Origin of the sequence: Aidingimonas lacisalsi (genome assembly GCF_008079445.1) — a bacterium.
Lineage (GTDB): Bacteria > Pseudomonadota > Gammaproteobacteria > Pseudomonadales > Halomonadaceae > Aidingimonas > Aidingimonas lacisalsi.
In genome coordinates this window covers 1-115,343 of the sequence record NZ_VRYH01000006.1, presented here as the reverse complement: position 1 = coordinate 115,343, position 115,343 = coordinate 1, and the positions used below count along the sequence as shown (strand labels likewise).

General features: G+C 58.4%; 107 protein-coding genes and 1 tRNA gene (1 of these 108 running past the window's edge). 41 read left to right on the top strand and 67 right to left on the bottom strand.

The genetic code is table 11. From position 1 onward, the window contains the following. The 7 genes from murA to FVV99_RS13660 all read right to left on the bottom strand — a co-directional run. Nucleotides 1-1,227 carry the 5' portion of a UDP-N-acetylglucosamine 1-carboxyvinyltransferase gene (gene murA, locus FVV99_RS13690; RefSeq protein ID WP_148254649.1) on the bottom strand. 36 nt of this gene lie to the left of the window's left edge, so the window shows 1,227 of its 1,263 coding nt (coding positions 1-1,227); its start codon is at nucleotides 1,225-1,227; the stop codon falls past the left edge of the window. Between the two features lie 14 nt (nucleotides 1,228-1,241). After that, nucleotides 1,242-1,496, bottom strand: a complete 255-nt coding sequence (locus tag FVV99_RS13685; protein WP_148254648.1) for a BolA family protein — start codon at nucleotides 1,494-1,496, stop codon at nucleotides 1,242-1,244. A gap of 133 nt (nucleotides 1,497-1,629) precedes the next feature. Further along, nucleotides 1,630-1,953, bottom strand: coding sequence for an STAS domain-containing protein (locus tag FVV99_RS13680; protein ID WP_148254647.1), 324 nt, complete (start codon nucleotides 1,951-1,953; stop codon nucleotides 1,630-1,632). Continuing rightward, nucleotides 1,950-2,612 (bottom strand): MlaC/ttg2D family ABC transporter substrate-binding protein, encoded by a 663-nt coding sequence (locus tag FVV99_RS13675; RefSeq protein WP_148254646.1) that lies wholly within the window; start codon nucleotides 2,610-2,612, stop codon nucleotides 1,950-1,952. Before FVV99_RS13675 ends, FVV99_RS13680 begins: the two co-directional genes overlap by 4 nt. Before the next feature lie 23 nt (nucleotides 2,613-2,635). Beyond that, a complete protein-coding gene (gene mlaD / locus FVV99_RS13670; RefSeq protein ID WP_148254645.1) occupies nucleotides 2,636-3,100 on the bottom strand; it encodes an outer membrane lipid asymmetry maintenance protein MlaD in 465 nt (154 codons plus the stop codon). A gap of 16 nt (nucleotides 3,101-3,116) precedes the next feature. Beyond that, nucleotides 3,117-3,899, bottom strand: coding sequence for a lipid asymmetry maintenance ABC transporter permease subunit MlaE (mlaE, locus tag FVV99_RS13665; protein ID WP_148254644.1), 783 nt, complete (start codon nucleotides 3,897-3,899; stop codon nucleotides 3,117-3,119). After that, nucleotides 3,899-4,708, bottom strand: a complete 810-nt coding sequence (locus tag FVV99_RS13660; protein WP_148254643.1) for an ABC transporter ATP-binding protein — start codon at nucleotides 4,706-4,708, stop codon at nucleotides 3,899-3,901. Before FVV99_RS13660 ends, mlaE begins: the two co-directional genes overlap by 1 nt. 171 nt (nucleotides 4,709-4,879) lie before the next feature. Here FVV99_RS13660 and FVV99_RS13655 point away from each other — a divergent pair, with 171 nt between their 5' ends. From FVV99_RS13655 to FVV99_RS13605, 11 genes are all read left to right on the top strand, one after another. Next, the gene (locus tag FVV99_RS13655; protein WP_148254642.1) at nucleotides 4,880-5,833 is read left to right on the top strand and encodes a calcium/sodium antiporter; all 954 of its coding nucleotides are present in this window, start codon (nucleotides 4,880-4,882) and stop codon (nucleotides 5,831-5,833) included. 38 nt (nucleotides 5,834-5,871) lie between these two features. Beyond that, nucleotides 5,872-6,852 carry a KpsF/GutQ family sugar-phosphate isomerase gene (locus FVV99_RS13650; protein ID WP_148254641.1) on the top strand — a complete coding sequence of 327 codons (981 nt, stop codon included), beginning with the start codon at nucleotides 5,872-5,874 and terminating at the stop codon, nucleotides 6,850-6,852. 9 nt (nucleotides 6,853-6,861) lie between these two features. After that, on the top strand, nucleotides 6,862-7,419 hold the full coding sequence (locus tag FVV99_RS13645; protein WP_148254640.1) for a KdsC family phosphatase: 558 nt from the start codon (nucleotides 6,862-6,864) through the stop codon (nucleotides 7,417-7,419). Between the two features lie 14 nt (nucleotides 7,420-7,433). Beyond that, complete coding sequence (gene lptC, locus FVV99_RS13640) at nucleotides 7,434-8,039, top strand: LPS export ABC transporter periplasmic protein LptC (protein WP_148254639.1); 606 nt, start codon at nucleotides 7,434-7,436, stop codon at nucleotides 8,037-8,039. Then, a complete protein-coding gene (gene lptA, locus FVV99_RS13635) occupies nucleotides 8,036-8,566 on the top strand; it encodes a lipopolysaccharide transport periplasmic protein LptA (RefSeq protein WP_148254638.1) in 531 nt (176 codons plus the stop codon). Before lptC ends, lptA begins: the two co-directional genes overlap by 4 nt. A 7-nt stretch (nucleotides 8,567-8,573) precedes the next feature. After that, the gene (lptB, locus tag FVV99_RS13630) at nucleotides 8,574-9,299 is read left to right on the top strand and encodes an LPS export ABC transporter ATP-binding protein (RefSeq protein ID WP_148254637.1); all 726 of its coding nucleotides are present in this window, start codon (nucleotides 8,574-8,576) and stop codon (nucleotides 9,297-9,299) included. Nucleotides 9,300-9,473: 174 nt separating this feature from the next. After that, on the top strand, nucleotides 9,474-10,886 hold the full coding sequence (locus FVV99_RS13625; RefSeq protein WP_148254636.1) for an RNA polymerase factor sigma-54: 1,413 nt from the start codon (nucleotides 9,474-9,476) through the stop codon (nucleotides 10,884-10,886). 117 nt (nucleotides 10,887-11,003) lie between these two features. After that, nucleotides 11,004-11,312, top strand: a complete 309-nt coding sequence (gene hpf / locus FVV99_RS13620) for a ribosome hibernation-promoting factor, HPF/YfiA family (protein ID WP_148254635.1) — start codon at nucleotides 11,004-11,006, stop codon at nucleotides 11,310-11,312. 3 nt (nucleotides 11,313-11,315) lie between these two features. Further along, nucleotides 11,316-11,801, top strand: coding sequence for a PTS IIA-like nitrogen regulatory protein PtsN (gene ptsN, locus FVV99_RS13615; protein WP_148254634.1), 486 nt, complete (start codon nucleotides 11,316-11,318; stop codon nucleotides 11,799-11,801). A gap of 53 nt (nucleotides 11,802-11,854) precedes the next feature. Continuing rightward, the gene (gene rapZ / locus FVV99_RS13610; protein ID WP_148254633.1) at nucleotides 11,855-12,775 is read left to right on the top strand and encodes an RNase adapter RapZ; all 921 of its coding nucleotides are present in this window, start codon (nucleotides 11,855-11,857) and stop codon (nucleotides 12,773-12,775) included. Nucleotides 12,776-12,777: 2 nt separating this feature from the next. Further along, nucleotides 12,778-13,047 carry an HPr family phosphocarrier protein gene (locus FVV99_RS13605; RefSeq protein WP_148254632.1) on the top strand — a complete coding sequence of 90 codons (270 nt, stop codon included), beginning with the start codon at nucleotides 12,778-12,780 and terminating at the stop codon, nucleotides 13,045-13,047. A 14-nt stretch (nucleotides 13,048-13,061) separates the two neighbouring features. Here the strand turns inward: FVV99_RS13605 and pmbA are convergent, their stop codons facing one another. Further along, nucleotides 13,062-14,402, bottom strand: a complete 1,341-nt coding sequence (gene pmbA / locus FVV99_RS13600) for a metalloprotease PmbA (protein WP_148254631.1) — start codon at nucleotides 14,400-14,402, stop codon at nucleotides 13,062-13,064. Between the two features lie 89 nt (nucleotides 14,403-14,491). Here pmbA and yjgA point away from each other — a divergent pair, with 89 nt between their 5' ends. Next, complete coding sequence (yjgA, locus tag FVV99_RS13595) at nucleotides 14,492-14,998, top strand: ribosome biogenesis factor YjgA (RefSeq protein WP_148254630.1); 507 nt, start codon at nucleotides 14,492-14,494, stop codon at nucleotides 14,996-14,998. An 89-nt stretch (nucleotides 14,999-15,087) separates the two neighbouring features. Here yjgA and tldD read toward each other — a convergent pair whose 3' ends face one another. The 7 genes from tldD to FVV99_RS13560 are packed head-to-tail and all read right to left on the bottom strand — an operon-like array spanning nucleotide 15,088 to nucleotide 24,969. Further along, nucleotides 15,088-16,557: a metalloprotease TldD gene (gene tldD, locus FVV99_RS13590; RefSeq protein ID WP_148254629.1), complete on the bottom strand. Its 1,470-nt coding sequence runs from the start codon at nucleotides 16,555-16,557 to the stop codon at nucleotides 15,088-15,090. Beyond that, on the bottom strand, nucleotides 16,554-20,387 hold the full coding sequence (locus FVV99_RS13585; protein WP_148254628.1) for a YhdP family protein: 3,834 nt from the start codon (nucleotides 20,385-20,387) through the stop codon (nucleotides 16,554-16,556). Before FVV99_RS13585 ends, tldD begins: the two co-directional genes overlap by 4 nt. 4 nt (nucleotides 20,388-20,391) lie before the next feature. Next, the gene (gene rng, locus FVV99_RS13580; RefSeq protein ID WP_148254627.1) at nucleotides 20,392-21,855 is read right to left on the bottom strand and encodes a ribonuclease G; all 1,464 of its coding nucleotides are present in this window, start codon (nucleotides 21,853-21,855) and stop codon (nucleotides 20,392-20,394) included. A 51-nt stretch (nucleotides 21,856-21,906) separates the two neighbouring features. Continuing rightward, nucleotides 21,907-22,479 carry a Maf family protein gene (locus FVV99_RS13575; RefSeq protein WP_148254626.1) on the bottom strand — a complete coding sequence of 191 codons (573 nt, stop codon included), beginning with the start codon at nucleotides 22,477-22,479 and terminating at the stop codon, nucleotides 21,907-21,909. Between the two features lie 31 nt (nucleotides 22,480-22,510). Next, the gene (gene mreD / locus FVV99_RS13570; protein ID WP_148254625.1) at nucleotides 22,511-22,999 is read right to left on the bottom strand and encodes a rod shape-determining protein MreD; all 489 of its coding nucleotides are present in this window, start codon (nucleotides 22,997-22,999) and stop codon (nucleotides 22,511-22,513) included. Then, nucleotides 22,999-23,898, bottom strand: coding sequence for a rod shape-determining protein MreC (mreC, locus tag FVV99_RS13565; RefSeq protein WP_269090065.1), 900 nt, complete (start codon nucleotides 23,896-23,898; stop codon nucleotides 22,999-23,001). Before mreC ends, mreD begins: the two co-directional genes overlap by 1 nt. A gap of 33 nt (nucleotides 23,899-23,931) precedes the next feature. Next, on the bottom strand, nucleotides 23,932-24,969 hold the full coding sequence (locus FVV99_RS13560; RefSeq protein WP_092567629.1) for a rod shape-determining protein: 1,038 nt from the start codon (nucleotides 24,967-24,969) through the stop codon (nucleotides 23,932-23,934). Nucleotides 24,970-25,189: 220 nt separating this feature from the next. Between FVV99_RS13560 and gatC the strand changes: the two genes are divergently transcribed. The 4 genes from gatC to FVV99_RS13540 are packed head-to-tail and all read left to right on the top strand — an operon-like array spanning nucleotide 25,190 to nucleotide 28,988. Continuing rightward, on the top strand, nucleotides 25,190-25,477 hold the full coding sequence (gatC, locus tag FVV99_RS13555) for an Asp-tRNA(Asn)/Glu-tRNA(Gln) amidotransferase subunit GatC (protein WP_148254623.1): 288 nt from the start codon (nucleotides 25,190-25,192) through the stop codon (nucleotides 25,475-25,477). 24 nt (nucleotides 25,478-25,501) lie between these two features. Continuing rightward, nucleotides 25,502-26,974 carry an Asp-tRNA(Asn)/Glu-tRNA(Gln) amidotransferase subunit GatA gene (gene gatA, locus FVV99_RS13550; protein WP_148254622.1) on the top strand — a complete coding sequence of 491 codons (1,473 nt, stop codon included), beginning with the start codon at nucleotides 25,502-25,504 and terminating at the stop codon, nucleotides 26,972-26,974. Then, on the top strand, nucleotides 26,974-28,425 hold the full coding sequence (gene gatB / locus FVV99_RS13545; protein WP_148254621.1) for an Asp-tRNA(Asn)/Glu-tRNA(Gln) amidotransferase subunit GatB: 1,452 nt from the start codon (nucleotides 26,974-26,976) through the stop codon (nucleotides 28,423-28,425). The genes gatA and gatB overlap by 1 nt, the downstream gene beginning before the upstream one ends. A gap of 11 nt (nucleotides 28,426-28,436) precedes the next feature. Then, nucleotides 28,437-28,988 carry a cupin domain-containing protein gene (locus FVV99_RS13540; RefSeq protein WP_148254620.1) on the top strand — a complete coding sequence of 184 codons (552 nt, stop codon included), beginning with the start codon at nucleotides 28,437-28,439 and terminating at the stop codon, nucleotides 28,986-28,988. An 85-nt stretch (nucleotides 28,989-29,073) separates the two neighbouring features. Here the strand turns inward: FVV99_RS13540 and FVV99_RS13535 are convergent, their stop codons facing one another. Together FVV99_RS13535 and FVV99_RS13530 are read right to left on the bottom strand one after the other, a co-directional pair. After that, the gene (locus FVV99_RS13535; RefSeq protein ID WP_148254619.1) at nucleotides 29,074-30,585 is read right to left on the bottom strand and encodes an aldehyde dehydrogenase; all 1,512 of its coding nucleotides are present in this window, start codon (nucleotides 30,583-30,585) and stop codon (nucleotides 29,074-29,076) included. Next, nucleotides 30,582-31,964, bottom strand: a complete 1,383-nt coding sequence (locus tag FVV99_RS13530; protein WP_201745104.1) for an aspartate aminotransferase family protein — start codon at nucleotides 31,962-31,964, stop codon at nucleotides 30,582-30,584. The genes FVV99_RS13535 and FVV99_RS13530 overlap by 4 nt, the downstream gene beginning before the upstream one ends. 417 nt (nucleotides 31,965-32,381) lie before the next feature. Here FVV99_RS13530 and FVV99_RS13525 point away from each other — a divergent pair, with 417 nt between their 5' ends. Further along, a complete protein-coding gene (locus FVV99_RS13525; RefSeq protein WP_148254618.1) occupies nucleotides 32,382-33,761 on the top strand; it encodes a glutamine synthetase family protein in 1,380 nt (459 codons plus the stop codon). Between the two features lie 47 nt (nucleotides 33,762-33,808). On the opposite strand, the gene FVV99_RS13520 is transcribed toward FVV99_RS13525, so the two are convergent. The 13 genes from FVV99_RS13520 to hemA all read right to left on the bottom strand — a co-directional run bounded on the left by FVV99_RS13520 (nucleotide 33,809) and on the right by hemA (nucleotide 47,805). Further along, complete coding sequence (locus tag FVV99_RS13520; protein WP_148254617.1) at nucleotides 33,809-35,101, bottom strand: NAD(P)/FAD-dependent oxidoreductase; 1,293 nt, start codon at nucleotides 35,099-35,101, stop codon at nucleotides 33,809-33,811. Between the two features lie 108 nt (nucleotides 35,102-35,209). Beyond that, a complete protein-coding gene (locus tag FVV99_RS13515) occupies nucleotides 35,210-36,577 on the bottom strand; it encodes a glutamine synthetase family protein (RefSeq protein ID WP_148254616.1) in 1,368 nt (455 codons plus the stop codon). An 81-nt stretch (nucleotides 36,578-36,658) separates the two neighbouring features. Next, the gene (locus tag FVV99_RS13510; RefSeq protein WP_148254810.1) at nucleotides 36,659-37,723 is read right to left on the bottom strand and encodes an ABC transporter substrate-binding protein; all 1,065 of its coding nucleotides are present in this window, start codon (nucleotides 37,721-37,723) and stop codon (nucleotides 36,659-36,661) included. Between the two features lie 45 nt (nucleotides 37,724-37,768). Then, a complete protein-coding gene (locus FVV99_RS13505) occupies nucleotides 37,769-38,566 on the bottom strand; it encodes an ABC transporter permease (RefSeq protein ID WP_148254615.1) in 798 nt (265 codons plus the stop codon). Beyond that, nucleotides 38,563-39,486 carry an ABC transporter permease gene (locus tag FVV99_RS13500; protein WP_148254614.1) on the bottom strand — a complete coding sequence of 308 codons (924 nt, stop codon included), beginning with the start codon at nucleotides 39,484-39,486 and terminating at the stop codon, nucleotides 38,563-38,565. The genes FVV99_RS13505 and FVV99_RS13500 overlap by 4 nt, the downstream gene beginning before the upstream one ends. A 10-nt stretch (nucleotides 39,487-39,496) precedes the next feature. Further along, nucleotides 39,497-40,624, bottom strand: coding sequence for an ABC transporter ATP-binding protein (locus tag FVV99_RS13495; protein WP_148254613.1), 1,128 nt, complete (start codon nucleotides 40,622-40,624; stop codon nucleotides 39,497-39,499). A gap of 43 nt (nucleotides 40,625-40,667) precedes the next feature. Further along, a complete protein-coding gene (locus tag FVV99_RS13490) occupies nucleotides 40,668-41,960 on the bottom strand; it encodes an NAD(P)/FAD-dependent oxidoreductase (RefSeq protein ID WP_148254612.1) in 1,293 nt (430 codons plus the stop codon). A gap of 193 nt (nucleotides 41,961-42,153) precedes the next feature. Beyond that, nucleotides 42,154-43,077: a LysR family transcriptional regulator gene (locus FVV99_RS13485; protein WP_148254611.1), complete on the bottom strand. Its 924-nt coding sequence runs from the start codon at nucleotides 43,075-43,077 to the stop codon at nucleotides 42,154-42,156. A gap of 17 nt (nucleotides 43,078-43,094) precedes the next feature. After that, entirely contained in the window at nucleotides 43,095-43,850 is a 756-nt protein-coding gene (locus FVV99_RS13480) for a HesA/MoeB/ThiF family protein (RefSeq protein ID WP_148254610.1), read from the bottom strand. Nucleotides 43,851-43,871: 21 nt separating this feature from the next. Continuing rightward, entirely contained in the window at nucleotides 43,872-44,372 is a 501-nt protein-coding gene (locus FVV99_RS13475; RefSeq protein ID WP_148254609.1) for an Lrp/AsnC ligand binding domain-containing protein, read from the bottom strand. Between the two features lie 190 nt (nucleotides 44,373-44,562). Beyond that, entirely contained in the window at nucleotides 44,563-45,396 is an 834-nt protein-coding gene (gene prmC / locus FVV99_RS13470) for a peptide chain release factor N(5)-glutamine methyltransferase (protein WP_148254608.1), read from the bottom strand. Between the two features lie 14 nt (nucleotides 45,397-45,410). After that, nucleotides 45,411-46,496 (bottom strand): peptide chain release factor 1, encoded by a 1,086-nt coding sequence (prfA, locus tag FVV99_RS13465; protein WP_148254607.1) that lies wholly within the window; start codon nucleotides 46,494-46,496, stop codon nucleotides 45,411-45,413. 28 nt (nucleotides 46,497-46,524) lie between these two features. Continuing rightward, complete coding sequence (hemA, locus tag FVV99_RS13460) at nucleotides 46,525-47,805, bottom strand: glutamyl-tRNA reductase (protein ID WP_148254606.1); 1,281 nt, start codon at nucleotides 47,803-47,805, stop codon at nucleotides 46,525-46,527. Nucleotides 47,806-47,976: 171 nt separating this feature from the next. Between hemA and FVV99_RS13455 the strand changes: the two genes are divergently transcribed. The 10 genes from FVV99_RS13455 (at nucleotide 47,977) to putP (ending at nucleotide 60,061) form a co-directional block, all read left to right on the top strand. Further along, on the top strand, nucleotides 47,977-49,716 hold the full coding sequence (locus tag FVV99_RS13455) for a tetratricopeptide repeat protein (RefSeq protein WP_148254605.1): 1,740 nt from the start codon (nucleotides 47,977-47,979) through the stop codon (nucleotides 49,714-49,716). Nucleotides 49,717-49,745: 29 nt separating this feature from the next. Continuing rightward, nucleotides 49,746-50,351 carry a lipoprotein insertase outer membrane protein LolB gene (gene lolB / locus FVV99_RS13450; RefSeq protein ID WP_236645413.1) on the top strand — a complete coding sequence of 202 codons (606 nt, stop codon included), beginning with the start codon at nucleotides 49,746-49,748 and terminating at the stop codon, nucleotides 50,349-50,351. Further along, a complete protein-coding gene (gene ispE / locus FVV99_RS13445) occupies nucleotides 50,344-51,213 on the top strand; it encodes a 4-(cytidine 5'-diphospho)-2-C-methyl-D-erythritol kinase (RefSeq protein WP_148254604.1) in 870 nt (289 codons plus the stop codon). Before lolB ends, ispE begins: the two co-directional genes overlap by 8 nt. Nucleotides 51,214-51,294: 81 nt before the next feature. Further along, nucleotides 51,295-51,369, top strand: a tRNA-Gln gene (locus FVV99_RS13440). A gap of 69 nt (nucleotides 51,370-51,438) precedes the next feature. Beyond that, nucleotides 51,439-52,380 carry a ribose-phosphate pyrophosphokinase gene (locus tag FVV99_RS13435; RefSeq protein WP_201745103.1) on the top strand — a complete coding sequence of 314 codons (942 nt, stop codon included), beginning with the start codon at nucleotides 51,439-51,441 and terminating at the stop codon, nucleotides 52,378-52,380. A 108-nt stretch (nucleotides 52,381-52,488) separates the two neighbouring features. Next, on the top strand, nucleotides 52,489-53,163 hold the full coding sequence (locus FVV99_RS13430; protein WP_148254603.1) for a 50S ribosomal protein L25/general stress protein Ctc: 675 nt from the start codon (nucleotides 52,489-52,491) through the stop codon (nucleotides 53,161-53,163). 41 nt (nucleotides 53,164-53,204) lie between these two features. After that, complete coding sequence (gene pth, locus FVV99_RS13425; protein WP_148254602.1) at nucleotides 53,205-53,795, top strand: aminoacyl-tRNA hydrolase; 591 nt, start codon at nucleotides 53,205-53,207, stop codon at nucleotides 53,793-53,795. Nucleotides 53,796-53,843: 48 nt separating this feature from the next. Next, nucleotides 53,844-54,935 carry a redox-regulated ATPase YchF gene (gene ychF, locus FVV99_RS13420; RefSeq protein WP_148254601.1) on the top strand — a complete coding sequence of 364 codons (1,092 nt, stop codon included), beginning with the start codon at nucleotides 53,844-53,846 and terminating at the stop codon, nucleotides 54,933-54,935. 369 nt (nucleotides 54,936-55,304) lie between these two features. Next, complete coding sequence (gene putA, locus FVV99_RS13415; protein WP_148254600.1) at nucleotides 55,305-58,496, top strand: bifunctional proline dehydrogenase/L-glutamate gamma-semialdehyde dehydrogenase PutA; 3,192 nt, start codon at nucleotides 55,305-55,307, stop codon at nucleotides 58,494-58,496. Between the two features lie 86 nt (nucleotides 58,497-58,582). Next, complete coding sequence (gene putP / locus FVV99_RS13410; RefSeq protein WP_148254599.1) at nucleotides 58,583-60,061, top strand: sodium/proline symporter PutP; 1,479 nt, start codon at nucleotides 58,583-58,585, stop codon at nucleotides 60,059-60,061. A 63-nt stretch (nucleotides 60,062-60,124) separates the two neighbouring features. Here the strand turns inward: putP and FVV99_RS13405 are convergent, their stop codons facing one another. Beyond that, a complete protein-coding gene (locus tag FVV99_RS13405; protein ID WP_148254598.1) occupies nucleotides 60,125-60,409 on the bottom strand; it encodes a cyd operon YbgE family protein in 285 nt (94 codons plus the stop codon). Nucleotides 60,410-60,683: 274 nt separating this feature from the next. Here FVV99_RS13405 and FVV99_RS13400 point away from each other — a divergent pair, with 274 nt between their 5' ends. After that, nucleotides 60,684-61,292 carry an OmpW/AlkL family protein gene (locus FVV99_RS13400; protein WP_148254597.1) on the top strand — a complete coding sequence of 203 codons (609 nt, stop codon included), beginning with the start codon at nucleotides 60,684-60,686 and terminating at the stop codon, nucleotides 61,290-61,292. A 90-nt stretch (nucleotides 61,293-61,382) separates the two neighbouring features. On the opposite strand, the gene FVV99_RS13395 is transcribed toward FVV99_RS13400, so the two are convergent. Together FVV99_RS13395 and FVV99_RS13390 are read right to left on the bottom strand one after the other, a co-directional pair. Next, complete coding sequence (locus FVV99_RS13395; protein WP_148254596.1) at nucleotides 61,383-61,883, bottom strand: gamma-glutamylcyclotransferase family protein; 501 nt, start codon at nucleotides 61,881-61,883, stop codon at nucleotides 61,383-61,385. Between the two features lie 3 nt (nucleotides 61,884-61,886). Continuing rightward, nucleotides 61,887-62,222: a YqcC family protein gene (locus tag FVV99_RS13390; protein ID WP_148254595.1), complete on the bottom strand. Its 336-nt coding sequence runs from the start codon at nucleotides 62,220-62,222 to the stop codon at nucleotides 61,887-61,889. Between the two features lie 325 nt (nucleotides 62,223-62,547). On the opposite strand from FVV99_RS13390, the gene FVV99_RS13385 reads away from it, so the two are divergent. From FVV99_RS13385 to FVV99_RS13370, 4 genes are all read left to right on the top strand, one after another. Then, nucleotides 62,548-63,570 (top strand): DUF3549 family protein, encoded by a 1,023-nt coding sequence (locus tag FVV99_RS13385; protein ID WP_148254594.1) that lies wholly within the window; start codon nucleotides 62,548-62,550, stop codon nucleotides 63,568-63,570. Nucleotides 63,571-63,583: 13 nt separating this feature from the next. Then, nucleotides 63,584-64,021 (top strand): ATP-dependent zinc protease family protein, encoded by a 438-nt coding sequence (locus FVV99_RS13380; protein WP_148254593.1) that lies wholly within the window; start codon nucleotides 63,584-63,586, stop codon nucleotides 64,019-64,021. Between the two features lie 39 nt (nucleotides 64,022-64,060). Continuing rightward, on the top strand, nucleotides 64,061-64,969 hold the full coding sequence (gene rimK / locus FVV99_RS13375; RefSeq protein WP_148254592.1) for a 30S ribosomal protein S6--L-glutamate ligase: 909 nt from the start codon (nucleotides 64,061-64,063) through the stop codon (nucleotides 64,967-64,969). Nucleotides 64,970-65,067: 98 nt separating this feature from the next. Beyond that, nucleotides 65,068-65,508 carry a hypothetical protein gene (locus tag FVV99_RS13370; RefSeq protein ID WP_148254591.1) on the top strand — a complete coding sequence of 147 codons (441 nt, stop codon included), beginning with the start codon at nucleotides 65,068-65,070 and terminating at the stop codon, nucleotides 65,506-65,508. 20 nt (nucleotides 65,509-65,528) lie between these two features. Here FVV99_RS13370 and FVV99_RS13365 read toward each other — a convergent pair whose 3' ends face one another. From FVV99_RS13365 to FVV99_RS13330, 8 genes are all read right to left on the bottom strand, one after another. Then, a complete protein-coding gene (locus FVV99_RS13365; protein ID WP_236645412.1) occupies nucleotides 65,529-66,236 on the bottom strand; it encodes a SanA/YdcF family protein in 708 nt (235 codons plus the stop codon). Nucleotides 66,237-66,282: 46 nt separating this feature from the next. Then, entirely contained in the window at nucleotides 66,283-66,846 is a 564-nt protein-coding gene (gene sufT, locus FVV99_RS13360) for a putative Fe-S cluster assembly protein SufT (protein WP_148254590.1), read from the bottom strand. A 29-nt stretch (nucleotides 66,847-66,875) separates the two neighbouring features. Next, entirely contained in the window at nucleotides 66,876-68,117 is a 1,242-nt protein-coding gene (locus FVV99_RS13355; RefSeq protein ID WP_148254589.1) for a cysteine desulfurase, read from the bottom strand. 2 nt (nucleotides 68,118-68,119) lie between these two features. Further along, complete coding sequence (gene sufD / locus FVV99_RS13350) at nucleotides 68,120-69,466, bottom strand: Fe-S cluster assembly protein SufD (RefSeq protein ID WP_148254588.1); 1,347 nt, start codon at nucleotides 69,464-69,466, stop codon at nucleotides 68,120-68,122. Continuing rightward, nucleotides 69,463-70,215, bottom strand: a complete 753-nt coding sequence (gene sufC / locus FVV99_RS13345; RefSeq protein WP_148254587.1) for a Fe-S cluster assembly ATPase SufC — start codon at nucleotides 70,213-70,215, stop codon at nucleotides 69,463-69,465. The genes sufD and sufC overlap by 4 nt, the downstream gene beginning before the upstream one ends. A 99-nt stretch (nucleotides 70,216-70,314) precedes the next feature. After that, nucleotides 70,315-71,757 (bottom strand): Fe-S cluster assembly protein SufB, encoded by a 1,443-nt coding sequence (sufB, locus tag FVV99_RS13340; RefSeq protein WP_148254586.1) that lies wholly within the window; start codon nucleotides 71,755-71,757, stop codon nucleotides 70,315-70,317. A gap of 52 nt (nucleotides 71,758-71,809) precedes the next feature. Further along, on the bottom strand, nucleotides 71,810-72,277 hold the full coding sequence (locus FVV99_RS13335) for an SUF system Fe-S cluster assembly regulator (protein WP_148254585.1): 468 nt from the start codon (nucleotides 72,275-72,277) through the stop codon (nucleotides 71,810-71,812). 278 nt (nucleotides 72,278-72,555) lie between these two features. Beyond that, nucleotides 72,556-73,974: an FAD-binding oxidoreductase gene (locus FVV99_RS13330; RefSeq protein WP_148254584.1), complete on the bottom strand. Its 1,419-nt coding sequence runs from the start codon at nucleotides 73,972-73,974 to the stop codon at nucleotides 72,556-72,558. Between the two features lie 252 nt (nucleotides 73,975-74,226). Between FVV99_RS13330 and FVV99_RS13325 the strand changes: the two genes are divergently transcribed. Continuing rightward, nucleotides 74,227-74,934, top strand: coding sequence for a winged helix-turn-helix transcriptional regulator (locus FVV99_RS13325; RefSeq protein ID WP_148254583.1), 708 nt, complete (start codon nucleotides 74,227-74,229; stop codon nucleotides 74,932-74,934). Nucleotides 74,935-75,056: 122 nt separating this feature from the next. On the opposite strand, the gene FVV99_RS13320 is transcribed toward FVV99_RS13325, so the two are convergent. The 11 genes from FVV99_RS13320 to FVV99_RS13270 all read right to left on the bottom strand — a co-directional run bounded on the left by FVV99_RS13320 (nucleotide 75,057) and on the right by FVV99_RS13270 (nucleotide 88,211). Further along, nucleotides 75,057-76,352, bottom strand: a complete 1,296-nt coding sequence (locus FVV99_RS13320; protein ID WP_148254582.1) for an adenylosuccinate synthase — start codon at nucleotides 76,350-76,352, stop codon at nucleotides 75,057-75,059. Between the two features lie 60 nt (nucleotides 76,353-76,412). Beyond that, a complete protein-coding gene (locus FVV99_RS13315; RefSeq protein ID WP_148254581.1) occupies nucleotides 76,413-77,594 on the bottom strand; it encodes an ATP phosphoribosyltransferase regulatory subunit in 1,182 nt (393 codons plus the stop codon). Nucleotides 77,595-77,746: 152 nt separating this feature from the next. After that, on the bottom strand, nucleotides 77,747-78,646 hold the full coding sequence (gene hflC / locus FVV99_RS13310) for a protease modulator HflC (RefSeq protein ID WP_148254580.1): 900 nt from the start codon (nucleotides 78,644-78,646) through the stop codon (nucleotides 77,747-77,749). Further along, a complete protein-coding gene (gene hflK / locus FVV99_RS13305; RefSeq protein ID WP_148254579.1) occupies nucleotides 78,646-79,863 on the bottom strand; it encodes an FtsH protease activity modulator HflK in 1,218 nt (405 codons plus the stop codon). Before hflK ends, hflC begins: the two co-directional genes overlap by 1 nt. Nucleotides 79,864-80,000: 137 nt before the next feature. Continuing rightward, nucleotides 80,001-81,317: a ribosome rescue GTPase HflX gene (gene hflX, locus FVV99_RS13300; protein ID WP_148254578.1), complete on the bottom strand. Its 1,317-nt coding sequence runs from the start codon at nucleotides 81,315-81,317 to the stop codon at nucleotides 80,001-80,003. Nucleotides 81,318-81,331: 14 nt separating this feature from the next. After that, nucleotides 81,332-81,577, bottom strand: coding sequence for an RNA chaperone Hfq (hfq, locus tag FVV99_RS13295; protein WP_148254577.1), 246 nt, complete (start codon nucleotides 81,575-81,577; stop codon nucleotides 81,332-81,334). 124 nt (nucleotides 81,578-81,701) lie between these two features. Next, nucleotides 81,702-82,646, bottom strand: a complete 945-nt coding sequence (miaA, locus tag FVV99_RS13290; protein WP_148254576.1) for a tRNA (adenosine(37)-N6)-dimethylallyltransferase MiaA — start codon at nucleotides 82,644-82,646, stop codon at nucleotides 81,702-81,704. After that, on the bottom strand, nucleotides 82,643-84,568 hold the full coding sequence (gene mutL, locus FVV99_RS13285) for a DNA mismatch repair endonuclease MutL (RefSeq protein WP_148254575.1): 1,926 nt from the start codon (nucleotides 84,566-84,568) through the stop codon (nucleotides 82,643-82,645). Before mutL ends, miaA begins: the two co-directional genes overlap by 4 nt. An 84-nt stretch (nucleotides 84,569-84,652) precedes the next feature. Further along, nucleotides 84,653-86,053, bottom strand: a complete 1,401-nt coding sequence (locus FVV99_RS13280) for an N-acetylmuramoyl-L-alanine amidase (protein WP_148254806.1) — start codon at nucleotides 86,051-86,053, stop codon at nucleotides 84,653-84,655. A 121-nt stretch (nucleotides 86,054-86,174) separates the two neighbouring features. Then, nucleotides 86,175-86,678, bottom strand: a complete 504-nt coding sequence (gene tsaE / locus FVV99_RS13275) for a tRNA (adenosine(37)-N6)-threonylcarbamoyltransferase complex ATPase subunit type 1 TsaE (RefSeq protein WP_148254574.1) — start codon at nucleotides 86,676-86,678, stop codon at nucleotides 86,175-86,177. Between the two features lie 18 nt (nucleotides 86,679-86,696). Continuing rightward, nucleotides 86,697-88,211, bottom strand: coding sequence for an NAD(P)H-hydrate dehydratase (locus FVV99_RS13270; protein WP_148254573.1), 1,515 nt, complete (start codon nucleotides 88,209-88,211; stop codon nucleotides 86,697-86,699). A 100-nt stretch (nucleotides 88,212-88,311) separates the two neighbouring features. Between FVV99_RS13270 and queG the strand changes: the two genes are divergently transcribed. Then, on the top strand, nucleotides 88,312-89,418 hold the full coding sequence (gene queG / locus FVV99_RS13265; protein WP_148254572.1) for a tRNA epoxyqueuosine(34) reductase QueG: 1,107 nt from the start codon (nucleotides 88,312-88,314) through the stop codon (nucleotides 89,416-89,418). A 22-nt stretch (nucleotides 89,419-89,440) separates the two neighbouring features. Here the strand turns inward: queG and orn are convergent, their stop codons facing one another. Further along, nucleotides 89,441-90,022 (bottom strand): oligoribonuclease, encoded by a 582-nt coding sequence (gene orn, locus FVV99_RS13260; RefSeq protein ID WP_148254571.1) that lies wholly within the window; start codon nucleotides 90,020-90,022, stop codon nucleotides 89,441-89,443. Nucleotides 90,023-90,106: 84 nt separating this feature from the next. On the opposite strand from orn, the gene rsgA reads away from it, so the two are divergent. From rsgA to asd, 3 genes are all read left to right on the top strand, one after another. Further along, nucleotides 90,107-91,123, top strand: coding sequence for a small ribosomal subunit biogenesis GTPase RsgA (gene rsgA / locus FVV99_RS13255; RefSeq protein ID WP_148254570.1), 1,017 nt, complete (start codon nucleotides 90,107-90,109; stop codon nucleotides 91,121-91,123). A gap of 248 nt (nucleotides 91,124-91,371) precedes the next feature. Continuing rightward, nucleotides 91,372-92,202: a sulfurtransferase gene (locus FVV99_RS13250; RefSeq protein WP_148254569.1), complete on the top strand. Its 831-nt coding sequence runs from the start codon at nucleotides 91,372-91,374 to the stop codon at nucleotides 92,200-92,202. A gap of 89 nt (nucleotides 92,203-92,291) precedes the next feature. Beyond that, complete coding sequence (gene asd, locus FVV99_RS13245) at nucleotides 92,292-93,155, top strand: archaetidylserine decarboxylase (protein ID WP_148254805.1); 864 nt, start codon at nucleotides 92,292-92,294, stop codon at nucleotides 93,153-93,155. 39 nt (nucleotides 93,156-93,194) lie between these two features. On the opposite strand, the gene epmA is transcribed toward asd, so the two are convergent. Both epmA and efp read right to left on the bottom strand, forming a co-directional pair. Further along, the gene (epmA, locus tag FVV99_RS13240) at nucleotides 93,195-94,172 is read right to left on the bottom strand and encodes an EF-P lysine aminoacylase EpmA (protein ID WP_148254568.1); all 978 of its coding nucleotides are present in this window, start codon (nucleotides 94,170-94,172) and stop codon (nucleotides 93,195-93,197) included. Nucleotides 94,173-94,207: 35 nt separating this feature from the next. Next, complete coding sequence (gene efp, locus FVV99_RS13235; protein WP_148254567.1) at nucleotides 94,208-94,774, bottom strand: elongation factor P; 567 nt, start codon at nucleotides 94,772-94,774, stop codon at nucleotides 94,208-94,210. An 88-nt stretch (nucleotides 94,775-94,862) separates the two neighbouring features. Between efp and epmB the strand changes: the two genes are divergently transcribed. Further along, a complete protein-coding gene (gene epmB, locus FVV99_RS13230; protein WP_148254566.1) occupies nucleotides 94,863-95,897 on the top strand; it encodes an EF-P beta-lysylation protein EpmB in 1,035 nt (344 codons plus the stop codon). A gap of 50 nt (nucleotides 95,898-95,947) precedes the next feature. Here the strand turns inward: epmB and leuA are convergent, their stop codons facing one another. From leuA to pgi, 11 genes are all read right to left on the bottom strand, one after another. Then, nucleotides 95,948-97,657, bottom strand: a complete 1,710-nt coding sequence (gene leuA / locus FVV99_RS13225; protein WP_148254565.1) for a 2-isopropylmalate synthase — start codon at nucleotides 97,655-97,657, stop codon at nucleotides 95,948-95,950. 371 nt (nucleotides 97,658-98,028) lie between these two features. Continuing rightward, nucleotides 98,029-98,364, bottom strand: coding sequence for a protealysin inhibitor emfourin (locus tag FVV99_RS13220; RefSeq protein ID WP_148254564.1), 336 nt, complete (start codon nucleotides 98,362-98,364; stop codon nucleotides 98,029-98,031). Further along, on the bottom strand, nucleotides 98,361-99,404 hold the full coding sequence (locus FVV99_RS13215) for a M4 family metallopeptidase (protein ID WP_201745102.1): 1,044 nt from the start codon (nucleotides 99,402-99,404) through the stop codon (nucleotides 98,361-98,363). The genes FVV99_RS13220 and FVV99_RS13215 overlap by 4 nt, the downstream gene beginning before the upstream one ends. A 9-nt stretch (nucleotides 99,405-99,413) precedes the next feature. Next, complete coding sequence (locus FVV99_RS13210) at nucleotides 99,414-100,250, bottom strand: ion transporter (protein WP_148254563.1); 837 nt, start codon at nucleotides 100,248-100,250, stop codon at nucleotides 99,414-99,416. Between the two features lie 24 nt (nucleotides 100,251-100,274). Beyond that, entirely contained in the window at nucleotides 100,275-101,987 is a 1,713-nt protein-coding gene (locus FVV99_RS13205; protein WP_148254562.1) for an HD domain-containing phosphohydrolase, read from the bottom strand. A gap of 100 nt (nucleotides 101,988-102,087) precedes the next feature. Further along, nucleotides 102,088-103,026: a phosphoserine phosphatase SerB gene (serB, locus tag FVV99_RS13200; RefSeq protein WP_236645411.1), complete on the bottom strand. Its 939-nt coding sequence runs from the start codon at nucleotides 103,024-103,026 to the stop codon at nucleotides 102,088-102,090. Then, nucleotides 103,023-105,269 (bottom strand): DNA topoisomerase IV subunit A, encoded by a 2,247-nt coding sequence (gene parC / locus FVV99_RS13195; RefSeq protein WP_148254561.1) that lies wholly within the window; start codon nucleotides 105,267-105,269, stop codon nucleotides 103,023-103,025. The genes serB and parC overlap by 4 nt, the downstream gene beginning before the upstream one ends. 169 nt (nucleotides 105,270-105,438) lie before the next feature. Further along, the gene (locus FVV99_RS13190; protein WP_236645410.1) at nucleotides 105,439-107,415 is read right to left on the bottom strand and encodes a methyl-accepting chemotaxis protein; all 1,977 of its coding nucleotides are present in this window, start codon (nucleotides 107,413-107,415) and stop codon (nucleotides 105,439-105,441) included. Between the two features lie 120 nt (nucleotides 107,416-107,535). Beyond that, complete coding sequence (parE, locus tag FVV99_RS13185; RefSeq protein WP_148254560.1) at nucleotides 107,536-109,416, bottom strand: DNA topoisomerase IV subunit B; 1,881 nt, start codon at nucleotides 109,414-109,416, stop codon at nucleotides 107,536-107,538. 19 nt (nucleotides 109,417-109,435) lie between these two features. Beyond that, nucleotides 109,436-110,092, bottom strand: a complete 657-nt coding sequence (locus FVV99_RS13180; protein WP_148254559.1) for a YqiA/YcfP family alpha/beta fold hydrolase — start codon at nucleotides 110,090-110,092, stop codon at nucleotides 109,436-109,438. A gap of 28 nt (nucleotides 110,093-110,120) precedes the next feature. Continuing rightward, nucleotides 110,121-111,833: a glucose-6-phosphate isomerase gene (pgi, locus tag FVV99_RS13175; RefSeq protein WP_148254558.1), complete on the bottom strand. Its 1,713-nt coding sequence runs from the start codon at nucleotides 111,831-111,833 to the stop codon at nucleotides 110,121-110,123. A gap of 108 nt (nucleotides 111,834-111,941) precedes the next feature. Between pgi and cmoA the strand changes: the two genes are divergently transcribed. The 3 genes from cmoA to FVV99_RS13160 all read left to right on the top strand — a co-directional run bounded on the left by cmoA (nucleotide 111,942) and on the right by FVV99_RS13160 (nucleotide 114,393). Further along, the gene (gene cmoA, locus FVV99_RS13170) at nucleotides 111,942-112,685 is read left to right on the top strand and encodes a carboxy-S-adenosyl-L-methionine synthase CmoA (RefSeq protein WP_148254557.1); all 744 of its coding nucleotides are present in this window, start codon (nucleotides 111,942-111,944) and stop codon (nucleotides 112,683-112,685) included. Further along, nucleotides 112,686-113,678, top strand: coding sequence for a tRNA 5-methoxyuridine(34)/uridine 5-oxyacetic acid(34) synthase CmoB (cmoB, locus tag FVV99_RS13165; RefSeq protein ID WP_148254556.1), 993 nt, complete (start codon nucleotides 112,686-112,688; stop codon nucleotides 113,676-113,678). Between the two features lie 142 nt (nucleotides 113,679-113,820). Continuing rightward, a complete protein-coding gene (locus FVV99_RS13160) occupies nucleotides 113,821-114,393 on the top strand; it encodes a cytochrome b (protein ID WP_148254555.1) in 573 nt (190 codons plus the stop codon). Nucleotides 114,394-114,459: 66 nt separating this feature from the next. Here FVV99_RS13160 and FVV99_RS13155 read toward each other — a convergent pair. Then, nucleotides 114,460-115,343, bottom strand: an 884-nt coding sequence (locus FVV99_RS13155; protein ID WP_407921350.1) for an elongation factor 1-alpha C-terminal domain-related protein, incomplete at its 5' end; no start/stop codon positions are given.

The following is a 115,343-nucleotide window of genomic DNA, read 5'->3' as shown; positions in this document are numbered from 1 at the left end:
TTGCAGTTTTTCTTCAATGCACTCATATCCTCGGTCGATATGATAGATCCGATCCACCAGGGTTTCTCCAGCGGCACAAAGCGCCGCCACTACCAAGGATGCCGACGCGCGTAGATCGGTCGCCATCACCGGTGCCCCGGATAACTGCTCCACCCCGGTAATGACAGCCGTATTCCCTTCGAGCGCGATGTTCGCTCCCATGCGATTCAGCTCCTGCACATGCATGAAACGATTCTCGAATATCGTCTCCACCACTCGCCCATTCCCATCGGCCACAGCGTTCAATGCAACGAACTGCGCCTGCATGTCGGTCGGAAACGCTGGGTAAGGCGCGGTGCGCACATTGACCGCCTTGGGACGACGCCCATGCATATCGAGTTCGACCCAGCCTTCGCCGCTGGTCACCGAAGCCCCCGTCTCTTCCAGCTTGGCCAGCACCGCTTCGAGGATGTCTGCACGCGTATTGCGCACGCGGACCCGGCCCCCCGTCAAGGCAGCCCCCACCAGGAACGTGCCGGTCTCGATACGATCTGGCATGACATCATGGTGGCAACCCGACAGTCGCTCGACACCCTCAATAACGATGGTATCGCTGCCGTGCCCGCGAATGTTGGCCCCCATCCTGATGAGGCATTCAGCCAGATCCACCACCTCAGGCTCACGCGCGGCATTCTCCAGTACCGTGACACCATCGGCCAATGTCGCCGCCATCATCAGGTTCTCGGTGCCTGTGACGGTGACGGTATCGAAAAAGATGGTAGCGCCGTGCAAGCGACCCGAGGTCCGGGCCCGAATATAGCCGCCCTCGACTCGAACATCGGCTCCCATCGCTTCCAATCCATTGATATGCAAATCGACGGGGCGCGATCCGATGGCGCAGCCGCCGGGGAGAGATACGTCAGCCGTTCCGAAATGCGCGAGGAGTGGCCCCAACACGAGAATGGAAGCTCGCATTTTCTTGACCAGTTCGTACGGCGCATGGCATTCGCGAACCTGGGAGCCATCCAACTGAATGGTCATTCTTTCGCCCATCACCGGTTCGACGCCCATCCGCCCCAGCAACTCAAGCGTGGTTGTGATGTCCTGTAGATGAGGAAGGTTACCGATAGTCACTGGGCCATCGGCAAGCAACGAAGCACAGAGTACCGGCAGCGCCGAATTCTTGGCACCACTGGCCCAAACTTCACCTTCGAGTGGGCCATTGCCGGTAATGATCAATTTATCCATGGCATTCCGGAGCGTCAGGCATTGGTATTTTCCGGTGCATTCTGCCACTGCGCCGGCGTATAGGTCTTGAGGCTCAACGCATGCAACTCACCACTGGCGATCTCCTCTGAAAGCGCCCCATAAATGAGTTGCTGACGTTTGACGGGACTCAGCCCTTCGAAGACATCCCCGATGGCGACCACTTGGAAATTGCAGCCTTCACCCTGAATGTGGAACTCACACCCTTCGATGCGAGACTCGAGCAGCGCTTTGACATCGCTGGGTAACATGGAAAGCACTCCTTGAATGAACCATTGTGACCGCTGCCCAGTGGCAGCAATCGAAAACGACCATTCATGGTAATGAAAAGCGCCGCCGTTGGCGATGGCGGTGCACTGAAGACAGGCTCATCCGGAACGGCACTCACGCTACCGGCAAGAGAGCATCGAGACTCGCCACTTCCGTCAAACGCCGCAGCGGCGGCGACAAGTGTACTGCCTGGACATGCAGATCCGCAGCGATAGCATGACGCATCCATTCGAGCATGACGCTCAAGGCAGCACTGCTGACGCGCTGTACGCCTGCGAAATCGAGTTCGACCATTGCCCCTGATGCACAGGCAGCCAACCACTCGCTGCCTGCTGATGCCAAGGCCGCAGCGACGTCGAAATCGACATCACCACTAACCGTGAGACATCGATCGGTCGCCATCAAACTGGCTCCCTGTGCCTCGAACAACTGTCTCATGACTGACCATCTTCCAACTCATCGACACCGACATCCGGTGACCAGCTATCGATGACGGCGTCATAATCACGACCATGCTCGCGCATCGCCTGATCGAACTGATTACGGAACGTCAAGCCCAGATTGATCCCATTGACGATCACATTGACGACTTTCCAGCCATCATCGGTCAGGCGCAACGAGTAGCTGACCGGGTATACATCACCATTGTTGGCGACCACTTCCATGTCGACACTGGTTTGCTCCTCAGACCGTGAGTCACGCTGACGATCGAGGACACGCAGTTCATCGTAATCGAAGGTGACCAGGCCCTTGGCGTAAGTATCAATCATGGTTTGGCGAAACGTATCGACAAAACGGGAGCGTTGTTCAGGCGTGGCATTACTGAAGTAACGCCCCATGACACTGGCGCCGATGTAACGAAAATCGGCAACATCATCCAGGTTGGCGTCCACCAGAGCTTCCAGTTCATCGACATTCTCAGCGAAGTAGTCTTTCCTGCCTTCGATTTTTCCCATCAAATCATCGATGCTATCCCGAATCATCTGTTCCGGGGGCTTATTCGCTTGCTGAGCCACAGCCTCCGCAGCCAACAGGGCCATGCCAGCCATCAACAGAACGGTCAGCGCACTCTTTCTCAGCAACCTCGACAACTGCATAGCGAGTCCTCCGGGTACAAACGTCAATTTGTTGCCATATTCGACACAACCTGCTGGATCAACTCTTCCAGCACGATGGCAGACTGGGTGTCATTGATTCTATCGCCATCGGCCAACGTCTCGGGATCTCCGCCGACGGACAGACCGATATACTGCTCACCAAGCAAGCCGGCCGTCAGAATCGAGGCCGTGGTATCACGTGACAACTTCCCTTCGAGGTCGTCATCGATTTCCATGACGACACGTGCGTCATACCACTCCGTATCCAGTTCGATAGTGGTGACGCGTCCCACGGTCACCCCTGCCATGGTGACCCGAGAGCGAGGTTTCAGACTGCCGATATTCGCGAAGTTGGCTTCGAGAGTGAACGTATCTTCGGGAGTCTCGAAGGTCAGGCCACTCACGCGCAACCCGAGAAACAGCAGTCCCAGAATACCGGCCAGCATAAACAGCCCAACGCTTAGCTCCACCACCTTGCTGCGCTTCATTCCTTGTCTCCGACCATCAGGAAAGTCCTCCAAACATGAGCGCGGTCAGCACGAAATCCAGCCCTAGAACAGCGAGCGACGAATACACCACGGTGCGTGTCGTCGCCCGGGAAATTCCCTCCGCGGTAGGCACCAGGTCATACCCCTGGAAAACGGCGATCCAAGTGACGACACAGGCGAAGACCAAACTCTTGACCATGCCATTGCCGACATCATCGAGAAACACCACACTCGCCTGCATGTTACTCCAGTAGGAACCCTCGAAGATCCCCAGCCACTGCACGCCGACCAGATACCCACCCCAGATACCGACAACACTGAACCCTACCGTCAACAGCGGCAGAGAGACGAAGCCGGCCCATAAGCGTGGCGCAACGATACGACGCAATGGATCGACACCGATCATTTCCATGCTGCTGAGTTGCTCGGTGGCCTTCATCAATCCGATCTCGGCAGTCAATGCCGACCCCGCACGCCCGGCAAACAGCAGTGCTGTCACGACTGGCGCCAACTCACGCAATAGGGATAAGGCCACCATCTGCCCCAATGCCTGCTCGGCCCCGAAGTCGATCAGAATGGTGTAGCCCTGTAGTGCCAGCACCATGCCGATGAACACACCCGACACCAGCACGATCGCCAATGACAGCACGCCTACGAAATACACCTGTTGCAGCCAGAGTGACCACCCTTCACGCGAAGGAACGCCAAACGCCGAGCGAGCCAGGAACAGCCCTGCTCGTCCAAGCGATGCCATACTAGTGCATCCGACACGCCCCAGCCGCTCAATGCGATGTACCATCAAGCGCTCCTCGTATCGAGAATGTCGTGATAGTACGTCTCCGCCGGATAATGGAACGGCACTGGACCATCCGGCTCGCCATGCATGAACTGATGAACGCGCGGGTCGTCCTCGACATCCAGCGTATCCGGCGTGCCATGGGCCATGACGAGGCCATCGGCTATCACATAGACATAGTCGGCGATGGACAAGGTCTCCTTGATATCATGCGACACGACGACCGCCGTCAGCCCCAATGCTGCATGGATGCGCTTGATCAACTGCACCAGTACCCCCATGGATATCGGATCCTGTCCCACAAAGGGCTCGTCATAAAGAACCAGTTCCGGATCCAGAGCCATGGCACGGGCCAGGGCAACGCGACGAGCCATACCACCCGACAGCTCGGAAGGCATCAACGAACGAGCCCCTCGCAACCCCACGGCCTCCAGCTTCATCAGCACGATATCCCGAACCATCGAGTCGGGAAGATCAGTATGCACACGCAAGGGAAAAGCGACGTTCTCGTAGACGCTCAAATCCGAAAACAGAGCCCCACTCTGGAAGAGCATTCCCATACGCCGGCGCAAACGGAACAGCGCACGCCGGGACAGCGCATGCACATCATGGCCATCCACCAGAACGCGGCCGGCATCGGGAACCAGTTGCCCCCCGATGAGCTTGAGCAGTGTCGTCTTGCCGGTTCCGCTGGGTCCCATGATTGCCGTAATCTTGCCACGCGGAATCGTGAGGTCGACACCTCGGAACACGTCCACACCGCCACGGGCAAAATGCAGTCCTTCAACGACCACCAAGGGCGAATCTTCCATGGATCCACCTCCCGCCATCAAATTATCGAACATCGTATCTTAACCACCCCCTCGCCCGCCAGCTTTCGTCATGCGCTGCATGCATGCCAAGTGAGGGAATCCACCTTGCACTCAGAGAGTCGAAAACGTTTAATGTGGCCTCTTTTCCTAGCAAACAGGTGACATCCTTCGATGCTACTTGCCCTATTCAGCATGTTGGCAGGGCTGGTCGCCTTGCTCTGGAGCGCCGACCGCTTCGTGGGTGCCGCGGCCGCCACGGCTCACCGAGCCGGCATGAGCCCCATGCTGATTGGCATGACGCTAGTAGCACTAGGCACTTCCGCGCCGGAAATCGTCGTGTCGGTCATGGCCTCATTGGATAACTCTCCCGGGCTAGCCGTCGGTAATGCTCTAGGGTCCAACATAGCCAACATCGGTCTGGTTCTGGGCATCACGGCGTTGGTCGCCCCCATTCCCATTCGTTTCTCCATCGTACGCCGGGAACTACCGCTCTTATTGGGGGCTACCGGACTGGCTGGGTATACGCTTGCCAACGAACACCTTGGCCTTAGCGATGCCCTACTGCTGCTCGCCTTGCTGACATTCAGCCTCTGGTGGTTGATTCAAGCCGATAGTCTCGACGAGGCCGGGGGCGGCGACATTCCCGATATGACGCTGAACGCTGCGCTACTCTGGACAGTAGCCTCGCTCGGGATTCTGGTACTGGGATCCCGCGCCCTGGTCTGGGGGGCCATCGAGATCGCAACGAGGTTCGGCGTCAGCGAGCTGGTGATCGGACTGACGATCGTCGCCATTGGCACCAGCCTGCCCGAGCTGGCCGCCTGCATCGCCAGCGCAATGAAGAACCATCACGACATTGCCATTGGCAACGTCATCGGCTCCAACCTGTTCAACATGCTGGTCGTCATGCCCATTCCCGGACTGCTGGCCCCTGGCACAACGGACGCAGCCGCAGCAAACCGCGACTTTCCCGTCATGCTTGCGCTGACCCTGGCCCTAGGCGCCATACTGCTCTGGCAACGCCACAACAGTCTGGGACGACTCCCGGGAGCCGCGCTCGCAGTCACGTATTTCGTCTATCTTGGTGTATTGATTCACACCGGCACTCCGCTCATGCCCTCGTAACCTTGAGCAATCCTTCTGGACAGGCAAGAATTGACGTCATGACAACCGAAACAGACTCCTCTTTTCGCCATAGTGCTCAACGGACCCTGCAGCTCGAGCAGGATGCCATCGGCGCCTTGATCCCCCGCCTGAACGACGATTTCGATCAGGCGTGCCGATTGATCCTCGGCTGCACCGGGCGCGTCATCGTGACAGGCATGGGTAAATCCGGCCATATCGGAGGCAAGATCGCCGCCACGCTGGCCAGCACCGGTACCCCCGCTTTTTTCGTTCACCCCGGCGAAGCAAGCCACGGGGATCTGGGAATGATCACTCCCGGCGACATCGTCCTCGCCCTGTCGAACTCCGGCGAAACCAGTGAGGTCACCGCTTTATTGCCATTACTGAAGCGCATGGGCACCCCTCTGATCAGCATGACCGGCCGTCGTGGCTCGACACTCGCCGCTCATGCCGACGCCCACCTGGATGCAGGGGTCGCCCGCGAGGCCTGCCCTCTCGACCTTGCGCCGACGTCGTCGACGACCGCTTCGCTCGCACTGGGTGACGCACTGGCCGTGGCCCTGCTCGAAGCCAGGGGATTCACTGCCGAAGAATTTGCTCTCTCGCACCCTGGCGGCTCTCTGGGGCGGCGCCTGCTACTCCGCGTTTCCGACCTCATGCATCAAGGAGAACGCTTGCCGCAAGTCACCCTGGGTAGCCCGCTTCGCGATGCACTACTGGAAATCACCAACAAAGGACTCGGTTTCACCTGTGTGACCGATACCGAGGGGCGGCTGGAAGGTGTCTATACCGACGGAGATCTGCGCCGAACCCTGGATCAACATCACGACCTGAGAACCCTGGTCGTTGACGAGGTCATGACGCGTCCCGGCAAACGCATCGCACCCGATACCCTGGCGGCGGAAGCCGTCCGTATCATGGAAGACAATCGCATCACCGCACTCGCCGTCGTCGATGACGATGAACGCCCTATCGGTGCCCTACACATGCATGACCTGCTCAGCAGCGGAGTCATTTAAGGAGTCCAGATGCCCTCTGCATCCTTGCTTGATGATGCCACGCTGATCGACCGCGCACGCCGTATTCGCGTGCTGGCACTGGATGTCGACGGCGTGCTGACCGACGGCCAGCTCTATTTCCAGGCGGATGGTGTCGAAATCAAAGCATTTCATACACAGGATGGCCTGGGGATCAAACTGGTGCAGCAAGCGGGCATCGAGGTCGCGCTGATCACTGGCAGGACCTCTCCCATGGTCAGCCAACGTGCTACGGCACTTGGCATCGCGCACGTACATCAAGGACGCGACGATAAACTGGCCGCTCTGGAAGCGCTTTGTCGACAACTTGGCCTCTCGCTGGATCAAGCGTCATATGCGGGCGATGACCTGCCAGACCTGAGCGCTATCCAGCAGGCAGGACTGGGTATCAGTGTTCCCAATGCGCCTGTTTATGTCCGTGAGCACGCCGACTGGGTGACCGAACGTCACGGAGGACATGGTGCCGTTCGTGACATCTGTGACAATTTGCTGGCCGCCATGGGAAACTGGCCTGGCTTGCTCACGACGTATTCCAGTACCGAATGCTGAAACGGACTCCCACTATGACGCTTCGCCTACCCAAACCGCCCGCCAAGCTATGGGTGGGTCTGTTGATCGTTGCCCTGGGCATCATCCTGGCATTGATAGAACAGCGCGATGACCGGTCTCCGGGGCCCGTGCCAACAGGCGATACCGGCGAGCCCGATTACTACCTGGAAGGCGTGACCATGACGCGTTTCGATGCCGAAGGCACACCCCATCAACGGCTGAAAACGCCACGCCTGGTCCATACGCCGAATGACGACACGACGCGCAGCGAGACTCCCAAGGCCCGCTTCTTCGATAGCGAAGGCAGGACTTGGCTTGGCAGCGGTGACACCGGTAAGCTGGGACCTGGTAGCGAGCTGTTGACCTTACAGGGAAACGCCACTCTCATTGCCCCCAATGAAGGGTGGCAGCTCGAGACCGATACCCTGCACGTCGATATCGATGACGGGTACGCATGGAGTGATTCGCCAGCCCTGCTGCAAAAACCGCCACAACGTGTTCGCGGTGAACGCTTCGAGGCCTGGTTCGACGATAACCGCATGCGCCTGACCGATGAGGTCCGCGGCCATCACCCACCCGAGGCGAGTGCATCGTCCGCCCCCGAGGAACAAGGATCATGACGCGACTCTTCGCTTCAACTTTCGCCAAACTGATTGTCGGTGCGCTCCTAGCCACGACGCCTTTGACCCTATATGCCCTGGAAGGAGATGCCAGCGCCCCGATCGAAGTCTCGGCCGACCGACTGGATCTCGACGACAGCGCAGGAACGGCTGTCTATACCGGCGCGGTCGAAATGCAGCAGGGCAGCATGAAGCTGACCGGTGACCGTGTCGAGATTCTCCGCAATGATTCAGGGGAAGTTTCCCGCGTCACCGCGACCGGTGACGACCAGCGCGCCTACATCGAACAGCAACCAGCCGAGAACGAACCGGTAGTCAAAGGTTGGGGGCACACCGTGATCTACCACGCAGCCGAGCGGCGAGTGGAATTGTATGACGATGCCGAACTGCATCAGGCCCGGGACCGGTTCAGCGGTGCTTTCGTCGAATACTTCCTCGACCGTCGCCAGGTGCAAGCCCGTTCGCAACGTGAAGGCAGCGATGAGAGCCAGCGCGTTCACATGACGCTCAACCCCGAACAACAGTAGGTCGTCAATGAAGACTCTCCGCGCCAGTCACCTGGCCAAGAGCTATAAGCGCCGTCGTGTGGTTCAAGATATCAGCTTGACCATCGAACAAGGCCAGATCGTCGGTCTGCTGGGTCCCAATGGAGCAGGCAAGACCACGTCTTTCTACATGATCGTCGGCCTCGTGAGGGCCGATGCCGGCCATGTCTTCATTGACGAGCGTGACTTGTCGACAGCCGCCATGCATGAACGGGCACGGGCAGGTATCGGCTACCTCCCCCAGGAGGCCTCGATCTTTCGCAAACTGTCGGTCGCCGACAACATCATGGCCATTCTGGAAACCCGCAAGGACCTCGATCGCACACACCGCCATGAGCGCCTCGAACAACTTCTCGAGGAGTTCCATGTCACCCATATACGGCACAACGTCGGCATGAGCCTGTCAGGTGGCGAGCGCCGTCGTGTCGAAATCGCGCGCGCTCTGGCCACGGAACCCGATTTCATCCTGCTCGACGAACCTTTCGCCGGTGTCGATCCCATTTCGGTGGGCGAGATCAAGGGAATCATCCGCGAACTCCGCCGGCGTCATATCGGTGTCTTGATCACTGATCATAACGTGCGCGAGACGTTGGACATCTGTGATCGAGCCTATATCGTCGGCGATGGCCAAATCATTGCTGATGGTGATGCAGAAGCCATCCTATCCAACCAGCAAGTGCGTGACGTCTACCTCGGTGACGACTTCCGCCTGTAAGCGACTCCAAGGCTTACTTGGCAACATCATGATTTACTGTCAATAAGCATGCTAATGGCATGAGAATTGCGCACGGCACGTTTATTGCTTTCAAATTCGCCTATCCAGGCTTGCAAGGTAGCCAACAGCCGGATAACGTGTCGTTTTCCACGTCAGCGATGTATGCCTTTTGCTATGGCCATGAAACCCTCGTTGCAGCTCCGTGTCGGTACCCAACTGACCATGACTCCACAGTTGCAGCAGGCCATTGCCCTGCTGCAACTATCGACACTGGACCTCCGACAGGAAATCCAGCAAGCCCTGGAATCCAACCCCATGCTCGAACTCGACGATGACTTCAGCGAGCAGGAGGTGGCCGAGTCGCAAGAAGATGATTGGGTGACCGAGATTCCGGATGAGCTCACCGTCGATAGTGATTGGTCAGACACCTATCAGGACCTGGCATCCTCGACAGGTACCAGCGAAGGGCCTGATTTCGATCGTAATGCGACCAGTCAAAGCCTGCATGACCACTTGCGCTGGCAACTGGCCATGACCGATCTCGATCGACGTGATCGCCAGATCGCCGAAAGCTTGATCGACGCCGTGGACGGCAACGGGTATCTGGACAATGGACTCGATGACATCGGTGAAGGACTTCGAGCACAAGGACTCAACGGGCTCAAGCAAACCGATATCGAGCACGTCCTGCTGCGTCTACAACAGTTCGAACCTACGGGCGTGTTCGCCCGCGACCTTCGCGAATGCCTCATGCTGCAGCTTGGTACACTGCCCGACGACACCCCCTTGCTCCCCCAGGCCAAACGGTTGGTCCGACAGTTTCTCGAAGCACTGGGATCGGATGACCGCAAACTCCTCAAGCGGCGGCTTAGGCTGGACGATACACAACTCGACACCGTGATCGAGCTGGTGCGCGGGCTGGATCCGCGCCCTGGACAAGCCTTCGATGACAGCCAGAATGACTATGTCATACCCGACTTGATCGCCTATCATCGCGAAGACGGTTGGCATATCGAACTCAACCCGGATGCCCTGCCGAAAATGCGCATCCAGCCCGACTATGCGGCCATGATCAAGCGCGCCGACAAGAGTGATGACAACACCTTCATGAAGCAGCACTTGCAGGAAGCCCGTTGGCTACTGAAAAGTCTCTCTAGCCGTAACGACACCCTGCTACGTGTCGGACGTGAAATCATGTCCCGACAAATGGATTTTCTCGAACGGGGCGAGGAAGCCATGAAACCCCTGGTGCTTGCCGATATTGCGCAGACGGTCGACATGCACGAATCGACGATTTCGCGTGTCACCACCCAGAAATTCATCCACACCCCGCGTGGCGTTTTCGAACTGAAGTATTTCTTTTCCAGCCATGTCGGCAATGACGGCGGAGATGCTCACTCCAGTACCGCGATTCGCGCACGCATCAAGAAACTCATCAGTGACGAGCCACCACGCAAGCCGCTATCTGACAACAAGCTGGTGCAGGCACTGGCCGATGACGGTATCCAGGTCGCTCGGCGCACGGTCGCCAAGTATAGAGAAGCGATGGGGATTCCCCCCTCGAGCGAGCGCAAGCGACTGTCATGAAAGCGAAACAACGAGCTCATGCCCCCATGTCTGGAATCGTGTATGACAGGGGGTTTGCAGGACGGCAAAAAGGGTTACAATCGAAGTGAAATCCGTCGGCAGGAACAGGAGCGTGCCATGCAAGTCAATCTTACCGGCCATCACATCGAACTGACCGATGCTCTGCGTGACTATGTCAATGAGAAGCTCGCCCGTCTGGAACGCCACTATGACAATATCACCACGGTTCAAGTGACATTATCCGTCGAAAAGGAACGTCAACAAGCGGCTTGCACGCTACACGCTGCCGGCGCAGACCTGCATGCCGATGCCCAGGACAGTGACATGTACGCAGCCATCGATGCGCTGGCCGACAAGCTTGATCGCCAGCTAGTCAAACACAAGGAAAAGGCCCAGGCCCGCGCTCAGGGCGCCGGCGCTCGCTGAACCATGACATTGTCGTCCATTCTCCCCCCGGAACGTACCCTTTTCGACGTTACCGGGGGCAGCAAAAAACGCGTACTGGAGTTCTTCAGTACTTTCATCGCTCAGAACACCCCTAGCCTGGATAGCCAGGAAGTCTTCAGCCGCCTGATCGCACGTGAAAAGCTCGGCAGTACGGGAATCGGCAATGGCGTCGCCATTCCCCATGCACGCAGCCCTCACTGCAAGGCTCCGGTTGCCGGCTTTCTCAAGCTGGACGATCCCATTGACTTCGATGCCGTCGATGGAGATCCGGTGGATCTGGTCTTTGTCCTGCTGGTACCTGAGGAAGCCGACGATACGCACCTCGCCTTGCTAGCCCAGGTCGCCTCGGTCATGAACGATGCGGATACCCGTCACCAACTGCGTCATTGTGCCAGTCAGCAGCAACTGCATGAGACACTGATCGAGGCCATTCAACGGCATGGCGACGGATCCTCCCGGCCGGATTGACTCGACATGCCCGCAGGCATCACCTTGCCCGTGACGATAAGAAAGGAGCTGTCATGCAGATCGTGATCATCAGTGGCCGTTCTGGGTCGGGTAAATCGATCGCTCTCCAAGCGCTGGAAGACATCGGGTTCTATGCCATCGACAATCTGCCTGCCATGCTACTGGGCTCGCTGGTGGATGAACTTCAGGCCGGAGACAGCAAGCAAGCATCTGTCGCCGTAAGTATCGATGCACGCAATCTGCCGGACTCGCTCAAGCGATTTCCCGACATGCTCGACACCTTGCATGAACGTGGCATCGCTTGCCAGATCGTCTACCTGACAGCCGAGGCCAAGACCCTCCTGGAGCGTTTCTCAACGACACGCCGTCGCCATCCCTTGACGCGAGAAAGCGATATGACGTTGGCGGAGGCCGTCGATTCAGAAGAGAAGGCGCTGGCTGAAATTCGGGATCTCGCTGACTTGGTCATCGACACGTCAGGACTGTCGGTACACGACTTGAGAGGCCGAATCACAGAACAAGTGGCCCGGCACTCGGCAAGCAAGCTGACCCTGACTTTCGAATCGTTCGGCTTCAAACGAGGGGTACCGCTGGATGCCGACAATGTCTTCGATACTCGCTGCCTGCCCAACCCCTACTGGGATCCATTGCTGCGACAATCGACCGGACGAGACGCTGACACTATCGTATTCCTCGAGAGCTATCCGGACGTCCTGACAATGGTCGAAGACATCCGACAGTGGCTCGAACGCTGGTTACCTGCCTATCAGGCCAGTCATCGCAGTTACATGACCGTCGCCATCGGTTGTACCGGAGGACAGCATCGCTCCGTATATATCGCCGAACGACTCGCGCAGACATTCGCCCAACAGTACCCGGACGTTCGCTTGAGACACCGGGAACTCGGCATTCACACTGCTATCAGCCGAACCTCATCACTTGCTACGGAAAGTTCGTCACATCAAGGGATCTAGGCATGCCGACTCGTCAGTTGACCCTGGCCAACAAGCGCGGTCTACATGCGCGAGCCGCAACCAAACTGGTACAGTGCTGCCAACCCTACCAAGCTCATGTCATCGTATCTCATCGAGGACGCGATGCAGATGCCGCGAATGTCATGTCGCTCATGATGCTCGCGGCACCATGCGGCTCGGTGCTCGACATCCTGGCAGAAGGCGAGGATGCCGAGCAGGTTCTCGATGCACTGGAAACGTTGTTCAACGCTCGATTCGATGAGGACGCATAGTGCAGATCCCGCCCTCAGGATCCAGCCACTGTCATTTCCTCTATCAACCAACTGCCGGAATGGATGCTGCCCCGTGTATCGGTATCGTCGCCAACACCCATCAATCCAGCGAACATGTCACGCAGATTGCCTGCAATGGTGAACTCTTCAACCGGATGCTGGAGCTTGCCGTCTTCGACCCAAAACCCCGCTGCACCACGTGAATAATCCCCTGTCACGCCATTGACACCCTGCCCCATCAGCTCAGTCACGAACACCCCGGATCCCATCTTCGTCAGCAGGGATTCACGCGATTCGAGAGGAGCCTGGAGACGCAGGTTACGTGCACCGCCAGCGTTGCCGGTCGTTTCCATACCCAAGCGGCGAGCGCTGTAAGCCGATAACATATAGCTGGCAAGACGGCCATTCTCAATGAAGACATTATCGCGCGTATAGACACCATCGTTGTCAAACGCGCTGCTCGCAATGGCCCCCGGCTCCCGAGGTACCTCCTTGAGAGTGAACCACTCGGGAAACAGCGATTGACCCAACCCATCACACAGGAATGAGGCTTGGCGGTACAGGGCGCCTCCGGCAATCGCACTCATCAAATGCCCTATCAGCCCACTCGCCAGCCTGGGGTCGAACATTACCGGCATACGCCCTGTGACAGGGCGAGTGGCACCGAGTCGGCTCAAGGCTCGCTCGGCCGCCGACACACCCACTTCGGCCGGTTCACGCAGCTTGCGTGGATCCCGTTCGCTGGTGTAATCGTAATCGCGTTGCATGCCTTGATGATCTTCCGCAATCAGTACACACGACAGCGAGTGTTGGCTGCCCCGCTGACTGCCCAGAAAACCATGACTATTGGCATAGACACGCACACCCTCTCCACTGGAAAAGCTGGCTCCATCGGAGTTGCTGATCCCCGCCACCTCGCGACCTGCCGTCTCGCAGGCCAAGGCATGGTTGATGGCTTCGTCGGTAGTCAGAGGCCAAGGGTGATGGACATCCAGATCGGGTATCTCCTTTGCCATCAATGCGGCGTCGGCCAACCCTGAGGCGGGATCGTCACCGGTATAATGCGCTATGGCCATTGCCTGCTCGACAGCGGCGCGAATCGATGCTTCACCGGCATCCGAGGAAGAGGCGCTCCCCTTGCGCTTACCGACGTAGACTGTCACCGCAATACCCTGATCCCGCGACAGCTCGATGCTTTCCACTTCGCCCAGACGCACACTGACATCCACGCCCTGGTCAACACTCGCCCCCACCTCACAGGCGTCGGCTCCCAACCGCCTGGCTTGATCCAGAGCAGCCTCAGCACGCGATTCGAGCAGTGCCTGTTGTGCAGCGGCATCAAATGCCTGAGTCATTGATAATCTCCTCGCCTCTGTCCCAGATATCTCTTAACGACGGTCTAACTGATACAATCGCCATTCACTTCGTTGCGGACAATGACGGCATGCCATTCAATACCTCCGATGACCAGGATCGCCCCAGGAGTAAAACGCAGCGCAAGCGAGAAATGCAGGCGCGACAAGAACTCGGTGAGAAGATCATGGCACTTCCTGGCTCCCAACGTGACCGATTGCCATTATCCGATGACATGCGACAAGCCCTCGAGGAAGCCGAACGCATACGCTCACATGAAGCGCGTCGACGACACATGCAGTATGTCGGCAAATTGATGCGCCACGAAGACGTTGACGCCATCCAGACAACCTTTGACCTCTTCGAACAGGATAAACGGCAACGCGACCAACGCCTCCACCATCTGGAGCGATGGCGAGACCGATTGATCGACGAGGGCGACTCGGCAGTCGAAGCGTTCATCAGCGAATTCCCCAGTGTCGATCGCCAAGCCTTGCGCCAACTGATCCGCAACGCACAACGTGAACGCGATCGGCAAAAGCCTCCGACCAGTGCTCGCAAACTGTTCAAGCTCCTGCGGGATACCGCCGGCCTTTGAAGCGCCGGTGCTGAGCACCGGCAAGAAAGACGGAGGAATGACGGTCCGTTGTTGCCCGTTGGAGGGATGACATGGTCACCCTCCCAGCGTCACGATTGCGTACCGCCGACCGTCAGTTCATCCAGTTTCACCGTCGGCTGTCCGACGCCCACCGGCACCCCTTGGCCTTCCTTGCCACAGACACCAATGCCGGTATCCAGCTCCATGTCATGGCCAATCATCGATACCCGCGACATGGCCTCGGGCCCATTCCCGATCAGCGTCGCTCCCTTGACCGGCGCCGTGATCCGACCATCCTCGATCAGATACGCTTCGCTGGCGGAGAATACGAATTTTCCGGAGGTAATATCGACCTGCCCACCACCGAAACTGACCGCATACAGTCCATGCCGGACACTTCTGATGATATCTTCAGGTACATCATCGCCCGGTAGCATGTACGTATTCGTCATGCGGGGCATCGGCATATGGGCATAGGACTCACGCCGGGCATTGCCCGTCGGCGCCATGCCCATCAGACGCGCATTCAGTTTGTCCTGCATATACCCCGTGAGAATGCCATCCTCGATCAATGCCGTATACGCCCCCGGCGTTCCTTCATCGTCAACACTCATCGAGCCACGCCGATCTGCGAGGGTGGCATCATCCACCACAGTGACACCGGGTGATGCCACCCGCTGTCCCATGCGGCCAGCAAATGCCGAACTGCCCTTGCGATTGAAGTCGCCTTCGAGACCATGCCCTACGGCTTCATGCAGCAGGATCCCCGGCCAGCCGGGCCCCAATACAACGGGTACCTGGCCAGCGGGCGCATCGACGGCCTCCAGATTGACCAGTGCCTGGCGGACGGCCTCACGGGCATAACGTTCGGCCACGCCCTCCTCACGCAAACGCGACATGGCAAAGCGTCCGCCACCACCGGCGCTGCCGCGTTCGCGACGTCCATCACGAGCAGCTATCACACTGACATTGAAACGTACCAGCGGCCGAATATCCGCCGCCAGGGTACCATCGCTAGCCCGCACGAGGACGACCTCATGCACCCCCGTCAAGGACGCACTGACCTGGGTGACAGCTGGATCCGCGGCGCGCGCAACACGATCTGCCGTTTTCAGCATCTCGATCTTGTCTGCGGCCGACAGGCCACTCAGTGGATCGATACCGGCATAACGCTCGATGACCGGCTTGACGAGGCGCGGTTCCACTCCGAGTCGTGCGCCACTGCGCACGATCCCCGCTGCCGTATGGCCGCTGTCAGCCAGGGCATCCGGACTGATCTGATTGGAATAGGCGAAGCCGGTCTTCTCACCCGCCATGGCACGCACACCGACACCACCATCGATGTTGTAACTTCCTTCCTTGACTTCGCCGTCTTCCAGGACCCAGCTTTCATGCCAGCTGCGCTGCATATACAAATCGGCAAAGTCCACACCGGCCCCCATGGCGTGAGCTAGCCCCGTATCCAGTGAATCCAGATCCAATCCACCCGGAGCAAGCAACGTTGCCACGGCCTCGTCGAGCAATGTCTGTTCACTTGGTTCTGGAAAGGGTTGATTCATTCGGCTTGTTCCAATGAAATCTGCGGCGCCGTCAATGGACCACGCACGCGATAATGAATTTGAGTCGCCCGATCGATGGCACCGCCAAACAATTGGTGCGCGACGAACAACGCGCCTCCGATCAAGGGAGAACCAGCGGCCACTGCTGCCAACGGCAAATTCTGGCTTACTGGTACCGAGACCCCAAGACGTTGATCGAGTTCACGACGCACCAGATCCACAGTGCCCTCGAGGCGAAATACGGTTGCAGGCCCATCGATAACGACCGGCCCCTGAGTCTCCAGGATTCCACCATACAATGTTGCCGCACCTTTGACACTGTCAAACGACGTTCCCTGCTCAGCGACATCGGAAAAATCCAGCCGCAGACGCCGTAGCAGGTTATCGACATTGAGCAGACCGATGAGCTTTGCCGACGGTGCATCTATATTGAGAAAGCTCCCATTGGCCAATTCGATGTCGAGATTCCCGCGCGAGCGTTCCAGACCGAATTGCCAGGGCGCCCCGGGCCAGGCCAGTTGTGATTTGATGCTGGTCTGTTCATTGCGAATGGTGACCGGCTGCCCCAGGCGTTCGAGTGCCGTCCCGACATCGCCACCATCGAGAGACAGCCGTGAGCGCGTCAAACTCGACTCATCGCCCGAGGCTTCCCAGACCAGCTCTCCCTCGGCGGCGACATCCCCCAGCGTCATGCTGACGGGAGCGAGACGCAGGTTTCCAGGTGACGAACGCCATCGCGTCGTAAAGGGCCCCAGACGATGGCCTTGATACGTCAGTTCGGATACGCGTAAACGCCCATCGGGCAGGTCATCGATCCCATCCGGCATTGGCACTGGCGTAGGTGCCGTCGCGATTTCATCCAGAAATTCGTCATCACCAGTTTGCGCCTCGGGCAACAAGGCATCGAGGTCGAGCCGCGAGAGGGTCATATCCAGCGTGTCGCTCGCCCCTGGCCGGTAGTAGAATTCCCCATCGGCCAGAGTGCCGCTCACGTCGGCCCGCCAGGCTTGTGGTGCTTGTAATGGGTCACCCTCAATACCCAGTGAGCCCAGGCATCGAGAGTTATAGGCGAGACAATCCGTTTGCAGCACGACGCGCCGGATCGTATCCGTACCACGACCGACATTACCGTCACGCTGCGTGCCCAGTGACGACAGGGTATCGAACCAGTTGCCGACGTCTAGCCGGGGGGTCCGCCAGGCGACATCCCATCCCTCGACAGCGGGCCACTCGGGTGATTCCGGCCAGCGCTCCAGCCAGGCCTGCCCCTGACTGGTGTTCCCCCATTCACGCCAACGCAACTTGACGCGCTGATCGAGCTCCGCATTCAGCTCACCAGCGCCAAGGTCGGCGGCCAGGCGCAAGGGTGCCGACTCCTGAGGACGCTTGCCAAACGGAGCCGGCAGATCGATGGCCATGCCGACGAGATCGCTCGCCACCGTCAGCTCAGGCCCGTCTTTCAGCGCCAGGTTCGCTTCATAGGGCAGCTCCCCGGTGACCAGACTCGCAACATCACCACCCCCCATCCAATCCGATAATCCGTCTGCCTGGGCTTGTCCTTCGATCGACACCCGATCGTCCCGAGTGTCTATGAGCACCTGAATCGGACCGCCGAAAAGTTGTCCATTCACCTCGCCTGCCAGATGGCCATTGGTGTCATGATGCCGATAGGTCAACTGCCCCGTAATGGCGTTCATTGCCAACGACGCTGGACGATAGCGCAATTCGGGAACATCGAGATCCGTCACCAATTCAAGCTCGAGTGCCTCGGGGTCATCTAACGGCATGGCCATCTCGAGTTCGCCATTCATCACGCCTCGACCTTCCCAGGCATCGAGCTCGATATCGGCGTCGAACGCCGGAATAGCCGCAAGATAGGAGAGCCACTGTTCAGTCGTCCCTTCCAACGTGCCTGTCACGGACAATGACTCATCATCATCCAACCCGACACGGGCATCACGTGTAACGATGCCATGACTTTCGGCTTGCGCAATGCTAGCGGCAAGGCGGTCATTGGCGTAGGACACCTCCCCTTCCACGTCCTCCAGTATCGGCCAATCTTCGCCAATGGGCAGGCGGCCTTGTGTCACATCCAGAGCCATCTGCAAATCGATCGCCTCATCATCCGGCTCCTCCGTCAGCGGCAGCTTCAACGATACACTTCCCTGCTCGACGATACCGGCAGCACCAAGAGACAACCAGTCCACCAGGTCGTCATCAAGAACAGGGAGCGGTAACCACTGCGAGACGGGGGTATCGATGGCATTGACATCGGCAAATTCCAGATCGAGCGACAATTCACCGGGACGCTGCCCGCCCAGATCGAGCTGGAAGCGGCCGTTAACCGGCGCATCTCGCCATACTGCCTTGAGAGCGTCCCCCGTCAGTCGGGTCCGATCACCGGTGCGTTGCCATTCCACACGTCCTGTGGCCAGCTGCAAGGCAAGCGGGGCATCGAATATCTCGGGAAAGACCAGATTCATTCCGTCATCGCCGGCAAAGCGTATGCCCCCCCCATCACGCTGCAACTCCAACCAAGCGTCTATGGGTCCCCCACCAGGTATCGACTGCCACGGATCTACCGCCACGTCATCCAACGCCGCTTCCAAGCGCCATTCCTCGCCTGCTCCCTTCATCGCCACGCCCGTGACTCGCCCACGTGGCGACAAGGCAGCAAGCCAGCGATCCAGGAACTCAGGCAGAACCAATCGCTCACGCCAGCGAATCAGGGAAGCCAGATCGAATGCATCGGTCTTCAGCCACCAACCATCAGCATCACCGGCAGCTTGCCAATGCCTCGGCAAGGCTGGCCCAAGCGCATCCCGACCATCATTCTCGGTGCCCGCAGCGGCATCACCGGCAGAGGTATTCAACCAAGCCTGCCATCCTGTCTCGCTCCGTAGCCACTGCCCCGATGCGCGCACGTCATTCATGGCGTAACTGACGTTGCTCTCGCTTGGGCGCAAGGTCAATTGCGGAATATCTACAGCGACTCTTACGTCATCCAGTGAGGCTCCATGCCAACGCCCCCATAACTGGGCCTTCCCCTCGGCGTCCTCCAGACGCATGCCATGATCAAATGGCAACAAGCGGCTTAATCCGACGAGACTGGATACATCCATTTCCGCCTGCAACGCGGCATTGAAATCGGCAAGGCCGTGGCGCCCGGGGAGAAGATCCAGCGACGCTTGCAACGCGACGCCCTCTCGGCCTTCGACATTGACCCAACCCTCGATGTGGGTATGGTGACGATCACCAGTGATCATCAGTTGAGGGGCGTTGAAAGCGGTCTGGCCATCGCGGCCATGCAACACCACCCGCACATCGTCTGCATGGATGCGTTGCCGCAGCAACGCCTCCAGCCACGCATTGAGTTGGGATAGGTCGAAGCGCTGGTCCGGGACCATGAAGGGGGGAAGGGTCGCAGGCTCGGGCCAGTGCCAGGAGCCATCCTCACGCTGGTATAGATGCAGCGTCACGTCATCCAGGCTGGCAGCGTTGGTCACGGGCAGCCAAGCCGTTAACGACTGCCACGTATCCACGCGTAGCGCGGCCTGCCCGATATCCAGCAAGGGCTCGCCGTTGCGTCGCCCCCGAAAGCGGAGCCCTTGCAACGCTAACATCGGGTCGCCGGCTTCCCATCGGGCCGACAAGGCTGCAATGTCAACGTCAGCGTTGAAAGAGGACGCTAACCCGGACACCACATCGGGACGCAACGAATCCACCTGGCTGGCCAGGATACGCAGCACCAGCACCAGGATGGCCAAGGTCCCCAAACCGACAGCCAGCAACGTCAATGCCCAACGCAACAACAGGCGGAACCTACTCATGGGCTCACATCAGTACGATATCGTACTGCTCCTGGGAGTAATGAACCTCGACCTGGAAGCTGATGGTCTTGTTGATGAAGACCTCAAGATCGGATACCGCCGCCGACTCCTCATCAAGCAACCGATCAACCACCGCCTGAGACGCCAACACCATGTACGACTCGGGACTGTAGGCACGCTCCTCACGCAGAATCTCGCGGAAAATTTCGTAACACACCGTCTCCGGCGTCTTTAACGTGCCTCGCCCGGCACAGGTGGGACAGGCTTCACAAAGGGTCTGCTCAAGGCTTTCGCGGGTACGTTTGCGCGTCAGTTGTACCAAGCCCAGCTCAGTGACTCCAGTGCACTTTGTCTTGGCATGATCGCGCTCCAGCGATTTCTCCAGGACACGCAACACTTGGCGTTGGTGCTCCGTATCTTCCATGTCGATGAAATCGATGATGATGATGCCGCCAAGGTTGCGCAAGCGCAACTGGCGGGCAATCGCGGTAGCCGCTTCAAGGTTGGTCTTGAAGATCGTTTCTTCAAGATTGCGATGACCGACATAACCACCGGTATTGACGTCGATCGTCGTCATCGCTTCGGTAGGATCAATGACCAGATAACCACCGGATTTCAATTGCACTTTCCGCCCCAACGCCTTGAGGATCTCGTCCTCGACGCTGAACAGATCGAAAATAGGCCGCTCGCCGGGATAATATTCGATGCGGGGTACGGCATCCGGCATGAATTCGTGCGCAAAGTCGATCAAGTTATCGTAGTTTTCCCGAGAATCGATACGTACCTTTTCGATCTCATCGTTCATTAGATCCCGGAGGGTGCGAATGTAAAGCGGCAGGTCATCATAGATGACGCTGGGTGCTGGTGCGGTAAAACGACGTTCATTGACCTTTCGCCAAAGGCGCAATAGAAAATGCATGTCGGTATAGAGTTCCTCCTCACCGACACCTTCGGCTGCGGTACGTACGATGAAACCACCGGTGATCTCGAGCTCTTGCTTCGATTGGCAGAAGTCGGTCAGTTCACGCAGGCGTTCCCGTTCCGTATCTTCTTCGATACGCTGGGATACGCCATTATGTGGTGACTCAGGCATGTAGACCAGATAACGCGACGGTACCGAAAGATGGGTGGTCAGGCGTGCCCCCTTGGAGCCGATCGGATCCTTGGTGACCTGCACCACAAGGGCCTGCCCCTCATGCAACAGGTGACCTATCGACGCAGGCTCACTGGTCGATGAGTCCGGTGCGGTGACATCCTGGGCATGGATGAATGCGGCACGATCGAGACCGATATCGATAAACGCAGCCTGCATGCCAGGCAGTACCCTGACCACCTTCCCTTTGTAGATATTGCCGACAATGCCCCGACGTTGGGTACGTTCGATGAAGGCTTCCTGCAAGACGCCGTTCTCGACGACAGCCACCCGAGTTTCCATCGGCGTCAAATTGATCAAGACTTCACCACTCATGCGGCATTCCTTATCGAGTGAATGGCGGCATTATGACATAGCTATACGACGTCACGGCCACAGCGAAATTCCTTGTCGGACCAACAACGTCGCGGTTTCATGCAAAGGCAGCCCAACGACTGCAGAATAACTGCCTTCAAGACGCGTCACGAAGACGGCGCCCCGCGCCTGGATAGCGTACCCGCCGGCCTTGTCCGCTGGTTCACCAGTCATCCAATAGGCAGCAATTTCTTCGGCACCGATCTCACGCATACTCACCCGCGTCGTAACACAGCTTTCCAGCAAGCCGGCCGGCCCATCAATCGCAACCGCGGTCATGACATCGTGCGTGGTGCCGGATAACGCGGCAAGCATCTGCTCAGCATGCATGCGGTTCCGAGGTTTGCCCAGGATGGTTCCATCATGCACCACCACCGTATCGGCTCCCAGCGTCGGCAAGGAGGTCAGCCCAGCCCCGGCCAGCGCCTTGTCACGGGCAAGACGGGTCACATAGGCGGCAGGTGCCTCTTGGTCGCGAGGTGTTTCATCGACGTCGACGACCTGCACATCCACGTCGAGACCAATCGAGGCCAACAGCTCCCGACGACGTGGCGACGCTGAGGCAAGACATAGCGATGCCGTCATGACAACCCTCCGCTGCCTACCGGCCCCCGCATCAAGCGATAGCCAAGCGGCGACGCAGCGATTGCAACATGGTGAATAACCAAGGCCATAGCACGGCACCGATCAAGGATGGCAACAGGAATGCCAAGTGAATGGAAAACGGGCCGAACAGTGTCAGTATCCACTGCTCGGTAAGCTGTACGATTCCCAACAGGATGAAAACAAGCACGGACTGTTGGAGCAACGAGTAGGCTCTGAACCGCTGATAGACCAGAGCAGACAGGAATGCCAGTAACGATAGAGTCAAGGCATTCTGCCCCAAGGGTGTGCCTTCAATAAGATCCAGCAGGAGCCCCATGACAAAGCCGTGCATCACCCCGACCCGTTGGGGCGCAGCCACACACCAATAAATCAATATCAGACCCAGCCAATCGGGACGCCACATCAACCAGCGGTCCGCCAACGGCATGACCTGCAGACATAACGCCAACAACAAGCTGAACCATGTCAGCAACCAGCCGCGCAAGGCAGAAGACACCATCAGCGACTCAACTCCCTGGGCGGTTTCATGATCGAGAAGGACTCATCCCATAGTCCGTCATCATCCTCGGGTTCTACAGGAGGCGGAGGAAACAACAACAGGAAATGGCGCGATCGCTGCAGTTGAGCCACAGGCTCCGCACTGACACTCGCGAACGGCTGACCGGGATCGTGCTCTACACTGGTCACCCTGGCGACGGGATATCCAGACGGGAAGCGCCCCGCCAACCCCGAACTGACCAGCAGATCTCCTTCTCGAATATCGGCGGTATTCGGCACATGACGTACATCGAGTGAATTATAGTGCCCCGTTCCCTGCACGATGAAACGCAGACCATTTCGATTGATTTGAACCGGTAGGGCATGACTGGCATCAGCCAGCATCAACACCCGGCTCGAGTAGGCCGACACCGCTGTCACTTGCCCAACGACGCCGGACGCATCCATGACAGGCTGGCCGACGTAAGCACCATCGCGGCGCCCCCGATCGATGACCATTTGATGAGTGAAGGGGTCGGAATCCAACGACAAGAGCTCTGCTGTGATATAAGGCATTTCACCTTGAGGCGCCGCATTCAGCAACTCCCTCAGCCGAACGTTATCGGCGGTCAGGCTCGCCATACGCTGGACACGGTGCGACAACGTCAACAACTGCTCACGAAGACGCCGGTTCTCTTCGACCAGTTCACGTTGCTCGGACAACGCCAGCGCGCCCCAGGTCAAGACATCGCTGGGAACGCTGACCAGCCACTGAATCGGAGCGACTACCGTTGTCAGCTGAGCACGGACATCTTCCATACGCGAGAAACGGTGCTCGGCAAACATGAGCGCAAACGCCAGAAACGCACACAATAGCATGCGATATCCCGGCACCGGCCCGTGTGAGAACAACGGTTTGATAGGCGTCCTCCCAGCAGCCCTCCTGGCAGGGCGTCAATCGCTCGACAATAGCTCGAAGGTATGCTGGTCGATCATTTCCAGAGCCTTGCCGCCACCACGAGCCACGCAGGTCAGCGGATCCTCGGCGACGATCACCGGCAGTCCGGTTTCCTCGGCAATCAGTTTGTCGAGATCGCGCAGCAAAGCACCACCGCCGGTCAACACCAGGCCCCGCTCGGCGATATCCGATGCCAGCTCGGGGGGCGATTGCTCGAGGGCGCTCTTCACGGCCGTCACGATGGAGGCCAGGGTTTCCTGAAGCGCATCGAGTATCTCGTGCGAATTCAGTGTAAAGCTGCGCGGAATGCCTTCGGCCAGATTACGACCGCGGACATCGATTTCACGCAGCTCTCCCCCGGGATAGGCACACCCGATCTCCTCCTTGATGCGTTCCGCCGTCGCCTCACCGATCAAGCTGCCGTAGTGGCGACGCACATAGGCGGTGATGGCTTCGTCGAAACGATCGCCGCCGACACGGATCGATTCGGAATAGACGATGCCATTGAGAGAAATGATGGCAATCTCGCTGGTTCCCCCACCGATATCGACGATCATGGAACCCTGCGCTTCCTCGACTGGCAAGCCGGCACCGATCGCCGCAGCCATGGGTTCTTCGATCAGGAAGACCTCACGCGCTCCGGCACCTTCAGCGGACTCTTTGATGGCGCGACGCTCAACCTGCGTCGACATGCATGGCACACAAACCAGCACGCGAGGGCTAGGCGTGAGAAACGTACTTTGATGCACCTTGCGGATGAAGTGCTGAAGCATCTGCTCGGTAACAGTGAAGTCGGCAATCACGCCATCCTTCATGGGACGAATGGCAGTAATGTTACCCGGCGTGCGCCCCAGCATACGCTTGGCATCGACGCCCACGGCGGCCACACTACGGAGATTTCCCGACTGACGAATAGCCACGACGGACGGCTCATCGAGCACAATGCCGCGACCACGAACGTAGATCAGCGTATTGGCGGTTCCCAGGTCAATCGATAGATCGCTGGAAAACAGCCCCCTTAAGCGTTTAAACATGAAAGTCTTTCACCTAGTGCAGACCGGAACCCTGTGCGGATGCAAACGGTATCACCACCACTGAAAAGCAGCAAGCAAGAGTGCCTGCCAGATGCATCAGGATATGATATATTTTGCGGTTATTTCCGCGAGGATCAGTCATGGATGGCGGTCGCTGCAACCTTGATGGCAGACCGCATCCGGACTGCTCCAATACAGTCAAGACAAGGATCTTGCCACCATGGCGATTGAACACGAAGATGTTAGTCGCGCGGGACATCTCGCCCGCCTGGAACTGGATGACGCCGACGCCTCCCGCTATGTCGATGACCTGGGTCGCATTCTCGAGATGGTGGACCAGTTACAAGGGGTCGATACCGATCAGGTAGCCCCGTTGGCTCACCCACTGGACGCCACCCAAAGGCTGCGCGCCGATGAAGTGACTGAATTCGATCAGCGCGATCATTTCCAGCGTTGTGCCCCTTTGGTCGAAGAAGGCCTGTACCTCGTTCCCCGTGTCGTCGAATAATCGTCGTTAGGAGCTCATCTCCACATGCATGACAAGACTCTCGTTGAACTGACCGACACACTCCGTACCGGGGACGTATCCAGCCGAGAACTGACCGAAGCCTTCCTTGCTCGTATCGACCGTCTGGATAGTCGTCTCAACAGTTTCATCACCGTCACCGCAGAGCAAGCGCTGGCAGCCGCCGATGCGGTGGATGCCCAGCGCGGTCATGGTGACGCTGGCACGCTTGCGGGGATACCCGTGGCGCTCAAGGACATCATCTGTACCCGGGGGATCAAAACCAGCTGTGGCTCACGCATGCTGGACAACTTCGTGTCCCCGTACGATGCCACCGTGGTCGAAAAGCTAACGGCCGCCGGGGCCATCAATCTCGGCAAGACCAACATGGATGAGTTCGCCATGGGGTCATCCAACGAGACCAGCTATTACGGCCCGGTCAAGAACCCTTGGGACCTCGGCGCAGTCCCCGGTGGCAGTTCGGGGGGGAGCGCCGCCGCCGTGGCAGCCGGACTCGTCCCTGCCGCACTAGGCACGGATACCGGCGGGTCGATCCGGCAACCAGCGGCTTTCTGCGGTATCACCGGTCTAAAGCCAACCTATGGCCGGGTCTCCCGTTACGGCATCATTGCCTACGCGTCCAGTCTCGATCAAGCCGGGCCGATGGCCCGTACTGCCGAAGACTGCGCCCTGTTACTGGACACCATCGCCGGCCATGACCTGCGTGACTCCACCAGTGTGGCCCGTAGCGTGCCCGCTTATCGTGCCGGCCTGGGCGAATCCCTCTCCGGACTGAAGATCGGCCTGCCGCGTGAATACTTCGGCGACGGCCTCGATCCTGCCGTCAATGCCGCCATACAGGAGGCCGTCAAGACATACGAATCGCTGGGTGCAACCGTACGCGACGTCAGTCTGCCGCATACCCACCTCGCCATACCGGCCTACTACGTCATTGCGCCGGCCGAAGCTTCCTCCAATCTATCCCGCTATGACGGCGTCCGCTTTGGTCATCGCTGCGACAATCCCAGGGACTTGATCGATCTGTACAAACGCTCGCGAAGCGAAGGATTCGGAGAAGAAGTCAAGCGCCGAATACTGATCGGCACACACACCCTGTCGGAAGGCTTCTTCGATGCCTACTACAAGCAAGCCCAGAAAGTTCGCCGGCTGATTCGTCAGGATTTCCTCGATGTTTTCGAGGACGTCGACGTGCTCATGGGGCCGGCATCGCCGACGCCCGCATTCGACCTCGGCGCCAAGAAGGATCCGGTATCGATGTACCTGCAGGATATCTATACCATTGCCATCAACCTGGCCGGCATCCCTGGTATCACGGTTCCAGCGGGCTTTACAGCCAGCCGGGGAGGGCAGCGCCCCATCGGATTACAGATCCTGGGCCCCCACTTTGCAGAGTCGCAATTGCTCAATGTCGCCCACCAGTTCCAACAAACCACCGACTGGCATCATCGCCGTCCGGGCATCGCCGAGGAGACCGCCTGATGCAATGGGAAACCGTGATCGGCCTGGAAGTCCACGTCCAGCTCGCGACCCGTTCCAAGATTTTTTCCGGGGCATCTACCGCCTTCGGTGCCGAGCCCAACTCTCAAGCCTGTGCCGTTGACCTAGGTCTACCAGGCGTATTACCGGTACTCAACGAAGCGGCCGTTGCCATGGCCGTGCAATTCGGATTGGCCATTGACGCCGACATTCCAGAAGTCTCGATCTTCGACCGGAAGAACTACTTTTATCCGGACCTGCCAAAGGGTTACCAAACCAGTCAGATGTACTCACCCATCGTTGGGCCGGGTGAGGTCGAGATCGCACTGGACAATGGCGATACCAAGCGCGTACGAGTGCACCATGCCCACCTGGAAGAGGATGCCGGCAAGTCACTGCACGAAGACTTCCACGGCATGACGGGTATCGATCTGAACCGCGCCGGCACTCCGTTGATGGAAATCGTCTCGCAACCCGACATGCGATCGGCCAAGGAAGCCGCAGCCTACCTCAAGGCCATACATGCCATCGTCACCTACCTGGGGATTTCCGATGGCAACATGGCCGAAGGATCGATGCGCTGTGACGTCAACGTGTCGGTACGCCCAAAAGGGCAGGAAAGCTTCGGCACCCGGGCAGAGATCAAGAACGTCAACTCGTTCCGCTTTGTCGAACGGGCCATCGCCTTCGAGGTCGAGCGACAGATCGAATGTCTCGAGGACGGGGGCGAAGTGGAACAGGAAACCCGGCTATTCGATCCCGAGCTCGATGAAACACGCAGCATGCGCACCAAGGAAGAAGCCAATGATTACCGCTACTTCCCATGCCCTGACCTGCTGCCGGTCGTGCTCGACCAGGCATACATCGACCATCAACGCCAATCGCTTCCCGAGTTGCCGGCGGAAAAGCGCGCCCGGTTTCAGAACGAGTTGGGACTGTCCGCCTATGATGCTGGCGTGCTGTCGTCGAGTCGTGCCATGGCGGAATACTTCGAGGCCGTGAAGGACGTCTGTGGAGATGCCAAACAAGCCGCCAATTGGGTCCAGGGAGAACTGTCCGGCCGACTCAACAAGGAAGGCCTGGATATCGCCGACAGTCCTGTCTCGGCAAGGCAGCTGGGTGAGCTGATCACACGCGTCATCGATGACACCATCAATGGCAAGGCAGCCAAAGAAGTCTTCGCCGCCCTGTGGGAAAAGGAAGGCGACAGAGCCGATACCATCATCGACGCGCGTGGACTCAGGCAGGTGACTGACACCAGTGCCATTGAAGACATGATCGACCAGGTCATTGCCGATAACCCGGCCCAGGTCACCCAGTACCAGGAAGCGGACGACGCCAAGCGGGGCAAGATGATCGGTTATTTCGTCGGTCAAGTAATGAAGGCTTCGCGAGGGACGGCGAATCCACAGCAGGTCAATGCGCTGCTGAAAGACAAACTCGACCAGGCCTGAAGGAGTAACGGATGTCCGATGATGTCGGTGGCCGGTTGCGCGCCTTACGCACGATGCGAGGTATCTCTCAGCGCGAGCTCGCCAAGCGTTGTGGCGTGACCCACTCCAGCCTGTCACTGATCGAACAGGGCAAGGTCAGCCCCTCGGTCAGTTCGCTGAAGAAGATTCTCGATGCCATCCCCATCAGTGTCGGCGACTTCTTCACCATGGATATGGAAAGCCGAGACCAGGTCTTCTATGCCGCCGACGAGCTGGCCGATATGGGCAGTGGCGATGTCATTTATAAGCTGGTCGGCGCCAATCGTGACTCACGGGCGCTTTCGTTCATGATCGAAACCTATCCCGCCGGTACCGATACCGGGCGCGAGATGATCGCGCACCAGGGGGAAGAAGCGGGCGTCGTTCTGGAAGGCGAAATCGAAATCACCGTGGGTGCCGATACACGTGTTCTGGGGCCCGGTGAAGCCTACTACTTCGACACCAATGTGCCCCATCGCTTTCGCAATCCCAATCAGACAGCCTGTCGGCTGGTGAGCTGTTGTACACCAGCCAAGACGTTTTAGCCCCCAGACAAGGACATAGCGGTATCAGTAGGGTCCGACGTCTCCCGGTCGGGCCCTACTGGCAGACACCGAGATGCCGTCGTCGTCAGGGTGTCAGTTCCATCCACACGCTCTTGAGTTCGGAATACTCTTCCAGGCTGTGGTGAGACTTGTCACGACCGTTACCGGACTGTTTGACGCCCCCGAAGGGAACGGTCATGTCACCGCCGGCCCAGTTGTTGACATACACCTGACCGGAATGCAGCCGACGCGTCACTCGCATGATGCGATCGATATCCTGGCTCCACAGGCCTGCAGCCAGACCATAGAGGCTATCATTGGCCATGGCGACGGCCTCTTCTTCGCTATCGAAGCCAAATACCGACAATACCGGGCCGAATACCTCATCGCGACCAATGCTCATCTGTGGCGTCACGCCGTCGAATACCGTAGGAGGAATGAACAACCCGCCTCCATCATCGTTGACCGCTTCACCACCAACTCGAAGATGGGCCCCTTCCTCGACGCCCCGCCGGATATAATCGAGGATACTCTGGTATTGCGTACGGTCGACGATCGCCCCCATGAAGCTTTCCGGATCCAGCGGATCCCCCGGCTGCATTGTCTCAGCCGCCGCCAGGACCTTCTCGATGAACTGTTCGCGTATCGAGTTTTCGACCAGCAAGCGTGAACCGGCGATACAGACTTCACCCTGATTGTGGAAGATCGCTGCTGCGGTATTGGTGGCCACAGTATCGAGATTCTTGCAGTCGCCAAATACCAGGTTGGGACTCTTGCCTCCACACTCCAGATACACCCGCTTGAGGTTGGACTGACCGGCAAACTGCATCAACAACTTGCCCACTTGCGTCGAGCCCGTGAAAGACAGGCAATCTACATCCATGGACAGGGCCAATGCCTGGCCGACGGTATGCCCGTAACCGGGTAATACCTGAAACACACCTGTCGGAAGCCCGGCCTCCAGCGCTAGTTGTGCTAGCCGCAACGCCGATAATGGCGATTTTTCCGAAGGCTTGAGGATCACGCTATTGCCTGCAGCCAGGGCAGGGCCGATCTTCCACGCCGTCATCATCATGGGGAAGTTCCACGGCACGATGGATGCCACGACCCCCAGCGGCTCCCGTAATATCATCCCCAGGCTATCTTCACCGGTCGGCGCCACCTCACCGTACAGCTTGTCGATGCTTTCCGCATTATAGCGAATGCAACTGATCGCACCGGCCATATCGCCCAGCGAGCTCGTCACCGGCTTGCCCATATCGAGCGTATCGAGCAGCGCCAGTTCATGCTTGTGCCGTTCGATCAGGTCGCCGAAACGCAGCAGGATACGTTTACGCTCGGACGGCGAGATGCGTGACCATATTCCTTCATTGAATGCGCGACGCGCATGCTGGATTGCCGTTTGTGCATCGGGGGCATCGCAACTGGCCACGTGAGCCAGAACCTCGCCTGTGGCTGGGTTGATCGTCTCGAACGTCTCGCCGCTTGCGGCATCCACGAACGCGTCATTGATAAAGGCGCGCGTCTCGAAACGCAGCGCCGAGGCCATCGCGCGCCAATCCGCGAGTGATGCGGGCACCTTGTCCATTGCACTCATGCCGTATGCTCCTCTTGGAGGGAAAGTCCCAAACGTCTGGCTGTCTCATCGAGGGAACGACGAGCCAGCAGTACTAATTCATCGATCTGGGCACGACTGATGACCAGGGGCGGTGAGATCACCATGCTATCGCCTACCGAGCGCATGACGAGTCCATTGGCAAAACTGATGTCACGACATAGATTGCCGACAGCCAATGACTTGTCAAAGCGCTCGCCACTGGCTTTGTCGGCAACCAGTTCGAGCGCTCCAATCAACCCTAACGACCGCGCTTCGCCAACGAGTGGATGATCGGCAAGTTCTCCCCAGCAGGCTTTCAGGTAGGGCCCCAGATCATCGCGAACCCGCTCGACGACACCTTCGGTCTGCATGATTTCAAGATTCTTGAGTGCCACAGCCGCACAGGCCGGATGCCCCGAGTAGGTAAACCCATGGAAAAACTCTCCGCCCTTATCGATCAGGGTATCGGCGACCCGATTGCCAACCATCACGCCTCCGATTGGCAAATAGCCTGACGACAAGCCTTTGGCAATCGACATCAGGTCAGGCTCGAGATCGTAATATTGACTGCCGAACCACTCCCCCAGGCGCCCGAAACCACAGATCACCTCATCCACCACCAGCAGGATATCGTACTTGGCGAGGACCTTCTTGACCGCTGGCCAATAACTGTCAGGAGGGATGATCGCCCCTCCGGCACCTTGTACCGGCTCCGCAATGAACGCCGCGACGTTCTCCTCACCCAATTCCAAGATCTTCGCTTCAAGCGCCGACGCACACGACAAACCAAACTCGAACGGTGACTGATCACGCCCTTCGCCAAACCAATACGGTTGTGCCACATGCGCTATGCCCGGGACCAACGGTCCACCCTGGCCATGCATCGGCGCCATGCCGCCCAGGCTCACACCGGCCACGGTGGAACCGTGATACGCATTGTCACGGGCAATGACCCACTGTTTTTCAGGCTTGCCTTCAAGCGCCCAATAGCGCCGGACCATGCGCAGCACGGTATCATTGGCTTCGGATCCCGATCCGGTAAAGAACACACGATTGAGCGAAGCGGGTGCAAGACGGCACAGCGTGTCGGCCAAGGTAACCGCCGGTACATGGGTCGTCTTGAAGAAATTATTGTAATACGGCAACTCTTGCATCTGGCGAGTCGCAGCATCGACCAATGCCTGGCGCCCATACCCCAGGTTGACGCACCACAAGCCTGCCATCCCATCCAGAATTCGGTGTCCCTCGCTATCATGAATATACACGCCATCCGCGTGGGTCACGATGCGACTCCCTTCCTCTCCCAACGCTTTGAAATCAGTGAACGGATGAAGATGATGGGCGCGATCGAGCACTTGCATATCAAGGGTCAAGGTCATGGTATCGGGCAACTCCAGGCGATTATAGACGGACCGGGAAGCATTCAGACATTGGCAACGGCTTCCGGCATCGCCGCATGACGCGCTTGCCATCGCTGAGTGCAGGCGTTGGCAAAACTGGTGAATAACGCGTCACCAGTTTCGTATGCATTACAGTATCCTCACGCAACAGACAATGACGCCTAGCGTCGGCTTGCATTGCCAACAAACATAACAGTCGTTGATTTAAGTTTCCAACCGGAAAAGTTAGACTATCGATTAAAATTTAATAACTTATTGATTATAAATGTTATTTATAGAAATAAATGATGGCGACTGCCTCAAAAATCTCGGCATTCCGTAAATTATTTGACAACACGTAATAGGCACGGAAAGATATCAAGCAATGCTAACGATCTCAGGCAACAGGTGACCCTCATGCCAACGACCACATCCATCGACGAGGCCGTGGCGTTTCTCGATCGACACCCGGATATTGACAGCATTGATCTTCTGATCAGCGATTTGAACGGTATCCCCCGAGGCAAGCGCATACCACGCGACAACCTGGCCAAGGCGTTCAGTAACGGCATCAACCTCCCCGCCTCCCTCTTCGCCCTGGATATCAATGGCAACACCATAGAGGAGACCGGTCTGGGCCTGAGCATCGGAGATAGCGATAGAGTCTGCCGCCCGATCAGTGGAACGTTGATGCCGACTCCCTGGCTACGTAAAGGCAGACAGGGACAACTGTTGATGACCATGGAGGAAGCCGATGGCTCGCCTTTCTTTGCCGATCCACGACAGGTGCTCGAGCGCGTACTCAAACGCCTGAGTCATCGCGGACTGACCCCAGTCGTTGCCCTGGAGCTGGAGTTCTATCTCATCGACCGTGAGCGCAATACCCAGGGTCAAGCTCAACCCCCCTGCTCCCCCGCCACTGGCGAACGTGCGTCACAAAGCCAGCTCTATTCCATTGCGGAACTCGACGAATATGGCGATTTCCTTGACGACATCCAGAACGCGGCACGGGTTCAAGACCTGCCGCTTGACACGGCGCTCAAGGAGTGCGCTCCGGGCCAGTTCGAAATCAATCTGATCCACTGCGACGATGCCCTGAGAGCCTGCGATAGCGCTCTACTTCTCAAACGCTTGATCAAGGGAATCGCGGTTCAGCACGGCTTCGAAGCGACGTTCATGGCCAAGCCCTACGGCCAGGAAGCCGGGAACGGCACACATGTGCACATCAGCCTACTGAATGAAGACGGCCAGAACATCTTCGCCGCCCCCGATGATGACCCATACGGCACGCCAGCATTGCGTCAATCGATTGCCGGCTTGCTCGAACAGATGCCGGCCTCGATGGCCATCTTCGCCCCCAACATCAATTCATTTCGCCGTTTTCAGCCGGGACTGTATGTACCCATGGCGCCTACCTGGGGTTATGACAACCGCTCGGTCGCTCTACGCATCCCCTCGGGGGCGAATGTCGCTCGCCGGATCGAACACCGGGTCGCCGGCGCCGATGTGAATCCCTACCTGCTGCTGGCAACGTTATTGGCCTCCATCGAGCATGGAATGCAACAGGCGTTGACACCGTCACCTGCCACCACGGGTAATGCCTACGAGCAGTATGACAGCAGCCTTACCAATAGCTGGCAGCAAGCTCTGGATCTATTGGCAGCCAATGATGTCCTGAACGATGCACTAGGCGAGCAATTCCTGCAGGTCTACATCGCCAACCGCCGGGCCGAGCGCGCTCAGGCAATGCAAGCGGTGAGCCAACTGGAATACGACTGGTATCTTCGCCAGGTCTGACCCTCGCCCCCATGTCTGACGACACGAGGCACGGGTGCCATGGGCAGTCATACGCCCAGCGCATCCCGTGTCCGGTAGAACCAGGCGCCCAACGCTGACAGCGGGACACGCAGCATACGCCCCCCGGGAAACGGCAGGTGCGGCAAGTCGGCAAACGCGTCGAATCGCTCACAACGACCCTCCATCACTTCAGCGATCAAGCGCCCAGCCAGATGCGTACAGGTCACGCCGTGACCGGAATACCCCTGAGCATAGTAGACGTTGTCGTTGATAACACCGAACTGGGGCAAGCGGTTGAGTGTCATCAGAAACGTACCACTCCAGGCATAATCGATTCGCACATCGGAAAGCGCTGGAAAGGTCTTGAGCATTTTCGGACGAATGACGGCTTCTATATCGTCGGGATCCTGGCCACCATAATTGACGCCCCCACCGTAAATCAGACGGTTGTCCGCACTTAGACGATAGTAATCCAGCAGATAGTTACAGTCCTCGACGGCCTTATCCTGAGGCAGCAATTCGCGTGCCCGCGCTTCCCCCAAGGGTTCGGTGGTAATGACCTGTGTACCGCAAGGCATCGACCTACCCTCCAGTTCGGGCAACACCCCGTTAAGATACGCATTGCCAGCCATGACGACACGATCGGCTATCACGCGACCACTGGGGGTGCGAAGCTGCACAGGGTCACCATGAATGACCTCCACGACAGGGCTCTGCTCATGGATTCGACCTCCCAGAGCCTCGCAGGCGGCTGCCTCGCCAAGGACCAGGTTGAGAGGATGCAGATGACCACCGGAATGATCCACCAGACCACCGACATAACGCCCACTGCCGACCTCACGACCCAGCGCTTCCCCTTCCAGCAGCTCGAGTTCATGATTGCCATACCGCTCCCAGAGCTGCTTATGAGCCTTGAGCTCGTTGAGCTGTTTGGCATTGCAGGCCGCGAACAGATTACCGTCCTTGAGGTCGCAGGCAATGTCATAGTGTTCGACCCGTTCGCGAATGATTCGATTGCCTTCGAATGCCATGTCTCCCAATGACCTGGCCGTTTCATGGCCATATTTCGCTTCTATCACGTCCATATCGCGGCTGTAGCTATTGACGATCTGCCCGCCGTTGCGCCCTGAGGCGCCATAACCGACCTTGGCCGACTCGAGGACGACGACCCGGAAACCACGCTCGGCCAGGTGCAGAGCCGACGAAATGCCGGTAAATCCCGCGCCTACGACACAGACATCACAACGCACCTCCTCCGTCAGCATGGGACGCTCCGGTGCCGGATTGGCAGTGGCCGCATAGTAGGATCGCGCATGCTCAGTCGATGACGCAGCAGTCATGGAGACCTCTCGAACGTAAAAAAATGTAGGGATCCGTTGTGACGTAATGCTCCACCGACGCAAGAGCCTCGCCTATCAATAGGCCATTACGCCGGTTGAGAGCTGAAATCACACCCGCAGGAGCAAGTGTTCGCGCTCCCAGGAACTGATGACCTGGAAATAGGCACGGTGCTCGGCGCGCTTGACCGCCAGATAGCTGTTGGCGAAACGTTCTCCCAGCAGATCGCACAGCGGCTTGCAATCATGCAATGCGTCCAGTGCCGGACCGATGTCATCGGGGAGTTTATTCCCCCCAGCCCAGGCCGGCCCCACCATAGGGGGGCGAGCATCGACCTGCCCCAGCATTCCCAGGTAACCGCAGGCCAATGATGCCGCCATCACTAGGTAGGGGTTGGCATCGGCACCGGCCAGCCGGTTTTCCACTCGTGTCGATTCAGGTTCAGATACGGGGACACGCAATCCGACCGTGCGATTGTCCAGCCCCCATTCGACATTCACTGGTGCCGAACCACTGGTTTCACTGCGCATCAAGCGACGGTAGGAGTTGACATTGGGGGCCAACAACGGCATGGCAGCAGGTAGATACTGCTGGAGTCCACCAATGAAATGGTGGAACAGTCGGCTGGGCTGATCATCATCACCCGCAAACAGGTTTCGCCGGGTCTTCGTATCCACCACGCTTTGATGAATATGCATGGAGCTTCCCGGCTCGTTCGCCATGGGCTTGGCCATGAAGGTCGCATACATGCCATGGCGCAAGGCCGTCTCACGCAGCGTACGCTTGAAGATCACCACCTGGTCCGCCAACGTGAGCGGGTCACCGTGCTGAAAATTGACCTCCATCTGCCCCGCCCCTTCCTCATGGATCAGTGTGTCCAGATCCAGATGCATGGCGTCACAGTAGTCGTACATTTCCTCGAACAAGGGGTCGAACTCATTGACGGCATCGATCGAGAACGACTGTCGGCTGCTTTCCTGTCGTCCGGTCCGGCCAATCGGCGGTTCCAGGGGATAATCCGAATCCGTATTGGTCTTGACCAGATAGAATTCGACTTCCGGCGCCACTATCGGGGTCCAGCCACGGTCTTCGTACAGCTGGAGAACCCGCTTGAGCACATGGCGTGGAGACAATTCCACCGGCTCTCCGGTCAGATAGTGGCAATCATGGATGATCTGTGCCGTCGCATCCTCGGCCCATGGCACCAAATAGATGGCATTGGCATCCGGCACCAGTTCCATGTCGCGCTCGGCTGGATTCCAGAAGCGTATGTCTTCATCGTCGGGATAGCCACCCGTGACCGTCTGTATGAATATCGAGTCAGGCAAGCGAGGTCGACCGCCATTGAGATACTTCTTGGCGGGCATGATCTTGCCCTTGAGAATCCCTGTCAGGTCCGAGACCAGACACTCCACTTCCGTGATTCCATGGGCATCGAACCAGTCCCTCAATACCGGTTCATCATGGCTGTTACTCATAAGGATTTCCTTGGTGAAGATACCGGGCCCGGTTGACTCATGATCTGCCGGGCCCTGGCCCCGAATGGGTTGACGGGGGCTTTAACGCGATTTCACTTCCGACCACAACTGCTGGAACGTATCCAGAGCTTCGCCCTCCAGGCTGGGCGTGAAACGCAGGTTGTCCATGTCATCGTCGCTCGGCTGTACCGGCGGCTCGGTCAAGATCTCATCCAAGTGCGGTTTGGCTGCCTCATTGGGACTGGCATAGTAGTTGTAATTGGACAGTTGAGCGCCCACTTCGGCATCTAGGATGAAGTCGATGAACTTGTGCGCCAAATCCGGATTGGGAGCCTCACTCGGGATCATCATGGCATCGACCCACATTTCGGCGCCTTCTTCGGGCAGCATGAAATCGATGGTTTCAAAGGTCTCTGGGTCCTCATCCTTGAAGAACAGATAATCGCCGTTGTAACTCAGCCCAATGTGACTGACGCCACGGGCCAACTCCTGCAGTGCGGGGGTACCGTCGACAAAACCACTGAATGTGTCCCGGTTCTTGGTGTCCAGCAGCAGCTGAGCGGCCTCGCGCCAGGCTTCCATGTCAGTACAGTCATACCCATGGCCGAGATAGGCACATGCTGCCCCCATACTGACCTGGCCATCCCCCATCAAAGCGAAGGGGTGCTCCGGATTGACGGACTCATCGAACAACAGGGACCAGCTCTTGGGTGCCTCGGGGAAGGTTTCCGTATTATAGATGATCCCGGTCGTACCCCATTGATAGGGTGCACTGTACTGATTGCCCGGGTCATAATCCGGATCCTGGAATTCCTCCATCAGGTTATCCATATTCTCCAGCTTGTCATGATCGAGCTCCTGAACCAGGCCGGTTTCGATCAAGCGGGGAATATAGTAGTTCGACGGCACGATCACGTCATATTGCGAGGTACCACCCGCATTGAGTTTGGAGAACATTTCCGGCAGTGAGTTGAAGTAATTCTGGACCACCTCGACATCGTACTTCTCTTCGAAGGCGTCGATGATTGCGGGGTCCATGTACTCGGTCCAGTTGAAGAGATACAACGTATCCTCTTCTGCCTGGGCGGTAGAGGCCAGCAGCATCGCACCCAGGCCCATGACTGCGTTGCGGTTCATTGTTTTCATCATTTTGCTCTCCTTCGGATCCCTGGTTAGGGCAAGAGGCACCGCCTATCGGCGCCCCTGACGATTGAACATCAGGCTCAATACAGCGGCAATCGCGACCGCCCCGATCATCAGGGTGGCGATCGCATTGATTTCGGGAGACACCCCTTTCTTGATGGCACCCCAGATATAAATCGGCAAGGTCGCACTTTCCGGTCCCGCCGTGAAGAAGCTGATCACGAAATCATCGATCGACAGCGTGAACGACAGGAAGAAGGCCGAAATCAACGCTGGCTTGATGGTCGGCAGCATGAAGAAGCGGGCTCGTTGCCAAGGTGTGGCGTAAAGATCCTTGGCCGCTTCGAACAGCGTGGGATCCAGACCGACGAAACGTGAATAGACGATCAAGGCAACGAACGGGATCTGAAACGTCACGTGCGATATGATCATGGTCAGCAATCCCGGACCCAGCACCCCGGTCAACCGATTGATCTGCACGAAAAACGCCATCTCGGAGATACCGAAAACGATATCCGGCAGGACGATCGGCAAGTAGATGAGTGCGATCAACCATCCCAATTTACGGTGGCGATGCCGGTACATTCCATAGCCGATCAGACAACCGATCACAAGCGCCACTATCGATGAGACGATTGCCAGAATCATGCTGTTGGCAAAGGCCGATAATATCTGTTCGTTACCCAATAAACGTCGATACCAGCGCAGTGACACTCCCGTGAAACTCGCTGCACTATTGGCCGCATTGAACGAGAAGACGACCACCACGAGCAACGGTACGTAGAGGAAAAACAGCGTCAGCCACCAGAAGCCGGTGAGTGAGCGTTGCAAGGTCCGCTTTCTCATATCACGACCTCCTCACCGCCACCCAGGCGCTTACCGATGCGACGCATGGCATACAGCCCGACAAACGTCGCGATCAACATCAGAATGGCTCCTGCCGCCCCCAGCGGCCAGTTCGAGCCACCTGAAAACTGATTCGCCACCAGGTTGCCCAGCATCATGCCCTTGCCGCCGCCCAGCAATTCGGGGATCACATACATGCCGAAGGCGGGAATCGCAACCAGCACAGTGCCCGCCAACAACCCCGGTAGCGTCTGGGGAAACACGGCATGCCAGAAGGCACGCACCGGGGAGGCATACAAATCCTGCGCGGCTTGCACCTGAGCATGATCGAGTTTCTCGAAGGCGGCATACAGTGGCAGCACCATGAATGGCAGGAAGTTGTACACCAACCCCAAGGTGACAGCGAAATTCGAGGGATATAGCCCCATATTCTCTGGTACCAAGCCCACCAACTGGCCCAATTCCGCCAGCGGCGTCCCGGGCGCCAGCAGGTTCATCCACCCGAACGTCCGGATCACCTGGTTGGTCCAGGAGGGGACGACCACCAACAACAGCATGATGGGACGCCATTTTTCACGACAGGTCGTGATGTAATAAGCGATGGGATACGCGATAAGCACCACGAGTCCGGTTGAGACCACCGTCTGCCAAAGCGAGCGCAACAGGGTGTACAAGTTACCAGGGCTCCACCCCAGAAAACCGAATCCGGCCAACCGCTTGAAGGATTCGAGACTCAATGGCATTTCAGGCAAACCATAAGTCCCGTTGGTCATGAAGGCGACGCCCATCAGGTAAAAGCTGGGCAGAACCAGGAACACAAATATCCAGATCGCGCCGGGTGCCACTGTCATCAACAGGTGGCGAGCTTCGGCAACCATCGCCTGACTGCGTGCACTAGGCAAGACTCCAGAATAAGCCATATCGCTCACCTCACGCATTCAGGGACACAAGGTCATCGGAGGAAACGATCACCGTGACCCGATCACCGACCGTCGGGAGACTGCCGCCACGATTTCGTACGGTCGCCTGCATCGTGGTCGTCCCCACATCGAGACGGTACTCGGCATGACTCCCGCGATAGAGACATTCATTGACGGTGGCAAACAGCCGGTTGTCGCCGGGCTGCTCACCCGGAATGAGGTCCAGGGTCTCAGGACGAATCAACAACAGGTCGCCCCCGGCTTGCGCGGGGCAAGACAGTGCGCCGAGATCGGTCACCAACCGGTCACCGTTACGCTCCTTGATGGGATAGAGGTTGTCATGTCCCATGAAACGAGCCACGAACGCATTCGCCGGACGTTCGTACACTTCCCGCGGTGGCCCGACCTGCTGAATGATGCCACCATCAAGCACCGCAATACGATCGGACATCACCATGGCTTCCTGCTGATCGTGCGTGACGAAGACGAATGTCATGCCGAGGCGCTGCTGCACTCTCAGCAACTCCACCTGCAACTGACTACGCAGACCGGCATCGAGCGCCGACAACGGCTCATCCAGCAGCAGAACTTCCGGTTCGCACACCAGGGCCCTCGCGAGCGCAATGCGTTGTCGCTGCCCCCCGGACAGTTGGTCGACACGTCGATCAATCAGCGATCCCAGTTGAATGAAGGCGGCGATTTCATCCACCCGACTATCACGCTCAGGTTCGGCCACACCTCGCATACGCAGGCCGAACGCCAGGTTTTCGCGAACCGATAAATGCGGGAACAGGGCGTAGGACTGAAAGACGGTATTGACACTGCGGCGATGCGGCGGGATGTCGGTAATGTCCTTCCCGCCAAGTACCAGGCGACCGTCGTCCGGTGTTTCCAGACCGGCCAGGATGCGCAACAGCGTCGTCTTGCCGCATCCCGAAGGCCCCAGGAGCGTAAAGAATTCACCGGGCTCGATAACCAGGTCGACGCCATCCAGAGCGATGGTATCTGCCCCAAAGTGCTTTTTCAGACCCTTCAACTCGATGGTCGACGCCTTTCGGGAGGCTCGCGCTTCGGAACGGTCGGTATCCACTGTCTCCGACGTTGGGGGGGTGTCAGGGGCCGTCAGGGAAGAAGTCATGATTCCGCTCTCCTGTCATGGGCTCTCGATCCCTACTGGACCTCTATAGGCGATCGCGCAGTTTATAAAAATTCGTTGCTAGTACCAGCAAGGGAGTGCGTAGCCAGCGGCCTCCGGGAAAGCGTCGGTGAGGCATGGCAGCAAAGACATCGAAGCGCTCGGCCTGTCCGGCAATGGCATCGGCCAGCAGTTGTCCCGCCAGACCGGCCAGTGCCATGCCATGGCCGGAATACCCCTGAGCGTAATATAGATTTCCCGTCAGACGGCCGAAATCCGGTGCCCGGTTGAAGGTGATCGCTACATCGCCTCCCCAACGATAGGCGATATCGACATCGCTCAATATGGGAAACAGGCGAGCGATCTTGGCTTCCATCCGCTCCTGCAAGCGACGAGGTTCTCGCCCGTTGTAGCTGACCTCGCCCCCATAGATCAGGCGACGGTCGCCGGAAAGGCGGTAGTAGTCGAGCACGAAGTTGGCATCCGACAAGGCATCGTTCTGCGGCAGCACTTGCGCTGCTTGAGTCTCGCTGAGTGGCTCGGTCGCAATCATGTAGTTAGCGGCAGGCATGATACGGCCATCGAGCTCAGGCACCAGACCGCCAAGGTAGGCATTCCCGGCCACCACCACGAAGTCCGCCGTCACACTTCCTCGTGCGGTATCGACGCGAGCCGGGTCATCCCGCTCGATGTGCAAGGCGGCACTACGTTCGTAAAGGGTCGCGCCGGCACGTTGCGCGGCTCGCGCCAGTCCCAGCGTGTAATTGAGCGGATGCAAGTGTCCCCCTTCCGCATCGTAAAGCGCGCCGGGGTACACATCGGTATAGACGTGCTCGCGTAGCGACTCACCCTCCAGCCAATCGAGCGCGGCATAGCCATAACGGTCTTCAAGGTCACTCTGAAAACCACGCAATTCACCGACCTGACGCGCCTTGACGGCAGCATGCAGGTACCCCCACTGGAGATCGCAGGGAATGTCATGGCGCTCGACGAGAGAGGCGGTCAGGCGCACCGCTTCGCGGCTCATTTCCCAGATATCACGTGCCCGACTCAGGCCAAGGACTCCCTCGATCGTCGAGATATCGGTGCCCAGACCAGGAAGAATCTGACCACCACTGCGTCCTGATGCTCCATAGCCGATATCACCGGCCTCCAGCAGCACGACAGCATAACCTTTTTCGGCCAGATGGAGTGCCGTAGAACAGCCGGTTACACCACCACCAATAACACAGACATCCGCCTTCACCTCGCCTTCCAATGAAGGCGTCGGTGCCAACGTTACCTGTACGCTATCACGGTAATATGAGGCGGGAATGTCGAAACTGGCAACCGCGGCCATGCACACCTTCCTTATCGCGACAGAGATTCCCTCTGTCCATTATTGTTGTTGAAATCGTTTCACCCAGTCGGTGGGCGTGAATGACTCGCTATCCACGATGCGCCATCCACGTGTGATTACAGTCTGCCACCAGACCACTACCAGATGTCAAGTATTCAATAACACATAAAATATATAGGAAGAAGTAACTGGATCACGGGTTCTTCTCAAGGACCTCGAAAAATGCCTCAAGAACTCGGTTAGGGCGGCGATCACGACGGGTAATGACGACAAATGGCGTCAAATAATAACCACCACTAACCGGCAATTCTCTTAGCCGCCCCATCGCTTCCCATGGCGCCGCCAGGTGGTCGGGGAGGTAACCGATATAACTTCCGGTGAGAATCAGGAATGCAGCACCTTCCCGGTCCGATGCCGTAGCCGTTCCACGCAGTCGCGCGTGCGGTTCGCGCGCCGTGTCCGGCAGCGGATAACCAGGCACCACGGCTTCATAGTCCCGCAACTCGACATCATCGAGCGTTTGCGCAGCCTCGCCGAACAAGGGATGGCGGCTGGCACAGTACAAGCGCGAACACTCACTGTAGAGAAATCGGGTTTCCAGACTCGCGAGGAGGTTGACCTGAGGCACGACCCCCAGGTGGAGCCGCGCATCCAACACCCCCTGAGCGATGGCATCCGGCGGGTCCATATGTATGTTGATGGCGACATCAGGCGCTTGCGCCTTGAGATCGGCCAACGAATGGGTAATGCGCATCTGGGGCAGACTGACCAGGTTATCGGTGATGCCGATATTGAGTTCGCCACGCAGCGTATGATGCAGCTCGTTGACCTCACCACGGAACGTCTCCAGTGACGCAAACAACCGCAATGAGGCTTCGTAGACGTGCCGCCCTTCTTCAGTCAGCGCGAACCCTCCGCGACCGCGTTGGCACAGACGTAGCCCCAGCCGCTTTTCCAGGTCATTCATGTGCAGGCTGATGGCTGGACGACCTATCCCGAGCACGACTTCAGCGGCAGTGAAACCGCCACATTCGGCGACTGCCTTGAAGACACGCAGTAACCGGATATCGAAATCGCTGACTTGTCCCGGTAATGGCGACTTCCGCTCTCCGGTCACGAGGCCTCCATTCAAGGTCACCGATTGGCGCAAACAGGGCAGTGGGGGTCACGGGGTACCTGAAAATGCCGCCACGTCCCCTGCAGGCCATCGAAGGTCGACAGTCCACGATGCGCAGCCCCGGCACCACTCAACACCTTGATGGCCTCGAGTGCCTGAAAACAACCGATCAATCCCACCAACGGCGCTACGACGCCATTCTCCGAGCAACGCAGTTCATCGTCATCTGCCTGCCCGGACTGAGGCGGGTACAGGCAGGCATAGCAAGGACTATCGCTCTGCCGGGGGTCGAAGACCGCCAACTGTCCCGAAAAGCGAATCGCCGCGCCCGATACCAATGGACGTACAGCATCGACACACGCCTGGTTGATAGCATAGCGGCTAGCGAAGCGGTCGGTGCAATCCACGACCAGATCGCTACGCGATACCGCACTCGCCAACACCTCACCTTCCAGGTGACTTTCCATCGTCTCGATACGGCAACCGTCATTGAGAGCCAAGGCCGCCATCCGCGCCGAATCCGCCTTGTTACGTCCCAAATCGGCTTGGGTGTGGGCAATCTGACGCTGCAAATTGGAAAGCTCGACAGTGTCCATATCCGCTAACGTCAGATGTCCGATACCGGCAGCCGCCAGGTACAGCGCTACAGGCGAGCCCAGGCCGCCGGCGCCAATCACCAGCACATGACTGCCCAACAACCGCTCCTGACCATCGATATCGATGGCATCGAGCATGATTTGCCGGCTATAACGCAGCAGGGCCTGATCATCCATCGTCTCGTGATCTCTCCCGACTCACTTGTCTTCCAGTTGGTCCAGTTCCGGCACATACAAGGAGAACTCCTCCTTGACTTCTTCCATCACCACGTAGCTCTTGGACTCCTTGACCCCCGGCAGGGTCAGTACGACATCCCCCAACAATTGCCGGTATGCCGACATTTCGGGAATGCGGCATTTGAGGATATAATCGAATTGACCCGATACGAGGTGGCACTCCTGAATTTGCGGCAGCTTGGAAACGGCCCGCCGGAATTCGTCGAAGACAGCAGGCGACTGCGTCTCCAGACTGATTTCAACGAACACCAGCAAATTGGCCTTCAGTGCCTTAGGGTCGAGTAGCGCCTTGTACCCGCGGATAATGCCTGCGCGTTCCAGGCGTTTGACACGTTCCAGGCAAGGCGTGGTCGACAGCCCGACTTGCGAGGCCAGATCTACATAGGAAATGCGAGCATTATCCTGCAAGCAACGCAGGATTTTGATATCGATACGGTCAAGTGAACGGGTTTTGGCTTTCATTGTGATCCATCATCCGAGCCAGTCGGACAGGCAGATAGTGTAGAAAATTCACCCAAAAACACGGGCCAGACTAGTCGTTGGTCGCGAACAACACTGCGCTCTTAGCGAAAAACAGCAGTATTGATTGCATCTACCTGCCATCAATATCACACCGTGGCGCATGGCTCCAGCCATTGCCGATCACTGCGGGTCAACGTCGACCTCGACTGACGCGATCACGCCCGGCCAGATCCGCTTGCGTCATGACACCGGTATAACCCGCCGCATGCAGCATCTCGCGTACCGGCTCGCCTTGCTCGGCACCATGTTCAAGCAATAAATGACCGCCTGGAGTCAGATGGTGCCGAGCCCGCTCGACCAACGTCTGCAGATCGGCAAGCCCTTGATCGGCGGACACGAGTGCCGAACGGGGCTCGAAACGTACATCGCCGAGCTCGAGATGGGGGTCATCATCTGCAAGATAAGGTGGATTGGCGGCAATGACATCAAAGTGACCGGCACCTACCGAACCGAACCAGTCGCTGACACGAAATTCGGCATTACCAACCGCCAGCCTGACCGCGTTGTGCCGCGCCAGTTCGACGGCTTCACTGACGATGTCGACCCCCAGGACGTACCACCGAGGACGTTCGCTGGCAAAGGCCAGTGCGATGGCGCCGGTGCCACAGCCCAGATCCAGGAAACGTCCCTCGGGGGAATTTGCATGGGTAAGCGCCACGGAAACCAGAGTCTCGGTGTCGGGGCGGGGAATCAACGTCGTCGGGGACGTTTCCAGCATCAACCCCCAAAATTCGCGACCACCAATCAAGTAGGCTACCGGCTGACCCTGGGCACGACGCGCTACCAAGGACTCGAAGCGAGCACGCTCGAATCCTGCCAGGTCGAAATCGCCCCAGGTGTAGAGCCAACTGCGGTCGACACCCAGGACATGACACAGCAACACTTCAGCATCACGCCTCGGACTGGAAGAACCAGCGTCATCAAGACGCGTGCCTGCATGTGCCAGTAATTCATCCAGACGCATTGGCCATACCTTCGTCAATCACCCTGCAAGGAGGCCAACTGCTCAGCCTGATACTCATGTAGCAAGGGGTCGATCACATCATCCAGCTCTCCCGCCATGACGTCGCCCAACTTGTACAGCGTCAAATTGATGCGATGATCGGTAATCCGCCCTTGCGGGAAATTATAGGTTCGAATGCGTTCGCTACGATCCCCTGACCCCACCAGAGAACGGCGCGTATCGGCCCGCTGCTGACGTTGGCTATCCACGGCTTCCTGTTTGAGTCGAGCGGCGAGAAACGCCATGGCTCTGGCACGATTCTTGTGCTGACTCCGCTCCTCCTGGCACTCGACGACGACTCCCGTCGGCAGGTGAGTAATCCGTACTGCTGAATCCGTCGTGTTGACGTGCTGGCCACCAGCACCACTGGCGCGAAAGGTATCCACTCGCAGGTCGTTGGTATTGATTTCGACGTCACCGACATCCCGCGCTTCCGGCATGACCGCCACCGTACAAGCCGACGTATGGATGCGTCCCTGCGACTCCGTCGCCGGAACTCGCTGCACGCGGTGAGCCCCGGATTCGAACTTGAGACGCGCATGCACCCCTTCGCCCTTGACCCGGGAAATCAATTCCTTGTACCCCCCTTGCTCACCATGACTGACACTGATGATTTCCACCTGCCAGCCCAGCCTTTCGGCGTAACGAGAGTACATGCGAAAGAGATCACCGGCGAACAGGGCCGCTTCATCGCCGCCGGTGCCGGCCCGGATCTCCAGGTAGACGTTACGCTCGTCATCCGGGTCTTTGGGCACCAACAAACGAAGTAGTGCCTCCTCCAGTTCAGCTAGCCGCTTGCGGCCTTCTGTCAGTTCCTCTTCGGCAAGCTCCCGCATGTCTACATCACTGTCATCGGCAAGCTGTTGCGCAGCTTCAATATCAGCTTCGACTTTACGGTAATCCTGCCAGGCCGCTACCAGACTTTCGAGCTCCGCATATTCCCGAGAGTAATCGCGAAACTCCGTCTGATCGGCAATCACGTCGGGATCCGCCAATAGTGCGGCGAGTTCCTCGAAGCGCTCATGGAACGAGTCCAGGCGCTGGCGCAGTGTCTCTTTCATGCAGGGTCCTGTGATAGTGAAACGGCCGTCACGAGTCGCGCGACTGGGACGGTGTCGACGAATCGAGCAAGAGCATCTCTGCGGCGGCAATAATGTCATGACGGTCGGCACCGGATGCCTCTCGCACCCCCAGGGTCGGCCCATGCATCAGCTTGTTGGCCAACTGTCGGGTCAGGCGAGACACGACTTTTTCCGGATCTTCGCCACGCGCCAATTGAGCCAGCGCCTGTGCCTCGGCTTCCGCTCTAACGGCTTCACCTTGCTCGCGATAACGTCGAATCAAATCACCGGCTCCTCTGACACGTCGCTCATGCTGCCAACTGCCCACACCGTGTTCGATCAAGGATTCGGCCTGATCGGCGGCCAGTTGTCGATGGCGCCGGTTCTCTTCGATGACTTCGTGCAGATCATCGACGGTATAAAGGAAGACATCGCCCAACTCACCGACCTCTGGCTCGATATCCCGTGGCACGGCGATATCGACCATGAACACCGGACGGTGCCGACGCTTTTTCAAGGCTCGCTCGACCATGCCCTTGCCCAGAATCGGCAGCGGCGATGCCGTCGAGGAGATGACGATGTCAGTTCGTCCCAACATCGCCGGGATTTCATCCAGCGTGATGGCCTGACCTTCGGACTGACCGATAAGCGCTTCGGCACGCTCACGGGTCCGGTTGGCAACGATCAGTTCACGCACTCCCGCCTCACGCAGGTGCCTTGCGACCAGCTCGATGGTTTCCCCCGCACCGATCAACAAGGCCGAGGAACGTGAAAAGTCGTCGAAAATCCGGCTTGCCATACTCACGGCCGCATAGGCGACCGATACTGGGTTCTCACCGATACCGGTCTCAGTGCGCACCTGCTTGGCGATAGCAAACGTATGCTGGAACAGCCGTTCCAGCTCCCCGCCCAGCCCACTATGCTCGCGAGCCATCTGGTAAGCGTCCTTGAGTTGCCCCAGAATCTGCGGCTCGCCCAGAACCATGGAATCGAGCCCCACGGCCACTCGCATCACGTGACGCGCCGCATCAGCATCAAGGTAATGATAGGCACAGCGCGACAACTCCTCGATCGGCAAGCCGTGGAAACGGCCCAGCCAGTCGAGAATTGACTGTTCACCGCGTGTATCCTCCGTTACGCAATACAGTTCGGTTCGATTGCATGTCGACAAGACAGCGGCTTCCCGCACGGCGGGTAGCGAGCGCAATTCGGCCAATGCCGACTCCAGTTGTGCCGGCGTAAAGGCGACCTGCTCCCGCATATCCACGGCAGCCGTATTATGATTGATTCCCAGGGCCAACAGCGTCATTCAGTCACGGTCTTCGCTAATGCTCATCAAGGCGTCACGGCAAGGGAATCTTGCCAGAGGTTCTCCATTCTATCACAGCCCACATCGCTGACACGCCCCGGCCAATGCAATGCTTTGCCCGTGACGATCGAGCCGTTATGCTGAGCGCTCGGCATACTGAACGAGGCAACCATGCGCGCAAGCTTGCCACTGTCCACCCTGGCACTCGCCAGCCTGCTCTCCCTGACTGCCTGCCAAGGCTTGCCAATGACGGCGGCACCCGAGCGGCCGGCAACAGACCCGATGGCTGGGGCTCCGCCCATTGAAAAGGGCCTGGATGCCGACGGTCTGGCGACACTATTGACGGCTGAGTTTGCCGGTCAACGCGGTGACTACCAGCGTGCCAGCCGCGACTATCTCAAGGTCGCCGAACGCTACGATTCCATCGAACTGATCGAACGCGCCGCTCTGGCGGCCCGTTTCGCTGATGATCGCGAGCTACTCGAATCGATCACCCAACAGTGGCAACGGCTTGCCCCGGATGCCGAGGCGCCGATGCGCTTGCTAGGCAGTCTGGCGCTTCAGCGCGGGGACTGGGAAGAAGCGCTTAAGCAACGTCTTGCCTTGATCGAGCAAGGGGGACAGGGTGAATTGACGGATTTCGCCAATATGGTGATCGATCAAGGTGTCGCTCTGGATCCGCTATTGGAACGCTTGCATCGTTTTCTTGATGAACGCGGCCACCGCCAGCACCCACAATACCCCGACATTGTGCTGGCCACGGCACAACTCGAGGCTGCCAGCGGCAATACCGATGCAGCCCAGGCACGTCTGGAGTCGCTGTCGAACGATTACCCTGAGTTGCCGCAACTCTGGCTCGCCAGGAGCAACATCGCCATCGAGAACGACCGGCCAGCCGCAGCGCGTGAGGCGGCACAGCGCGGCCTGGAACTGGCACCAGACGACGATCGCTTCATCCTCCTGCTGGCCCAAAGCGAACTCATGCTGGGCAACCCGGATCGGGCCGAAGTCCAGACCGACACACTGTTGGCACGTCACCCGGACAATGAAGACCTGCGCCTGGCAGTGGCACAGCTGTACCTGGATGAAGACCGCCCCGCTCCGGCACGTCGTCTGCTACTCCCCCTGGCCAATGCAGAGACGCCGCCTCCTCGGGCCTTCATACAACTGGGGCAAATTGCCGCCGAAGCCGGTGAAACCGACAACGCCCTGCTTTATTACCGTCAGGTTCCCACAGGAGAGCAATTCATACCTTCGCGACTGCTTGCTGCACGCATGCTGATCGAGGAAAACCGACTCGATGATGCGCGTGAATTCCTCCGTATCGAACGACTACGACATGAAGCGCAAGCACCTGACCTGGTATCGCTGGAGGTCGAGCTGCTCGATGATGAAGGATTGGACGCACAAGCCGACCGTCTGCTTGACAGATCGATCGAGACTTACCCCGACACGACACACTTGCGCTACCTACGCGCCATGCGTGCTTTCGAGGATGGAAACATCGAAGCCATGGAGCGGGATCTCCAACGAGTGATCGATCACGAGCCTGACAATGCCACGGCGCTCAATGCCCTGGGCTATACCCTGGCCGATACGACAGAGCGGCATGCACAAGCCCGCAAGTTGATCGAACGTGCGCATGAACTCGAACCGGACAATCCTGCGATTCTCGACAGCCTGGGCTGGGTCCACCACAAGCTCGGCAACCACGAGCGTGCGCTGCCCTACCTCGAACGTGCCTATGCTGCCATGCCCGATCAGGAAGTCGCCGCCCACCTGATTGAAGTACTGTGGGAACTCGACCGTCGCGACGAAGCCCGACGACTGCTCGACGAGAGCATGGAGCGTTTCGAGACGAGACCACGGATCGATGAACTGATCAACCGGCTGCCCGATCTGACACGATGACCTTCCCCCGAATGCGAATGCGAGTGCTCATGAACCGATTGTTACTGCTGTTACTGTTCACGCTGCTATTGGCCGGTTGTGCTACCCGCCCCCCTTCTTCCGAAGACGGTCCCCAACCCGGTGAATGGGACGACCAACTGCCCCGGGTCGAAGCGCTGGAACGCTGGCAACTGGTCGGCAAGGTTGGGTTGCGCCTGCCCAACGACTCCACCAGTGCCAATCTCGACTGGCACCAGGGCCCCGCATACTACCGTATGCTCCTGAGTGGTCCCTTCGGTAGTGGTCGCACCGTACTTGAAGGACGCAGTCGTGGCGTCACCTTGTCGACCAGCGAGGGCAGATTCGAAGCAGAAACGCCTGAAGCCTTGATGCAAGAGCAGCTCGGCTGGTCGCTCCCCGTATCATCTTTACATTATTGGGTACGCGGTCTTCCCTCACCCGATGGTGGAGAACGGCTCGACAGGGATGACCAGGGGTTTCCCCAACGTCTCGAACAGGATGGCTGGGACATCGAGTATCGCGACTGGCTGCTGGCCGATGAATTATGGCTGCCGCGACGACTCATCATGACCCGTGACGACGTACGAGCCACACTCGTCATCAATGAATGGCAACCACACGACCGCGATGACTGAACCAGCAACCGGCGAACTGAGCCTACCCGCCCCCGCCAAGCTCAACCGCTTGCTACACATCACGGGCAGGCGGCCCGACGGTTACCACGAACTGCAGACGCTGTTTCAATTCCTCGATATCGGCGACACCCTGCATTTCCGATGCCGTGACGATGGCATCATCCGACTGGCAACCCGACTGCACGGTATCGCACATGACGATAACCTGATCGTCCGGGCCGCCCGACGCCTGCAACAGGCAACCGGAACGGAATATGGCGCCGATATCCGTCTGGATAAGCGTTTACCGATGGGCGGAGGCCTGGGCGGTGGAAGCTCCAACGCCGCAACCACACTCGTCGCACTGAACAGGCTATGGCAACTGGACATCGATGAGGATCGCCTGGCGTCCATGGGGCTCGCACTGGGTGCCGACGTACCGGTCTTCGTCCGAGGGCGCGCCGCGTGGGCCGAAGGTATCGGTGAGCGATTGATACCAGTGACACTGGATACCCCCTGGTTCCTCGTCGTACACCCTGGCGTATCGATCGCGACGGCTGACGTATTCCAGGCGCCACAATTGACACGCGACACCCCCCCGATTAGTATGGCGCGCGCACTGCAGGGGGGCGTGTCGACCTGGCACAACGATTGCGAGGCGGCGGTAAGAGCACTGTATCCGCCAGTCGATGACGCCATTAGGTGGCTGTCGGGCCAAGCGCCAACGATGCTGACCGGCACGGGGGCGTGCGTTTTCGCTCGATTGACCAGCGAACGACAGGCCGATAGCATACTGTCCCGACTGGTTAGCAGTTGGCAGGCCTTCAAGGCTCGCGGCTGCAATTTGTCCCCCCTCCATGCTGCTTTGGGATGTCGCACCTGATAGCGAACAGACTTGAATCATGGCAGCTCCCGTGTGGCAGCAGAAGGCGACGCGACGATCGCGCCGCCAAGCATGAGTTACTGGGGTATAGCCAAGTGGTACGGCAGCGGTTTTTGGTATCGCCATGCGCAGGTTCGAATCCTGCTACCCCAGCCATTTCTCGCCATGCGCGTGGACTGTCGACATCCCAGCAAGAGATCCCCAAGACTGCAAAGGTGGCTGCGCGTGTCTAAATTGATGGTTTTTACCGGGAACGCCAATCCCGAACTCGCCCGAAAGATTGCCGAGGGACTGGACAATCGCCTCGGCCATGCCACGGTCGGACAATTCAGTGACGGCGAGATCGCGGTCGAAATCAATGAGAATGTCCGTGGCAAGGACATATTCATCCTGCAGTCCACCTGCGCGCCGACCAATGACAACCTGATGGAATTGATCTTGATGGTGGATGCGCTACGCCGGGCCTCCGCCACGCGTATCACGGCCGTCATCCCTTACTTCGGTTACGCTCGCCAAGATCGCCGCGTCCGTTCCTCGCGAGTGCCGATTTCAGCCAAGGTCGTTGCCGACATGATGGTCAAGGCAGGCGTCGACCGCGTTATGACCATGGATTTGCACGCCGACCAGATTCAGGGATTCTTCGACGTCCCCGTCGACAACGTCTATGGTTCTCCGATCTTGCTCGACGATATCGAACGCCAGAACTACGACGATCTCGTCGTCGTCTCACCGGATGTCGGCGGGGTGGTTCGGGCCAGAGCCATCGCCAAACAGCTCAATGCCGACCTGGCCATCATCGACAAGCGCCGCCCCCAGGCCAACCAGGCTCAGGTGATGCATATCATTGGCGATATCGATGATCGTACCTGCGTCGTCGTCGACGACATGGTCGATACTGCCGGCACGCTATGCAAAGCAGCCGAAGCGCTCAAGGAGCACGGTGCTCGCCGAGCCGTCGCCTATGCCACGCATCCGATACTGTCGGGACCGGCCATCGACAATATCAGCGGCTCCGTGCTCGATGAACTGGTCGTGGCCGACACGATCCCGCTGTCCGAGCAGGCACGTCGCAGCGGCAAGATTCGTCAGTTGTCAGTGGCCGGCTTGATCGCCGAAGCGATCCGTCGCGTCAGCAATGAAGAATCCGTCAGCGCCATGTTCCACTAACGTGAGAACATAGCGCCGGGTACGCACGCCTACGGGCGATAATGGAAGCGCTGGATCTGGTCGCGGGCCCAAGCGTTTTCCTTTTTTAACTAATGAGGTTACCAACCAATGTCAGATTACACACTTACGGGCAATGTTCGCCACGACCTGGGGAAAGGTGCGAGCCGCCGCCTGCGTCGTGCGAACCTGCAGGTGCCGGCCATCGTCTACGGTGGCGAGAAGGCACCGCACGCCATCGCCATCGACAAGACGGTCTTTTACAAGGCGATCGAAGAAGAGGCGTTCTTCTCTTCACTGATCACGCTCGACATCGAAGGCAAGAAAGAGCAAGTCGTGGTGCGTGACTTGCAGCGGCATCCTTACAAGCAGCTCGTCACCCACGCCGACTTCCTGCGCATTGATGCGTCCCAGGAACTGACCATGCACGTACCGCTGCACGTGGTGGGCGAAGAAAACTGCCAAGGCATCAAGGAGCAGGATGGTCTTCTGCACATCCTCGCGACCGACGTCGAAGTCAGTTGCTTGCCCAAGGATCTGCCTGAGTACCTGGAAGTCGACATCAGCGAGCTTGGACTCGGCGACACACTGCACATCTCGGATCTGAAGCTGCCGGCAGGCGTTTCCTCCGTTGCCTTGTCTCATGGCGAGGATCATGACGCCGGTGTCGTCAGCATCACCCATCCGACTCGCGGTACGACCGAAGCTGCCGGCGAGGAAGACGAACCTTCCCAGGATGCGTCGGATAACGGCTCTGATGGTGGCGAGGAAGACAAGAGCGAGTAAAACGGAGTCGAGACTCCTCCAGTGAAGCAAAGGGCACCGGCATGAGCCAAGTGAAAGCGATCGTCGGTCTGGGCAACCCCGGACCGAAGTACGATGACACGCGGCATAATGCCGGTGCCTGGCTGGTCGACGCCATTGCTCGTCATCATCATGTCTCTCTTCGCCTCGAGAAGAAGTTTCAAGCACTTCATGCTCGACTCTTGCTGGCGGGCGAAGAGCGGCACCTGCTCATTCCCCAAACCTATATGAACCGTAGTGGCGCTTCGGTTGCGGCCCTATGTCAGTTCTACAAGCTGACATCCAACGACCTGTTGATCGCTCACGATGAGCTGGATCTATCACCGGGTACGGCCCGTTACAAGCATGGCGGTGGCCATGGCGGTCACAATGGCCTACGTGACATTGCCAGCGCGTTGGGGAACGACAAGTCTTTCTCGCGTATTCGGGTGGGTATCGGCCATCCCGGCGACTCGAGTCAGGTCACGCAGTACGTACTCGGCCGGCCCGGTAAATCGGAACGTTCGGCTATCGAAGCGGCACTCGATGAAATTCAGACAACGCTTCCCGACGCCCTGGCAGGCGATTGGTCCAAGGCCATGAACCGGCTGCACAGCTTTTCGGCCTCCGACTGAAAAGCCAGCCATCTCTTTACTCGTGAACACGCTTTGCAGGACATTTCCATGGGTTTCAACTGCGGTATCGTCGGCTTGCCCAATGTCGGCAAGTCCACGCTTTTCAATGCCTTGACCAAATCCGGCATCGATGCCGAGAACTTTCCATTCTGCACCATCGAGCCCAATGTCGGCATTGTTCCAATGCCCGACCCGCGTCTCGACAAACTGGCTGAAATCGCCAAACCTCAGAAAGTGATTCCCACCACCATGGAGTTCGTGGATATCGCCGGCCTGGTCGCAGGCGCATCCAAGGGCGAAGGCCTGGGTAATCAATTTCTCGCCAATATCCGCGAAACCGACGCCATCGCTCACGTCGTCCGCTGTTTCGATAACGATAACGTCATTCACGTCAGTAATCAGGTCGATCCACGCGCCGACATCGACACCATCAACCTGGAATTGGCCCTAGCCGACCTGGACAGTGTGGAACGTTCGATCCAGCGCCTGACACGCGTCGTCAAGAGCGGCGACAAAGAGGCCATTGCTACCAAGGCAATCCTGGATCGTATCCAGCCCCATCTGGCCGAAGGCCTGCCACTGCGCAGCTTTGGACTCAGCGACGATGAGAAACGCCAGCTCAAGAGCTTCAACTTCCTGACGCTGAAGCCAACCATGTATATCGCCAACGTCAATGACGATGGCTTCGAGGATAACCCCTACCTTGATACCGTGAGGGACATCGCCGCCTCGGAAGCGGCAGTCGTCGTGCCGGTCTGCAATCAGATCGAGGCGGAGATAGCCGAGCTCGACGACGATGAGCGCGATGTATTTCTTGATGAACTCGGCATGGAGGAACCCGGGCTCGATCGCGTCATACGGGCAGGCTATGGGCTACTCGGGTTGCAGACCTACTTCACTGCCGGTGACAAGGAAGTCCGTGCCTGGACGGTGCCGATTGGTGCGACGGCACCGGAGGCCGCGGGAGTCATTCACACCGATTTCCAGAAAGGCTTTATACGTGCCGAAGTGGTCAGCTACACGGACTATGTATCTCTCGGCGGCGAACAGGCCGCCAAGGACGCCGGCAGGTGGCGACTCGAAGGCAAGGATTACATCGTCGCTGATGGCGATGTCATCCACTTCCGATTCAATGTCTAGATGACACTGTCCGGGTGTGTCCGGGGTCCATGGCGGGCCCTGGTGACTACCCGGCCGTCGTGTCCCAGTCCCGTTACCCCGCGCCGCTTCTTTCCTACCTCGACCGCTGAGACAGACTCTCCTCCCCTTTAGACCAAGGTCTATAATCTGTCAGCATGAATGAACTTTCCCGGGTTTTTGACAAATCCTGCCGAGAAATTGGCAAGACACTTATCCTTCACCCACTCTACATTCATGCTAGTCAAATGTTGGGTTCGATCTACCACGTTGCCATGTCCAGCGACCACCTCATGTGTCAAACGCACACGAACCAGTCGCTCGAGGACATGAGCCGTAACGGCTCAACCACTACAAGCTAGGGGTAGTCAGATGCTGAATGCGGACAATATGCTCGTTACCACCACCTGGAAACAGGACCTCGATACCCTCTTCGATCGCATCAGCGAGCATTACATCGTCGATGAAGACGCCTTCGTCAAGGAACTGGTGGCGGTACTATCCGCCGACAAGGACGATTTCAAACGCATTGCCGACAAGACCGCCGAGCTGGTGAACGATGTCCGTCACATGGACACCGCGGTCGACTCGATCGACGAATTATTGCAACAGTACAGTCTGGATACCCATGAAGGCCTGATGCTGATGTGCCTGGCCGAAGCCATGCTGAGGATTCCCGACAAGGAAACCGCCGACGCCTTGATCGAGGACAAGCTGGGACCGGCCGACTGGAAATCGCACCTGGGCCAAAGCGAATCCTGGTTCGTCAACGCGTCTACCTGGGGACTGCTGATGACGGGGCGCGTCATCAACCTCGACCATCCCAAAGAAGGCAAGCCCGCCAATTTCATCAACAAGATGGTCAACCGGCTCGGCGAACCGGTCATTCGTCGTGCCATGTATGAAGCCATGAAAATCATGGGCAGGCAGTTCGTGCTGGGGCGCGACATCGATGAAGCGCTGAAGCGCTCTCGTCCCTTGTTCGACAAGGGCTATACCTACTCCTACGACATGCTTGGTGAAGCCGCCCGTACCCGAGACGATGCCAAACGCTATTTCGATGATTACGCCAATGCCATCAAGCAAGTCGGTAAAACGAGTCGTTCGCTGGCAAGTACCACGCCGTCCCCCTCGATCTCGATCAAACTCTCGGCCCTGCATCCACGCTACGAGTTCGGGCGCCGCACGCAGATTCTCGAAGAACTGGTGGATAGCGTCAAACAACTGGCAGCCATGGCCAGGGAACGGGATGTCGCGATCACGATCGATGCCGAAGAGGTCGACCGGCTGGAACTGTCACTGGAAGTCTTCCGTGCAGTGTATGAAAGCGATGTCTGCCAGAGCTGGGGGCACTTCGGTCTGGTCGTCCAGGCGTACTCGAAGCGGGCCCTGCCGACGCTTCACTACCTCAATCGACTGGCTGATGCGCAAGGCGACGAAATCCCCGTGCGACTCGTGAAAGGAGCTTATTGGGATACCGAAATCAAGGAGGCCCAGCAACTCGGTGTCGATGGCTACCCAGTCTACACCCGAAAAGCCAACACGGATGTCGCCTATCTGGTATGCAGCCACTTCCTGCTATCGAACGACACGCGCGGTTGCCTGTTTCCTCAGTTCGCCACACATAACGCCCATACCATCAGCACGATTCTGGAGCTCGCCAATGAAACTGACCGTGCCTTCGAGTTCCAGCGCCTTCACGGGATGGGTGAAGCCCTTTACGATGCGGCTCTCGAACGCGCACCAGAAGGCACTTACTGCCGCATTTACGCCCCGGTAGGGGCACATAAGGACTTGCTGCCTTATCTCGTGCGTCGTCTCCTCGAGAATGGTGCAAACTCGTCATTCGTCCACCAACTGGTCGATCCTCGCGTTCCGGTCGAATCCCTTTGCGTGCATCCGGTGGAAACCCTGGAGCAATACGCCACCTATACCAACGACAAGATTCCTCTACCCTCTGACATCTACGGGCCAAAGCGCAAGAATTCACAGGGAGTTAACTTGAACATCCGCAGTCAATATCAACCGCTCGTTGACGAGATGGCGACCTTCATGGATCAGGAATACCATGCCAAGCCGCTGCTCGCATTTGATGTCCCGCACGATCCCGACGCCCGTCAACCAGTGCTGTGCCCTTTCGATCAACGCGTCCAGGTGGGCAGTGTGCAATGGACCACCGGTGAGCAGGCTGCCAAGGCCGTCGATGCCGCCTGGGCAGCTTTCCCACGCTGGGAGTCGACGCCGGCCGGCGAACGTGCCGACATCCTGCGTCGCCTGGCCGAGCTGATGGAAGCCAACATGGCCGAGTTGATGACGCTATGTTCGCGGGAAGGCGGCAAACTGCTCACCGATGGTGTCGATGAAATCCGCGAAGCCGTCGACTTCTGTCGCTATTACGCCACGCGTGCCGAGGAACTGTTTGCGGAGTCGACTCCCTTGCCCGGTCCCACTGGCGAATCCAACGAGTTGATGCTCGGCGGCAAAGGGGTATTTGCGGCCATCAGTCCCTGGAATTTCCCGGTAGCCATTTTCTGTGGCCAGATGGTCGCCGCTGCAGTCGCTGGCAACACCGTCCTGGCCAAGCCAGCGGAACAAACGTCATTGATCGCTCACCGGGTCGTCGAGTTGCTTTACGAAGCCGGCATGCCGCGGGATGTCGTCCAACTGTTACCGGGCGATGGGCCGACGGTAGGCAGCGTCCTCACCTCGGATCCCCGCATTACCGGCGTGGTCTTCACCGGCGGCACCGATACGGCGCAAGTCATCAACCGAAGCCTCGCATCCCGCGAAGGCGCACCGCTGCCAACACTGGTTGCCGAAACGGGCGGGTTGAATGCCATGATCGTCGACTCCACGGCGCTGCCCGAACAAGTGGTGGCGGATGTCGTCCACTCTTCGTTCCAAAGCGCCGGTCAACGCTGTAGCGCCTTGCGGATACTCTATCTACAAGAGGACGTCGCCGATCGCGTCATCGAGATACTCAAGGGCGCCATGGCAGAGTTGCGAGTCGGAGATCCCCGTGATCTTGGCACCGATGTGGGCCCCGTCATCGATGAAGACGCTCGCCAAGGGCTAAGCGCCCATATCGACAAGATGAAGCAGGAAGATCGCTTGATTGCCGAAACCCGGCTTGACCCGACACAGACGGGCAACGGTACCTTCATCGCGCCAACCGCATTCGTCATTGACGGCATCGATGATCTGAAGCATGAACAATTCGGACCGATTCTCCATATCGTCCGCTATCGTGCTGCAGAGATCGACGATGTCATCGAGTCGATCAACCAGCGAGGCTATGGACTGACATTCGGGGTCCACAGCCGTAATGAGTCGTTTGCCGAACGTATCGCCGACAAGGTTCGCGTGGGTAATGTCTACGTAAACCGCAATATCATTGGAGCGGTCGTCGGCGTACAGCCCTTCGGTGGCCAGGGCTTGTCCGGCACCGGCCCCAAGGCCGGCGGCCCGCACTATCTGTTGCGCTTTGCCACGGAAAAGTCTCTCACCATCAACACTGCAGCCCTGGGTGGCAACGCCTCATTGCTGGCACTGGAGGATGAATGACCGACACTCAACAAGTCTGTCCTGATCAGGGACATGTACGCAGGAAAGCTAACCTCGAAAACAACAACCTGGAAGGATGATGAACCATGGTTGAGAACAATCTGACAATTGGACTGACATTCGCGGTCTATCTGGTAGTGATGCTCGGTATCGGCATCATCGCTTACCGACGTACCACCAACTTGTCCGACTACATCCTCGGCGGACGCTCACTGGGCCCTTGGACGTCGGCCATTTCCGCCGGCGCCTCGGATATGTCCGGCTGGTTGTTGCTCGGATTACCCGGCGCCGCCTATGTCAGTGGTATCTCGGCAAGCTGGATCGGCGTCGGCCTGCTGATAGGTACCTGGCTGAACTGGTTGATCGTTGCCAGACGTCTGCGCATCTATAGCTTCAAGGCCAATGATTCGCTGACTCTGCCCGACTTCTTCGCCAACCGTTTCCGCGACAATACGCAACTGCTGCGTATCGTATCGGCCGTATTCATTCTGCTGTTCTTCCTGTTCTATACCAGTTCCGGCCTGGTGGCAGGCGGCAAGCTGTTCGAAACGGTCTTTGGTCTCGACTACACCCTCGCCGTCACGGTAGGCACCCTGGCCATTGTTGCTTACACCTTTTTCGGTGGTTTCCTGGCGGTTTCCTGGACCGACCTGATACAGGGCCTGATGATGGCTGCTGCCTTGGTAGCGGTGCCGGTCATTGCCCTGATCTCCCTCGGAGGATTTGGTGGCGCCAGTGACCAGATCCTGGCCGAGAATCCCGATATGTTGAGCTGGTTCGTCGATGCATCCAATGGCGAGACCCTGACGGCGATCGGTATCATCAGCTCGCTGGCCTGGGGGCTCGGTTATTTCGGCCAACCGCATATCCTCGCTCGTTTCGCCGCCATCCGTAGCGAAGACGAGATTCCCGTTGCTCGTCGTATCGCCGTGAGCTGGTCAGGCCTCTGCCTGATCTGCGCCGTCGCAGTCGGGGTTCTGGGACTGGTGTATATGTCTCGCGATCTCGGCGACGGTGAGACGATCTTCATGGTCATGGTCAATGCCATCTTCCATCCAGCCGTAGCCGGTATACTGCTTGCCGCCATCCTGGCAGCGGTCATGTCCACGGCCGACTCGCAGCTACTCGTTTCCTCATCGGCCTTGACCGACGATTTCTACAAGGCCATGTTCCGCAAGGATGCGTCACAAACCGAGCTGGTCTGGGTTGGACGCCTGGCAGTTATCGGTATCGCCATAATCGCCTACCTGTTGGCCATGAACCCTGATTCCACCGTGCTCGGGCTGGTCTCGTATGCTTGGGCCGGCTTCGGTGCGGCCTTCGGTCCCGCGCTCGTCATGGCGCTATTCTGGCGCCGCATGAATCAGTGGGGAGCACTGGCGGGTATTCTCGTAGGCGGCATTACGGTCGTGCTCTGGGCGGAACTGTCAGGCGGTCTATTCGATCTTTACGAGATCGTCCCTGGCGTCATCTTCGCTTATCTCGCTATCGTGATCGTCAGTTTGATCAGCGGTGAACCGGATTCGGCCATCACCGAAGAGTTCGATAGCCTCGACAATGTATGACCCCAATGACCGAGGGCGCCTTTGGGCGCCCTCGGTCGGCTTCATCCCACCTGGCAATATACGTCACGCCCGCCACATCAGTAACAGCGTAAAGGCACCCAGAACCCACCAGCAGGTTGGGGCTCCCAGTAAGCGACGGCACCACCCCTGGACGGGGCGCAACCCCATGCCGTACATGAACCCGGCGCCCAAGGCCCAGACGCCTAATAAGATCGCGGGCACCCGTAACGGCATGCCCAGTGCCGATAGCAGTTCCGGGCGCCATAACAGCCATAATGCCAACACTGCCGAGACCCCCATCGTGGCCAACGGAAGCCATGGGTTCTTATCGATCGTCTCCTGTTCCATCAGTACCCTCCCTTAGAGGATTAACGCCTTCCTCTTCCAGTTAAGAAGATATTCAACACGTTAGCGACCTTTAGTGATCTCTCGGCAACCGCTCACTGCGGATTCACCGACGTACGATATGCAGTCATTATAGCGATTATTGGTTTGATAACTTTTTTCAAACGGACTTAGGAAACAGTGTTTCCTATACTTGAGTCGTTCACGATGACACGTCAAGTGCATGAGACCAGCCGGGTTTCGCCGCTTGACCTCGATACACAAGGGAGAGTGACCCATGAGCAAACTGAAATTCATGACTGCCGCCGTGATCGCTGGTAGCTGCCTGTTCGCTGCCCAATCTGCTCTGGCCTACAGCGCCGGAGATATCTTCGTTCGTGGTGGCGTGGCCAAATCCGAACCTCATGATTCCGACAACGGAGATATCGGTGGCAGTGAATTGACCATCAAGGATGAGACGGGGTTCACCTATGGACTGGGCTATCTGTTCACCGACAAGGTTGGCGTCGAACTAGGGGGCAGCGAGAAATTCGAACATGACCTGCGCCTCAGTGGTAGCGATGCCGGCAGCGTTGACCGCATGCCCGTCAACCTGATGATGAACTACTACCCACTCGGTGGCGTGGACTCCCGTGTACAGCCCTATGTGGGCGCAGGCCTCAACTACACTCGCTTCTCTGGTGAGCCTGGCAATCTGGATGCCGAGAGTTCCTATGGCGCTGTCGGCCAGGTGGGTGTGGATCTGGCCATCACCGACAACGTCATGCTCAATGGCTTCGCCAATTATGCCGATGTCGATGCGGATATCGAACAGAATGGCAACAAAGTCGGTAACGCGGAGGTCGATCCGGTCACCATTGGCGGCGGTGTTACCGTCCGCTTCTGATAGACCCTGCAATCACACCAGCAGTAGTGATGACACCGAGCCAGCTCGGCTCGGTGTCATCGTATGTCATGGCCCTTGTCGCCATGGTTCTCAGCGCGGCGAGTCATGCGACAGGCCGAGTACCGCGAGTGTCGCCTGATCCAGCCCCTCGACGGCATCGACCGCACTCAACCAGCCATGATAGCCGTCACTCAGAAACGGCCTGCCCGCCAGCAAATGGTCGAGATACTCCCGTACCGGCTTCAGCCCCGCTCGGGTACGTTCAGGAACCGCAATGTAAACCCAGGCGTCGATGTCACCCTCTGCGGTCAGTATGGCGCGTCGTTGCCGCTGATAATCATGTGGTGCTCCCTCGAAGGGATCCATCAATTCGATCTGTTCGGCGTGCTCGAGTTGAAATAGTGCTCCCTCGACTCGTTCCCCCGGTCGACTGACGACATTGGCATGTGCAATGCCAGGAATGCGGGACGCTTTATTGAACGCCAATACATGATCGGGAAGGGTTCCCGCCATGACATGTCGTGTTCGGCCGATTCGGGCACGGACCCTAGCCGGATTCATATTGCTCCCGTAGGCGAAATAATAGGTCATCGCTCAGTCGCTCTCCGTAATCACGCGATCCACCTCCTCGATGGCCTTGACGACCAACAATAGGGTGCTGGCCTTGGCCTGCTGTTGCTTCAGATAGTGCTCTACAGCCGGTGCCACTTCACTCTTTTCAGGCAGCAATGCCCTTTCTTCCACCAGAGTGTCCAACTTGGCAATGAACACGAACCGCAACCATTGCGGTAACTCCATGGTGTCGAGACAGAAGGGCGCCTGACTCTGATACGCTTGTGGTGGCGGTTCGGGCATACGCCACATGTCAGCGGCTTTCAGCGTTGCCTCGAGCCGCCGCAGCGATTCATCGAGTTCCTGGTGCACATTCATATTGCCTCTCCACAGTCGTTTCCCCCATTATCTCGCTCGTAGGCTGCACTGGCCAGACTCGTTGTTTTATTCATGTTCATGAAGCGACGCGACCTGACCGGCAGCCGTAGTGCTGCCCCATTGCAATCTCCGTAGACTTCATGCACAACTAGCGTGAAAGACTCTGTGGATAATCATGGGATAAACGTCGCAAGCCGACGCAACATGCTGCTTTGCGAATATTGTGCAATTTTTGATCACGAAAAACACGGGCTGAATGCCATGAATGGCTGACAACCTCCCGGTCGGCGGGGTACAGTGCCCCGCTCGACACGGAACACGAACTATGCAGCCGATTCACACGCTTCACGATTTTTTCATACGCAGTGGCGCTAGCCTGACTCTCTATCATTTAGGGCGTCGCCTCGCGGCATCCAACGCCGATGAGCTAGCCGAACTGGAGACTGGCAAGGTGCCCTGGCCGTTTCCCTGGAAAGGGGAAGCGCGGCTGGCCTGCATTTTCACTCTGGGTAATCGTCAGGATCCGATCATCTGGTTCCTGGCCTTGCCCCTGGATGAACACAGCCAGTTACTGCCGGGCCCGAGAGATGCCTTCCTGCAACGCTTGCTCGAAACCCTGGGGCACAGTGCGAGCGACACACCCCGCAATGTGGATAACCTGATGAAGGACAATCCACTCGCTTTCACTCCCAGCCTGCCCATGCAAGCCATGTTGCATGCTCACGCGAGCAGGGATCTGGGTCAGCCAGCCAGCCAGCATTATGAGTTGGCAGAAGCCTACTTGACGGGAGAACTGTCCGATCAGCCTTGGCAAAGCCTGGGGTTACAGGGAATCGCCGATGTCGTGGCTCGGCTGGACGATACGACCAGCGCTGCCCTGGCGTCACGTCTCGTCTACCTACCTGTCGATGTGCTGCGTCCATTATGCGATTGCCTGGCGCATGTCGTCGTCAATACCGAGCTGGCAAAGGCAATCCGGGCCAGAGGGGATGAAGCTGCACATGCAGGCGATATCGAAACGTTCTGCGCCTGTGTACGAGCCATCGGGCAAGGCCCATCGGCGATCGCAGCAAGCTGGTATCACGAGCTTCTTGACGACCCGGCGGCCTGCGGCCCCGACCTGTTTGCCGCCATCGCGGCCCGAGGCTGGGAGCACCTGGAAGACGAGAAACGACTGCCGCTCTTCCTCACACGAGTGGCGGAAAATCCTGACGCCGACTTCTCCGCACTGGCGCGTGATTTGGCCATGATTCCTCGCTTGCGCTTGCCCGTGCTGATGTCACTTCGCGGCGCCGAAGCCGATTCGGCCATCGGAAACCGTCTCGCGCAACTCCATCGGCCGGATTGAGTATGTTGTCATTATGAAAGAGCTTCCGTACCAACCCAAGGCAATCATCGGTCGCCGGGAAATGGTGACACTGCCAGAACTGCAACTCTGTTTGTGTTGCAAGGCCGATACCGGTGCGCGGACTTCGTCACTGCATGCCGAGGACATCGAGCCATTCGAAGAGGATGGTCACCTGTGGGTCAGCTTTACCACTCGTGGTGGTGGCCCCGATAGCCCGGCCCACCGATACACGCTCCATTTACATGACCGGCGACGTGTTACCAGCTCCAATGGTATGGCAGAATGGCGCTATATCATCCGCACCCGGATCCTGCTGGGCGAACTGGATATACCCGTAGAATTGTCACTCGCAGATCGACGCGACATGCGCCACCCCATGCTCTTGGGGCGGCGTGCCATGCGTCGTTTGCTGATCGCACCCGGGGCCGCCTTCCTCCACGGCGAACCCTGATAGCGATTCCACGTCGCTGTTCCCGAGACGGAGAGAGCCATGCATATCGCCCTGCTATCCCGCAATCGCACCCTGTACTCGACACGTCGTCTGATGGAGGCTGCCGAAGAACGTGGCCACAGTGTGCGTGTGGTCGATACGTTGCGCTGCTACATGAATATTGCCTCGCACCGGCCATCGATCCATTACAAGGGCGAAGAAATCGAGCACTTCGATGCCATCATTCCGCGCATCGGTGCCTCGATTACCTTCTACGGATGCGCGGTGCTCCGGCAATTCGAAATGATGGGAACTCATGTTCTGAATGATAACGTATCCATCACCCGTTCACGCGACAAGTTACGCTCGTTGCAGTTGCTGTCTCGCAAGGGTATCGGTCTGCCAGTCACGGGGTTCGCCCATTCACCGGACGATATCCCCGATTTGATCAAGATGGTCAAGGGCGCTCCTCTGGTGATCAAATTGCTTGAAGGCACTCAAGGCATCGGTGTGGTACTAGCGGAAACGAACCAGGCGGCGGAAAGCGTGATTCAGGCGTTCATGGGGATGAAAGCCAATATCATGGTTCAGGAATACATCAAGGAAGCCAAGGGAGCCGACATTCGTTGCCTGGTGGTCGGTGACAAGGTCGTGGCATCGATGAAACGTCAGGCACTCGAAGGCGAGTTTCGCTCCAACCTGCACCGCGGTGGCAATGCCAGCGTGATCCGTATTACGCCTGAGGAGCGCTCCACCGCCATTCGCGCCGCCAAGGCCATGGGACTGCGGGTTGCCGGTGTCGACTTGCTGCGCTCGAACCATGGCCCCGTCATCATGGAAGTCAATTCGTCACCTGGCTTGCATGGTATAGAAGCCGCCACCGGCAAGGACATCGCCGGACTGATCATCGAACATTTGCAGAAGAGTGCGACACCGACCCGCAAGGCACCGCCAAAACCCAAGGGCTGAGCCATGACTTGCGACGAAATCGCAAAATTCTGCAAAAGGGGCTAGCAAAACACTGTTTCCACCCGCACAATCAGCGTCACCGGAGGAGGTGACCGCTCATGTTTCTCGATAATCGCCAAGTGGCGATGGATAGCGTTCTGGAAGCGCTCGCGGACAGTCTCGATTACTTTCAGGACAACCTCGAGCGCTTGCGCCCATCGCTACGTGAAACGCTGAAGCCGCTCTACGAGGCCCGCGGCAAGGATCTTGACGAATTGCAGGAGCTTGCCAAAAAACACCTGCACATGCTGCCGCGCGATGCCGACGTCGAGCGTGACGACTACCTGTGGCTATGGAGTCGGCTGAAAAGCTTTGTGGGCAACGACAGTCAAGTACTGATCGGCGAGCTACTCGAGCAGGAACGTGTATTGATGCAGGCACTGGCCACATTGCATACTCACCCCCTCCCCGATCCCATTGAACCGGTAACGGAGCGTTGCTGGAAAGGTTGCCGTGAGCTGATTCGCATACTCTATCGCCTGCAGAAGAAAACGAGCTAGCGGCACGGCCGTCATATCACTCAATCGGTAGCTGGCACCGCCGGTGGCATGAGTTGATCCGGAGGCACAACCTGAAGCGGCTCTCGCGGTCCGAGGAAGTAAGGTTGGCGGCCCCATAAGTAGACATCCCCCAACATGGTCACCCGTGCAACCCATTCACGGGCTTCCAGGCGCCAATCTCTGGATCGCTGATCCGCCGATACCGCACAACCAGTCGCCTCCAGGCCTAGCGCATCGGCAATGAACAACGCTCGTGGCAAGTGCCACGACTGCGTTACCAGCATTGCTTGCTCGACCCCGAAAACTTCGCGCGCTCGCGCCAGCGTGTCAAACGTACTGAAACCGGCATAATCCAGCGTCATGTCCGCCTCGCTCACCTTCCTGGCGCGCAGATCCCGCCACATCGTGACGGGTTCATTATAGAAGCGAGTACGATTGTCGCCAGACAACAGCAGATGATTCACCAATTGCCTGTCAATCAGCTGTGCCGCCCCCTGCATGCGTGCTTCGAAGTAGGGATTGCGCCCACCGGCACGGGTCCAGTTAGACGTACCGAAGACGATACCGACCGGTTGTTTCGTGCATTGCGTCAAGTGATGTTCAATACGACCCTGAGTGCGTGACAGAACCCACAGATTGGCAGCAACGAAAAGCAAGCCGGCGATTACCACGCCGGCCCCGAGCACCATCAACAATACCTTCAGCCATTTCCATTGCAGCGGGAGCATCCGCTATCCTCACCTTCTGCCGCCAAATGGCTACCGGTTGAACAACCTAGAACATCCCCAGTTCCAGTTTCGCCTCGTCACTCATCATCTCACGACTCCAGGGAGGATCGAAAACGGTCTCGACGTGAACCTGTGAAATCTGAGGAGCGCCAAGAATCTTGTTACGTGCATCTGCGGCAATGACATCCCCCATACCGCAGCCCGGTGCCGTCAGGGTCATGCGAATCGTGACAATCCGCTCACCCGACAGTAACCGTTCGATTCGGCAGCCATAGACCAGACCCAACTCGACGATATCGACGGGAATTTCGGGATCATAGCAAGTACGCAACTGATCCCAGACGAACTGTTCGACTTGCTCGTCACTGGCGTCTTCCGCCAACGTGGGCCGTGACAGTGGCTCCATCCCGAGTGCATCGAAATTGGCGCCTTCGATCAGGAACAGCCGACCCTCGTAAGCCACACTGACGGTGCCGCCCTTGGCTTGCATGACCGAGACGACACTGTCTTCCGGTAGCGTCTCGGTCTTGCCGAACGGGATGGCGATCGCATCCACGTCACGTTGTAACGGGATGTCTTGTCCCTTGGCGAGCGTATCGACTTGCTCCATCTTGACCTAGTCTCCTGTTCCGCAAGTGATCAACGCAACATGCCCAATACGCGATCGAGCGATTCAACGAAGATATCGATCTCTTCCGGGGTATTGTATGCCGCAAACGATGCACGACACGTCGCATCGACTCCAAAGGCGGATAGCAGCGGCTGGGCACAATGATGGCCGGTGCGAATCGCGACACCAAGCTGGTCGATCAACAAACCGATGTCCTGGGCATGCGCGCCATCGACGACAAAGGAAATGACCGCCGCCTTGTCGGGTGCCGTGCCCAGAATCCGCAACCCATCGATGCGCGACAGCTCTTCCGTGGCATGAGACAGCAGACGCTGCTCCCAGGCACTGATCAGCGACACGCCGATGTCGGAAACCCATTCCAATGCCCTTCCCAACGCGATCACTTCGGCAATCGCCGGGGTACCGGCTTCGAATTTATGCGGGATGGCGGCAAAGGTCGTAGGTGTCTCGAATGATACCTGATCGATCATTTCCCCGCCGCCCTGCCAGGGCGGCATCGCCTCCAACAACGCTGCCTTGCCGTACAGGACACCAACTCCCGTCGGCCCATAGACTTTATGGCCGGAAAACGCGTAGAAGTCGGCGTCGATGGCCTGAACGTCGATCGGCTCGTGAGGAGCGGCTTGCGCACCATCGATCATGATCAACGCATCGTGTTCATGGGCGATGCGTGTCAGCTCGGCAACCGGATTGACCGTTCCGCAAGCATTGGAGATATGATTGACGGCCACCAGGCGAGTGCGAGACGTGAAGAGGTCCCGATAGGCGTCCATGTCCAAAACACCCCGTTCATCGATCGGGATGACTTTCACCACAATTCCCGACTGATTGGCCAACAACTGCCAGGGAACGATATTCGAATGATGCTCGAGGCGCGACACCAGCACCTCGTCACCCGCTTTCAACTCACTGCGACCCCAAGCGTTGGCTACCAGATTGATCGCTTCGGTAGTACCGCGGGTGAAAATGATTTCACGCCGATCAGCGGCATTGATGAAATCCCGAACGGTATCACGCGTCTTCTCGAATGCTTCCGTCGCCTCATCCGCCAGCGTATGGAGACCTCGATGAATGTTCGCATTATAGCGTCTATAGACCTCATCCAGAGCCGTTATCACTTGATGCGGTGTCTGGCTGGTGGCTGCATTATCGAGATACACCAGAGGTCTGTCGTGTACTTGCCTATCCAGGATAGGAAAATCACGACGCACTTTCACCACATCCAGCATCAGGTCACTGAAATCGGTCATGATCACTTTTCTCCCAACGCCGAGGCTGTTTCAACCAACCCTGTCAGATTGAAACGTTCGGGAAGCTTGCCGGCTACTGCCAGCTCGACACGCTCAGCAATCACGTCCAGCGTCACTTGATCCATGACTTCACCGGCGAACGCCAGGGTCAGGAGGCCCCGAGCCATCTGGTTGTCGATACCACGCGTGCGTAGTGCATAAATGGCGTCTTCATCCAGTTGCCCTGTCGTTGCCCCATGCGAGCACTTGACATCATCGGCGTAAATCTCGAGTTCCGGCTTGGTGTCGATCTCGGCTCGATCGGATAGCAACAAGTTGGCATTGTTCTGGTAAGCCTCGATTTGCTGGCTATCCCGCTTGACCATCACCTTGCCGTTGAACACGCCTCGCGCTCGGCCGTCGAGAATCCCCTTGTAATTCTCGTTGGAATAGGTACGTGGCGCATTGTGGTTGACCAACGTATGGTTATCGACGTGCTGACGGTCACGCACGAAGAACAGGCCGTTATACTGGGTTTCGGCCCCTTCGGCATTGAGGTCGTCGATGATATCGTTACGAACCAACGCGCCACCAAGATTCAGGTTGAACGAGGTGAAGCGGCTGTCACGACCCTGCTCGACATGCAGACTGGCGATATGCAAGTCACCAACAGGGGCTTCCTGCAGCTTGTAGTAGCTCAGGATGGCACTGCGGTCGAGCATGACCTCGCTAACCAAGTTAGTGAAATTGGTAGCACCGGACTCGCCGGCATGATGCTCGATTACCGTCGCTTCACTCCGACCACCGGCCTCGATCAACACTCGTGGGTGGCTCATGACCGGTGCTTCGTTGGCCCGCGACAGGAACTGTATGATGATCGGCGTTTCCACGACCGTCCCCGGGGCAAGCCGGATGACCGCCCCCTCTTCGGCAAACGCCGTATTGAGTGCCGTGAACGGTGAAAAATCGACCCCTGCCAAGCGCCCCAATGCACCGCCAACCGCTTCATGGTTAGCCTCGAGCGCGTGCGACAACGGCTCGATCGTGACACCGGATGGCAGTGTATTCAGATCCGACAAAGCGCGGGAAAACACGCCGTCGACAAACGTCAGACGTAGCGCCTCGATCGGTAACGTCAATGCTGCCGCAGTCGCCGGTGAGAAGTCGGCACTATCGGCCAGCCTGAACTCCCCCCGAGCAATCGCGCGCACATCCGTATATTTCCAGGCTTCGACCCGCTTGTGCGGAAAGCCGACGGCCTCAAAGCGTGCCGCGCCTGCCTGGCGACGCGCCGCAATCCAGGTCGGCTCATCGCCACGAGCCTCATTACGCGCCTGCAGCGTGTCGAGAAATGTCTGTTCATCGCTCATGCCGTAGACTCCTCGAGAACCCACTCGTAACCACGCGATTCCAGTTCATAAGCCAACTGCTTGTCACCGGTCTTGGCGATTCGTCCATCGACCAGTACATGGACGACATCCGGTTCGACATGTTCGAGCAGACGCTGGTAGTGCGTCACGATCAGGACGCCTCGCTCCGGATCGCGCAAGGAGTTGATGCCATCCGCCACGACACGCATCGCGTCGATATCCAGCCCTGAATCGATTTCATCGAGCATGGCCAGGCGCGGCTGCAGAACCAGCATCTGCAGAATCTCGTTACGCTTCTTCTCGCCCCCCGAGAAGCCCTCATTGACGGCGCGTTGCAAGAAGCTTGGATCCATCTTCATGGCCGCCAGCTTTTCCTTGACCAGCTTCATGAACTCAGGTGCCGGAATCTCCTCCTCGCCTCGCGCAGCTCGCTGTGCGTTGAGTGCCGCTTTGAGAAGGTAGATGTTCTTGACGCCGGGAATTTCCACCGGGTACTGAAATCCCAGCAACAACCCGGCTTGCGCCCGTTCCTCGACTTCCATTTCCAACACATCACGTCCTTCGAACGTGATGCTGCCGGAAGTCACTTCATAGCCTTCCTTACCCGAGATAACGGCCGACAGGGTCGATTTACCCGCACCGTTGGGCCCCATGATGGCATGGACCTCCCCTTGCTTGAGGGTGAGATTCAGTCCCTTGAGGATTTCGCTGCCTTCTACTGAAACGTGCAGATCCTTGACTTCGAGCATGTTGATACCTTTGTTTCGTTCCGAGCCGCCGCAGCAACTCCTGCAAATATGTTGGTTTACCGAATCCGGGAAACGCGCTCGCGGCGCTCAACCGTTGCCTTACCCTACTGCGCCTTCCAACGTCACGTTCAACAACGCCTCTGCCTCGACGGCAAACTCCATCGGCAACTCTTGGAAGACATCCTTGCAGAAGCCATTGACGATCATGTTGACGGCATCCTCTTCGGAAATGCCGCGACTCTGGCAGTAAAAGAGCTGATCTTCACCGATTTTCGAGGTCGTCGCTTCGTGTTCGACTATCGAGGAGCTATTGCCTATCTCCTGATAGGGATAGGTGTGTGCTCCACAGGTATCACCGATCAGCAAGGAGTCGCACTGGGTGAAATTACGCGCGTTCTTGGCCCTGGGCCCGACCTTGACCAGTCCGCGATATGACTGGTTGGCACGTCCAGCGGAAATCCCCTTGGACACGATGGTGGAACGTGTATTCTCACCGATGTGGATCATCTTGGTACCGGTGTCCGCCTGTTGACGACCATTGGTCACCGCGACGGAGTAGAACTCACCAATACTGTCCTTGCCCCGCAGCATGCATGACGGATATTTCCAGGTAATCGCGGAACCGGTTTCGACCTGGGTCCAACTGATATGGGAACGGTCGCCACGGCAATCACCACGCTTGGTGACGAAGTTATAGATCCCCCCTTTGCCATCCTCATCACCGGGATACCAGTTCTGTACCGTCGAATATTTGATCTTGGCATCGTCGAGCGCCACCAGTTCCACCACGGCAGCGTGCAGCTGATTCTCATCGCGCATGGGGGCCGTGCAGCCTTCCAGATAGGAGACCTGCGCCTGTTTCTCACAGATGATCAGTGTGCGTTCGAACTGGCCGGTATTGGCCGCATTGATTCGAAAATACGTTGACAGTTCCATCGGGCACGTCACGCCTTCCGGAACATAGACGAACGAGCCATCGGTGAAGACGGCCGAATTGAGTGCGGCGAAGAAATTGTCCCCCTGAGGCACGACACTGCCCAGATACTGCTTGACCAGTTCGGGGTAATCACGAATCGCCTCGGAAATCGAACAGAAAATGACGCCAGCCTCAGCCAACTGTTCCTTGAAAGTCGTGGTGACCGACACCGAATCGAAGACCGCATCGACCGCCACGCCTGCCAATGCGGCACGCTCGTGCAGCGGGATCCCCAGTTTCTCATAGGTTTCCAGCAACTTCGGATCGACCTCATCAAGGCTCTGGGGACGATCTTCAGGCTTCTTCGGGGCGCTATAATAGGAGATCGCCTGGTAATCGATAGGCGGATAATTCAGATGCGCCCAGGATGGCGTCGTCATTTTCAACCATTGGTGATATGCCTCGAGACGCCATTCGAGCATCCACTCGGGCTCACCCTTCTTCTCCGAAATGAAGGCAATGGTGCTCTCATCCAGACCGGGCGGTACGGTATCGCTTTCAATGTCTGTCACGAATCCTTGAGTGTATTCGCGACGGACAAGCTGCTCCATTTCTTCACTAGCCATGTTTTCCCCTCCCGGGCGGTTGCTATCGAGCCCTGTGCTCGGGTCTTGAGTGTCAGCGGCTGGCCTCGGCGGCCAACGTCACGGTTTGTATGGGTAAGTGTACGGGTAACTTGATCGGTGTCGTCTGGGCCAGATGCGCCAGTGTCACTCCATCCAGAAACGTACGGATGGCCTGAGAGACACGTTGCCAGTTATCGGCCACACCACACGTCGCCATTAACTCACAGTCACCGTCAGCATGACTGCATTCCGTCATGGCCACAGGCCCTTCCATGGCGCTGATGATATCGCTGGCACTGATGTCTGATGCAGGTCGAGCCAACAGATATCCCCCTTGAGCGCCTCGTTGCGACACCAGCAAATTGGCTTTTACCAGCATCTTCAGGGTCTTGCTGACTGTCGGATACGGCAGCGTTACCGCTTCGGCCAACTCCGCAGCCGCATGAGGGTAATCCGGATGGCGAGCAATTTGCGCCATGATCACCGCTGCATAGTCAGTCAGTCGTGATAGCTTGAGCATGCCGTAACTTCCTGGCGCCTTGCGACGCCTCTGGACATCGATTGAGTACCATTTTAGTCCTGTATAAAGCCAATGTGAAGCCTTCTAACCGCGTTAGCGGCGATTGGTGATGATAGCGCTCCAGATAGCGACACATTCGACGACGATACCATCAAAAATGGCAATCATTCCTATTCAACAAAACTATCAAGTATCCCTCTCTTCGCGTACGCAGAACCGGGCACCGATGACGGCGCCCGGTTCTGCGTCATTTCGAGGACCCATTCGCTGCGCCTCGCTCACCGGGGAACGATGTTCCTGTTGATCTGCAACCGATTCTCCGGGTCCCAGTGAGCTTTCACCTGAGCCAGGTGGCGTAACGCTGACGTACCGAGGGCGGCCTCCAGACGTTCCGGCCCCTCGTCCTCAGTCAGGAAATTGATATACGTCCCGCCAGTCGAAAATGGTTGCAGTTCCCGCCATGCCTCCCGAACCCACTCAATATGCATCCGATCTTCAGCCGCCTCCTCCCAGGCACCGGTCACATTGAACACATAACGAGCGCTTCGATTACCGACCGGAGAATGTTCATCATCATGCTGACTCAAGGCATCGCCCAACTGAAAAAGCACGACTGCCGAGTGGGGTGAACGAATGCGTTGAGCGTGTTCGATCATCGTTTCGCACATCCGGGAATCGACGTGGGCCAGATACTCGCTTTTCCAATAATAACGTCGCCCCTTCGGCTGCGTCGCATCGAGCAACGTCTGCACCTGTGAATAGGGGCGACGCACGAGCACATCACCAATGGGGTTCCCGAATGTCTTGATCGGCGCCACTATTTCCTCCCCTTCGTTCGGGTCACCGCTATAACAGGCGAGAATAGCCACGATCGGCGTACCATGTCGCTCTGGTGGCAACCAGGGGGCGGGTGGCGCCGGGCGAAGAAACGCCACCAACGTCAGTTCGGGAGGCGCCTTTTCGGCGAGGGAACGATAGAGCTCGAGGACCTCCTTCGCTTCGCTGGCAGGCCAGGCGACGATACCACCTACGACCTCAGGTCCAACAGGATACAAGCAGTAGTCGAACCCGGTTACCACACCGAAGTTGCCTCCACCGCCACGCAGTGCCCAGAACAAGTCAGGATTTTCATCCTGGCTAGCGTGCACCAGCTCTGCATCAGCGGTTACCACGTCCATTCCGATCACATTATCCGTCGTCCATCCCCAACGCCGTGTCAGGTAACCGAACCCTCCTCCCAGCGTGAGCCCAGCAATACCGGTGGTAGAAACAAAACCGAGCACCGTCGCCAGGCCATGTAGCTGCGTTTCTCGGTCTACGTCAGCGAGAATACACCCCGCCTGGGCATGGGCTATTCGTCTCTCACGATCCACCCAAACTCCACGCATCGGAGACATATCGAGCATTAACGCACCGTCGGCAACAGCCATCCCCGCGATGTTGTGTCCTCCTCCTTTGATACAAAGTAACAGGTTGTGCTCACGGGCAAAGCGTATACCCGCCATGACATCAGTCGTACCGAGACAGCACACGATGACGGCAGGCTTCCGATCGATCATGGCATTCCATAGCGAGCGAGACGCCTCATAGCCTGACTCGCCAGGCAACAAGACGTGTCCTTGCAGTTGTGTGCGCAAACGATCGAGTTGCTCCGAGGATAAATCGATCTCGCGACCATCCAGCATCTTGGCATGCATAATCTTGATTCCTCCAGGTGTGTGGTCGAGATACACCCGCTTCCCCCGGTCTGTCTCCGGCACGACGCCTTCATTGCAACCTTGGCGCTCTGGAACGGGCCCTGCCACCATGAAACCAGTGGGTGTAACCAAAGATAGCCGGTGAATGTCACCACTGTTGATTCACTATCTGAACCGACATGGCTTTGCTGGAATACCGTCTGCCTTGCTGCACGCACTTGCCCCGGTGAAATGCCAAACGGAGGGTTTGATATGGCTGAAAAGGGATATGGACAATTTTGCCCCGTGGCCATGGCCTCCGAGGTGCTGGGCACCCGCTGGACCATTCTCGTCATCCGAGAACTGTTAAACGGCAGTCACCGGTTCAATGATCTGCGCAGGGGGCTGCCGCTCATCTCGCCTGCCTTGCTCTCGAAACGACTGCGTTCGCTGGAAGACCTGGGCGTCGTGAGGCGCCGTATCGACCCGGATGGCAGAACTCCGCTGTACGAGCTGACGGAAGCCGGTCACGAGCTGCGTCCGGTCATCATGTCGATGGGCCGCTGGGGACAACGGTGGCTTGAATCCCAGCTATCCATGAAGAACCTTGATCCGTCATTGCTCATGTGGGATATGAGACGCAATCTTGATCCCCGACCACTACCATCACACAGAGTGACGATTCAATTTCTGTACCATGATGTCGTCCGCGGGCAATCAAGGTGGTGGCTGGTCATCGACAACATCGAGAATGAGGTGGTGGTCGATCTCTGTCAGCGGGACCCCGGCTTCGATATCGACCTTTATGTCGTCAGTGACCTACGCAGCATGACCGCTATCTGGATGGGAATCATGACCGTTCAGGAGGCCATTGACAGGAACAAGCTCACGCTGACGGGCACTCAACACTTGAAAGCGAATATGCAAACCTGGTTGGGACTAAGCGTTTTTGCGACCGAGACCAAGCGGGTCAAGCCATAGGTTGAACGCCTTATCCTGAAGAACGGATGACGTTTGACTCACGACGTCGATCAATCGGCCCGGCATGAAAAGGCGCCCACAGGGCGCCTCTGCAGCATACCGCTCACAATGTATCGTCGCGATCAGGCGTCGAATGGATCACGCAACACGATCGTCTCCATCCGATCCGGACCGGTAGAGATGATATCGATCGACGTGCCCACCTGCTCTTCCAGGAAGCTGATATAGGAACGGGCATTGTCAGGCAGATCCTCGATCCGCTTGGCCCCCAGGGTCGACCCACTCCAGCCCGGCAGATCCTGATAGACGGGTTCGATCGCTTCATAGCCCTCGGAGTCCACGGGGGCATCGAGCACCTCGCCATCTTTGCTACGGTAACCGACGCACACACGAATGTTCTCAAGACCATCCAGTACATCCAATTTGGTCAAGCAAAGACCGGTCACCGAATTGATCTGCACGGCGTGGCGCAGGGCAACGGCGTCGAACCAGCCACAACGGCGAGCCCGGCCGGTAGTGGCGCCGAATTCATGGCCCCGCTCCGCCAGGTGGCGGCCAAATTCATCGAACAACTCCGTCGGGAAGGGACCGGAACCGACACGTGTCGTATAGGCCTTCGTGATACCCAGCACGTAATCCAGATACAAGGGCCCGACGCCCGACCCGGTAGCGGTTCCCCCTGCCGTTGTATTGGAGCTCGTCACGTAGGGATAGGTACCGTGGTCGATGTCGAGCAACGAACCCTGTGCTCCTTCGAACAGGATGTTCGCTCCCGACTTGCGCAAGTCATGAACCAGACTGACGGTATCACGGACCATCGGACGCAGTTCCTCGGCCATGTCCATGGCAGCGTCCAGTACCTCCTGGAAGTCGACCGGCGCCTCCCCGTGATAGTGCTGAAGGACGAAATTGTGATAGTCGAGCACTTCACCGAGTTTGGACGCGAAACGCTCACGGTGCAGTATATCTCCCAACCGCAACCCTCGACGCGCCACTTTGTCTTCGTACGCGGGCCCGATGCCACGTCCAGTGGTGCCGATCTTGGCAATTCCACGCGCTCGCTCACGCGCCTGGTCGAGGCGCACATGATAGGGCAGGATAAGTGGACAGGCCGGAGATAGCCGCAGCCGCTCTCGTACCGGCACCTGCTTCGCTTCCAGCTCCCGGATTTCATCAATCAAGGCTTCCGGCGACAGCACGACCCCATTGCCGATGACGCAGATCTTGTCGCTACGCAGAATGCCCGACGGGATCAAGTGCAATACGGTTTTCTCACCATCGATGACCAGGGTATGGCCCGCGTTGTGCCCCCCCTGAAAACGCACTACGGCCGAGGCCGATTCCGTCAACAAATCGACGACTTTGCCCTTTCCTTCGTCACCCCATTGGGTGCCCAACACGACTACATTCTTGCCCATTGCTATCGTCTCTCGGTCAAGGATTCCCGGTTGGCCTCGCGAACCCGTGAGTGATCTTGTCTAGGCCAGGGAAGACACCTGCCAGGTTCCGTTTTCCTGCACCAATTGCCGGTTGCAACAGTGCTGCTCGGGGCCCGTACGCTGTCCGGGCAGCGCTTGCACGACGCGTTCACCGCTTGCCCGCAACGCATTCACGGCATCGCGAAGCTCCGGACTCTCGTCCGCAGGCGCCCAGATACCATCAGGAGAGGACGGCTCGATAGCCAATGACGCCAATAACTTGAGATCCATCGAGAATCCGGTTGCCGGCCGGGCGCGACCAAAGGCCCGCCCCGTATCATCATAGCGGCCGCCTTTGGCAATCGCCTGTCCGTAACCAGGCACATACGCGGCAAACATCATTCCAGTGTGATACTGGTAGCCACGCAATTCGGCAAGATCGATGTACAAGTCGACGTCGGGATAATCCGAGCGCACCCCTGCGATCAACGTCTCGAGTTGATCCAATGCAGCCTCAACGGCCGCCGGCGCTTCAGTAAACACGCTGCGAGCCTCTTCGAGCACCTCGGTGCCGCCATGAAGTTCAGCCAGCGCTACCAGCATCTCGGACAAGGCGGAGTCCGACACACTCTCCTTGACCCGACGCGTCAAATCGCCCGGCGACTTCAGTTCCAACGCCTCGAAAATAGCACGTTCCTGGGCAGCATCCAGCTCAGCCGCCTGAACCAGGCTCCGATAGATACCGATATGGCCCAAGGCCAGATGAATTTCGCTCCCACCTGCGACGACCAGGCTGGACAGTGCCAATCTCAGAATTTCCAGATCCGCTTGCTGGCCGGCGTGACCAAACAGTTCGACACCGACCTGAACCGGACTGCGTCCACCCTGGTACTGATCTGCCTTGGCGCGCAGGACATTGGTGCAATAGCTCAGGCGTACCGGGCCCTGGCGTTTCAGGGAGTGGGCATCCATGCGTGCCACCTGTGGTGTCACGTCTGCACTGACTCCCATCATACGGCCAGTGAGCTGATCGGTCAGCTTGAACGTCTGCAGATCCAGGTCGGTACCGGTTCCCGTCAATAGCGAATTCAGGAATTCTACCGGTGGCGGCATCACCTGGTCGTACCCCCAACGGTAGTAGAGATCAAGCAAGGCACGTCGAAGCTCTTCCATGCGTGCGGCCTGAGGCGGCAGCACCTCATCCATACCGTCGGGAAGCAGCCAGCGGTCAGCGATGGTCATATTGCTATCCTGCCAGAATCGTTCAGCTCATAGTCGAGGGGCGGACCCACAAAAAAACCGGGCCATGCCCGGTTTATGGAGTCTACCATGTTTAGCGCAGTGATGAACCCGGAATGGGTAACCCGGCGCCACCTGACGCCGGGTCGGGGGAGTTACTCCCCGCCATTTCCGGTTTCCTCGAGCGATTCGAACTGGTTCAGATAGCGGAAGAAGTCACTGTCCGGTTCAAGAACCATCATGTCTCCCTCGCCATCGAAGCTATCGAGATACGCATTCAGGCTACGGTAGAAACTGAAGAACTCAGGATCCTGCTGATAGGCTCCGGCGTAGATCCCGGCCGCTTCTGCATCCCCTTCACCACGCAATGTCTCGGCTCGCTCTTCAGCCTGTGCAAGCAGCACTTCGCGACGACGATCAGCGTTGGCTCGAATGCGTTCGGCCTCTTCTGACCCCTGGGCCCGCCATTCACGTGCCTCGCGTTGACGCTCGGAGCGCATCCGCTCATACACTGCCGAAGAGACGTCATCGGGTAGATCTATCTGCTTGACCCGGATATCACGAATCGCCACACCCAGTTCGTTACGCATGAGTTCATCCAGCTCTTCGGCCGAACTGGTCATGAGGTCATCCCGCTTTTCAGAGATGATTTCCTGCAGGTCCAGCCGCCCGAACTCATTACGCAGGCTTTCGTCGACACGTGGCTGGATCAACCCAAGCGCCGTCATTTCATCCCCCGACGTGGCTTCGTAATAGCGCGTCGGATCGACGATCTGCCATTTCACGTAGGAATCGACGATGACGGCTTTCTGCTCCAGCGTCAGATAGCGGCTCGGATCCGTATCCAAGGTCAGCACGCGGGAGTCGAACTTGCGCACAGTCTGGGTTATCGGGATCTTGAAATGCAGCCCCGGCTGGATATCTTCTTCAACGATTGCCCCAAAGCGCAGTTTCAGTGCGCGCTCGGTCTCGTCGACGATGTACAGCGAATTGCTGCCCAACCAGGCAAGGGCACCCAGCCCGGCGACGATCAGCAAGGAACGATTATTGATCATTACCGACCCTCCCTGCGGAGACCGCTGCTTGTGCCACTACTGCTGCTATTTTGTTGCTGGCTTCGCATACGCTCCAGCAATTCCGCATCGACCTCATTGTCACTAAGACTGTCATCCTCGCTTGATCGGCTACCCGATCCGCTACCGCTGCGCAACTGATCCAAAGGCAAGTACATGACCGGGCTGCTTTCATCGACATCGAGCAACACCTTGTCGGTTCTGCCCATTACCTCGCTGACGGCATCCAGGTAGAGGCGCTCGCGCATCAACTCGGGCGACTGTTGATATTCAGTCAGTAACGAGTTGAAGCGATTCGCCGCACCCTGCGCTTCGGCGACGACGGATTCACGATAGCCTTGGCCACGTTCGATCAGCCGCTGTGCCCGACCTTGCGCTTCCGGAATGATCGCATTGGCATAGGCCATGGCCTCGTTGATCGTACGCTGGCGATCCTCGCGGGCACGGATCACGTCATCAAACGCGTCAATGACAGGCTCGGGCGCGGATGTCGATTCAATGTTGATCGTTTGCAACCGAATACCCGTGCCGTAGGCTTCCTGATACGACTGCAGACGACTGGCCACGGAACTGCCAAGAATCTCACGTCCTGACGTCAGGATATCGATCATCTCGGTGCCGCCGACCACATGTCGCAGCGCGGAATCCAGGGAATTATCGATGCTCAGTTCCGGATCACGCACATTGAGTACGTAATCGCGCGGATTCGCGACCTGGTATTGCGCCGAAATTTCGACTTCAACGATGTTTTCGTCACGCGTCAGCATCGATTGCGTCTGCGTCAGAGAGCGTACTCGAGTCACGTTCACCATCCGCACGTCGTCAATCAGCGGCGGATTCCAGTGCAAGCCCGGCGTCACCGTTTCGAGGTATTCACCGAATCGCAGCACGACCCCCCGTTCAGACTGATCGACCAGATAGAAACCGCTGGCGGCCCATATCGCGGCGGCCACGACGAGCAACAGTCCCGGTAAGGTAAAGCTGTTGCGGCGACCACCGCCTCCGCTGCCTTTACCACCGCTGCCACGTTTGCCGCGTCCGCCCAGCAGCTTATTGATTTTATCCTGAAACTTCTTCAGTGCCTCGTCGAGGTCAGGCGGCCCCTGGTTCTTGCCACCGCCGTTGCCACCACCCCCTCGTCGGCCACCGCCGCTCCAGGGGTCGTGCTGATTACCACCGCCAGGCTCGTTCCAAGCCATACGTCCTCTCCACTATAGGCGTTGCGTTACTCGACCCGTAGACATCAGTCACAGCGGTACGCCGCAACATCGCATACCGCGCTATTGGTTGCGCTTTGCGTTACCGAGCATGAACTCCCTGGATGCATCCCGCATCATCAGGGTTCCCAGACCGGTTTGTCACGTTGTTCCGACGACAAATAGTCATCGGCATTTTCATCCAAGCGTGACAGCAGTTGCATGAAATCACGTTTGGGGAGGCGGATGTCCAGTAGACTTCGGCCTTGTTCATCAAAATGTTCTTCATTGACGGCGCCTAATTCATGCAACCCGGCTCGTAACCGTCCTTGAGTGGGCGACAACGTCAAATGGGTATCCAGCACATCCTCGGCCAGACACTCGGAAAGCGCCTGATTGAGTAGATCGATCCCCTGACCCCGCTGTGCCGACAGCCATACGGATTCAGGCATCCCTGTTCCGTCACGCTCGATGCGTGGTGCTGAATCGAACAGATCTATCTTGTTCATGACCAGCAGCGTCGGTACGCCTTCGGCACCGATTTCCTGTAGCACGCCCTGGACCTGTTCAACGTTGTATTCCCGGTCGGGGTCCGCCGCATCGATAACATGCACCAACAAGGAGGCTTCGGCGGCTTCCTGCAAGGTTGCCTGAAACGCTTCGACCAACTTGTGGGGCAAATGTCTGATGAACCCGACGGTATCGGCCAGGACGACGGGACCCACATCCGCGATTTCAAGACGCCGCAATGTCGGATCCAGCGTCGCGAACAACTGATCCGCCGCATAGACCGACGACTGCGTCATGGTATTGAACAGCGTCGACTTGCCAGCATTGGTATACCCGACCAACGACACGCTGGGAATTTCGGCACGAGCACGAGCACGGCGGTTCTGGCCACGCTGGCTACGCACTTTGTCGAGCCGTTTATGGATCGCCTTGATACGCCCACGCAACAGACGGCGGTCGGTTTCGAGCTGAGTTTCCCCAGGCCCGCGCAGCCCGATCCCCCCCTTCTGGCGCTCAAGGTGTGTCCAACCCCGTACTAGTCGAGTCGACATGTATTCGAGTTGCGCCAGCTCCACCTGCAGCTTCCCCTCGTGGGTACGTGCACGCTGGGCAAAAATATCCAGAATCAAGCCAGTCCGGTCCAAGACTCGGCACTTCAGCTCGCGTTCCAGGTTTCGCTCCTGCGAGGGGCTGAGCGCATGATTGAAAATCACCAACTCGGCACGATGCTCGATCAGACGTTCGCGCAGTTCATCCAGCTTGCCACTGCCGATAAAGGTACGGGAGTCGGGGCGACGCCGACTCCCGTTCATCATCGATAGCGGTTCGGCTCCAGCGGAGCGCACCAATTCGAGAAATTCTCCCGAGTCTTCACGCGCCTGGTCGTCCTGAAAATCAATATGGACGAGTATCGCCGTCTCGCCGACATCGGGTCGCTCAAAAAACAATCATTACCTCGCGATCAACTTTCCTCAGGCGCCGCAGGGTCCTGAGCCGGCAATCTTACACTACGCGACGGCACCACCGTTGAGATAGCGTGCTTGTAAACCATCTGACTAACGGTATTGCGCAGAAGAATGACGAACTGATCGAAGGATTCGATCTGCCCCTGCAACTTGATGCCATTGACCAGGAAAATCGATACCGGAATGCGCTCCTTGCGCAGAATGTTCAGGTACGGATCTTGAAGGGACTGCCCTTTGGACATTTTGCTCTCCCTAAACTGTCTCTTTGATTGATGTCGTTCTTCTCGTTCGCCGAGTCTCTATGACGGACCGGCGCAAGAAATCGTCTATAGGCCATGGCCGTCCGATCGAACCTGCCATGTTACGCTATGTGGTGCTTGCGCGCACGATCTTCAACACCTCGGGAAACGCTTCTTTACGTTGCGCATCCACCCAGTGCAACCCTTTCCATCCTCGCATCCAGGTAATCTGGCGCTTGGCCAGTTGCCGCGTTGCTATCACCCCCCGCTGATGAAGCGTTTCAAGATCACCATAGCCATCGAGATATTCCCAGGCCTGACGGTAACCAACGCTCTTCATCGACGGCAGCCCCAAGTGAAGGTCTCCCCGCTCACGCAACGCGCCAACCTCATCGAGAAATCCATTGTCGAGCATGCGGGTAAAGCGGTTCGCGATACGCTCATGCAGAACCCGGCGATCAGCGGGAGCCAACCCTATCGACAGTATACGCCACGGGAAGGTTTCAGGACGTTGTTCACGCCACAGTTCACTCAGGGGCCTCCCGGTCAAGCGATAGACCTCCAGAGCACGCATCAGGCGCTGAGGATCATTGTCGCCGATCCGCGCGGCCGACGGTGGATCGACGCGGGCCAGCTCGGCATGTAGCGCCCCCAGCCCCTCTTGCTCACTCCATGCCTGAAGCCTCTGCCTGACCTCGGCATCGGCCGAGGGCAAGTTGGCAACTCCATCGACCAGATGCTTGTAATAAAGCATGCTTCCCCCGACGAGCAGAGGCACTCTCCCTGATGCGGTAATTTGTCGCATTTCGTGACGCGCATCCTCACGAAACTCCGCCACCGAATAGGGTTCGGAAGGCTCACGTATATCGATAAGACGGTGGGGAGCACGCGCCAGCTCGTTCCGGCTCGGCTTGGCCGTACCGATGTCCATGCCACGATAGACCATCGCCGAATCGACACTGATGAGCTCACAATCGAACCGCTCCTGGAGTTCGATGGCCAAGTCCGTCTTGCCGGATGCCGTGGCTCCCATCAGGAATATCGCCAAAGGACGAGAATCACCAGCGTTCATTGGCCACGCAGGAAGAGTTTGTCGAGTTGATTCATGGTCATTTCACACCAGGTTGGGCGGCCATGATTACACTGGCCACTGCGCTCTGTACGCTCCATGTCGCGCAGCAAGGCATTCATCTCGGGTAGTGTCAGGTGACGATTGGCTCTGACGCTTCCATGACAGGCCATGGTCGACAGTATATCGTCGATATGTGCCTGCAAGCGATCCGAGCGCCCATAACGCTCCAACTCACTCAGCATATCGCGAATCAGTGGCTCGACATCAGCGTCGGCCAACATCGCAGGTAACTGTCGCACCAGCAACGTTTCGGGACCGGCCGCATCGAGCTCGACCCCTAGACGCGTGAAAGCGTCACGCTCACGCTCGGCGGTCTCCGCTTCCTGTGCAGTTACCGCGATGGAAACCGGCATCAGCAGCGCCTGTGCGTCGAGCTGGCCACCATGAACCTGAGCCTTCATCCGCTCATAGGTGATTCGTTCATGAGCGGCATGCATGTCGACCAGTACCAGGCCACGCGGACTCTGCGACAGGATATAGACACCGTGCAGTTGCGCAACCGCATATCCGAGCGGTGGCGCCTGCGTGGCGTCATCCGGTGCCGGCCATGCCGCAGCGTCCGCGCTCGGCATCTCGGCCTCACGTTCCACCTCGCGCCTTGGCGTGTCAGCGGAGGGTCCAGCCTGCGGTGTCAGCAAGCTTTCCTCGTGATCGGGATGCAACGCCTGATACCCGGCCATGAACTGGCGTACGCGGTTGGCGGTCGGTCTTGAGGTATCGCTTCCTGAGTTCAAGGCCATGGGCTGTTGTTGCCATTGTGGCGACGCCGGTTGCGTTGCGTCGCTGGGCGACTTGTCAGCGTCTCCTGCCGCATCGTCCGCCGGCGTTTCCTGAGACTCGGCACTGGGCTTGGCTTCGCCCAGTGCCCGATGCAGACTGGAAAAGAGAAAGTCATGGACCATGCGTCCGTCACGAAAACGAACCTCGTGCTTGGTCGGATGGACATTGACGTCCACCACCGCAGGGTCGACCTCCAGATACAGCACGAAGACCGGATGGCGACCGTGAAACAGGACGTCGCGATACGCTTGACGGATGGCATGCGCGACCAGTCGGTCGCGCACGACGCGACGGTTGACGAAGAAATATTGCTGATCGGCCTGAGCACGGGAATGTGTCGGCAAACCGACCCACCCCCAGAGGCGCATCCCACCGGTTTCCATATCCAGATGCAGGGCATTGTCGAGAAACCTGGAACCCAATAATGCCGACACACGGCGCTCATGAGCTGCCGTATCGTTCCCTGGGCGTAGCTGATGGAGCGTCTTCTGTTGATGCTTCAAAGTCAGGCCGATATCGAATCGCGACAGCGCCAAACGGCGAAAGGCCTCTTCCACATGGCCGAATTCGGTCTTTTCTGTACGCAGAAACTTGCGACGCGCCGGCGTATTGAAAAACAGATCGCGCACGGTGACCGAGGTACCGCGCGGATGGGGCGCCGGTGATAAACGCGGCTCCATCTGCCGCCCTTCAGCGACGACGCGCCAACCCTGCTGTGGGTCAGCGTGGATGTTGGAGACAAGTTCAAGGCGTGACACCGAACTGATCGACGCCAATGCCTCACCTCGAAAGCCAAGACTCGCGACGCCTTCCAGATCCTCCAGCGATGCAATCTTGCTGGTTGCATGCCGCGACAGGGCCAGATGCAAATCCTCCTCGGCGATGCCTCCACCATCATCGCGTATGCGAATCAGGCGTGTACCACCATTTTCCAGCTCGATGTCGATTCGCTCGCTGCCGGCATCGATTGCATTTTCGACGAGTTCCTTGACCACGGACGCCGGTCGCTCGACCACTTCTCCGGCGGCGATCTGGTTGGATAAACGGGGGTCGAGAGTACGTATGTATCGGTGCTCGGACATATCGTTCCACATCGGGGTAAAGAGCGACGCCACATGCCGAAACGCTTCGGGAAGCCATGGCGCCACTCGATGATGGAGGACAGGCTATGAGTTGGGTATCTGCAGCACCTGACCGACTCTAATGATATCACCGTTGATCTCGTTGACCTGCCTGAGTTGTGCTACAGGCACCTGATGCCGTGATGCAATTTCCGACAGGGTATCGCCAGGCTGGATACGGTACTCATTGTTGGATTCCCCGCGGTTCTGGTCCCGTTGCCAGGCAAGCAGACTCGTCGGCGGTGGGTTGTTCTCAAAATGAGTCAGCATACCGGAGAATATCGCATCGGCCATCTCGGCCTGATGGGCAGGGTCCAAGAGCCGTCGCTCCTCATCGGGATTGGAAATGAAGCCGGTCTCTACCAGTAACGAAGGAATATCCGGCGATTTCAGGACCATGAACCCCGCCTGTTCCACTTGGGACTTATGCAGATGATTGACTTGCCCCAACTGACCCAGGACCCGGTCCCCGATGGACAGTGAATCATTCAAGGTCGCCGTCATCGTCAAATCCAGCAGGACACCACGCAGCACTTCATCCTTGTCATCCAGCGACAGATTGCCGTCGACGCCACCGATGAGATCGGCCTGGTTTTCACTCTCTGCCAACCACTTGGCCGTCTCTGACGTCGCACCGCGTTGCGACAAGGCAAACACCGAACTGCCATGGGGTTGAGAGCTGCGAAATGCATCAGCATGAAGCGACACGAAGAAATCCGCTTTCTGCTGTCGCGCTATTCGTGTTCGCTCACGCAGTCCCACATAATAATCATCATCACGGATCATCACTGCCTTGAACCCTTCGGCGTCATTGACCCGACGCTGCAACCGAGTCGCGATATCGAGCACGACATCCTTTTCACGCGTACCACTCGGGCCAATGGCCCCGGGATCTTCACCACCGTGCCCGGCATCGATGGCAATGATGATATCGCGTTTGGGGTGAGGCTGCGCCTGTTGCAGTGCATCGACCGCCGCCTCTTCGCCGTCGCGTCCTTCCATCCGGTGCTGGGCCTGCGCCCTATCGGCAGCGATCTCCTGCTCACGGATCATCGCCTCGATGGGATCAATGGGATCCTGAACGGCACTCTCGCCAGGGTACTCCAGATCCACGACGAGACGGTGGCCATACTGATCATTGGGGGCCAGGGAGAAATTGCGCGGTTCGATGGGTCTCTCCAGATCCAGAACCACACGCAGGTCATCGCCCTCACGGACGCCCGTTCGGATGCCGCTGATGGCACTGCCCTCAAGATCGAGACCGTCGATATCCGCCTTCAGACGACTATCATCGAGATCGATGACCAGTCGCTCCGGATCATCGAGCATGAAGACATTGGCATCCGCGGCTTCCGACAGGTCAAAGACGAGTCGCGCATGGTCCGGTGCCGCCCACAGACGCACATTGTCCACCTGCGCAGCCTCCGCCAGGGCCGACCATGGCATCAATACGATGGCCAACAGCAGCGTTGACCAGCCGACTCGACGGTATGCCCCGCCACGCACCGGAGACCTGTCGGGACTCTGTCCATCACCGCGATATTTCACACCCATGCTACGACGCGCCCTATGACGTTCCATGACTCACCTTGGTAGGGCCATATACGTATGCCAGGTTCTCGGTAAGCTGCTGTAACGTCAGCTTGCCGTGTTCACTGTATGCCACCATGGACACTCGGCGTCCCGGCGCCATCACACCCAAGTGCAACCAGAGGTCCGGGAGCGGCAACCACCCTTCGCCACGTCCTGGCCATTCGACCAGGCTCACATTGCCTTCTCCCAACAAGTCGCGGGCTCCCATGAACTCCAATTCTTCCGGATCACCCAACCGGTACAGATCGAAATGATAGAGAGTGACCCGAGCCAGTTGATAGGGCTCCACCAACGTATAGGTCGGGCTCTTGACCGCACCAGTGTGACCGTATGCACGCAGCACGCCTCGAGTCAGCGTCGTCTTGCCGGCCCCCAGATCTCCCTCGAGATACACCAGCCCCTGACCTTGAAGCGCCTCACCCAGAGCCTCGCCGAAGCGGACCTGAGCATTTTCGTCGGGGAGAATCACGTCTTCCATCGGGCAGTGTATCCTCCATCAGGCCGAGCCAGGTGGGCCATGCACCTGCCGGTTGATCCATAAACGCGCATAGGATGCCAGATCACTGGCCAGCAAGCCACGTTGACCGCCTTCATGCGCCGCATCGTCCGCTGCCAGCGAGTGCACTATCACACCCGCGCAAGCCGCTCGCTCAAGCGACAACCCCTGCGCCGCCATGGCCGCTATCATGCCGGTGAGCACATCCCCCATGCCACCACTCCCCATGCCCGGGTTACCATAGGGACAGACCATGATGTCACGACCATCGCCAACCAGTGTCCCGCTGCCTTTGAGCACCACCACACCACCACACGCTTGCTGCAAGCGTCGTACCGCTACCACCCGGTCGGCTTGAACATCATCGGCCTGCCAACCCAGCAACCGTGCCGCTTCCCCTGGGTGAGGCGTGAGAATCCAGTCATCCCGGTTCATCACCGTCGCAGTGGCCGCCAGCAAATTGATTGCATCGGCATCCACGACCAGAGGACGGCCGGCATCCAACACGCCCTGGAGCATGCCTTGTCCCCAGGCTCCCGTTCCAAGGCCCGGTCCCACGGCTATCACGTCCGCACCGTGGAGCAAGGGCGTCAGTTCGCTGACGCTGCGCACCCCATGCACCATGACCTCAGGACAGGACACGAGACTGGCAGTCACATGTTCCGGCGCGGTCGCCAGGCTGACTTTCCCGGCACCGAGTCGCGCCGCAGCACGGCTAGCCAGCAGCGCAGCGCCGCCGAATCCTGGTGCCCCCCCTACGACCATCACATGGCCGTAATCGCCTTTATGTCCATCGGCAAGACGCGGCGGCAACCATGCCGCCAGTTGTGTCGATGAAAGCAGCCGTGCCACTGGTATCAGATCGGCATGCGATGGCGCCATGACCTCCAGCGTATCCAGCCGATGCTCACCGACATGGGCCGGGCCTGCCCCCGTATGCAGGCCGAGCTTATCGGCAATGAAGGTGACCGTCATCGTGGCCCTGACGGCCGTCCCCAGCACCACTCCGGTATCCGCCGACAGACCGGAAGGAATATCGACAGCCAGCACCGGCAAACGGCTTTCATTGATCGCCCTGATGGCACCGACGTAAGGCTCGCGTACCGCTCCATCAAGTCCGGTGCCTAACAGGGCATCGACGATGACCTCCCCTTCGAGAGGCGTGTCAGCCTGCCAGGCGAGGGCCTCGACGCCGGCATCGCCGGCCATGGTAACAGCTCTCCCCGCATCGCCGGACAGCGACGCAGGATCACGCAAGGCCAGTAACTGCACATCCAGGCCATCAGCGGCAGCCAACGCCGCCACGACATAACCATCCCCGGCATTGTTTCCGGCACCACAGGCAATCGTTACCCGCCTGACCTGCGGCCAACGCCGCCGCAAGGCCCGATACGCCGACCGTCCCGCTCGCTTCATCAGCGCGAAACCGTCACCATTCATCTCTTCGGCAATGGTGCGACGATCCAGCTCACGCACTTGTTCCGCCAGATACAGTGATGATGACAAGGTCGACATATGCGTCTCCGTGCATGGCATGAGGGTCTTGTACTAGTGTAGGGTGAGCACCGCGCCAGCCAAAGTACGGACCGTACAACACCACGATATTTTCACTATCATGTCATCCGCCGCCGAACGCCAACTGAATGATGCTGATCTCAACGAACTCGCCGTCCTCATCAAGACTTGGGGGCGCGAGCTAGGATTTCAGCAAGTCGGCATCACCGATACCGATCTTGAGACACACGAACGCTATCACGAGCGCTGGCTGGCGAATGGCTATCACGGTGAGATGCACTTCATGGCCAAGCACGGTCGCAAACGAACACGGCCGGCCGAACTGGTACCCGGCACGATACGCGTCATCAGTGTCCGCATGGACTACCTCCCTCCGGAAGTCGAAACCACCAAAGTGCTAGGACAACCGGAACGTGCTTATATCTCGCGTTATGCCGTAGGGCGCGACTACCACAAAGTCATACGCAAGCGTCTGGCGCAACTGGCCAAGCTCATCGAAGACGAGGTCGGCCAGTTCGGCTATCGTGCCTTTGTCGACTCGGCACCGGTCATGGAGCGAGCACTTGCGCAAAAAGCCGGACTTGGCTGGTTCGGCAAGAACTCGATGCTCCTCAACCCGCAAGCGGGGTCACTGTTTTTCCTCGGGGAACTTTATACGAATCTTCCGCTGCCCGTGGATCAACCCTTCGAGGCCGAGCACTGCGGCAGTTGCTCGTCATGCCAGACCGCCTGCCCTACCGGTGCCATCGTGGATGACAAGGTGGTCGATTCACGCCGTTGCATCTCCTACCTGACCATCGAATTGCCAGGCAGCATCCCCGAGCAATACCGCGAAGCGATCGGCAATCGTGTCTACGGCTGCGACGACTGCCAGCTCGTCTGTCCTTTCACGCGTTTTACACGAGTCAGTGACGAGGGCGACTTTGCCCCTCGACATGATCTCGATCGCATTGACCTGATCACGCTCTTTGGCTGGAGCCGTGAAGAGTTCCTGGCCAAGACCGAAGGCAGCCCGATCCGCCGCATCGGCTATGAACGCTGGTTGCGTAACCTGGCGGTGGGGCTGGGAAACGCCCCCTGGAGTACGGAAGTCGAAGCCGCACTACGGGCCCGGCTTGCTTACCCTTCCGACCTCGTGCGTGAGCACGTTCGCTGGGCACTCGCACGTCAGACGGAAAAGCGGCAACGGATGATTGCGAAAGGGTGACGAACGGCACCAGCACTCGTCCTCACTCTTCTTCGTCACTGGTTGGCACCAGGCGTATGAACGTGTCTCGATAGTGCGCCAGCTCAGCGACCGATTCCCGGATGTCATCGAGCGCTTGGTGAGCGTTGCGCTTTTCAAATCCTTTCAAGGCACTGGGGTTCCAACGCCTGGCGAGCTCCTTCACCGTAGAGACATCCAGGTTACGGTAGTGGAAAAACGTCAGCAGATTGGGCATCTCACGTTCGAGAAAACGACGATCCTGATGCACACTATTGCCGCATACCGGTGACGATCCAGGTTTGACATGGGTCTTCAGAAAGTCGAGCGTCAAACGTTCGGCGTCGGCAGTATCGGTGGCGCTCTCCTTGACGCGCTCGATCAACCCCGACTCGCCGTGCGTCTTACGATTCCACGAGTCCATCCCGTCAAGCAATGCATCGGGCTGATGAACGGCAATGACCGGTCCTTCGGCAATCAGATTCAAATGATTGTCGGTAATCAAGGTCGCCACTTCGATGATACGTTCGCGTTCAGGATCCAGCCCAGTCATTTCCAGGTCGATCCAGACCAGTAGATCATCACGTGGGGCTTGTGGTTGAGACATCCGGCTCTCCTTGACGTTGCAGGCGGACAACACCCCCTGCCTCTGGGTAGAATTCGAGTCTATTGTACAAAGCTTTGGGTGCGAATGAACAAACGCAAACTGACTCGCCAGCAACGCTGGCGAATCGAAAAGATCCAGGCCGAACGTGCGACCCGAGCTACAAAACGGGATCAGGCAGACTCCTCGCGGCTCATGGCAGGCGAGCTCGGTGCCGAGCGCGAAGGGCGAGTAATCGCTCACTTCGGCCACAGTCTTGAGGTCCGTGCCGCCGACGACGGCCACCATCATCGCTGCCACCTACGCGCCAACCTTGACGGATTGGTGACCGGCGATCATGTCGTCTGGCGTGCTGCCGACGACGACAGCGGCGTCGTCGTCGCTCGCACAGAACGCAGCAACGTCCTGGAGCGTCCGGATGCACGGGGACAGCTAAAACCCGTGGCGGCCAATATCGACCAGATACTGATCGTGTTTGCGGTCGAACCGGAACCCCACCCCAATCTGATCGATCGCTATCTGGTTGCTGCCGAAGCGACAGGTATTCCACCGGTGCTGGTACTCAACAAGTGCGACCTGCTGCCAGGCGAGCGTGGCGAACTCGCCCCCTTGTTGTCGCGTTACGCAGCACTTGGCTATCCCACTATCCGGGCGACGACGGCGCAAAGCGCGGGGCTCGACGATCTGTACCGACAGTTGACCGACAAGACATCCGTATTTGTCGGCCAGAGTGGGGTGGGTAAGTCCTCACTTATCGACCGCATGCTTCCCGACACATCACTGCGGATCGGAGCGCTTTCCGGTGATGCTCGTAAAGGAACGCATACGACCACGACCGCTCAACTCTATCCATTGCCCACCGGTGGAGAACTGATCGACTCCCCCGGCATCCGCGAGTTCGGGTTGGGTCATCTCGATGCGCAACAAGTCACGGAGGGGTTCATCGAATTCCGTCCATTCCTTGGCCAATGCCGCTTTCGCGATTGCCGGCATCAGCACGAACCCGGTTGCGCCCTACTCGCTGCCGTCGAGCGCGGGGATATTCATCCCGAGCGCTTCGCCAGTTACCGGCGCATCCTGGGCAGTCTTGGCATCCATGACTGACTGGCGAACGGCGAACATGAGCCATGGCTTGTGCCATCCGGCTGCGCTTATGCCATCATTAGCATATTATTCCAAGGTCTGTCTGAACGATCGACGAGCGATGGCCAGATCAGGCAAACATCGGCACAGAGGCGGGCTTGTCCTAGCGTGGATAGGCATTGTGAGCCGACGTTTAACGCCGTATTGGGCGAGCGCAGTCATTTTATAGACAGAGCCAAGACGCTCTCTCCACCATCGAGGAGTTCCTCATGAGTTCAGAAGACAACCTGCTCCCTCTGATCGTCGAACCCGATCAGTTGGCAGCTCATCTCGACAACCCCGAACTGCTGATCATCGATGTTCCCTTGAAACCCGAGAACTACGCCGAGGGGCACGTCCCAGGGGCCGTGTTTCTCGATCATCGGCGACTGTTGCGCGGCAGCGGGGACATTCCCACCGAGGTGCCTGATACCGAAGCATTGTCGGCGTTGTTCTCATCGCTGGGCCTGACACGCGACAGCCATGTCGTCGCCTACGACGACGAAGGCGGCGGCTGGGCAGGACGGCTGCTCTGGACACTGGAGCTGATCGGGCACGAGCGCTACTCCTATCTGAATGGTGGCATTCATGCCTGGCGTGCCGAAGGATTACCGCAATCGGTCGGTGACGATTCGCCCGTACCCAGTGATTACCGGGCCGAAATACTCAATCCCGCCGTCACTATCGACCGAGAAAGCCTGCAGGAACGACTAGGCGAGAAAGGACTGGCCATCTGGGATGCTCGCTCGCCGGCAGAATACGATGGAGAAAAGGGTCAGAACCGTCATCTCGGCCATATTCCCGGTGCCGTGAATATGGAATGGACCGATGCCATGGATCGTGAGCGGGCCTTACGTATCCGCGATTACGTCGAACTCGTCACCGAGCTGGAAGCCATGGGGATCACCCCGGACATGGAGGTGGTCACCCATTGCCAAAGTCATCATCGCAGCGGATTCACCTGGCTGGTCGGCAAGGCATTGGGCATAGAGCGCATGCGCGCTTACCCGGGTTCATGGCAGGAGTGGGGCAATCGCGACGACACACCGATCGAACGCTGATAGCATGACGGGCTTCGCAAGCCATGCCGAAGCCCGAAGCCCGAAGCCCGAAGCCCGAAGCCCGAAGCCCGAAGCCCGAACCAGAGTACATCTCCTTGTCACGCGCCAAACTCTTTGCCCTGATTCAATACCCTCTCCCCCACCACCTCATTTCACGTGTCGTGGGGATGCTGGCCGATACACGTATCGACTGGCTCAAGCGACTGCTCATCACCGCCTTTATCCGCCGATTTCAGGTCGACATGAGCCAGGCTCTGGAACCGGATCCAGGCGCCTACGCCACCTTCAATGATTTCTTTACCCGTGCACTGAAAGCCGATGCCCGCCCAATCGGCAACGGGATCGTCTCTCCTGCCGATGGCACACTGTCGCAAGCGGGGCGAACTCATCACGGGACACTGATTCAGGCAAAAGGACAAGCCTATTCGATCACCAGTCTATTGGGCGGTGACATGCGGCGGGCAGCCCCATTTCGCCAGGGCAGCTTTGCCACTATCTACTTATCGCCCAAGGATTATCATCGCGTCCATATGCCTGTCACGGGAACGCTACGGGAAATGGTGTATGTGCCCGGCCGGATATTTTCCGTGAACCAGGCGACGGCCGATCATGTCCCCAACCTGTTTGCCCGAAACGAACGACTGGTGTGCGTGTTCGATACCGAGGAGGGACCCATGGCCATGGTACTGGTCGGAGCCATGATCGTTGCCGCCATCGAAACCGTCTGGGCAGGCCAGGTGACACCACAATCGGACCAAGTGCAGTCCATTCGCTTCGATGCCCCCATCACGCTCGAGAAAGGCAGGGAAATGGGCCGTTTCAAGCTCGGCTCCACTGTCGTGGTCTGCTTCGGTAACGAGGTTACCTTCGACGAGCTCGGCGGCGATACCCAGGTCGCCATGGGAGAACGGCTCGATCAAGCGCTCCCCACGAGCTCCAGCAAAGACTCCTGAAGAGAGGCGCAGCACCGACGCTTCAGAGCCACTGTGGCGTCAGCAATTCGATGTGGAAAATGCCATCACCTCGCGCACGCATGCTTTTCCCAAGGCGAGTTGTAACAGGCGGTCCAACCCCAAGGCAACGCCGCTGCCAATCGGCAGACCGGCTTCCAGAGCCGCCAGCAATCGCTGATCTGGCGCCACTTCCCGCTTACCGAGCTGCCGTCGACGCGCATTGTCGTCGGCAAAACGCGCTGCCTGCTCCTGCGGATCGGTGAGTTCGTCATACCCATTGGCCAATTCCAGGCCCGCCAGGTAAACTTCGAAACGTGCCGCTACCAGACTGCCATCTTCAGCATCGCGATGATGGCGCGCCAATGCAGCTTGACTGGCCGGATAGTCAGTCACCACCGCCACACACTGTTGCCCCAGATCCGGCTCGATAATGAGGCTCATCAAGAGATCCAGGCAGTCATCACGACCTTCCTGGCTCATGTCCAGCCCACCATGCCGGGATGCGCAATCCCGTAATTCGGTCAGAGAACGAGTCAGCGGGTCGATACCGAGCCGGTCGCGAAACAGGTCGCGATAACGGTAGTGCCGGCATGGTCCGGGATCGAATGGCAGCACATGACGGATCAGCGACTCGACCTCGGCAATCATGCCCTCCAGATCCAAGCCTGGCCGATACCACTCCAGCATGGTGAACTCGAGGTTATGTCGCCGCCCGACCTCGCCGTCGCGAAAGCTACGCGAAAGCTGGAAAATCGGGCCGCTACCCGCCGCCAGGAGCCGCTTCATATGAAACTCAGGCGACGTTTGCAGCCATAGGCGCTCCTGCCCTGCATCCGTCATCGCCTCGCAGCTCAACGACTGCAGGTGCACATCAGTACTTCCGCCATGTCCCAACACCGGCGTTTCCACCTCCAACACCCCGCGCTCAGCGAAGAATGCCCTTGTATGGGCCAGCAAGCGCGCCCGCTCTCGAAGCGTCTCGATGGATGCCGTCGGTTGCCAGTCAGTTTGGGACATCGCTCATCCCTGTATGGCCGGGTGCAGCAAGAGATTCAGGCGCGACCGACATACTCCCCGGTCCGCGTGTCTATCTTCAACACCTCCCCTTCGTTGATGAACAAGGGCACACGCGCCACAGCACCGGAAGAGAGCGTAGCCGGCTTGGAGCCACCCTGAGCGGTATCGCCCTTGACGCCCGGATCGGTTTCGACGACTTCCAGCTCGATGAAATTCGGTGGTGTGACATTGATGACATTGTCGTTCCAGAGCGTGACGGTGTAGACCACCTGCTCCTTGAGCCACTTCTCGGTATCGCCCAGAGCCCGTTTCTCTACCGGGTACTGCTCGAACGAACCGTCATTGAGCATGAAGTACCACATCTCACCGTCGGTATAGAGATACTCCATCTCGAGTTCGAGCACATCAGCGGCTTCGAGGGACTCACCGGACTTGAACGTACGCTCCCAGACCCTGCCGGTCATCAGGTTGCGCAGTTTGACCCGGTTGAAGGCCTGCCCCTTGCCGGGTTTGACGAATTCATTTTCGACGATGGCACAGGGATCGCCATCGAGCATGACTTTCAGACCGCCCTTGAATTCATTGGTAGAATAGCTTGCCATGATCCCTCGCTACTAAATGCCGACGGGTTCAATGCCCGTGCTGCTGAATGTCCAACGAGCCTTGCTCGCCTTTCGTAACTGGTGTCGCATGATAACCCGAAGCCCAGCCAATGTGCAGACCAATACTATCGCGACCCGCGATGAGCCGGCCCTCGGTTGGCAAACCCAACTCGCCCAAGCCATCCGTGATCCCCGGGAACTATGCCGTCGAGTCGGTCTGGAGCCTAGCTGGCTAGCCGGCGCCGAACGAGGACACGCCCTGTTCGAGGTACGCGTTCCTGAAGCCTATCTCCAGCGAATTCGCCCCGGCGACCCCCAGGACCCATTGCTGCGCCAGGTTCTGCCACGCCACGTCGAAGATGACACGGTTGCAGGCTTCATCACCGACCCTCTCGATGAAGCCACGCAGACACCACGTCAGGGCGTGATCCACAAATACCATGGCCGGGTTCTATTGATCGCCAGCCCCGCCTGCGCCATCAATTGTCGTTACTGCTTCCGTCGCCACTTCCCCTACCAGGAGAATTCACCGTCACGCGCACAATGGCGGGACAGCCTGGCTTACTTACGGCGGGATGACAGTATACGTGAAGCGATTCTTTCCGGGGGGGATCCACTGGCCGCCAACGACCGTCAGTTGAGTTGGCTCGTCGAACAGCTGGCTGACATCCCCCATTTGAGACGCCTGCGTATCCATACCCGCCTGCCGGTCGTCATTCCCGATCGCGTCGACGACGCCCTGCTCGACTGGCTTGCGCGGACACGGCTTCAAACCGTTGTGGTATTACACATCAATCATGCCAATGAAATCGATGATGCCGTCATCACTGCCTGTGCCCGGCTCAAGGCACTCGGCGTGACCCTGCTCAACCAGAGCGTCCTGCTCCACGACATCAATGACAGCGTCGATGACCTGGAAGCGCTGTCGGAACGGCTCTTCAACGCCGGTATCCTGCCGTACTACCTGCATGTACTGGACCCCGTCAGCGGCGCTGCACATTTCAACGTGTCCGATGATGGCGCACGCCGCTTGATCGACGAATTGCGCACCCGCTTGCCCGGCTTTCTGATGCCACGGCTGGTGCGCGAAATTCCGGGAGAAGCGAGCAAGACAGCCTTGTAGACGAGCAGCGACAGAGAAAGGGAGGGCGCCGCCCCCCCTTCGCGCTATCCTCAGGTCAGTGTCTCGGCCGTGACATTGGGGGCGACTTTCTCCGTCGTCGACAAGTGACGATTGAGGGCACTGATCACGCCTTTCATGGAAGCACTGGTGATACTGCCGTCGATACCGACACCGAAGACCGCCTTGCCATCGAGGCGGACTTCGACATAGGCAATCGCTTCCGCATCCGAGCCCTGGCCTCGGGAGTGTTCGTGATAATCGATGATTTCGGCATCCACGCCATGCGCCGCCAATGCCTTGATGAAGGCGGCCAGTGGTCCATTGCCTTCCCCGACGATGGTCTGGCGTTCGCCCTGTGCCTCGATAATCGCTTCCATACGCACATGCGGGCTATCGGGATCGGAAGACAGGCGGTGGCTGATCAACGCATACGGCTGATCGGCATCAAGATACTCATCGGCAAATACCTGAAAGATCATCCGCGACGTAATTTCCTTGCCGGTACGCTCGGCCACTTCCTGCACCACCTGACTGAACTCGATGGACAAGCGGCGCGGCAGTTCAATGCCGTGCTCCTGTTCGAGCAGGTAGGAAACACCCCCTTTGCCGGACTGGCTGTTGACGCGAATCACAGCTTCGTAACTGCGCCCGACGTCCATCGGATCGATAGGCAGATACGGCACGTCCCACATCGCATCAGGATGCTGACGACGCTCATTCATGCCTTTCTTGATCGCGTCCTGATGCGATCCCGAGAAGGCCGTGAATACCAGATCTCCCACATACGGATGGCGTGGATGCACCGGCAATTGGTTGCAATATTCCACCTCGCGCATAACGGGAGTGATATTGGAAAAGTCGAGCCCAGGATGCACCCCCTGCGTATAGAGGTTCATCGCCAGGGTGACGATATCGACGTTACCGGTACGTTCGCCATTGCCGAACAGCGTGCCTTCGACGCGATCGGCACCCGCCATCACTGCCAGTTCGGCCGCCGCGATTCCCGTTCCGCGGTCATTATGGGGATGGACGCTGACGATCAGGCTATCGCGGTTCTTGACATGGCGACAGAACCACTCGATCTGGTCGGCGTAGTGATTGGGAGTCGCCATCTCCACCGTCGCTGGCAGATTGACGATCATCGGCTTGTCGGTCGTGGGTTCATACGTATCCATGACCGCTTCGACGATCTCGACAGCAAAATCGAGCTCGGTGGACGTGAACAGCTCCGGCGAGTACTGAAAGGTCCAGTCGGTCTCCGGATGATCCGCCATCAATTGGCGAATCCGGGAAGTCGCGTCGGTCGCAATCTTGATGCACTCCGGCTTGTCGACCTTGAAGACGACCTCACGGAACATCGGATCCGTGGCGTTGTAGACATGCACGATCGCCTTTCTCGCCCCGGCAAGAGCCTCGAACGTCCGGTCGATCAAATGCGGCCGAGCCTGAGTCAACACCTGAATGGCGACATCGTCGGGTATGAGATCGTTATCGATCAGTTCGCGCACATAATCGAAATCGATCTGAGAGGCCGACGGAAATCCCACCTCGATCTGTTTGAACCCCAGCCCGACAAGCAGCTCGAAGAAGCGGCGCTTGCGCTCCATATCCATGGGATCGATCAATGCCTGGTTACCATCGCGCATGTCGACGCTGCACCATTGCGGAGGCGTCTCGATACGGTGATTGGGCCATTGTCGATCCGGCAGATCGACGGCGACGAAGGGACGGTACTTGGAAGCAGGGTCGTTGAGCATCATGGCGCGATCTCCAGGCAGAGGGCTCTAGGTACGAAAATGACCAGGCACGGGAACATAACGACGACGCCCCGGCAACGGAGCGTTGACCGGGGCGTCAGTAAAAAGGCAGCAAAAGCGGCATGATGGGCAAGCAAAACCAGCCATCACACGCACGATAGGATGCTTGATGATCGATGAAACTGTTGAAGACATTTCTATACCTCAGCTTACCTTGACGCGATAAATGCAATGCAGGCTGCATTGCCCGACCTATTCAGAGATCGGTTAGTCGTAGTCGTAGGTCTAGGCTGAGATAATGAAATGCTGTATTCATACCTTAAGCAAATCAGGCTGGAGCCTGATTGTCAAGGCAATGCTGCGCCTTTTCGATGTCATGGCGTTCGAGATACCTCGGCCTGGCGCCATATCCGAAGGAGCCATTCCGGGAGTTGCGCTTCCTCGAGAGCGACATGCCAGGACGGCACCCGGCCGTTGTCGATGGTAAGGTGCCACACGCATCGGTCCCTACCCGATGACATTGTCCGACCAGAAGCCGCCGGTGTCAGTTCGTCAAGCAGTGCCTGTAGCCAGGATAACTGGTCCGCATCCAATTGGTCGCAACGAATCTGCCGTGGCCGGGAGAATCCCGGGAAATGAGCGAAGCCCCCCTCACGATGCAGCATCAGTACGCTACAGGGAGTCAATCGCGGTGCCACGGCCTCGTTCATGGCACGACCCCGACCGTCCGCCAGGCATCGACAACCGCTTGCTCCAATTGGTTACCCGAGCCCGGGCGCTCGCCGGCGATGGTGATCGTCAGTTCGGCGAACGATGGAAAGTCGTCATTCTGGGCCAGTCGGGCATCATGGAGAGCGTCATACCAGAGTTGTCCCGCCTCTTTCCAGGCATACCCCCCCAATGCCGTGGCGACCAGATAAAAAGCTCGGTTGGGTATCCCCGAGTTGATGTGCACCCCACCATTGTCTTCCTGCGTCTCGACGAAATCCTCCATATGGCCGGGTTGAGGATCACGGCCCAGCAGAGGATCGTCGTAGGCACTACCGGGATTCGACATTGAACGCATGGCCCGGCCATTCACTCGATCGGTAAAGAGTTCCGCGCCGATCAACCAGTCCGCCTCCTCGACCGTCTGACCTCGGTCATACTGCTTGACCAAGCTGCCAAAGACATCGGCAAACGACTCGTTGAGCGCCCCAGATTGTCCTTGATACGTCAACGACGCGTCGCGCTCGATCACCCCATGCGTCAACTCGTGAGCCACGACCTCCAGGGATCTGGTGAAGCGATTGAAAACCTCGCCATCACCGTCGCCGAACACCATTTGCGAACCATCCCAGAACGCATTTTCATAATGCCGGCCATAGTGGACGGTGCCCAGCAAAGCCATTCCCCGATCATCGATGGAGTGGCGCCCGAATACCTCCCAAAAGAACCGGTAAGTGGCTCCCAGCCAGCGATAAGCTTCGTCAACGGCCGGATCGCTAGTCTCTTCCTGCCCTTCCCTCCGCACCAAACGACCGGGCAAGGTACGTTGCTGTTCGGCCGAATGAATATAACGCGCAGGCTGACCTCGCTGGGCACTTGGCGAAGGCAGGCGCGTCGTTCCGCCTCGGGCCCTGAAATGCCGGTCATCAAGCAAGGTATCGCGGACGCACACCTGTAAACGGGCGTCACCACTGCGTTGCAGGTGCTCAAGGAGATAGGGAGGTAGAAAACTGGGAACCCCCAGCGCTCGGACGATACTCATGCTGCCTCCTCAATCGGGGACCTCCCGACGGTGCTCCAGCTTTTCCTCCATGCGCGATAGTTGATCGCGCATGGACCTGACATCGTCACGCAACCCCTGCATCTCGGCCGCTTCACCCTTGCCACTCTCGAGTTCCATCTGTGCTCCTTCTTTCTGCATGACATCGAGCACGATGCCCACCATCATGTTGAGAAAGATGAAAGCGGTCAGGAACAGGAACGTGAGAAAGTAGATCCAGCTCCAAGGATACAACTCCATGGTATCGTAGAGCACGTCCGTCCAATCCTCGAACGTTGCCACCCGGAACAGAGTCAGCAGGGCCAGGGCAATGTTCCCCCACAGGAACTCATCGACCTCCGCGAACAGGAAGCTGCCGATGGCGGCATAAATATAGAAGATGATGAACATCAGCAGCGCCACATAGCCCATGCGCGGAATCGACTTCACCAATGCCGCCATCAGCACTCTGAGCTCAGGTATCATCGATACCAGACGCAAGACACGAAAGATGCGTAGCAATCGCGCCAGCAGGACCATTTCACTATCGTTGAGGGGCACCAGGCTGGCGACCACGATCAGGAAATCGAAGACATTCCATCCACTGCGGAAGAAATCCCGGATGTGCCGCTCAGCCGCCATTCTCACGAGGATCTCGGCCAGGAAGAACAGCGTCACCGCCCAGTCGAAGTAATAGAGCGCCTGCTCGAAGCGTGTCGCCTCCTCGTAGGTCTTGGCCCCGATCAACACCGCCGAGAGGATGATGATCGCAATGACAAACGCCTCGAACCACTTATTGGCGCGCAGCCGCTCGAAGCGCGACTGCCAGATATCCAGGGTCTCGCTCATGATCGCTAGACTCGTTGAATGGGGTCAGGAACTCTCGCCATCCGGCATGACAGCATCCACCACTTCCAGGCCTTCGATTTCACCCAACGTCACCAACTGATCATCGCGCAGGATGTCACCCAGACGGGAATCCGGAGGGCGTACGGCATCGGTGAGTTGTACTTGGCGAGGTCGCCCGTTGGCATCCAGGCGCTGGATCCAGGCCAGTTGACCCGAAGAAAAACGTGCCAGACTGCCGATCGGCAACACACCGAACCGATGCACATAGCGCTGGATCCAGCGAGCATCGAATCGTTCGGGATGGTGCAACAGGTAGCGATAGATGTCACTGATGCCATGAGCTCGCCGATCGGCCCGGTAGCGACTCATGGCATCGATGACATCGACGATCGCGGCCATACGAGCCAGCTCGTCGAGCTTGGCGGAAGTCACCCCCTGCGGATACCCGCTGCCATCGAGACGCTCGTTGACACCGCTGACAACGGAAGCGCTAACGTCGGCGTCGAGCCAACGGCAGACGGCCAGCCGCTCCTGAATCAAGGCGACATGGGCCATCATGGCACGGTATTCCTCGTCTCCCAGTTCACGCGCTTCAGCCAGCGTCTGGCGCAACTCCCTGGGAAGCAGGGCCTTGCCAAAATCATGCACCATGCTGGCCGCAACCAATGCCTTCTGAGTATCACGCGGCATACCGGCATCGCGAGCCAGGTCGGCCAAGCGGACGGCTACCGACACCCCATGCTGAACCAGGGCTGGTTCGGAGGTCTGACAGACACAGGCAAACAACAGACCTTCACGATCGCCCTCCATCAACGTCAGGAGCTGATCCGCCTGTTTCGACAGGCCACGGGAGTCGAGGTCTCGTCCTGCCTGCACGTCGAGCAACTGGCCGCTAAGAAACCCCGACACGTGAGCCAGACGACGTGCCATCGGTGTGGCGTAGTGCGCGCCATGCGGGCGCGTTGAAACATGGCGACGGTCGGCCGTCTCGAATAACGGCGATGGTGCCAGTAAATCAGGTTCCTGAGCGGTACGACGTGCACTTTCGCGTTCAATCTCACGCACATAGAACCAGACTCGGCGTTCCTGGTCGCTATCGAGACCGATGAACTGGCATCCCAGGCGAGCCGAATGTGATTGACCATCGACCTGTACATGCCGGATACGGGTCCTCAACGTCAAGCGTTGATCGTTGGGAAACGCCAGGGTCAGAGAGACAACAACCTGCTCATCATCGCCCAAGGTCGCCGCCGACGAGGACGGCAACGCCACCATGCAACCACCCAGTGACAGGTTGCAGAGCGCCCCCTCGTACACGCTGTCGCCGTTCGTTATCGTTGCGGCCGCTTCCATACCGGCTCGCAGCTCGGCTCGAAAGACCTCGCGCCGATGAATCACTTCCAGATGATCGGGATACTCGCAGAGACATTGAATGCGACCCGGCGCATCGACCCATGAACGAAATTGCAACGGCGATGTACGCAGCATGGCACCTTGCGACCGCCCCACCAGGCGAATGGTCTGGCCGGACTCCAGCCCATCGGCGATTTCGGGAATCGCGGTGATATCGATCAATAGGTGCTCGCCAGCCACCAACGCCATCAATAACGCCGGTAAGGGTTCGCTACCGGGAGCCTCGTAGATCAATGCCGCACCGCCGGGCTCACACAACGTCTCCAATAGCTCCTGGCATTCGCCGGCATGTTCGATCCTGCGGTGGGTTTCACTCGACTCCATGAGATTCCTCTGGACTAGTCGTTGGTCAGTGGATAACCGAGGGGCGATCAACGTCGATCCGGGCGATCCGCGCTACCGAAGACACGGATCTCCACGACCACTACGGTGTCAGCTCGTCGTCTGCATGGCCGAGCAGATAGAGTAGCGCATCCAGCCCCAGGGTCGCGATCGAATAGCTGGCTTGCTCCCTGACCAGAGGTTTGGCATGAAAGGCGACACCCAAGCCGGCCGACGCCAGCATCTTGAGATCATTGGCGCCATCCCCCACGGCGACGGTCTGTTCAAGCGCCCAGCCCTCACGCTCCGCAATCGTTCGTAGCCAATAGGCTTTCCGATCGGCATCGACGATCGGTTCGCGCACGCTGCCAGTGACCTGCCCACTGTCGAGAACCAGCTCGTTGGCATGCACCTCATCGAAACCTAACCGCGACTGCAGGTAACGTGCAAAATAGGTAAAGCCCCCCGACACGATGGCCGTCCGGTATCCCAGGCGTTTCAGGTTCCTCATCAATCGCTCGCCCCCCTCCATCAACGGTAGCGTGTCAGCGATTTCGATCAGTACCGACTCATCGAGCCCGCGCAGTTTGGCCATCCGTTCACGAAAACTTTGCTGGAAGTCCAGCTCCCCGCGCATGGCACGTTCAGTGACGGCAGACACCTGATCATAAACACCGTGACGGCGCGCCAATTCGTCGATGACTTCGGCCTTGATCAGTGTCGAGTCCATGTCGAAACACACCAGGCGATAGCGCCATGGGTCGTGACCGGCCTCTCGTACCGCAATATCCACCTCATGCGCAGCGGCCAATGTCAGCGACTCTCGGCGCAAGACCTCGAGATCGACGCGCTCTCCCTCCACGACGTATTCACGGCAGACACCTTGCGCCGGTAACGCCTCATCCGCAGGAACGGGAGAGGCAAGATCTCGGTGTATTTGCGTACGCAAGCCATGTCGCTGCAGCAAGCCATCGACTTCGTTCAGCACCCTCTCTGACAGCCGTGGCCCCATCAGAGTCAGAATCAAGCGTTGTTGCGTCACATCTCCACTCCCAGACTGTCAACCTTTTGGAAACCGCGCGGTAACTTGCTGCCTCGACGGCCACGTTCGCCGGTATAGTATTCGAGATCACCCGACTTGAGCGTCAACTTGCGTTTTCCCGCCTGTACGACCAGCGAGGCCTTGTCGGGAAGAAGTGCCATATCCTTGACGAATTCTTCCCGGCGCGCCGCTCGGCCGCCGGGGATGTCGATCATCTTGTTTCCTTTGCCCTTGGCCATTTCAGGCAGGGAGTCCAGGGTAAAGATCAGCAGACGTCCTTCGTTGGATACGGCCGCGACACGGAGCCCATCCCCCTCGGGAACCGGTTTCGGGGGCAATACATTGCAGCCCTTGGGCAGCGTAAGGGCTGCCTTGCCCGATTTGTTCTTGCCGGTCAACTCGCCGAGGCGCGCAACGAAGCCATAGCCGCCATCGGAAGCCAACAAGTAACGCGTCTCCGCGGTCCCCAGCATGACCCCCATGAAGTGCACACCGGCCGTGGCATTGATGCGCCCCGTTACGGGTTCACCCTGGCTTCTGGCACTGGGCAGATTGTGTGCCGCCAAGGTGTAGGCACGACCATTGTCGTCCAGCAGCACGAGCGGCTGATTGGTCTTGCCGCGTGCCGCCAGATGGAAGCGATCACCGGCCTTGAACGATAACCCGGCCGGGTCGATCTCATGGCCCTTGGCAGCTCGAATCCAGCCCTTCTCGGATAGCACGACGGTGACCGGATCGGCCCCGATCAGCTCGACTTCCGACAACGCCTTCGCTTCTTCCCTTTCGACCAGCGGTGCGCGCCGCGTATCACCGTATTCGCGGCCCGCCTCGCGCAATTCCGCTTCGATCAAGTCGGTCATCGCCTCATCGTTACCCAGCAATTCCTGCAGGCGTTCACGTTCGTTCTCGAGTTCATCCTGCTCACTACGCAGCTTGAACTCTTCCAGCTTGGCGAGATGACGCAAACGCAGTTCGAGAATCGCCTCGGCCTGACGATCGCTGAGACCGAACGTCTCCATCAAGGCCGCTTTGGGCTCGTCCTCTTCACGAATGATACGGATCACTTCGTCGATGTTGAGGTAGGCGATCAGCAGCCCTGCCAGGATGTGCAGGCGATCCTCTACCTTGCCCAGGCGATGTTCCAGGCGACGGCGAACCGTGGCACGCCGGAAGCGTAACCATTCGCCCAGCATGTCGGGCAGAGGCATCACCCGGGGGCGTCCATCGAGTCCGATCACGTTCAGGTTGACACGAATATTCTTCTCGAGGTCGGTCGTCGCGAACAGATGCGCCATCAAGGACTCGACATCGACACGATTGGAACGGGGCTCGATCACCAGGCGGGTCGGCATCTCATGGGTCGACTCATCACGCAGATCCTCGACCATCGGGAGTTTTTTGGCCTGCATCTGCGCCGCAATCTGTTCAAGGACCTTGGCACCACTGACCTGATAAGGCAGCGCAGTGATCACGATCTTGCCATTCTCGCGCTCGTAGTGGGCACGTACCTTGACCGAACCACGGCCGCTTTCATACACCTTGCGCAGCTCCGCACGCGACGTGATGATTTCCGCCTGGGTGGGGAAATCCGGTCCGGGCACGTAGTCGGTCAGGTCTGCCGTCGTCGCTTCGGGGTGACGCAACAAATGACAGGTCGCCTCGACCACCTCATGCACATTGTGTGGCGGGATATCCGTCGCCATCCCCACGGCAATACCGGTACCGCCATTCAACAGCACATGAGGCAACCTCGACGGCAAGACCACCGGTTCATTCATGGTGCCGTCGAAATTGGGAGTCCAGTCGACGGTGCCCTGACCGAGCTCGGAAAGCAGGACTTCCGAGAACCTGGACAGCCGCGCTTCCGTGTAACGCATCGCGGCAAACGACTTGGGATCATCCGGGCTGCCCCAGTTACCCTGCCCATCCACCAGCGGATAGCGATAGCTGAAGGGTTGCGCCATCAGCACCATCGCTTCATAGCAAGCACTGTCGCCATGCGGGTGGAACTTGCCCAGCACATCGCCGACGGTACGCGCCGACTTCTTGTACTTGGCATTGGCTGTCAGCGACAGCTCCCGCATCGCATAGACGATGCGCCGCTGTACCGGTTTCATGCCATCACCGATATGCGGCAGTGCGCGATCCAGGATCACGTACATCGAGTAGTCGAGGTACGCCTTTTCGGTGTACTCCTTGAGAGACAGGCGCTCGACGTCGCCTTCCTCCACGAAAATGTCCATGACGATGAATCCTATCTTGACGGCGGAGCCAATCCCTTTCAGTCGCTGGCAATCCAGTACCTTCACTACGCACCGCCGTACGGTGCGTCGTCAGGTTGAACAAGGGTAGTAGCGGATACGAGATCCTAACACACACCAATCGCAGAGACTGCCGTCGACTCCTTCAACGTCAAACCGTTTGCTCCGATTCCAGCGACGGCAATGAGGTCTTCATCGTCGCGTTCTCGTCATGATCTTCGGCACGATGGAACGCCTCGATCAGTTCTCTCAACTGCTGTGCCTGTGAGGCCAACTCATTGGCGGCAGTCGAGGCCTGGTTCACCAGACCAGCGTTCTGCTGCGTGACGGTATCCATCTGCGAGATGGCTCGGTTGATCTCATCGATGCCGTTGGTCTGCTCATTGGACGCCTGGCTTATCTCTCCAATACGCCCGGCGATCTCCTCAATGGAGACCACGATCTCTTGCATGGCGGTTTCCGCTTCACGGGCGTAACCACTACCGGTCTCGATCTGTGCCGACGTGGTGCGAATCAATTCATTGATATTGCGTGCCGAGGTAGCACTGCGTGACGCCAACTCACGCACTTCACTCGCTACGACGGCGAAACCGCGCCCGTGTTCTCCGGCCCGCGCCGCCTCCACAGAGGCATTGAGCGCCAGGATATTGGTCTGGAAGGCAATATCCTCGATCACATCGACGATCGAAGAAACCTCACCCGAACTTGCGCTGATATCCTGCATCGATTGCGCCAGACGCGTGACCTGCTCACCGCCGCGCTTCACCATCTCTGACGATTCAGCAACGCGTTTGTCGGCCTCGCCGGCATTTTCCGCATTGCGCTTCACGGTAGAGGCCATCTCTTCCATGGTCGATGACGTTTCCTGCAACGAGGCAGCCTGCTGCTCCGTGCGACTGGAAAGCTCCGAATTACCGGAAGCAATGTCGTTGGCTTCACTGGCGATCGCTTCCGAGACGCCTCGCACGTCACCGAACAGTCGACGGAGCTTGTCAGAATAGCGGTTGACGGCTTCCCGGAGTTCACCGATTTCATCATCGCGATAGACAGTCAGGGTGCCACTGGCTTCCCCCTGCCCCAGCTGGTCGATCTGCTGTGTCGTATCGCGGACCTGTGCCAGCAACACGCGGCCGCCCCACCAGCCCAATGCCAGCAACAGCGCCAACAGAGGCAGGATGAAGATCAATAGATCCCGAGTCAGGGACTGTGCCAGCGACGTCACACGCTCCTGCGGTGTTACTAGCCCCAATGTCCAGCCGGTGTTAGACATATCGAACAAGCGAATAGAGGCCGGTTCATCAAGTACGCCCGCCGTCTCGACCGACACTTCATGCTGCGAAGAATCCAACCCTTCGACCACCGGTTGCAACCAGGCCATGTCGTCAGCCAGCGAATTCAGTGACTGCATCTCGGACGTGGAGAGATCGGCTCCCGGGAAATGGATCACATTGCCCGCCTTGTCGAGAACGAAGGCATAGCCGCCGGTTGCGTCCCCTTCCTGGGTCAAGAAGTCCGCGACGCCACCGAGCTGCATATCGATCGTGGCCACCCCGGCAAACTCGCCATCGAGCGAATAAGGCACGCTGCACGTCACCATCGCCACGCCGGTCGTCGGGTCGCGATACGCCGTGGACCAGACACAACTGCCGGGTTCGCTGCCACGCGCACTGGTATACCAGGCTTCCTCCTGATAAGGCGCGATATCCGATGCGTTATAGGCATCGGAAAACGCCAATTCGCCTTGATCGTCGCGAGCCCAGAAAAAACTGTGCTTATCCACGCCTGACTCGAATGCCCCCGGTTCAGGCCATATACCGCCGCCGGCAATGGCCGCATTGCCATTGTCATCGACGACGGGAGGCAAAGCGTCACGGTAGAGAGAATCACGCGGTGGCAACGATTCGGCCAACGCCGCCAGACTCGATGTATTGCCTTCCACCCGGGATAGACGGGAATCAAGCGCATTGACGATCGAGCTCCCCGTACGATCGATCAACGACTGGCTGGCATCAATCACCTGTGGCTGGCCCCGCCATGCCATGACGACATAGATAGCAACGGCCATCAGAATCATCAGGACAACCGCCGCCAACGTCAGCTGACGTGAAATCGTTTTAAACCAGGACATCATCCCCTCCCGCCAATAGTCTTGTTAGCGGGGCCCTGCATTTCCCAGGCCCCTTCGTGCACTATCGGCAGGACAAGGGTAAAATTAAGCGTCCGCGGTGACGGACAGTGCGCTGCTCGTTCACACTTCGATATCGGCCAGATTGCCGTAATCTTCCAGCCACCCCTTGCGATCGGACGCCCGCTTGCGGGCCAACAACATATCCATCATTTCCAGCGTGCCGTCGTTTTCCTCACGAGTGAGCTGTACCAGGCGACGGGTATCCGCCGCCATGGTCGTCTCGCGCAGTTGCAATGGACTCATCTCTCCCAGCCCTTTGAAGCGCTGCACATTCGGCGTTCCCCGCTTGTCTTCCAGACGCTTGAGAATGGCGCCTTTCTCGCTCTCGTCCAGGGCATAGAAGACGTCCTTTCCAAGGTCGATACGATAGAGGGGGGGCATGGCGACGAACACATGGCCAGCATCGACCAGCGCCGGGAAATGGCGCACGAAGAGCGCACACAGGAGCGTGGCGATATGCAATCCATCGGAGTCGGCATCGGCAAGAATGCAGATCTTGTGGTAGCGCAGTTTGGAGAGATCGTCACTGCCTGGATCCATACCGATGGCCACCGCAATATCGTGCACTTCCTGCGAACTGTAGATATCGTGATGCTCCACTTCCCAAGTATTGAGGATCTTGCCACGCAGCGGCAGAATCGCCTGCGTTTCACGATCGCGCGCCTGCTTGGCACTACCGCCGGCGCTATCGCCTTCGACCAGAAACAGCTCGCTTGCCACCGGGTCCTGCCCGGCACAGTCCGCGAGCTTGCCAGGCAGCGCCGGCCCGGACGTCACTTTCTTGCGCGCCACTTTCTTGGCGCTCTTCTGGCGACGCTGGGCGGCATTGATCACCAGTTCGGCCAGAGCCTCGGCCTGATCGACATGATGATTGAGCCACAGTGAAAACGCATCCTTGACCACACCGGAAACGAAGGCTGCCACGGTCCGGGAGGAAAGTCGCTCCTTGGTCTGGCCAGCGAACTGTGGGTCGAGCAGTTTCACCGATAACACATAGGAGACACGTTCCCACAGGTCGTCGGCAGTCAGCTTGACACCCCGCGGCAACAACCCGCGGTAATCACAGAACTCACGCAACGCGTCGAGCAGCCCCGACCGCAGTCCGTTGACATGCGTGCCCCCCAGCGGCGTCGGGATCAGGTTGACATAACTCTCCGTCAACAACTCGCCACCTTCAGGTAACCATTGAATGGCCCAGTCGACGCCCTGTTCGTCATCGGCGAAATGGCCGATGAACGGTGTCGGCGGCAAGACATCGTACCCATCGGTCGCCTCCGCCAGATAATCGCGCAGGCCATCCTCGTACTGCCACACACTCTTGTCGCCGCCAGGCTCGACCAGAGTGACCTTGAGGCCGGGACACAACACCGCCTTGGCACGCAACAGGTGCGTCAATCGCGGCAGAGAGAGCTTGGCACTGTCGAAGTAGCTCTCGTCGGGCCAGAAACGGACCATCGTTCCGGTCGTACGTTGCGGGCAGGTGCCTATCACCGACAGGTCAGCCACTTTTTCACCATGCTCGAAGGCCATGGCATGGCGGTGACCATCGCGGCAGACCTCGATCTCCAGACGATCGGATAACGCATTGACCACAGAGACGCCGACCCCATGCAACCCACCGGCAAACCGGTAACTGGACTGGGAAAACTTGCCGCCGGCATGCAGCTTGGTCATGATCAGCTCGATACCGGTCACTCCGTGCTCGGGGTGCATATCGATCGGCATACCGCGACCGTTATCGCTGACTTCGATCCCGCCATCCTCCAACAGACACACTGAAATCTCGTCTGCATATCCCACCACCGCTTCATCGACACTGTTGTCGATGACTTCCTGGACCAGGTGGTTGGGGCGAGAAGTGTCGGTGTACATCCCGGGGCGTTTGCGCACCGGCTCGAGTCCCGAAAGAACCTCGATGGAACTTGCGCTGTATTGCGTCATGCCTCATCCATACTGATGACTATTGTTGGAAGTACGAAGGCTCGAATTGCAAGCTTTCGGATGTCAGACGATGCCCACCATGGGCCAGTACCGCGGGCAGATATTCGACCAAGCGACTGAAGCCATGATCGCCCTTGGGAACGATCAGGGTACGACAACCACGATAGGCCTCAAACGCTGCCCGGCAATCGAGCGTTTCATCCGCCGTGCCAAGCAGCAGCAGATAACGTGCAGGGTCCACATACGCCGGTGTCAACGACTGCAAATCGTCACGATGGTGGGTATCGATCGTGAACTGCTCACCGGTATATTCGTTGACCAAACGTTCACCCAGCCAGGCTTCGACCAACCCGGCCGGACGAACCGCAGGATTGATCAGCACGGTCGGTAAATCATGCCGTTCAGCGAGACACGTCGCCAGAAACCCTCCCATGGAGCTGCCCACGATCAAGGGGCATTCCCCCAGTGCATCGAGGTGGCGTTCCGCTTCGCCATATGCCGTATAGGGTAGATGCGACAATTGCGGTGTCGAACACGGCAAGGGACCACCTGCCACATGCTGACAGGCCGCGCTCATCAGACGCGCTTTGGGCGAACCACTGCCACTATTGAAGCCGTGCAAGTAAAGCACGCCGCTGGTCACTGACTGGCGAGTGCTCCCGTCCAGACTCAGCATAACGCACACCCTGTATAAACAGCCAGCCTCACTTCCCATCCTCGGATGCCGGTCCTTCATCGGATCGCATCGAGGCTTCGGCAGCCCATAACGCGTCTATCAGTCCTCGACTGGAGGCATCCATGGCCTCGAGCCCATCTCCCGAGGTCAGCACTTGCTCGGTCTCTCCGGCAATCTGCTTACCCAATTCCACGCCCCACTGATCGAACGGATTGATATCCCAGATGGTTGCCTGAACGAACACCTTGTGCTCATACAGAGCGATGAGCGCCCCCAATGTGTCGGGAGTCAGACGATCGAGCAATACCGTCGTCGATGGCTGGTTACCTCGATAACGCTTGTGGCTGGGACGCACGCCAGGTGCCTTGATCGCATCATCACCCAGCATCAATACCCGCGACTGGGCAAAGCAATTGGCCAACGTCAGGCGGTGCTGCTCGATCAAGTGTTCCCGTGTCGCCGTATCGGCAACATCATCGTAACGCTTGAGCGGCGCAATGAAATCACACGCCACGGCCTGGGTTCCCTGATGCAACAGCTGATAGAACGCATGCTGCGCATTAGGGCCGAGCTGCCCCCACAGAACCGGACAGGTAGAGTAGCTCGTTACCTTGCCCTCATGCGTGACCGATTTGCCGTTGGACTCCATCTCGAGTTGCTCCAGATAGCTGGCAAAGTAAGCCAGCCGACCATCATAAGGCAGAATGGAGTGCGCCCGGATATCCAGAAAGTTGACGTTCCAGATCCCGGCCAGCGCCAGTAGGACGGGGAGGTTGTCCGTCAACGGCGCATCCTGGAAATGGCGGTCCATGGCATGGGCTCCGGCCAGCAGCGCACGAAAATTCGCCATACCGGTGATTAACGCAATCGGCAGGCCGATTGCGCCCCACAAGGAATACCGTCCGCCAACCCAATCCCAGAACTCGAGCTGGTTGGCGGGGGCGATTTCCCACTCGTTCATCTTGTCGGGACTCGCCGATACGCCGATGAAATGCTGACGCATCACCAGGTCGCGTTGCACACCATGCCCCGTGCCGACCAGCCGTGACAACAGCCAGTCTCTCGCCGTACGCGCATTGGACAAGGTATCGATCGTCGTGAACGATTTCGAGGACAGAATGAACAGCGTCGTCTCCGGTTGAAAACGGGAGAGGTAATCCGCCAGTTGCGAACCGTCCATGGTGGAGGCGAAATGTACTCGAATCCGCTGCGCCTCGGGCGGACGATAGTCGGCCAGGGCGTGCGTCACCATCAGGGGACCGAGATCCGAGCCCCCGACTCCCAGGTTGACCACATCCCGAATCGCATGGCCGGTCGCTCCCCGCCACTGGCCGGCATGCAGTTTGTCGACCATGGCTTCCATGCGCGACAGTTCACGATGGACGCCGGGCACCACGTCACCGCCATCGACGATCAACGACGCGTTTTGCGGCAAACGCAGCGCCGTATGAAGTGCCGGACGATCTTCGCTGCGATTGACCCGCTCTCCATTCAGCAAGCGTTCAATGGCCCCCGGCACGTCGGCCTCGCGCGCGAGATCCAGCAGCAGAGATACTGTTTCAGGTTGCCAACGCTGTTTGGAGAGATCGAGGGTCAAGCCTGCCGTATGTCGGCTGAAATCGGCGAAACGGTCTGTCGACGCCGCGAACAAGTCCCGCAAATGGGCCGAGCGCATCGACTCGGCATGGGCTTCGAGTGCTTGCCAGGCGGGTCGTTGGTCGGGCCGAAGATCACCGCTCATAGACTCTCCTTGACAGGCCGGATACGTTTTCCGGCGATCCGTGCAGCATGCCGGCCCAATAGGTAAAATACAGGGCTCAACCTGACAATTGCGGCCTCGCATGACACCATGAGTAATGCATCTTACCGTGACGCGGTCTTTTCGACACCCCTGGATCGCGTCGCCCGTTTTTCCTTCGATGAGCAGGTAGTGTCGTGTTTCCCCGACATGATCCGGCGCTCGGTGCCCGGTTATGGCCAGATTCTCGGCATGTTGGGAGAAATCGCGGCGCGCCATCTTCGCCATGGCGCCCATGTCTATGACCTCGGTTGTTCACTGGGCGCCGTCGGGTTGGCGTTGGCCGGCAGACTGCCGCCGGAAGCCTTCCACCTGAGTGCGGTCGACCTGTCACCCGCCATGGTAGAACGCGCCCGCAACACGCTTGCCGAGGAGTGTCCCAACCATGCCATGGAGGTTGTCGAAGGCGACATTCGTCACCTCGATTATCAGCCATCGGGGTTGATCGTCCTCAACTTCACTTTGCAGTTCCTTGCCCCCGAGGAGCGCGACGCGGTCATCAGCGCCCTCTACCACGCTCTGGAACCCGGCGGCATCCTCATCCTGTCGGAAAAGATCGTGGCAAACGACGAACAGGACAATGCCTGGCTCGTCGAACGTTACCATGATTTCAAGCGCGCCAACGGCTACAGCGAACTGGAAATCAGTCAGAAACGAACGGCGCTGGAAAATGTGCTGATACCCGATACGCTGGACGCGCATCATGCTCGTCTCTCCGGGGCCGGTTTCGACCGCAGCCTGACTTGGTTCCAATATCTGAACTTCGCTTCGATCATCGCCTTCAAGGACGCCTGAGTGTTATCCAACGACGCCCATCGCCCCCTTTATCACGCGTTCATCGATCAGGGATTGGATGATTGGTTAGCGCGACTTCCCGATCAGCTTGCCACCGGCCTGGACCGTAAGCGTTTCGGTGATCTCCCTGCCTGGGAGAAAGCTGTCGCAAAACTGCCCGAACTACCGACCAGCCGCCAGGTATTTCTGGATAACGACACGGTCACGGTCGACGTCGACCTGACCGAACCACAATGTCGGCAATGTCAGAACCTCTTGAAAAAGCTCATGCCCTGGCGCAAGGGGCCTTATCGGTTGGGCGGTGTCATGATCGACACCGAGTGGCGCTCGGACTGGAAGTGGCAACGGCTGGCGCCCCACCTGTCCCCGCTTCACGGTCGCCGGATTCTCGATGTCGGAGGTGGTAACGGCTATCACGGGTGGCGAATGGCAGGGTCCGGCGCGGACTTCGTTCTGGTGCTCGACCCGTCACCACGCTTCTACTATCAGTTTCAGGCAATACGGCATTTCATTGGCGATGCCGATGCGGGACGCACGCATTTCCTGCCGGCCGGCATCGAGGACGTACCGGAACGGCTGGAAGCTTTCGATACCGTATGCTCGATGGGCGTGCTGTATCACCGCCCCTCGCCGCTGGATCATCTCCGCCAGCTCCACGGGGCCCTCCGACCGGGTGGCGAACTGGTCCTGGAAACGCTGGTCGTCCAGGGTGACGAGCAGACGGTTTTCATGCCGGGCGAGCGTTATGCCGCCATGAGCAATGTCTATTTTCTGCCATCCTCCCTGGCACTGTCGCATTGGCTGACCCGCTGCGGATTCGAGCGAGTCCGTATTGTCGACGAAACCGACACGACAACTGACGAGCAGCGAGCCACCGACTGGATGCAATTCCAGTCACTGGCTGACTTTCTCGCCCCCGATGATCATTCTCTCACGCGTGAAGGTTATCCCGCCCCGAGACGCGCCATACTGATTGCCGAGAAGCCACGTTGATCGCGATGGGTTGCCCCCTACGTCGCCAACCACTAATGTACTAACAATAAACGCACAGCGTCATTGAATCCTGACAACCACTGTCACGCGATTGGCAACATGAACAACACGGTCACCCTTGCCCGGTGAGACTGGAAACGCCATGCCCGACAGACCTATTTTCCTGACCTACACCCGATATCGTCCTATCCAGCGGCTGTTGCACTGGCTAGTCGCCCTGCTGGTACTCGGCTCATTGAGTATGGGGCTGACCATTGGCTATCTGGGGTTCGAAGGCTTGGAGCAACGCTTCGGTCTCAACACCACCAATGCCCTATACCTGTTCCACAAATCTTTCGGTGTACTGATTCTGGGGCTGATGGTCGTTCGTCTTCTGGCACGGCTGATACTGGGCAAGCCTCATTACGCCGTACCTCTGCCACTGCCCATGCGCATCGCCAGTGAAATCGTTCATGGTTTGATGTATCTGTTATTACTGGCCATGCCGATCCTCGGTTGGCTGGCTACCGCCTCCGGCGACTTTCCGGTACAGTTTTTCGGTACCAACCTGCCCGGTATCATCGGGGTGGACAAGGCATTGTCAGACACCCTGTTCCAGTGGCATGCACGAGTTGCCTGGTCCCTTCTGGTGCTGATCTCCATTCACGTCATCGCCGCCCTGTACCATGCCCTGGTTCGACGCGACGGTGTCATCCAGCGCATGCGCCCCTGGTAAACGACAACGCCCCACCAAGTGCTCGCTCAGCGGGGCGTTCTATCAGGGCAACGCGACACGGCGCCGTCAGTCCTTGAAGATATCGCGCACGTCCTTGGCTTCCCAGTGCGGAAAATGCTTGCGGATGAGCGCATTCAACTCGACTTCGAAGGCCTGCCAGTCGACCGGCGTCTCTCGACCGCCCTCGCGCTCGGCGACCCCCCGAATCATGCCGGCCCCGACCGTGACGTTGGTCAGCCGATCGATGACGATCAGGCTTCCCGTTCCGGGGCTACGGCGGTAATCGTCGACGGGTATCCGGCTGGTCAATTCGACCCGGCAACGGCCGATGGCATTCAACTCCAACTGGTCGGCCCGCTTGTGATCCAGCGTATTGATATCGACCTGATAGTCGATCGACTGGATCGTCCCCGACAGGTCCCGGGTCGCCAGCTTCAGGTCGTAAAGCTTGCCGGTTTCCAGTGCCGTATCGTGCATCCAGACGATATCCGCCTCGAAGGCGTTCGACAGCGGCACCTCGTCATTGGCCGCCACCAGCCAGTCGCCGCGGGAGATGTCGATTTCGTCCTCGAGCGTGACGCTGATCGCCTGTCCCGGATACGCACACTCCAGGTCACCATCGAACGTCACGATACGCTCGACCGTGCTCGTCTTGCCGGATGGCAACGCTTTGACCGATTGCCCGGGACGCAGGATGCCGGCCGCCAGCGTGCCACTGTAGCCGCGGAAATCGAGATTCGGCCGGTTGACGTACTGCACCGGCAGGCGCAGGTCGGCCAGGTTCTGGTCGCGGGCAATCTCGACCGTCTCCAGCAACTCCAGCAGTGGCTGGCCGTCCTTGCCGGCGGTCTGATACCAAGGCATCCGTGCGCTGCGATTGACGACGTTGTCGCCTTCCAGCGCCGACATCGGCACGAAACGGATGTCGCGGGCATTGAGCTTCTCGGCGA

Excerpts from the sequence above, each read along its gene's own strand:
- leuA (WP_148254565.1), bottom strand. The coding sequence starts at position 97,657 with ATGATGCTCAACGACCCTGCTTCCAAGTACCGTCCCTTCGTCGCCGTC.
- hfq (WP_148254577.1), bottom strand. The coding sequence starts at position 81,577 with ATGTCCAAAGGGCAGTCCCTTCAAGATCCGTACCTGAACATTCTGCGC.
- sufC (WP_148254587.1), bottom strand. The coding sequence starts at position 70,215 with ATGCTCGAAGTCAAGGATCTGCACGTTTCAGTAGAAGGCAGCGAAATC.
- FVV99_RS13315 (WP_148254581.1), bottom strand. The coding sequence starts at position 77,594 with ATGACCATCGCTGACCGCTGGCTGCTTCCCGACGGTATGGATGAGGTG.
- ychF (WP_148254601.1), top strand. The coding sequence starts at position 53,844 with ATGGGTTTCAACTGCGGTATCGTCGGCTTGCCCAATGTCGGCAAGTCC.
- FVV99_RS13575 (WP_148254626.1), bottom strand. The coding sequence starts at position 22,479 with ATGACGGCATCGCTATGTCTTGCCTCAGCGTCGCCACGTCGTCGGGAG.
- FVV99_RS13270 (WP_148254573.1), bottom strand. The coding sequence starts at position 88,211 with ATGTCGACCTTGTCATCATCACTGTATCTGGCGGAACAAGTGCGTGAG.
- FVV99_RS13215 (WP_201745102.1), bottom strand. The coding sequence starts at position 99,404 with ATGAGTATCGTCCGAGCGCTGGGGGTTCCCAGTTTTCTACCTCCCTAT.
- FVV99_RS13585 (WP_148254628.1), bottom strand. The coding sequence starts at position 20,387 with ATGAGTAGGTTCCGCCTGTTGTTGCGTTGGGCATTGACGTTGCTGGCT.
- FVV99_RS13675 (WP_148254646.1), bottom strand. The coding sequence starts at position 2,612 with ATGCAGTTGTCGAGGTTGCTGAGAAAGAGTGCGCTGACCGTTCTGTTG.
- epmA (WP_148254568.1), bottom strand. The coding sequence starts at position 94,172 with ATGTCCCAAACTGACTGGCAACCGACGGCATCCATCGAGACGCTTCGA.
- gatB (WP_148254621.1), top strand. The coding sequence starts at position 26,974 with ATGCAATGGGAAACCGTGATCGGCCTGGAAGTCCACGTCCAGCTCGCG.
- putA (WP_148254600.1), top strand. The coding sequence starts at position 55,305 with ATGCTGAATGCGGACAATATGCTCGTTACCACCACCTGGAAACAGGAC.
- FVV99_RS13490 (WP_148254612.1), bottom strand. The coding sequence starts at position 41,960 with ATGGCCGCGGTTGCCAGTTTCGACATTCCCGCCTCATATTACCGTGAT.
- FVV99_RS13535 (WP_148254619.1), bottom strand. The coding sequence starts at position 30,585 with ATGAGTGCAATGGACAAGGTGCCCGCATCACTCGCGGATTGGCGCGCG.
- queG (WP_148254572.1), top strand. The coding sequence starts at position 88,312 with ATGTCATCCGCCGCCGAACGCCAACTGAATGATGCTGATCTCAACGAA.
- tldD (WP_148254629.1), bottom strand. The coding sequence starts at position 16,557 with ATGAATCAACCCTTTCCAGAACCAAGTGAACAGACATTGCTCGACGAG.
- pmbA (WP_148254631.1), bottom strand. The coding sequence starts at position 14,402 with ATGACTCAGGCATTTGATGCCGCTGCACAACAGGCACTGCTCGAATCG.
- FVV99_RS13190 (WP_236645410.1), bottom strand. The coding sequence starts at position 107,415 with ATGTCCTGGTTTAAAACGATTTCACGTCAGCTGACGTTGGCGGCGGTT.
- FVV99_RS13320 (WP_148254582.1), bottom strand. The coding sequence starts at position 76,352 with ATGGGCAAGAATGTAGTCGTGTTGGGCACCCAATGGGGTGACGAAGGA.
- parC (WP_148254561.1), bottom strand. The coding sequence starts at position 105,269 with ATGGACATTTTCGTGGAGGAAGGCGACGTCGAGCGCCTGTCTCTCAAG.
- lptA (WP_148254638.1), top strand. The coding sequence starts at position 8,036 with ATGACGCGACTCTTCGCTTCAACTTTCGCCAAACTGATTGTCGGTGCG.
- gatA (WP_148254622.1), top strand. The coding sequence starts at position 25,502 with ATGCATGACAAGACTCTCGTTGAACTGACCGACACACTCCGTACCGGG.
- FVV99_RS13180 (WP_148254559.1), bottom strand. The coding sequence starts at position 110,092 with ATGCTGAGTCTGGACGGGAGCACTCGCCAGTCAGTGACCAGCGGCGTG.
- FVV99_RS13400 (WP_148254597.1), top strand. The coding sequence starts at position 60,684 with ATGAGCAAACTGAAATTCATGACTGCCGCCGTGATCGCTGGTAGCTGC.
- FVV99_RS13330 (WP_148254584.1), bottom strand. The coding sequence starts at position 73,974 with ATGCATGCCAAGATGCTGGATGGTCGCGAGATCGATTTATCCTCGGAG.
- putP (WP_148254599.1), top strand. The coding sequence starts at position 58,583 with ATGGTTGAGAACAATCTGACAATTGGACTGACATTCGCGGTCTATCTG.
- mreD (WP_148254625.1), bottom strand. The coding sequence starts at position 22,999 with ATGGTGTCTTCTGCCTTGCGCGGCTGGTTGCTGACATGGTTCAGCTTG.
- miaA (WP_148254576.1), bottom strand. The coding sequence starts at position 82,646 with ATGAACGCTGGTGATTCTCGTCCTTTGGCGATATTCCTGATGGGAGCC.
- FVV99_RS13625 (WP_148254636.1), top strand. The coding sequence starts at position 9,474 with ATGGCCATGAAACCCTCGTTGCAGCTCCGTGTCGGTACCCAACTGACC.
- rng (WP_148254627.1), bottom strand. The coding sequence starts at position 21,855 with ATGAGTGGTGAAGTCTTGATCAATTTGACGCCGATGGAAACTCGGGTG.
- pgi (WP_148254558.1), bottom strand. The coding sequence starts at position 111,833 with ATGAGCGGTGATCTTCGGCCCGACCAACGACCCGCCTGGCAAGCACTC.
- FVV99_RS13210 (WP_148254563.1), bottom strand. The coding sequence starts at position 100,250 with ATGAGCGAGACCCTGGATATCTGGCAGTCGCGCTTCGAGCGGCTGCGC.
- FVV99_RS13680 (WP_148254647.1), bottom strand. The coding sequence starts at position 1,953 with ATGAGACAGTTGTTCGAGGCACAGGGAGCCAGTTTGATGGCGACCGAT.
- epmB (WP_148254566.1), top strand. The coding sequence starts at position 94,863 with ATGATAACCCGAAGCCCAGCCAATGTGCAGACCAATACTATCGCGACC.
- lptC (WP_148254639.1), top strand. The coding sequence starts at position 7,434 with ATGACGCTTCGCCTACCCAAACCGCCCGCCAAGCTATGGGTGGGTCTG.
- yjgA (WP_148254630.1), top strand. The coding sequence starts at position 14,492 with ATGCCATTCAATACCTCCGATGACCAGGATCGCCCCAGGAGTAAAACG.
- FVV99_RS13500 (WP_148254614.1), bottom strand. The coding sequence starts at position 39,486 with ATGGCTTATTCTGGAGTCTTGCCTAGTGCACGCAGTCAGGCGATGGTT.
- FVV99_RS13385 (WP_148254594.1), top strand. The coding sequence starts at position 62,548 with ATGCAGCCGATTCACACGCTTCACGATTTTTTCATACGCAGTGGCGCT.
- gatC (WP_148254623.1), top strand. The coding sequence starts at position 25,190 with ATGGCGATTGAACACGAAGATGTTAGTCGCGCGGGACATCTCGCCCGC.
- FVV99_RS13605 (WP_148254632.1), top strand. The coding sequence starts at position 12,778 with ATGCCGACTCGTCAGTTGACCCTGGCCAACAAGCGCGGTCTACATGCG.
- FVV99_RS13430 (WP_148254603.1), top strand. The coding sequence starts at position 52,489 with ATGTCAGATTACACACTTACGGGCAATGTTCGCCACGACCTGGGGAAA.
- FVV99_RS13530 (WP_201745104.1), bottom strand. The coding sequence starts at position 31,964 with ATGACCTTGACCCTTGATATGCAAGTGCTCGATCGCGCCCATCATCTT.
- hflC (WP_148254580.1), bottom strand. The coding sequence starts at position 78,646 with ATGATCAATAATCGTTCCTTGCTGATCGTCGCCGGGCTGGGTGCCCTT.
- rimK (WP_148254592.1), top strand. The coding sequence starts at position 64,061 with ATGCATATCGCCCTGCTATCCCGCAATCGCACCCTGTACTCGACACGT.
- FVV99_RS13335 (WP_148254585.1), bottom strand. The coding sequence starts at position 72,277 with ATGCTCAAGCTATCACGACTGACTGACTATGCAGCGGTGATCATGGCG.
- lptB (WP_148254637.1), top strand. The coding sequence starts at position 8,574 with ATGAAGACTCTCCGCGCCAGTCACCTGGCCAAGAGCTATAAGCGCCGT.
- FVV99_RS13540 (WP_148254620.1), top strand. The coding sequence starts at position 28,437 with ATGTCCGATGATGTCGGTGGCCGGTTGCGCGCCTTACGCACGATGCGA.
- FVV99_RS13395 (WP_148254596.1), bottom strand. The coding sequence starts at position 61,883 with ATGACCTATTATTTCGCCTACGGGAGCAATATGAATCCGGCTAGGGTC.
- sufB (WP_148254586.1), bottom strand. The coding sequence starts at position 71,757 with ATGGCTAGTGAAGAAATGGAGCAGCTTGTCCGTCGCGAATACACTCAA.
- FVV99_RS13160 (WP_148254555.1), top strand. The coding sequence starts at position 113,821 with ATGCCCGACAGACCTATTTTCCTGACCTACACCCGATATCGTCCTATC.
- FVV99_RS13510 (WP_148254810.1), bottom strand. The coding sequence starts at position 37,723 with ATGAAAACAATGAACCGCAACGCAGTCATGGGCCTGGGTGCGATGCTG.
- efp (WP_148254567.1), bottom strand. The coding sequence starts at position 94,774 with ATGGCAAGCTATTCTACCAATGAATTCAAGGGCGGTCTGAAAGTCATG.
- FVV99_RS13645 (WP_148254640.1), top strand. The coding sequence starts at position 6,862 with ATGCCCTCTGCATCCTTGCTTGATGATGCCACGCTGATCGACCGCGCA.
- FVV99_RS13370 (WP_148254591.1), top strand. The coding sequence starts at position 65,068 with ATGTTTCTCGATAATCGCCAAGTGGCGATGGATAGCGTTCTGGAAGCG.
- sufT (WP_148254590.1), bottom strand. The coding sequence starts at position 66,846 with ATGGAGCAAGTCGATACGCTCGCCAAGGGACAAGACATCCCGTTACAA.
- FVV99_RS13655 (WP_148254642.1), top strand. The coding sequence starts at position 4,880 with ATGCTACTTGCCCTATTCAGCATGTTGGCAGGGCTGGTCGCCTTGCTC.
- FVV99_RS13505 (WP_148254615.1), bottom strand. The coding sequence starts at position 38,566 with ATGAGAAAGCGGACCTTGCAACGCTCACTCACCGGCTTCTGGTGGCTG.
- FVV99_RS13515 (WP_148254616.1), bottom strand. The coding sequence starts at position 36,577 with ATGAGTAACAGCCATGATGAACCGGTATTGAGGGACTGGTTCGATGCC.
- lolB (WP_236645413.1), top strand. The coding sequence starts at position 49,746 with ATGAACCGATTGTTACTGCTGTTACTGTTCACGCTGCTATTGGCCGGT.
- pth (WP_148254602.1), top strand. The coding sequence starts at position 53,205 with ATGAGCCAAGTGAAAGCGATCGTCGGTCTGGGCAACCCCGGACCGAAG.
- FVV99_RS13660 (WP_148254643.1), bottom strand. The coding sequence starts at position 4,708 with ATGGAAGATTCGCCCTTGGTGGTCGTTGAAGGACTGCATTTTGCCCGT.
- FVV99_RS13205 (WP_148254562.1), bottom strand. The coding sequence starts at position 101,987 with ATGGAGTCGAGTGAAACCCACCGCAGGATCGAACATGCCGGCGAATGC.
- ptsN (WP_148254634.1), top strand. The coding sequence starts at position 11,316 with ATGACATTGTCGTCCATTCTCCCCCCGGAACGTACCCTTTTCGACGTT.
- FVV99_RS13390 (WP_148254595.1), bottom strand. The coding sequence starts at position 62,222 with ATGAATGTGCACCAGGAACTCGATGAATCGCTGCGGCGGCTCGAGGCA.
- FVV99_RS13560 (WP_092567629.1), bottom strand. The coding sequence starts at position 24,969 with ATGTTTAAACGCTTAAGGGGGCTGTTTTCCAGCGATCTATCGATTGAC.
- FVV99_RS13355 (WP_148254589.1), bottom strand. The coding sequence starts at position 68,117 with ATGACCGATTTCAGTGACCTGATGCTGGATGTGGTGAAAGTGCGTCGT.
- FVV99_RS13520 (WP_148254617.1), bottom strand. The coding sequence starts at position 35,101 with ATGACTGCTGCGTCATCGACTGAGCATGCGCGATCCTACTATGCGGCC.
- hflK (WP_148254579.1), bottom strand. The coding sequence starts at position 79,863 with ATGGCTTGGAACGAGCCTGGCGGTGGTAATCAGCACGACCCCTGGAGC.
- sufD (WP_148254588.1), bottom strand. The coding sequence starts at position 69,466 with ATGAGCGATGAACAGACATTTCTCGACACGCTGCAGGCGCGTAATGAG.
- ispE (WP_148254604.1), top strand. The coding sequence starts at position 50,344 with ATGACTGAACCAGCAACCGGCGAACTGAGCCTACCCGCCCCCGCCAAG.
- hpf (WP_148254635.1), top strand. The coding sequence starts at position 11,004 with ATGCAAGTCAATCTTACCGGCCATCACATCGAACTGACCGATGCTCTG.
- FVV99_RS13495 (WP_148254613.1), bottom strand. The coding sequence starts at position 40,624 with ATGACTTCTTCCCTGACGGCCCCTGACACCCCCCCAACGTCGGAGACA.
- rapZ (WP_148254633.1), top strand. The coding sequence starts at position 11,855 with ATGCAGATCGTGATCATCAGTGGCCGTTCTGGGTCGGGTAAATCGATC.
- FVV99_RS13325 (WP_148254583.1), top strand. The coding sequence starts at position 74,227 with ATGGCTGAAAAGGGATATGGACAATTTTGCCCCGTGGCCATGGCCTCC.
- FVV99_RS13380 (WP_148254593.1), top strand. The coding sequence starts at position 63,584 with ATGAAAGAGCTTCCGTACCAACCCAAGGCAATCATCGGTCGCCGGGAA.
- FVV99_RS13280 (WP_148254806.1), bottom strand. The coding sequence starts at position 86,053 with ATGCCATGGTCGGCCCTGGCGGAGGCTGCGCAGGTGGACAATGTGCGT.
- FVV99_RS13480 (WP_148254610.1), bottom strand. The coding sequence starts at position 43,850 with ATGGATGATCAGGCCCTGCTGCGTTATAGCCGGCAAATCATGCTCGAT.
- FVV99_RS13475 (WP_148254609.1), bottom strand. The coding sequence starts at position 44,372 with ATGAAAGCCAAAACCCGTTCACTTGACCGTATCGATATCAAAATCCTG.
- FVV99_RS13405 (WP_148254598.1), bottom strand. The coding sequence starts at position 60,409 with ATGGAACAGGAGACGATCGATAAGAACCCATGGCTTCCGTTGGCCACG.
- rsgA (WP_148254570.1), top strand. The coding sequence starts at position 90,107 with ATGAACAAACGCAAACTGACTCGCCAGCAACGCTGGCGAATCGAAAAG.
- orn (WP_148254571.1), bottom strand. The coding sequence starts at position 90,022 with ATGTCTCAACCACAAGCCCCACGTGATGATCTACTGGTCTGGATCGAC.
- FVV99_RS13650 (WP_148254641.1), top strand. The coding sequence starts at position 5,872 with ATGACAACCGAAACAGACTCCTCTTTTCGCCATAGTGCTCAACGGACC.
- FVV99_RS13250 (WP_148254569.1), top strand. The coding sequence starts at position 91,372 with ATGAGTTCAGAAGACAACCTGCTCCCTCTGATCGTCGAACCCGATCAG.
- FVV99_RS13685 (WP_148254648.1), bottom strand. The coding sequence starts at position 1,496 with ATGTTACCCAGCGATGTCAAAGCGCTGCTCGAGTCTCGCATCGAAGGG.
- prmC (WP_148254608.1), bottom strand. The coding sequence starts at position 45,396 with ATGCGTCTGGATGAATTACTGGCACATGCAGGCACGCGTCTTGATGAC.
- parE (WP_148254560.1), bottom strand. The coding sequence starts at position 109,416 with ATGACGCAATACAGCGCAAGTTCCATCGAGGTTCTTTCGGGACTCGAG.
- tsaE (WP_148254574.1), bottom strand. The coding sequence starts at position 86,678 with ATGGAAGACGTGATTCTCCCCGACGAAAATGCTCAGGTCCGCTTCGGC.
- hemA (WP_148254606.1), bottom strand. The coding sequence starts at position 47,805 with ATGACGCTGTTGGCCCTGGGAATCAATCATAATACGGCTGCCGTGGAT.
- FVV99_RS13220 (WP_148254564.1), bottom strand. The coding sequence starts at position 98,364 with ATGAACGAGGCCGTGGCACCGCGATTGACTCCCTGTAGCGTACTGATG.
- FVV99_RS13455 (WP_148254605.1), top strand. The coding sequence starts at position 47,977 with ATGCGCGCAAGCTTGCCACTGTCCACCCTGGCACTCGCCAGCCTGCTC.
- mlaE (WP_148254644.1), bottom strand. The coding sequence starts at position 3,899 with ATGGTACATCGCATTGAGCGGCTGGGGCGTGTCGGATGCACTAGTATG.
- prfA (WP_148254607.1), bottom strand. The coding sequence starts at position 46,496 with ATGAAAGAGACACTGCGCCAGCGCCTGGACTCGTTCCATGAGCGCTTC.
- mlaD (WP_148254645.1), bottom strand. The coding sequence starts at position 3,100 with ATGAAGCGCAGCAAGGTGGTGGAGCTAAGCGTTGGGCTGTTTATGCTG.
- FVV99_RS13365 (WP_236645412.1), bottom strand. The coding sequence starts at position 66,236 with ATGCTCCCGCTGCAATGGAAATGGCTGAAGGTATTGTTGATGGTGCTC.
- mutL (WP_148254575.1), bottom strand. The coding sequence starts at position 84,568 with ATGTCCGAGCACCGATACATACGTACTCTCGACCCCCGTTTATCCAAC.
- FVV99_RS13525 (WP_148254618.1), top strand. The coding sequence starts at position 32,382 with ATGCCAACGACCACATCCATCGACGAGGCCGTGGCGTTTCTCGATCGA.
- cmoA (WP_148254557.1), top strand. The coding sequence starts at position 111,942 with ATGAGTAATGCATCTTACCGTGACGCGGTCTTTTCGACACCCCTGGAT.